The organism is Glycomyces tritici (assembly GCF_030403505.1).
Genome location: NZ_JAUEMJ010000007.1, coordinates 57,672 through 173,014, shown reverse-complemented (window position 1 = coordinate 173,014; position 115,343 = coordinate 57,672). Strand labels below are relative to the sequence as shown.

The window sequence follows — 115,343 nt, the reverse complement described above, 5'->3', positions numbered from 1 at the left end:
ACCGAGTCGGTGTCGAGTCCCTGGGGCCCTGACCGGAGCGCGGTGCGGACGATCGGATCGCGGCGCATCAAGGCGAACAGCGCCAGGGCTTGGGCGAGGTGCACGGCGGAGGTGGCGGCGCCGATGCCCGCGAGGCCGAGCGCGGGGAGCGGGCCGATCCCGTTGAGCAGTGCGAAGTTCAGAGCGATGTTGAGCGCGACCGAGCCGAGGGTGACCCACAGCAGTCGCAGGGGGCGCTGCAGTCCCACCGTGGTCTGGCGCAGCACCTGGAACCACAGGCACGGGATCAGCCCGGGGGCCAGGGCGAACAGCATGTGCCGGGCGGCGTGGGCGACTTCATGGCTCTGGCCCAGGGGCTCGAGCAGGAACCCGATGCCGACCAGCACCGCGGCTCCGACCGCGCCGGTGAGGGTGGCGATGACCATGGCGCTCAAGACGATCCGCCGGATCGTTCCGTCCGCGCGGCGGGCGGTGGAGGCCGCGATGAGGTTCGCGGTGCCGGTGAGCAGCCCGACGCCCATGGTACGGACCTGGTTGAACAGCACGATCGCCAGGCCCCCGCCCGCGAGGGCGGTGGTCCCCAGGAAGCCCATCATCACCACATCGGTGGTGGACAGCGCGACCTGCGCCAGCTGCGTCGCCGCCAAGGGCGCGGCGAGCGCGGCGAGCGCGCGGTGGTCTCCTCGGGTGGGTCGTGGCACGCTCGAAGGTTACGAGTCGCAGGTCTGTCACACCTCCCGACCCCCGTGCGGGTGTGCGACGCAAGTGGCGCAAGATATGACCGAAGGTGAGCCTTACCTAAGGAGTCTTGGATGGTTGCTGCGTCGCGACGCGCGTTGCTCGGTTCTTCGCTGGCCGCCGCCACGGTCACGGCGGTCGCCGCTTGCGGCGGCACCGACGAGGGCGGCGCGGGCGGCGCCCCGCGCGAGGGCGGAACGCTCCGCGTCGGCGCGCTCGGCAGTGTCGAAGCACTGACCAAGGACCCGCACGGACTCCTGTCGAACAACTCGGACTTCCTCATCATGTCCCTGGTCTACGACGCGCTCACCGTCCCCGGCGGCGGGACCGGCGTGGCCCCGCGCCTGGCCGCCTCGTGGGCCGTCGCCGACGACGCCAAGACCTGGACGTTCACCATCGCCGAAGGCGCGGCCTTCCACGACGGCACCCCGGTGATCGCCGCGGACGTGGTCGCCTCGATGAAGCGGATCATCGTCGACATGGACGCGGCCTTCAAGGTCCCCGTACCGCCCGAGCAGATCACCGCGCTCGACGACCGCACCGTCCAGATGGTCACCGAGGACCCCAACTCCCAGCTGCCGCTGCTGCTGCGGCTGGTCACCTTCACCACCCGGGAGGGCGCGGACGCGACCGCGTTCAACGGGACCGGCCCGTTCAAGCTCGAGGCCTACGCGGACGGCAACGCCCGCCTGGTCCGGTTCGACGGCTGGCACGGCCCCCGCCCGCTCCTCGACGCGATCGAGGTGACCCGCTTCGAATCGACCGACGCGATGATGAACGCGTTGCAGGGCGGGCAGATCGACCTCGCCACGACCGCCGGCGCGGTCTCGGCGCGCCTCGCCGAGGAGTCCGGAGCGTTCACCGTCCACCGCCGCCCCGACGACGCGGCCCTGCCGATCGTCATGCGCGTGGCCGACGGCCCCTTCGCCGACGTCAGGGTGCGCACCGCGATGCGGCTCGCCGCCGACCGCGACGCCCTCGTCCAGCAGGCGCTGTCGGGCTACGGGAAGGTCGCGAACGACGTGCTCGGCACCGGCGACGCCCTCTACGACACGTCCCTCCCCCAACGCGCCCAAGACCTCGACACCGCCCGGGACCTGCTCGCCGAGGCGGGGTTCGACCTCGACGCGACCTACACGCTGTACACGATCGACGAGGCCTTCGGCGAGGTCGCCGCCGCGAAGCTGTTCGCCGAGCAGGCCGCGAAGGCCGGCGTCCGGATCGAGGTCGTCGAGCAGGACGCGGGCACCTTCTACGACCAGACCTGGTGCAAGGCCGACCTGTACACGATGTTCTGGGGCACCAACGACTCCGTGGCGTTCTACGCCCAGAAGGTCCTCCAGTCCTCTTCGGAGACCAACGAGACCGGCTGGGCCAGCGAGGACTTCGACCGCGCCTACGGCGACCTGCTGGCCGCGACCGACCCGGCCGCGCAGGAGGACGCCTCCCACCGCATGCAGCGCCTCGAATACGACGAATCCGGATACCTGCTGTGGGGCATGGCCGACGGCATCGACATCCACACCCCCGCCGTGAACGGGCTCTCCACCGCGCCCGGGTTCGGGTGGGTCCTCCTCGAAGGCGCCTGGCTGGCCTCTTGACCCGGTTCCTGGCGGCCCTGGCGGTCAGGGCCGGACTCCTCCTCGCCGTGCTGGCCGCGGTGTACGCCGCGGCCGACGCGCTCCCCGGCGACCCGGTGCGACTCGCCATGGGCCCCACCGCCGCTCCCGCCGACGTCGACGCACGGCGGGAGAGCCTCGGCCTGGACCGGCCGCTGCCGGCCCGCTTCGCCGACTGGCTCTCAGGGCTCGTCCAAGGCGACCTGGGGACCACCGTGCGCGGCCAGCCGATCAACGACCTCCTCGGCGACCGCCTGGCCTCGACCGCCCTGCTGACCGGCCTGACGTTCGCGTTCGTGCTCGCCATCGCCCTGGCATGGGCCGCACTGTGGTCGGCGCGCCCCAAGAGCCGCTTCGCCCGCGGCTCGGCCGTGGGCACCTCGATCCTGGTCGCCACGCCCGAATTCGTGCTCGGCACACTCCTGGTCCTCGTGTTCGCCCTGGTCCTCAATCTGCTCCCGGCGACGACCGTGGTCGGCGCGGACGGGCGCCTCGACAACCCGGCGATGCTGGTGCTCCCGGTCCTGGCCCTCGGCCTCCCGCACGCCGCCTGGCAGACCCGCGTCAACCGGGCGGCCATCGCAGAGGCCGCGGCCATGCCCCATGTCGAGCAGGCCCGCCTCGACGGCCTGCCCGAACGCCACGTCGTCACCCGCCACATCCTGCCTTTGGCCGCACCGACGATCGCCGCCTCGCTGGCGACCATGGTCGGCACCCTCCTGGCCGGCGCGGTCGTGGTCGAGACCCTCTTCAACTACCCCGGCGCGGGCCAGCTCGTCGCCGGATCGCTCGAGTCCCGCGACACGACGCTCCTGGTCTCGCTCACCGCGCTCTGCGGCGTCGTCGTCGTGGCCGCACTGATCACCGCCGACGCGATCCGCCTGTGGGCCCTGCGAGGCCGCCGATGACCCGCCGCCTCATCCCCCTCGCCGCCTGGGTCGCGCTGGTCGCCGTCGCACCGCTGCTCCCCGTCACCGCCGGGGAAGGCGCCGTACCGTTCACCGACCCCGGTGCCGGGCACCTGCTCGGCACCGACGCCCTCGGGCGCGACGTGCTCGCCGGCGCGCTCGAAGGCGGACTCCTCCTGCTGGCCGTGGCCGCCGCGATCGCCCTCATCGTCACGACCCTCTCCGCGCTGGCCGGCGCACTCGCGGCGCTGCACCGGCGGGCCGGACGCGCCATCGACGCCGCCGCCGACGCCTTCATCCTCGTGCCGCCGGTGATCGGCGTGCTCCTGGTCGTCCTCGCCTGGCCCGGCGGCGGCCTGCCCGCGCTCCTAGCCGCGACCGTGCTCTTCGGCGTCCCTTACTGCGCCAAGGTGATGCGCTCGGCGGCCTCCGCGGTCGCCGCGACCGGCTATGTCGAGGCCGCGCGCGCCTCCGGCGAAACCACTGCCCGCGTCATCGCCGTCGAGATGCTCCCGAACCTCGCCCCCACCCTCGTCACCCAGCTCGGCCTGCGGTTCACCGAAGGGCTGTACGTCGTCAGCGCCGTCGCGTTCCTGAGGCTCCCGGGCGTCCTCGACGAGGGCAACTGGGCGGTCATGGTCCGCGACAACGCCCCCGGCATGCTCCTCAACCCCTGGGCCGTCGCCGCCCCCGCCGCCTGCCTGCTGATCACCGTGGTCCTGGTCCACACCAGCCTCGGCGCCCGGAGGGAAGCGCCGTGACCGTCACCGCCGAAGCGTTCAGCGTCCGACTCGGCACCCGCACGCTGCTCCCCGCCGTCGACTTCACCGCGGAGGCCGGGCGGCTCACCGTCGTCGCCGCGGCCTCGGGCGGCGGCAAGACCACGCTCCTCCGCGCGCTCTTGGGCGCAGTTCCCCAGGGCGCCAACGTCTCCGGCAAGATCAACGTCGCCGGAGCCGACCCGCTGCACCTGGGCGGAGGGCTGCGCGCATGGCGGCGCGAGTCCATCGCCTACGCCAGCCAGGACCCCGGGGCCTCCTTGTCGCCGATCATGAGCGTGCGCCGCCTGATCGGCGAGGCCGACCCCGCCGCCGACGCGGCCGCGCTCCTCGACCGGCTCGGCCTCGACGCGCGTCTCCTGAACCGGCGCATCGGCGAACTCTCCGGCGGGCAAGCCCGCCGCGTCGCACTCGCCTGCGCCGCAGCCAGAGCGACACCAGTGCTCCTCCTGGACGAACCGACCGCCGGCCTCGATGCCGACGCCCGCGCCCGCGTCACCGACCTGCTCGCCGAACTGCGCGACGCCGGACGCACCCTCCTGGTCGCCACCCACGACCCCGCCACCGCCGAGACCGCCGACCAGACCGTCCGACTCGGCACCCCGCCGAGGACCCGCCCGCAGCGCACCGCCGGCGAGCACACCGGCAGACCGGTCCTGGCCCTGCGGAACCTGAGCGCCGCCCACCGAACCCGAAGTGCGACACCGGTCGTCACCGGATTCGACCTCGACCTCTACCGCGGCGAGATCACCGCCCTCATCGGCGAATCCGGCAGCGGCAAGACCACCATCGCCCGCACCCTCGCAGGCGTCCACCCCCACGCCACCGGCCGCCTGCATCTCGACGGCGCACCGGTCCCCCTGACCGGCAAGCGCCGCCGCGAACACTGCACGCAGATCCAGTACGTCGCCCAGGACCCGCGCTCGGCGCTCAACCCCGCCCGCACCGTCGAGCAGACCCTCACCCGCGCCGTCCGCCTCCACCGAGGCACCGACCGCGCCGGGGCCCGAGAACTCGCCGTCGCGCTCCTGGCCGACGTCGACCTCCCCGCAACAGTCCTCACCGCCCGGCCCGCCACCCTCTCAGGGGGTCAACGCCAACGGGTCGCCATCGCCCGCGCCCTCGCCGCCGAACCGGACGTCCTCGTCGCCGACGAGATCACCTCCGCCCTCGACCACGCCAGCGCCGACCGGGTCCTCGACACCCTCACCGCCCTCGCCGCGAACCGCGGCCTCTCCATCCTCCTGATCAGCCACGACCTGGCCCTGGTCGCCCAATCCGCCAACCGCGTCGTCGACCTGGGAACGCTGCGCTGAGGTCCGGCAATCATGCTCGCCTTTTGGGCTCTGTTCCGTCGTGCTCTGACGGCGGCGAATCGGCCTGGCGAGGGAGCTCAGTGTCCACTGTCCGCCGTTCGCCGGGTCAGCTGCCCGCGGCCTCCTCGACGCGGTCGAGCCATTCGTCCAGGAAGGCGTCGAGCAGCGCGGGCTGCTCGAGTTGGAGGTTGTGCCCGGCCCGGTCGAGGACGGCGAAGGTCGCGCGGGGGTAGTGCTCGAGCAGCGCATAGACATCGGCGTAACCGGTGTTGTCATCCTGCCGACCGGTGACGATCAGCGCGGGCCGCTCGAACGGCGCGCCGGACTCGGGGGCGGTGCTCAGTTCGTACCGCCGCGCCACTCGCACCAGTCCTTCGTCGTCGGCCAGCGCCAGCCCTGGTGCGATCTCTTCACGGAAGCGGCGGAACGTCTCCGGGGACTGCACGACCGCGAGCTCGCCGTAGGAGGCCGCGTCCGCCGGAGGGAGCCCCGCCATGAACGCGGGGTCGGCGGCGATCACGGTGTGAGGTGGGAGGGTCCGTCTGGAATGGCGGGCCTCCTTCCCGATGGGGCACACCAGGGCGAGGCCGATCGCCTGCTCCGGGCGGGAGTTGGCGAGGGCCCGGGCGAGGTAGCCGCCGTAGGATTCGCCGACGACGATGAAGGGCGCGCCGCCGATCATGTGGTCCACGAAGCCCTGGACGGCATCGAGCATGTCGTCCGAGCCCTGGTACTTCTCGGTGATCTCGGTCTGCCCCATGCCGGGAAGGTCGGGGTACAAGCGCCGGTAGGAGCGCCCGCCGGGGCGTGCGGCGGCGCGGCGGGCGAAGAACGGCTCCAGGAAACCGGTCATGAGGCGGTGGTCGGGGGTCCAGCCGTGGAGGGCGAGGACGGGGATGCCGTTTCCGCGCTCGACGAAGTGCATCGGCATGGTCTCAGTCCTTCGCGGTGATTCGGGTGAGGGCGGCCAGGACCTCGGAGGCGGTGACCGGGTCGATGTCCCGCGGGTGGTTCCCGTCCGCGGCGCGGCCGAAGCGACTCCACCAGTAGTCCTCGGTGGCCGAGATGCGGACGCCGTCGAGGGTCTGGATCGGGTTCTCGGCGATCATGCCGACCCAGATGCCCGGATCGAGGGACACGGTGACGTACCCGCCGCCGGGCAGCGGGAAGTAGATCCCGGGCTCGACGCCGCCGTCCTCCGGAGCGGAGCGGTGCCAGCCGCGCGCGGTGAGCCCGAGGAGCTTGCCGACCTCGACCTTCGCGCCCTGGAAGCGTTCGAGCAGGCCGGTCTCCAACTCTTCGGGGGTGAAGGCGAGCACGGGGCGCGAGAGCTGGTCGAACGGCTGGAGGATCTCGTAGTCGGCGAACAGCTCGGCCCAGTCGGCGGCCTTGTCCCCCAGGCGGACCGGGTGGTCGAGGCGGATCACGGCGTCGTCGGGGAGGTCGAACGCGTCGTCGTCCGCGTCGGTGTAGGTGCGGTCCTCGGCGACGCGGAAGCCCGTCACCGCTCCCCCGGCCTCGGCGGACCACACGAGTCGCCGCGCGAGGTGCCAGGTGAGCGGATGGCGCACGTAGTACCGCTCGAACTCGTCCTTGGTCCAGGTGCGGCCGTTGACCATCGCCGCCTCCAGGCGCTGGACCTGGTCGGCGGCCACGGTGCGCAGCTCCTTCTTGAGCGCGGCGAACCGCTTGTAGGCGGCGTCGGCGATCTCGGCGTCGTCCTTCGCCCCGGGCTTGGGGAGGCTCTTGCGGGGCTTCCCCGTCTCGTCCTTGACGAACGGTTTGAGCTGCTCGTCGAAGACCACGGTGAACCGCCGCGGCCCGTAGTCGAGGACGAGGGCGCCCTCCTCGCCGAGGCCGAAGTCCGGCAGGAGCCGGTCGGCGAGCTGGTCGCGGGTGAGCCCGAGGCCTTCGGCGATCGCCGCGATCTGGACGCGCGCTTCTTCCTTGAGCGCCTTGAACTTCACCTTCTCGGCGATGCCCTGGATGGCGCGCAGCGCCGCCTCGGAGCCGATCGCGCCGAGCACGCCCAGGCCGTTGACGGCCCGCTTGTGCTGGGACTGGCCGGGCCATTCGCGGATCAGCGGGGCCAGGAGGCGGACCGTGTCGTCGTCGGCGAAATGCGAGAGCTGGGTGAGCGCCCAGCCGTCCTTCGAGGGCGAGCCCATCGAGAGCCACAGCTGGAACAGGCCCCGGCTGAACCGGGTGAGCGAGTCCCGGTCGAGCGCCTCGGCAACCACGTCGAGACCGGCGTACGGGTACTCCGGTGAGGACAGTGCCAGGACGGTGATGAGGTGGCGCACCGAGTCGGCGGGGATCGCGTGGGTCTTCGCGGCGGTGAGGACCTCGGGGAGCATCGCCGGCGAGGCCCACGCGTCGGGCTTGGGAACCTTGACGCCGCGCGGTTCGAGCGGATCGCCCGCGAGGAGTTCGGCGATCGCCTCGGCCGCTTCGGGACCGTAGGGTTCGGCGGCGCGGGCGACGGCGTCGGTGCCGTGGCGGAGCGCGATGTTCCACAGGGCGCCTTCGGCGTTGCTGCGGAGCTTCTTGTCGGCGCCGAGAGCGTCGGGGACGAGCAGGGCCGCCCCTTCGCCGCCGTGGCGCTCGAACCAGGCGCTGGCGCCGGCGCGGGCGCCCTTGAGGCGGGCGTACCAGTCGGCGGCGAGGCGGGCGGCCTCGACGCTGCGGATCGGGACGAGGGCCTCGTGGTAGTTCGGGTTGGCGCGCAGGGCGGTCACGATCTTGGCGGCGGCCACGGGCCCGAAGCGGGCGGCGATGACCTTGAGGTCCCCGTGCGAGTAGGGGTTGAACCTGCCGTCCCACCGCTCCAGGGCGCGCAAGGCGAACGAGGTGGGCGCGTAGGTGACCATGAGGGAGTAGTTGTGGCGCACGGCGCCGCGGCCCACCCCTCCCCGGTCGAGCATCTGCTCCCAGTCGGCGTCGGTGTAGTTCCGGAAGTAGTTGTATTCCGGCTTGATCCACTGGTCGAGTTCGCCTTCGGCCCAGGCCATGGTCGGGACCGCGGCGGCGCTCAGCTCGATGGCCTTCGCTTTCCGCTTGGGGCCCTTGACGGCCCAGGGCGGGGCGGTGAGGATCTGCGGCAGCTGCGCAGGGTCGGCGACCGGGGTCGGCGAGGGCGCGAGGAGCTCCTCGACTGCGGCTCGGCCCGCGTCGGTGAGGACCGCGCGGTGCTCGGCGGGGATGTCGGCGGCGAGGGCGGCGAGGCGGGGCCGCAGTTCGGTGGCGGTGCGGTCGGTCGCGGCGGCGACCGCTTGGAGGACGCGGCGCGGGAAGCGCTTCGCGGCCTCGGCGGCGGCCTGGTACATGTGCTCCTCGCCCAGGCGTCCCACGAGGTACGACACGGCCTCGTCGCCGGGCAGGAGGGCGATCGCGTCGATGAGGAGGTGCCGCTCGCTGCTCGCGATCTGCTGGTGCAGCGACGCGGTCAGGAACGGGAGGGCGTCGGTGCCGAGGTTGCGCAGGATCGGGCCCACCGTCTCGCGGTTGATGAGCCAGGGCTCGAGGCGCGACAGTCCCGCGGTGGCGAGGAGGTCGGCGCGGTCGATCGTGAGCCACAGCAGCCCGTCGGTGTTGTAGGTCCCGTGGCCCTTGTACTCGCCGCAGACCTCCTCGGTCCAGGCGGTCTCGTCGGGGAAGAGGATGGTGGTGAGGAACCGCTCGCCCGGGTCGCCGCGGAGGGCGGCGGCCGCGGCGGCCGCGTAGTCCGCTTCGGACGCGTGCGCGAGCAGGCCGCGCAGGTCGCGGATGCCGCGATCGACCTCCCAGCGGATCGAGCCGAGCTCGCGGAGGACGAGCGGCCGCAGGGTGGCGTCGCGCATCGTCGCCTTGTAGCCCCGCCAGGCGCGCAGCCCGAGCCGCGTGATCGTCGCGGTGACGGCGAACGGGAGGCCGTGCTCGGTCACCCAGGCGTCGAGTTCGGGGCGCAGCATCGACTGCTGCCCGTTGCCTTCGCGCGCGGACACGATCGCCGTGACCACGCCGGCGCCGACGGGGTCGGGCTCGCCGTCGAGATGCCGCAGCGCCTCCGCGGCCGGGATGCCGGACTGCGAGAGGACGTGGCGGATGTCGGCCTCATTCTCGCGGATGAACCGCTCGATGTCCTTGGCGCCCTCGGGGTCGAGGACGGGCGGTTCGCCGGGGTCGGAGCGGCGCGGGAGGGGCTTCACCGCCCAGGCCGCCGGGAGTTCGATCTGGTCTTCTTGCAGCGCAACGTGTTCAGTCATCAAGGTCTTCCGAGCGTCCGGGGAGGGGTGACGCCCCGAGGATACGGGCCCGGGGCGACACTCCCCCGCGATGCGTGGCCTCACGACGATCCGGGGACGACCGGACGCCTCGGAGCAGCTCCACAGGAGCCGGTTCCAACGCGGCAGGCCCGCCGCCGATCCGTCGCGTCGTCGAGGCTCTCGCCGGCAGCGCTATGCCTTGTTCTCGATATAACTCTGTTGGGTTGCACGGATCGGAGGGCGGGCCAGGACCGCGCAGCCGCTACAGGGCGGTGGGGGCCAGCACCAATCCGTACTGCGGCCACTCGGTCAGGCCGGTGGGGCGGACGGTCCCGACCGGCGACCACGATCCGTCCGCACTGCGGATGGCGTGTTTGATGCTCCTGTCGCCCAGGTGCACACCGGCGAACTGCACGACGCCGCCGACATTGGCGGCGGTGAGGTTGAACAGGGTCCCGTTGGCCTCGGTGAAGACGGCCACCCGCTTGAACGGCCGCCAGGATCCGTCCTCTCTGCGGACGGCGTGCTGCAGCAGGCCGGAGCCGTCCACCGCGAAGAGGTGGAGCGCAGCTCCGACCCCCGCCAAGGCCACCGCGCCGATGTCGCCGATGTCTCCGGCCGCGCGCTTGACGGCGCCCCAGCTGCTCCAGGTGCCGTCCGCAGCCCGAATGGAGTGGAAGAGCTTGCCTTCCGAGAGGACGGCGACATGCAGCGTCGTGCCGACTCTGGTGATGGCGAAATCACTGACGCTTTCGAAGACCCGGATGGGGGTCCAACTGCTCTGCCAGCTGCCGTCCCCGTTGCGGACGGCGTGGTGCACGGTGCCGTTGTTCGTGGCGATGAGGTGCAACTGGCGGTTGAGGGCGGTCATCGCGAGGGAGGTGGTGCCCATGGGGCCCCCTTCCATCGGAATCTCGCTGAACGCCGTCCAGGAGCCGTCGGCGCCGTTGCGGAAGCAGTGCCTCGGATTCCTGCCGGCGTCGCGATCCATCGAAACGACCACGTGGAGGTCCTTGCCGATGCCGGCGGCGGCGACGAACGCGATCGTGCCGGTGCCGTCGGCGACCTCGGTCCAGCGCGGCTGCCAGGAACCGTCTCCGGCCCGCGTCTGGTGCATCAGCTCGCCGTTCAACTGGAGCGCCAGGAACTGCGCGTTCCAGTCGGCGGGAGCGGCCGAGGCCGCTGCGGGGCTGAGCGCGCCGAGGCCGGTGCCGACGAGGGCGGCGGCCGGGACGGCGAGGAGCGAACGGGTGAACTGTCGGCGGTTCAGTGAGGTCATGCCTGCAGTTTGCTGGCAGGAGGGGGTGCCTGCAAGGCGGTACACCGGCGGGAAGGCGGCAGGAGTTCCCCTCTCGGTCAGAGCGGCCGGGTGGCGCGGACGACGGCGTCGCGCAGGACATGGCCGCGGCCGCCGGGGCCGTTGACCGTGCGGGTGTGCTCCTCGGCGGTCTCGATGCGCAAGGGCGCGACGCTCGCGGTGATGTCGGCGAGGGTGACTGCGGCTTCCGTGGGGGGATGGTCGCCGTGCGCGTGAGCGGTGTGGAGGTGGGCGACGATGAGCAGCGTGCCGCCGGGGGCGACCCAGGTCGCGAGGCGCCGGTAGAAGTCGGGGTGCGGCATCGCGGAGTGCGCGTAGGCGGTGGTGACGAGGTCGAAGCCGCGCCCCGGCTCCCAGGTCGTCAGGTCCGCTTCGACCCACCGCACGCCGCCGGGGTTCGGCAGGGTCGCCGCGCGCTCGGCGGCCAGGCGCAGTGCGTGGGCGGCGATGTCGGCGCCGGTCACCTGCCAGCCGTGTGCGGCAAGCCAGAGCGCTTCGGTTCCCGTCCCGCATCCGGCGTCGAGGGCCGTGCCCGGTTCGAGGCCGGCGGTCTCGCGGGCGAGATGGGGATGCGGTGCGCTCTCCCCCGCGCCGTGGCGCTGCGCCCAGTGCCGCTCCCAGTAGTCCTTGTCGAAGTCATGTGTCGGTGCGACCGCCATGTCGGTTCCCTTCCGCTCGCTCGTGCCGGTCGATCCTGACGGATCGGCGCGCAATAGTGCAAGCTGCGTTGCCGAATGGCAAAATCGGAGGATGGAACCAGATCTCGACAGGACGCTCGACGCCGTCGGACCCCGCCTCAAGCGGCTGCGGCTCCGCCGGGAGGTCACCCTCGCCGACCTCGCCGCGCAGACGGGGATCTCCGCGAGCACGCTCTCCCGGCTCGAATCGGGGCTGCGCAGGCCGACGCTGGAGCAGCTGCTGCCGCTCGCACGGGTCCACGGGGTGACGCTCGACGAGCTCGTGGACGCCCCGCCGACGGGCGACCCGCGCGTGAACCTGCGGCCCGTCGCGGGCGCGAACGGTGCGGTGGTCCTGCCGCTCACCCGCAGGCCAGGGGGCATCCAGGCGTACAAGTTCATCCTGCCGACCGGGGACGACGCGGCGGTGCCGCAGCTGCGGACCCACGAGGGTTTCGATTGGGCGTACGTCCTCAACGGCACGCTGCGCCTCGTGCTCGGCGAGCACGACCTCAGGCTGAAGCCCGGCGAGGCCGCGGAGTTCGACACCCGCACCCCGCACTGGTTCGGTGCGACCGGCGCCGGGCCGGTCGAATTCCTGAGCCTCATCGGCAGGCAGGGCGAACGCGCCCACCTCCGCGCCAAGCCCGGACCGCGCGACCGGGACGAGCCGCCCGCGGCCGGGTAGACCGCCTCCCGTTCCCGTCCGCAAGGCGGCCACCGCACATGCCGACGCCTGCTGTGGCATCGGCGTGTTTCGTCCAGGTGGACGGCCGAGCGGTTCGATCGCGACACCCGCCGCACGTTGACTTGCGGCGACTTCCATCGATAGACTTCGATGTAACGTTACATTGCGCTTGTGATGTAAACGTTTCAACTCCCAAGGAGGAACCGTGCCCCTCGAGCAGACCCCTCGTGTCCGAAGAAGATCACTGCTCTGGGGCGCCGCCGCCGGCGCGGGCGCGCTCGCCGCCGGCACCGCGCCCCTCCTGGAGGCGTCGCCCGCGCACGCGGCGACTCCCAGCGGCCGCACGGTCTACAGCCTCAACCCCGACTGGAGGTTCATCAAGGACGACGTCTCCGGCGCGCAGTCGTTCGGATTCGACGACTCCGGCTGGGACGACGTCAGCGTGCCGCACACCTACAACGACGTCGACTCCTTCGACGACTACATCACCTCGTCCGGCGAGTCGGCGGTGGCGATGCAGGTGACCTGGTACCGCAAGCACTTCACCATGCCCGAGGCGCACCGGGGCCGGAAGGTGCTCCTCGAGTTCGAGGGCGTGCGCCAGGCCGCCACGGTCTACGTCAACGGCACCGACGTCGGCCTGTACGAGAACGGCGTCGCGCCGTTCGGCTTCGACGTCACCGACCAGATCCGGTTCGGCGCCGAGAACGTGATCGCGGTCAAGGCCGACAACACCAAGTGGCGGCCCGAAGAGGCCACGAACTTGCCGTTCCAGTGGGACAGCCGCGACTTCAACCCCGAGTACGGCGGTCTCACCCGCAACGTGCGCATGTACGTCGTGCCCGCCACCCACTTCACGCTGCCGCTCTACCACGGCCTGCGGACGGTGGGCACCTACGTCTACGCGAACGCGTTCGACATCGGCGCCCGAACGGCGACCGTCAACGTCGAGCCGCAGATCCGCAACGCCCTCGGCACGGCCCGCACACTCGCGCTGTCGGCCAAGGTGACCGAACTCGACGGCACCGTCCGCGCCGCCATCGCCGGTCCGACGGTGACGCTCGCCGCCGGCGAGACCCGCGTCCTCTCCTTCTCGAAGACCGTCGGCGACCTGCGGTTCTGGTCCCCCGGCGACCCGCACCTGTACACCGTGGAAGTGCTCATCAGCGAAGGCGACACCGTGGTGGACGCCTATGCGGTCACCACCGGCTTCCGCAAGACCGCCTACCGGGGCGGCACCGCCAACGGCGGCGTGTACATCAACGACGAGTACGTCTTCCTCACCGGCTACGCGATCCGCTCGACCAACGAGTGGGCCGCCATCGGCGGCGCGGTGCCCGAGTGGATGACCGAGATCGACGGGAAGATGATCCGCGACTCCAAGGCCAACCTGATCCGCTGGATGCACGTGGCCGCGAACCCCGCCAACATCCGCGCGACCGACAAGTACGGCATCGTCAGCATCCAACCCGCCGGCGACAAGGAGAAGGACGTCACCGGCCGCCAGTGGGACCAGCGGGTCGAGCTCATGCGCGACGTGCTCGTCTACTTCCGCAACAACCCGAGCATCCTGTTCTGGGAGGCCGGGAACAACGCCATCACCGCCGCCCACATGCGGCAGATGGTCGACCTCCGCAAGACCTGGGACCCGAACGGCGGGCGCGGCATGGGGTGCCGGGCGATCTCCGACGACCCGTACTGGGGCGGCAGGGAGTGCGTCGACGCCGCCGAATGGGTCGGCACCATGCTCAACCGCCACTACTCGGTCTACGCCCGCGACCGCAAGGTCATCATCGAGAGCGAGTACACGCGCGACGAGGCGCCGCGGCGCGTCTGGGACAACGCCTCCCCGCCCGACTTCGGCTACCAGACCGGCCCGGACGTGACCTACCGCCTGACCTCCGAGCAGTTCGCCGGCACGCACGCCGCCGCCACCCGCTGGGAGTTCTGGGGGCAGCGGATCCAGGGCCCGGGCGACCGCCGCTACTCCGGGGCCGCCGCGCTGATCTGGGCGGACTCGAACCAGCACGGCCGCCAGTACGGCTGGGAGTGCTGCCGCCTGTCGGGCCGGGTCGACGCCGTCCGCATCCCCAAGGAGTCCATGTTCACCTTCCGGGTCATGCAGAACCCGGCCCCCGACCTCCACATCATCGGCCACTGGACCTACCCCGCGGGCACCCGCAAGACCGTGTACGTCATGGCCTCCGCCCCGGTGCGCCGGGTCCGCCTGCTGGTCAACGGCACCCAGGTGGGCGACAGCAGCACCCGCCAGCAGGACTTCCTGTACACCTTCGCCGGCATCGCCTGGCAGTCCGGCACCATCACCGCGATCGGCTACGACGCGAACGGCGCCGAGATCGTCACCGCCGCCAAGACCACGAGCGGTCCGGCCACCGCACTGCGCCTGACCCCCTACACCGCGCCGGGCGGACTCGCCGCCGACGGGAGCGACATCGCCTTCTTCGACGTGGAGGCCGTCGACGCGCAGGGCAGGCGCATGCCGACGCACCAGGCGCGCGTGGACTTCCAGCTGACCGGGCCCGGCGCCTTCCTCGGCGGGTTCAACCCGCGCATCCGAGGGAGCGTCCACAAGTCCCACGTCCAGACCGAGGCGGGCGTCAACCGCGTGTTCGTCCGCGTCGGCCGCGCCCCCGGCACCATCACCTTGCGCGCCAGCGCGACCGGCTTGACCACGGCCACCGCCGCGGTCGAGTCGTCGGAGTTCGACACCACCGGCGGGCTGGTCACCCTGATCGCCGGCGAGGGCGGCGGCCCGAGTGTTCCCCCGCCGACGACGTACTACCGCCTGGTGGCCCAGCACAGCGGGAAGTACGCCGACATCGACGGCGTCTCCGCCACCGCCGGAGCCCGGCTCCTCCAGTGGACGTCAAGCAGCCGGTCCAACCAGCAGTTCGAATTCATCGACGTCGGCGAGGGCCACTTCACGATCAAGGCACGCCACTCCGGGCTCGTCCTCCAGGTCGCGAGCAACTCGAACGGCGCCGACATCACCCAGCAAGCCGACACCGGCGCCGCAAGCCAGCAATGGCGCCTGACCGACCACGGCAACAACGTCGTCAGCATCATCAACCGCCAATCAGGCCTCGCCATGGACGTCTACGAACGCTCCACCGCCGACGGCGCCCGCATCTCCCAGTACACCCCCAACGGCGCCGCCAACCAGCGCTTCACCCGCCAGCGCGTCTAGAACCGGGACGCTGGCGCGAAGGCGGGGCGGGTCCGATTCCGGGCCCGCCCCGCGTTCGTGCGCGTCGAGTGTCCTAATAGGCGTCCTGCAGGGCCGCGTACTGCGCGGCGGTCAGGGGCAGGACCATGCCGTGGCGCGGTCGCCCCGGCAGGCTGTAGTTCGAGGAGGGCGTCCACTGGCCCCCGGCGAGGTTGGTGGTCTCGAAGGGGAGGTAGCCGCGTCCGCCGTACTCGTCGATGAACATGTACCACTTGTTCTCGGTGTTCGACTTGAACACGAGCGGGCCCTCGCCCTGGTTGACGGTGCCCCTGCCGATGCAGTCGCGCTGGAAGGCCCAGTTGGTGCTCGTGAGGGTGGCCGAGGTCTCGGAGAGGATGAACTTGCCGCAGGTGGTGCCGCTGCGCTCGTCCTTGGTGTAGCGGTAGTAGGTGCCGTTGTACTGGGTCACCGTGGAGTCGATGGTGGAGTAGCCCTTGTCGACCCAGACCTGCGGAGTGCTGAAGGTGCGGAAGTCGGTGGTGGTCGCGTACATCATCCGGTGGTAGGAGCTGCCGGAGTGGTCGGCGTTGGTGTACAGCTTCGAGGCCCAGTAGACGACGAAGGCGTTGCGGGCCGGGTCCCAGTACGCCTCGGGGGCCCAGGTGTTGCCGGCCGAGGGCGGTGAGACCTGCGCCAGGCGGGAGGCGGTCCAGGTGACCAGGTCGCTCGACTCCCATACGACGAGGGAGCGGCTGCCGTGGCGCTGCGCGCGGTCCCAGTCGCCGTTGCCGTAGATCTTCAGGTCGGTGGCGATCATGTAGTACCGGCCGGTGCCCGGGTGCTGGACGATGAACGGGTCGCGGGCGCCCCGTTCGCCCACTGTGGTGGTCGCGACGGGCCGGCCGCCGTTGAGCGCGTCGTAGGCGAGCGGGTTGTCGCCCCGGCTGAGGGCGAAGTAGACCTGCTCGCCGTTGGCGCTGCCTTCGCCGAGCATGTAGGCGAAGAGGTAGCCGTACGGTTCGTCGCCGCCGGGGGTGTCGGCGGGCGTCAGGCGCCACTGCTGGTTGGTCCCGCCGTTCGCGGTGTACTGGGAGATCCGCGATCCCGGGGCGGTCGAGCGTTCCCATACGTCGAGTGCCTTGCCCGAGAAGCGGTTGACGATGGAGTGGTAGCCCTCGGCGTTCTCGGTGAGCCGCCATTGCTGGTTCGTGCCGTTGAGGTCGTTCCACTGCACGATGTCGGCGCCGTTGGCGGCGTTCCGTCCGGAGACGTCGAGGACGTGGCCGGAGTGGCGGACCTGGATGCGGTAGTAACCGCCGCCTGCGTCGACGAAGCGGAACTGCTGGCTGTCGCCGCCGCTGACGGTGTTCTGGATCAACGCCGCGCCGGGCTGCGTCGAGGCGTCGGCGATGTCGAGGGCGAGCCCGGAGTGGCGGGACGCGATGGTGTACCAGGTGTTCGTGTCGATGGCGGCCTGTGCGGGCGGTGCGGCGAAGAAGACGGCGGTCAGGGCGAGCGCCGCGGCTACGGCCAGGCCCGAGAGGCGCCGGCGGAGACGGGTTGGCATGGGTGACTCCCGGTCGTGCGGTGAGGGACGCGCGAGGGCGGGCGGTGCCCGCCGCAGAAGCGTTCATAAATCTACATATATAAAAATATGAGCACCCACAGTGTAAACGTTTCCGCCCGGTCTGAACAGAGCGACGCGAAGTCAGCGGCGGGAGCGGACTAGGCCTGGGCCCCGGAGGAGCGAATCCGGTACGCCGACGGGGCCATGCCGTGGATGCGGGCGAACTGGCGGGAGAAGTACATCGGATCGCCGTAGCCGGTCTCCCGCGCGACGGCGGCGACCGCCAGGTCGGTGCCGTCGAGCAGCTCGCGGGCGCGCTTCATCCGCAGCTCCACCTGGAACTGGAGCGGCGTCACGCCCAGGCGCTCACGGAAGATCGCATTGAGCTGCGAGGGGCTCAGTCCGACCATGGAGGCCAGCGCGGCGACCGAGGTGCGGTGCGGCGAGGTGGCCCGCAGGTGTTCGGCGGCCCGCTCGAGCGGGCTCATGCCGGCGCCGGGGGCGCGGCGGCCGGTGGCGATCACCTGTGCGAGGGCGTGCCAGGCGGCGCCCGCGGCCGTGACCAGGGACGAGGTGGTGAGTCCGGAGTCGAGCGCGTCGATGGCCTGCGAGACCAGGCTCGCCACCGGTGCCGGGTCCCTGAGGTGCGTCACCGGGCCACCGGTCGCCGCGTGCGCAGCGCGGACCAGGTCGGCGGCGTCGGCGCCCGTGAAATGGAACCACCACAGTGTCCACGGGGCGTTCTCGGAGGCGCCGTAGGCGTGCGGCCGGTCCGCCGGGAGCACCATGGCGCCGCCCCGGGAGACGGTGAAGCGGGCGTCGCCGGTCCGGCACCATCCCACGCCGTCGGTGCAGACCAGCAGGAGGTGCTCGCGCGCGCCGCGGGGGCGCTCGCGACCGTGGCGGACCGCGTGGGGGAAGTAGCCGGCGTCGGTGACCGTCAGCTTCGCGGTCACCGGGTGGCGCAGTGCCTTCGCCACCGCCGCGCGCGGGACCGCGAGCATCCGCTGCCCGGTGAACCCGTCCTGGATCATGCCGAGCCCGTCCGCGACCGTGGTTTCGTCCATGCCCACAAGTGAAATGACCATCGACAGGCATGTCAAGCGCTCGTAGGGTCGAGTGCAGGTCATCCGCGCCGTTCGGATACCCGGCCGAACGCTCGGCCCCCCGATCGGCGACGCGACCGCTCACGATTGCACCCGGCACTGCGATCGTGCACGACCGGCGCGTCCCCGGCCTCCGGTACTCCCGCAAGGACTCCGGAGCCGAGCGGACGCCCCTGTTCATGCACCGGCGGCGGCGACAGCGCTGTCTCCGCCTGTCCTGCTGCCGGGCGACACCGAGTGAGAGGCACGACCATGACGCTCATTGCCCGCAGCGCACCGCGACGATGGGGCCCCCTCGTCGCCGCGGCGCTCTTCGCACTGGCCTTGGCGGGACCCGCGTCCCCCGGGTCCGCCGCCGTCGACGAAGGCGCTGACGCAGGCCAGGCGCAGCCGGAACTCCAGACCGCCGCCGCCGACGCGACCAATGCCGACGGCCTGGAGACGCTGGTCTCCGACTACCGGACGCGCGTCCCCACCGAGTACACCACCGCGTCCTGGGCGCCCTTCGCCGAAGCCCTGACCACCGCGACCGAGGTCGTCGAGGACGGTTCGGCGAGCGAGTCCGAGGTCGCGGACGCCAAGACCGACCTGCAGACCGCCGCCGCCGACCTGGAAGTCCTCCAGTCGACGTTCGCGACGATCACCAACAACACGTTCTGGAGGGACACCGCCGGCAACCCGATCTACTCGCAGGGCGGCGGCGTCTTCAAGTTCGGCGACACCTACTACTGGTACGGCGTGCACTACCGGGGCGCCGAGTCCTATCTGGCCAACCCGACGCAGAAGTACGACAACCAGGTCAGCTTCGTGTCGATCCCGGTGTACTCCTCGCAGGACCTCGTGAACTGGAAGTTCGAGAACCGGGTCGCCACGTCCTCGACGAGCCTCGGCAGCCTGGGCGGCACCATGGGCAACGCGGGCTGGATCGGGCGCCTCGGGGTCGCGTACAACGAGAACACCGGCAAGTACGTGCTGCCCGTGCAGATGTGGCACCCCACGCAGGACCACGGCGTCCTGTTCCTCCAGGGCAACTCCCCCACCGGAGCCTTCACGTTCGGCGCCTTCCAGAAGCAGGTCGTGAACTCGCCGACGACCGGCACCGGCGACCAGACCGTCTTCACCGACGAGGACGGGCAGGACTACCTGATCTTCTCCAACCGCGAGGGCCGCTCCCGCGCGTTCGTCTCCAAGCTCCGCTCGTCCGACTCGCTCTATGCGGAGCCGGCGGTCGAGATCGGCCGCAACTCCAGCGGCCGCGAGGGCAACGCGATGTTCAAGCTCGACGGCAAGTACCACATGTGCGCCTCGGACCTGCACGGCTGGAACACCTCGGTCAACTACTGCCTCGACTCCACCCAGGGCAGGGTCCAGGGCGACTACACCGACTACTACACGATGCCCGGCACCCAGATGGACTACAGCCACGTGACCCAGACCGGGTTCTTCATCACCGTGGAGGGGACCGTGCAGGACACGGTGATCTACGCGGGCGACCGCTGGGCCGACTTCGCGTGGAACGGGATCGGCTACAACCAGTGGGTCCCGATCACCAAGGAGGGCACCGGGATCCGCTTCCACTCGATGAGCCAGTGGCAGTTCAACGCGACCACCGGCGAGTTCCGCGTCGCGCCCGGCAACAACTACGTCCTGAACCCCGACATCCAGGCCGACCGGATCATCGTCTCGAACGTGGTCGGGTGGACCAGGACCGGTTCCGGCGGCGTGACCAACGTCAACGGCGGGGTGAACGGCAGCCGGTTCGCACTGCAGGTGAGCAACGGGTCCGGTGTCCGGCAGCAGATGCAGGTGCCCGCGGGCACCTACACGCTCGGCCTGCACACCAAGGGCTCCGGCCGGGTGACCGTCACCGGCGCCGACGGCACCGTGCACACCCTCAACGTCCCGTCCTCGAGCGGCTGGACCAAGCGCGAGCTCACCGGCATCGCACTGCCGGCCGGCACCGCCACGGTGACCGTCACCGGCGGCAGCGGCAACCTCATCGCCGACCAGTTCTCCCTGGTGAGACAAGGCGGCGGCACCGATCCGGGCCAGGCAACGCGCTACGAGGCCGAAGGCTCCGGGGCGACCTGCACCGGCACCGTCGACACCAACCACTCGGGCTACTCCGGGACCGGGTTCTGCAACGGCGGCAACACCGACAGCGCCTTCGCCGAGTTCACCGTGAACGCCTCGGCCGCCGGGACCGCGACCCTGAGCCTCCGGTACGCCAACGGCGGCACCACCGACCGGCCGGGCGACCTCATCGTGAACGGCACCCGCGTGGAGACGACCGCGTTCGCTCCCACCGGCGCGTGGAACACCTGGACCGACCGGACCGTCACCGTCCAGCTGCGCGCGGGCGCCAACACCGTCAGATGGGACCCGACCACCGCGGGCGGCCTGCCCAACCTCGACTACCTCGACGTCACACCGGCGGACTAGCACTCCGGCGGCGGGGGCGGCGCGGAGGCGGAAGCCCTGCGCCGCCCCCGCCGCCGAATCCGGTCCCGTGAAGTCCTGACCGCGGAGCCGAGACATGACGGAGCGCCGGGCGGAGGTCCGCCCGGCGCTCCGTTTCGCGACGCGGTCTAGAAGTCGAAGTCGTCGATGTTCTCCGCGTTGAACCGGAAGGGCTCGCCCAGCAGCACGACCCCGTCGGCGCCGACGGTGTACTCCCCCAGTCGCTCCGTGGTGAACGTGTCGCCCTCCTTGCCTTCGATGTCGCCGTTGACCAGGGCCGCCGCCGCTTGCACGGCGAGATAGCCCAGGTCGTCCGGGTTCCAGAGCGCGAACTCGGCCACCGTGCCGTCGGCGACGTACTCGCGCATCTGGTTCGGGGTGCCGAGGCCCGTGAGCGCCACCTGGCCCTTGAACTCGGAGGTCGACAGGTACCGGGCCGCAGCCGCGATGCCCACAGTGGTCGGTGAGACGATGCCCTTGAGCTCCGGGTACGACTGCAGCAGCGCCGCGGTCTGGTCGAAGGACTTCTGGTCGTCGTCGTCGCCGTACACCGTGTCGACCAGCTCGATGTCCGGGTAGTTCGCCTCGAGCTCGGCCTGCATCAGCTCGATCCAGGCGTTCTGGTTGGTGGCGTTGGCAGAAGCGGAGAGGATCGCGATCTGGCCCGCGCCGCCGATCTGCTCGGCGATCATCTCGATCTGCACCTTGGCGATGCCCGCGGCGTCGGCCTGGCTCACGTACAGGTCGCGGCATTCCGGGTCGGTGTCGGAATCGAAGGTCACGATCTTCGTGCCGGCACCCGACGCCTCCTCCAGCGCACCGCAGATCGCCGTCGGGTCGTTGGCCGAGACGATCAGCGCGTCCACTCCCTGCTGCGCCGCAGTGTTGATGAACGGCACCTGCGCCTCCGGAGAGGCCGCGTCGGGCCCGACCTGCGTCACCGTGACACCGAGTTCATCGGCCGCGCTCTGCGCGCCCACCTCGCTGGTGTCGAAGTACGGGTTGCCGAGGTTCTTGGGCAGGAATGTGAAAGCGGTGCCGTCGTCACCTCCGTCGCCGCCACCGCCGCACGCGGACAGCCCCAGGCTGACCACGAGGGTCGCCGCCACGGCGATCGACTTCTTGTCAAACCTCATTGTTCGTTCCCTTCACTTCTGTTTGCGGGCAGCCCGTTCGGCGGCGACCCGGTTCAAGGCGGGCGTCGCGACGACGGACGCCACCAGCAGCACGCCGATGACGATGTTGATGGCGTTCACGGTCTGCCCTTCGAGCCGCATCGCACTGGCGACGGCCCCGATCAGCAGCACCCCGGCGATCGGGCCGTGCAGCGCGCCGCGCCCGCCGAAGATGGACACCCCGCCCAGCAGGACCGCGGCGATGACCTGGAGTTCCAGGCCGTACGCGTTGTCGCCGCGCGCGCTGCCGTAGCGCAGGGTGAAGTAGACGCCGGCGAGCGCGGAGACCGCTCCGGTGAGGACGAAGAGCAGGAGCTTGGTCCGCTCGACATTGACGCCGGAGAAGTGCGCGGCCTCGCGGTTGAGCCCGATGTCGTAGACGCCGCGCCCGAACGGCGACCAGTGCAGCAGCCACCCCGCCGCCGCCGCGAGCACCGCGAACGGGATGAGCACCATCGGCAGGCTGCCGCCTTCGACGATCCGCATCTTCGCGAAGTCGGTCCAGGAGTCGGGGAAGTCGGTCACGGCCTCGGTGCCGAGGAGGCCGATGGCGATGCCGCGGTACAGCGCGAGGGTGCCGATGGTGACCGCCAGCGACGGCAGCCCCACGTAGGCGACGAGGTAGCCGTTCAGCGAACCGCAGACCGCGCCGACGGCCACGGCCGTGAGCGCCGCGGCCCACATCGGCATGCCGGCGTGGGCGTACAACACTCCGACCAGGACGCTGGAGAGCCCGACGACGCTCGCGACCGAGAGGTCGATCTCGCCGGTGACGATCACCATCGTCAGCGGCAGGGCGATCAAGAGCAGCGGGGTGACGTCGAGGAAGAGGTAGTACAGGGTCAGCGGGCTGTCGAAGTTGCTCACCGCGGCGTTCGCGTACAGCAGGACGACCGCGAGGGCCGCGATGACCGCCGTCTCCCGGGTGAGGAGCCAACGGCGCCAGGCGGGTCGGGCGTGGGCGCGGAAGTGCAGAGTGGTCATGCCAGGCTCCGGGTGTCACGTTCGATGCCCAGCCGTCGTTCCCGGCGCAGGGCCAGGACGCGGTCGAGCACGATGGCGGCGAGGATCAGTCCGCCGACGACGGCGCGCTGCCAGAAGTCGGAGATGCCCACGACGGGCAGGGCGCGGTTGATCGTGACCAGCAGCGCCGCCCCGATCGCGGCGCCCCACACGGTCCCGCTGCCGCCGAAGATCGCGACGCCGCCGATGACCGCGGCGCCGACCGCTTCCAGCTCGATGCCCAGGCCCGCGCCGCTGGAGACCGTGCCGTAGCGGACGGCGTAGACGACCCCGGCGAGGCCCGCCAGCGCTCCGGAGAGGACGAACGCGCCGATCACGCGGCGGGTCACCGGGAGTCCGTAGAGTCGGGCCGCGTCCGGGTCGGAGCCAATCGCGTACATCTCGCGGCCGCCCCTGGAGTAGTAGAGGTGGTACCCGACCGCGATGAGGACGGCGAGGGCCGCGATCGACAGGACCGGGACGGAGGCGATCTGCGCGCTGCCCAAGGCGAGGAAGTCGTCCGGCAGGTCCGAGGCGTTGATCCGGTCGGAGCCCGCCCAGGTCAGGAAGACCCCTCGGTAGATGTAGAGCGTGCCGAGGGTGATCACGAGGGCGGGGACCTTGGCGACGGCCACGATCACGCCGTTGACCAGCCCGAGCACCGCGCCGAGTCCGATCGCGGCGGCCACGACGGCGATGATCGGGATCCCGGGGGCCTCGATGAAGATCCGGCCGGTCATGTACGCGGTGAGTCCGAGGACCGACCCGACGGAGAGGTCGACGTTCCTGGTGATGATGACGGCGGTCTGGCCGACCGCGAGGATCACCAGCATCGACGGGGTCACGAGCAGGTTGCGCCATCCGTCGGCGCTGAACACGAAGCTCTCGGACTTCAAGGCGGTCAGGACCACTGCCGCGAGGAGCACCAGGGCGACGGCGGCCTCGCGGGAGCGGAGCAGGGTGGCTGCTGCGTGCTTCATGCGCCGGCCTCCGAGTGGTGGGTCTGCGTGGCCGCTCGCATCACGGTTTCGGGGGTGGCCCGGTCGCGGTCGAGGTCGGCGGTGATGCGCCCTTCGCAGACCACGAGGACGCGGTCGGCCATGCCGAGGACCTCGGCGAGTTCGGACGAGATCATGACGACGGCCATGCCCTGGCCGGCGAGGTCGGAGAGCAGCCGGTGGACTTCGGCTTTGGTGCCGACGTCGATGCCGCGGGTGGGCTCGTCGACGATCAGGAGGGACGGTTCGGTCGCGAGCCATTTGGCGAGCACGACCTTCTGCTGGTTGCCGCCGCTCATGGTGGTGGCGGGCATGTCGAGGGCGTGCGTCTTCACCTGCAGGCGTTGGGCCCAGGCGTCCGCCGCCCGCAGTTCGGAGCGCGGGGACAGGAAGCCGGCCCGGGCCAGGCCCCGGCGCAGGACCGAGGCGATGTTGCGCGCGATCGAGCCGTCGGTGACCAGGCCTTGCTGGCGGCGGTCTTCGGGGACGAAGGCCATGCCCGCCTTGATGGAGGCCTGCGGGTCGCGCATCGGGACGGCTTCGCCGTGCAGGTGGACGCTGCCGGAGTCGTACCCGTCCACGCCGAAGACCGCGCGGGCGATCTCGCTGCGGCCCGCGCCCACGAGCCCCGCGATGCCGACGATCTCGCCGGCGCGGACCTCGAAGCTCACGTCGTGGAACTTCCCGGTCGAGTGCAGGCCTTCGACGCGGAGCACGGTGTCGCCGATGGAGACGGGGGTCTTCGGGAACAGCTCGCCGACCTCGCGCCCGACCATCTGGGCGACGATGTCGTCGCGGTTCGTCTCGGCGATGGCCTGGGTGGCGACGTAGGCGCCGTCGCGCAGGACGGTGACGGTGTCGCACAAGGCGAAGATCTCTTCGAAGCGGTGCGAGATGAACACCAGGGCGCGGCCTTCGTCGCGCAGGGCGCGGGCGACGGCGAACAGGCGGTCGACCTCGACGCCGGAGAGCGCGGCGGTCGGCTCGTCCATGACGAGCAGGGCCGCGTCCAGGGAGACCGCTTTGGCGATCTCGATGATCTGCTGGTCGGCGATCGACAGGCCGCGGGCGATGCGGCGCGGGTCCAGGTGCACGCCGAGCCGCTGGAACAGCAGTTCCGAGTGCTCGTACATGGCGGCGCGGTCGATGCGGTGGGCGGATTTGCGGGGCTGGCGTCCCATGAAGAGGTTCTCGGCGACGGAGAGGTCCGGGAACAGGGTCGGCTCCTGGTAGATCACGGCGATGCCCGCCGCCTTCGCGTCGGCGGTCGAGGTGAAGTCGACGTCGCGGCCCTGGAAGCGGAAGGTGCCGCCGTCGCGGCGGTGCACCCCCGCGACGATCTTGACCAGGGTGGACTTGCCGGCCCCGTTCTCGCCGACCAGTGCGTGGATCGACCCGGCCTCCACGGTGATCCCGCCGGAGGTGAGCGCCGCCGTCGCGCCGAACGACTTGCGCACCTCGTCCAGGACGAGCACGGCTTCGGGGGCGGGCTCACTCATGCGTCGGCTCCGAGGTCGTCGGGCGGGGGCGGCGGTTCATCGTCGGAGGGCTCCTAGGAACGGGACGTGGGGCGGGGTGCACAAGGGACTGATCGTGTCGGCGCTTCGCCGTGGAGAAACGGACGTTTGTCACCACGAGGCACACTGGAAGCACACCGAATTGAATCGTTTCACTGTGACTCCGACAACATAGATCGCCATCACTGCGCCTGTCAAGCACTCGGTTCGAAATTTTATCGACACAATTTCGCATCGACGACCCCACGGATCGCCTACGGCCACTCGGGCATCGCGAGCGCGCCGCCCGCCGCGCCGAGCCTTGCAAACCAGGGGCGTTTCTGCGACACTCGCATTGAGTATTGAATTATATCGATACATCGAAGTGAACTGTCCCTTGGCGGCGGTACGCGGACACACCTTGAGGAGCGCCCATGAGTCGGTTGGCGAGGTTCACAGCCGTACCCCTGCTCGCACTGGTCGCCACGTTGGCGCTGATCGCGCCGAGCGCCAGCGCGCAGGCGTCGCGGTACGAAGCGGAGGACGCGGCCTGCGAGGGCACGGTCGACTCGAACTACGCCGGGTTCTCCGGGAGAGGGTTCTGCAACACCCCCAACCGCGTCGGGGCGCGGATCGAGTTCACCGTGCACGCCGAAACGGCCGGCACCTTGACGCTGGGCGTCAAGTACGCGAACGGGTCCACCGCCGCACGGCCGGCGGACCTGAGCGTCAACGGCACCCTGGCCCGGTCCGCAGTGGCCTTCGCACCCGTCGGCGCCTGGAGCAGCTGGGCGGTCGAGAACCTCACGGTGCCCGTGCGGGCGGGCGCCAACACGGTCCGGCTCGCGGCCACCAGCGCCGGCGGCCTGGCGAACCTCGACTACCTCGACACGGTGCGGGCCGGCGGCAGCGCCCTGCCGGCGAGTCTCCAGTGGAGCTCCACCGGCCCGCTGGTCTTCCCGAAGTCCGATGCGGCACACAACATCGTCTCGGTGAAGGACCCTTCAGTCGTCTACCACAACGGCCGCTACCACGTCTTCGTCAGCGTCGTGAGCGCCAACCAGGGCTACAGCCTGGCCTACCTCAGTTTCACCGACTGGTCCCAGGCCGGCGCCGCGCCGCTGCGCTTCCTCGACACCACGGCCGTCGGCGCCGGGTACAAGGCCGCGCCGCAGGTGTTCTACTTCGCGCCCCAGCAGCAGTGGTACCTCACCTACCAGATCGGCGACAACGTCGCCTACTCGACGACCGCGAACATCGCCGACCCGGCGTCGTGGAGCGCGCCGAAGCCGTTCTACGCCCGGACGCCGCAGACCGTGCTCGACAACATGGGCGACGGGCAGTGGCTGGACTTCTGGACCATCTGCGACAGCGCCGCCTGCCACATGTACTCCTCTGACGACAACGGCAACCTGTACCGGGCCCAGACCTCGCTGGCGCGCTTCCCCAACGGGTTCTCCGAACCGGTCATCGCCATGCACGACCCCAACCACCACTGGCTCTTCGAAGGCGCCAACGTCTACCGGCTCGCGGGCGAGAACGAGTACCTCCTCATGGTCGAGGCCATCACCGCGGGCGGCCGGATCTTCCGGTCCTGGACCTCGTCGAGCGTCTCCGGGCCCTGGACCCCGCTGGCCGACACCAAGGAGAACCCGTTCGCGGCCTGGAACAACACCGCCTTCAACGGCACCGCCTGGACGAAGGACATCAGCCACGGGGAGCTGATCCGCAGCGGCTTCGACCAGACCCTGACGGTCGGCCCCTGCGACCTGCGCTTCCTCTACCAGGGCAAGGACCCCGACGTGAGCGCGCCGTACAACCTGCTGCCCTGGAGGCTCGGCCTGCTGACGCAGACGAACTCCCCGTGCTGAGGAGACGGCTCGACGCCGGCGGCCGCGACGACCGCGGCCGCCGTCGCAGTGCCACCGCAACGCCGACAACTAGGAGAAACCCGCATGAGACCCCAAGCCGCCGAACGCAAGGCGACCGGCAGGCCGCGCCGCCCACTCGGATTCGCCGTGACGGCGATCGCGATGCTGGCCGCCCTGCTCGCCCTCGCCGCAGTCCCGGCATCCGCGGCCGCGCCCTCCCTCGGATCGCCGAACGTCACCACGCTCACCACCGACGGCCGCACGGCCCTGACGTACACGGGCTACATGAACGGTGAATCGTTCCAGCAGGACGGCATCACCACGTTCAACGGCTATCAGTACACGGCCTGGTGGGACCAGTCCGGCTACGTCAACCTGGCCCGCCGGGCGGTCGCCTCGGGCTCGTGGCAGACCGTCCGCCTCACCGACTACCGGACCACCTCGACCGATTCGCACAACACGATCTCCATCGGCATCTCCGGCCAGGACGGCTCGATCCACCTCTCCTTCGACATGCACAGCTCGCTCCTGAAGTACCGCAAGTCGGTCGCCGGGCTCGCGACCTCGCCGTCGACCGCGAACTGGTCCGCGTCAAGCTTCGGGGCCGTGACCAACACCATCGGCGGCCAGCGCCTGTCGCAGGCGACCTACCCGCAGTTCTTCCGCGCCCCGGACGGGGTGCTGCAGATGAGCATCCGCACGGGCGCCAGCGGCGCGGGCGACGTGGTGCTCTTCGAGTACCGGAACGGGACCTGGAGCCACCTGGGCCAGTTCCTCAACGGCACGCGCGCCGACAACAACGCGTACCTCTTCGGCATCGAGTACGACGACACGGGACTCGACACCAGCGACCTGCTGCACGTCACCTGGACCGTGCGCGAGACGCCGAACGCTAGCACCAACCACGACATCTACTACGCCTACAGCAAGGACCAGGGCCGCACCTGGCGCAACAACAACGGCGACGTCGTGGCGACCACCGGCTCGAACCCGCTCGTGGCCGACTCGGCTTCGCTGCGGGTCGTGGGCATCGGGCAGAACCGCGGGCTCATGAACCAGGAGTCCCAGGTGGTCGACAGCGCCGGCAACGTCCACGTGCTCGCCTCGCACATGGCGCCCTCGGCGGCCAACGACGGCAACTTCGACAGCGCGCGCGGCAAGTCCGTGCTCGTGCACTACTGGCGCGACAAGACCAGCAAGGCCTGGAACCGGCAGGTGCTCTCCTACACGGGCGTGATGACCCGCGCCGACATCGGCGTCGACGGCGACGACAACCTGTACATCGCGAGCGGGAACTCCTCGACCAGGCGGCTGAGCGTCCACACCGCGTCGAAGGCGTCGGGCTGGACCGACTGGGCCACGCGCTACACCTCGACCGTGCAGTACTACTCCGACCCGCTGCTCGACCACGCCCGGCTTCTCGACGGGGTCGTCTCGGTCTTCGCACCCCGCTACGGCGGCAGCCAGATCGACGTCCTGAACTGGACGGTGGGAGGGAGCGGCACGCAGACCACCGACATCGCGAACCGCAACTCCGGCAAGTGCGTCGACATCGTCTCCGGTTCGACCGCCGACGGCGCGGAGGCGATCCAGTGGACCTGCCACGGCGGCGCGAACCAGCTCTGGGAGCTGCAGGACGCGGGCGGCGGCTACTACCGGATCGTCTCCGTGGCCTCGGGCAAATGCCTCGACGTCAACGGCGCCTCGACGGCCGACAACGCCGCGATCATCCAGTGGACGTGCGGCGACCGCGCCAACCAGCAGTGGCAGCTCCGCGCCGGCGGCGACCACTTCCAGATCGCCGCCCGCCACTCCGGCAAGTGCATCGACGTGGCGGGCGCATCGACCGCCAACAGTGCCCGACTCCACCAGGCCGCCTGCTCGAGCAGCACCACGCAGCAATGGTCCCTGTGAGCCCGCGGAACGCGAGCCGTATTCAGCGGCATTGAAGCTCGCGCCGGTGCCAACCGCACCTTGGCGGAGCACACGCCTGTGCGGCCGGACCGGGTCCGGCCGCACAGGGGTCGACCGCCTGGCCGTCGTCAGACGGGTTGGCGGGTGAAGCGCTGGTTGGCGGCGCCGTTGGGGGTGTACTGGGAGATGCGGGCGCCGTCCGCACTGGAGTGGCCCCACACGTCCATCGCCAGGCCGGACTGGCGGTTGATGATGCTGACGACGTTGTTGCCGTGGTCGGTCAGGCGCCACTGCTGGCTGTGCGCTCCCGAGTCCGCCTGCTGCGTGATGTCGGCGCCGGTGCTGTTGCTCGCGACCTGGAGGACGAGGCCGGAGTGGCGGGCCTTGATCTTGAAGTGGCCCTCGCCGGTGTCGATGAATTCGAACTGCTGGTTGGTGCGGCCGGTGCCCGACCACTGGTGCAGCAGTGCGCCGGCGCTGGTGGAGACGCCGTTGATGTCGGCGCACTTCCCGCTGTGCTGCGCGACGAGCCGGTAGGCGCCCGAGCCGCCGGGGGTGCCGCCTCCCAGCGCGGCCTCCCACTTGGTGTTGGAACCGGCCGCGTCGGCGGGCAGTCGGTCGCGGGCGGCGGTGTCGCCGTACATCGTCCATTGCGCCCAGTTGCGGACGGTGTTCCTGAAGCGCTGGTCGTCCCAGAAGCTCGTGTGGCTGCCGCCGACGAAGGTGAGGAACGCTTTCGGCCAGGTGATCTCGTTGTAGGCCTGCCGGCCCGAGGAGTACGCGGTCGTCCCGTCCTGGTCGCCGTGGACGAACAGGACCTTGGCGTTGACCGAGCCGGACGGGGTGCCCATGTCGAGGCACGACTGCGGGTTGGCGGAGATGATGCGGCTGTCGGGCCAGGAGGTGAGCAGGCCGTGGGTGGTCATGCCGCCCATCGAGTGCCCGCAGGCGCCCACGCCGATGTCGGTGCGGACGTGCCCGGCGAGCGGCCCGCTGGTGTTGAGCGCGAGGGTGTTCGTGAGCGCCTGGGAGACGTCGCGGGAGGTGTTGCCGCTGTTGACGTCGTTCAGGGTGTGCTGGAAGTGCGGGGACGGGACGATGAAGCCCGCCGCGGCGAGTCCCGGGGCGAACGTGGAGTTCGCCGGGTTGCCGCCCAGGCCGTGGGTGTAGGCGTAGACGGGGAAGACGCCGTTCGCGACCGGGGCGTTCGCGACCGGGGTGCCGCCGGCGGTGCCGGTGGCCGGGTAGTAGACGTAGGTGGTGACCGGGCGGGTGCCGCGGTACCAGTCGTACCGGCGCACGCCCACGGCGAACGGATCGGCGGGGGCGGGTTCGGCGTTCGCCTGCGCGGTGCCGAGCAGGGACACGCCCGCGCCGAGGACGCCGGCCGCGCCCAGGTTCAGGAACGTGCGTCGTTGCATTGCCATGAGGACTCCTTCTCGGAGGAACAGGGGTAGAGGGAGCGGCCTCGTCCGATCGACGGCGCGCGCCGCTCCCCCGCCTTCGCCTTACTCGCCGTTGACGATCTTGTAAGCGTCGGTGAACGGCGCTCGCGCGGCTTCGCCGCCGTTGGTCAGGAAGGTGTCGACCATGGCAGGGATGTCCGCGATCTCGGAGCGCCCGTAGACCACGTCGGCCTCCTGGTCCTTCAGGGTCTGCAGCGCCGAGACGAAGGCCGCGGGGGCTTCGACGCGGATGCCTTCGAAGATGTCCTTCTCGATGTAGTCCAGCACCGAGGCGTCGTAGTCGAACCGCTGCTGGACGAGCACCGGGTCGCCGGTGTGGAACATCTGGACCTTGCCGGAGAGGCCGTAGTAGCCGCCGATGGTCGCACTGCCGTGGTCGGTCGTGCGCGGGACGCCCTCGGCGTCGAACTCGAAGTGCTCGCCCTCGATGCCGTAGTCGAGCAGCTGGTTCTCGACCGTGCCGAACGGAGCGGCGCAGAAGTTGGCGACGTCCAGGATCTCCTCGACCTGCTCCGCGGAGAGGCTCTTGCTGAGGAACAGCCAGCCCTCGACGTCGGCCGCGCCGAACACCACCGGGGTCCTCCCGCCCGCCGCCACGGGGCCGAGCGGGACGACGGCGCCTTCGATCTCGCCTCTGGTGACGCTGCCGCTGAAGTCGCCCCAGTAGGACATGCCGTCCTGGTGGAACAGGGTCGTTCCGGACTTGTGCAGCTCCTTGGGGTCCAGCGAGGCCGCGGGGGCGTCGGGGTGGATGAGCTTCTCATCCCAGACCGTGCGCCGGAACTCGAGCCACTCGGTGTACTCCGGTCGCTCGCAGTTGTGGACCAGCTTCCCGTCGATCCAGGCCCAGCCGTTGCCGGAGGCCAGACCGAACCACTGGGGGGTGAGGTAGTCGAGCCCGTAGAACGCCCATCTGCCGGCCGCGTCGTCGGACCAGGTGCGGGCGACCTCCAGCACTTCATCCACTGTGGTGGGAACGGCCAGGTCCGCCGCCTCGAGCAGGTCGGTGCGGACGTACATGCCGTTCTGCGGACCGCCGGCCAGACTGCCCGGGATGCCGTAGAGGCGGGCGCTCTCGGGGTCCTCGGGGTCGCTCGACCAGACGGACTTGCCCCAGGCCTCGGTGGCCCGGCCCGCGAGCAGGGGCCAGCGCTCGGAGATGTCGCCGGTGAGGATGTCGGTCAGGTCGTAGAACCGGTTGACGACGGTCTCGCGGAAGTCGGGGTGGGCGCCGAGCATCCAGCTGAACATGTGGATGCCGTCGCCGAACTCGCCGGCCTGGATCCACTGGTTCGAGGTCTCGGCGTAGGTGTTGCCGTCCGCGTGCGCCAGCTCGACGACCGTGCCGCCCCACGCTTCCTGGACCGCCGCGAAGTAGGAGTCGTCGCTGGGAGGCGGGGTGCCCCAGGTCGGGACGGTGATCCGGTAGGTGCCGGTGTTCGCGGGGGGCTCGGGGACGGCCTGCGCCGGCTCGGGGTAGGAGGTGAATCCGGACCGGTGGTGCGGCGGTTCGCCCACCAGGTCGGGTTCGACCGGGAGCGGCCATTCCTTGTACTGCGGCAGGAAGTCGAACCCTTCGGTGATCTGGGAGCTGCCTTCGCTGCTCTGGATGTCGCTGCACGCGGCGACGAGGGGGAGGCCCGCGGCGCCGGCCGCGCCGAGGCCGGCGGCCTTGAGCAGTGATCGGCGTCGGAAGATCGACCCGTTTGAGGGAGTGGCCACGTCGCTGTCCTTTCGGTGGAACTGCGGTTGAGGGATTGCTTGAGATTGCGGGGGTTCGCGGTGGGGGGGGGGGGGCCCCCGGGGGGGGCGCGCCCCCCCCCCCACCGCACGGGTGCCTCGGACCGGCGCGCTGCGCGCTTGCGGCCCCAGGCGGCCGGTGCTATCGCACGTCGACCCAGTAGCTGTTGGTGTCCAGCTGGCCCTTGCCGGTGAAGACCTCGGTGCCGGCTTGGACGCTGGTGAGGTACTTGCTGCTGCTGAGCCATCCGCGGTTCACCAGGTTGCTCGTGAAGTCGCGCAGGTCGAAGTTCACGGCGTTGGTGTTCGTGGTACGGACGAAGGAGAACACGTTCCAGCCGACTCCGTTCCCCGCGTCGATCCAGCCGCGGTACAGGTCCCAGGTGCCGCCGGCGAGGGTGACGGTGGCCTGCCTGGTGCCGGCCGGACCGGCCCCGCCGATCTTGTAGGGCCAGATCATGATCTCGTCGGTCGGGTTGTTCGACCAGTCGGGATTCGACTGGGTGTGCAGCCACAGGTCGTAGGCGACGTTCATCGTTCCGGACGCGTTCACGCTGTAGTTCCAGCTCGTCGCGACGCTGCGGTTGTCGCTGAGCCGCACCGGCAGTTCAGTGCCGGGGCGCTGCCACCCCCAGTGCCAGCCGAGGACCGAGCTGGAGTAGCTCTTGACCGAGTAGGACGATCCGCTCCACTCCCAGGAAGTGCCCCATCCGATGGTGTCGCCGGACTGCCAGTTGTTCCATGTGCACTGCCAGCCGGTGCCGGAGTTGTTGCCCCACAGGTTGTTGGTGACGTAGTACTTGCCCATGGCGATGGTCTCGCCCTTGTTGCAGGTGCTGGCGGCCTGGGCGGGCGTGGCCGTGACGAGCGTCGACGCCAGGGCGATGCAGAACGCGGCGACGATACCGAGCAGCAGGCGTTTGACAGGCGCCCTTCGGGTCTCGGGAGGCATCTCGTTTTCCTTCCGGTGGTGCGGTGCCGTCGGACCGGGGGCGGTCTCTGGCGAGCAGTTTGTTTGGTCATCTTTCAAAACTACGTTATATCGTCACACTGAAGCCTGTCAATGTCGGGAATTGAGGAGTTTTACGAGTTCAAAGGGCAAATAGGGCAGGCCGGAGCGCGCAACCCCCTATGGCGTTGCGCGAACTCCGGCGGCCTTAAATGGACACGAAATCTGAGCCCGAATACCTCCATGGCGCCGACCCGACGCATTCGATGACCGCTACCACCTGCTATTTGATTCGAATCACGGCATGCATCCGGGCAGCCGCCGCATCTGCACATCAGGAGAGTTCTGCGAACTCGCCTCTTTATCGATACAGACTTGCGCTTCGTCGCCTCAAAGCGACTTGCGCACTGCCACCGCCAATTCCTGAGCCGCCTCCGCATCCGCATCGGCGATGCCCACGCCGTAGCGGAACCGCACTGCCTCCCCATTCGGAATGGTCAGCTCCTCGCTGAAGAACGGGGCGGGGTTGAGGCAGGCGAACTCCTCACTGCGGGCGAACCACTGCGGCGGATGGTGCGGGTTCGACGAGTCGTCGACCATGAGCACCAGCGAGGCGGCGTCGATGTCGTCGTGGCGTCCGGCGAAGCCCATCCACTCGTGGCGCTGGCCGCGCATGTCGTTGCCGGAACCGGAGCCCTCGGCGGTGACGAGGCTGCCGCCGGTGAAAGCCCTTGGCCCGCGCCAGAACAGGCCGCCGTAGCCGGCGTTCTCACGCCCCTTCGTGGTCGGGGAGCCGATCGCGATGTCCGCGCCCGAGACGTTGCGGAGCTCGGTGTCGAAGGTCAGCATCCAGGCCTCGTCCGAGAGCAGCCGCGCGCTCAACGCGCGGCGCTCGGTGATCCACGGGGCTCCGCCCTGGGTGCTCCAGTCCAGTTCGTGGACCAGTTCGGCGGCCCCGTCGACCCGCTCGATGCGGGTGAACCGCCGGTGCGACTGGGTGCCGTTGTTCTCCAGCTGCACGTAGAACTGCCCGTGGACGTAGGTCGGCCCGCCCCAGAAGTTCTCCTCCCCCACATGGGGCAGGGACAGCGCGATGCCCTTGTGCCACACGTGGTCCCAGGGCCGGTACAGGCTCACGAGGTGCCCGGCGCGGGTGCGGATCGGGTGCAGGTACGGCTTGGGCGACTCCAGTTGCGGGGAGTCGGGCCGGTAGACGTACCGGAACAGCTCGGTCCCGCCGTCGCTGACGGTCACCGCGCTGTCGATGTCGTGGCGGATGTCGAGGTGGCTCATGCGAAGGTCTCCTTGATCGGCATCCATGGAACGACGCCGCCGTCCATGCTGCGGTTGAACGGGTCGGCGCCGTCGATCTCACCGGCCGAGACGGGGCGGCCCTGGAACGCCGACGCGTAGGTGGCGGCGGCGAACTCCAGCGTCCGGCGCGCCTCGGCGAGCGAGACGCCCGGCTCGGTCCCGGCCGCGATCGCGTCGAGGACCGCCGCGATCTGCAGGCGGTGGCCGCTCTCGGCATCGGGCTCGTCGCCGGCGGTCCAGACCCCCGCCAGGTGCTCGTGCCCGGGCGCGGCGGTGAAGCGCCAGTCGGCCTCCCGGTAGCCGTAGAGGTGCTCCAGTTCCACAGTGGCGTACTCGAAGTCGAACCGGAGCCGGGAGGTCTCCCGCGGCGACACGACCGAGTTGACCACCGTGGCCATGGCGCCGTTCGCGAAGCGCGCCAGCGCCATCGAGACGTCCTCGGTGTTCGTGGGGCGGGACAGGCGTGCGGCCATCGCCGTGACCTCGGTCCACGGGCCGAGGATCGACAGGAGCAGGTCGAACTGGTGGATGCCGTGACCCATCGTCGGTCCCCCGCCTTCGACCTCCCATCGCCCCCGCCAGGGGACGTCGAAGTAGGCGTCGTCGCGGTACCAGAGCGTCTCGCAGGTCGCCACGAGCGGCCGCCCGAGCTCCCCCGAGGCGACCAGTCGCCGCAGCCGGATCGCGGCCGGACCGTACCGGTGCTGGAACACCGTCAGCACCGGCGTGCCGGTCTCGGCCTCGACCTCGGCGAGCGCGTCCATCTCGGCCAGACTCAGCGCGGTCGGCTTCTCGACCAGCGCCGGGACCCCGGCACGCATGGCCGCGATCGCCAGCGGCACATGGGTTCCCGGCGGCGTGCAGATGTGCACCAGGTCGAGCCGCTCCTCCTTCAGCATGGTCTCGGCGTCGCCGTACACGCCGGGAGCCGGAAAGCGGCCGGTGAACGCCGCGGCGCTGACCGGGTCGATCTCGGCCACGGCCGCCAGTTCGGCGCCCAGTTCGGTCAGGGCGTGGGCATGCGCGTGGGCGATGCCGCCGGTGCCGATGATGCCGCAGCGGAGCGGGGGTCTGGGGACAGGCATGGTGCTCTTCTCTACTCGGATCGCCGGCTACGCGGCGGCGTCGATTTCGGTCTTGAGTTCGTCGATGAAGGCGTCGGCCGCTTCCTGCGGCGTGCGCTCGCCGAACATGACCTCCTGCGTGTAGCGCTGGATCATCGGGTCGAAGCCGCTGCCTCCGGCCGGGGTGACCGCGACCGCGGGGCCGGCGGTGGCCGACTCGATGTAGTCCACGGCCAGCTGCCCGCCCTCGTCGAGGTCGGCCGCGACGTGCTCGCGCATGGCCGGGTTGGCCGGGATGCCGCGCTCGGTGCCGAGGATGTCGGCGGCGGCCTCGTGGTTGACGAGGAAGTCGACCAGGGTCGCGGCCTCGGCGGGGTGCTCGCTCTGGGAGGAGACCGCCCAGTACATCGACGGCTTGATGAAGTTCGCGTCGGCTTCGGCGCTGCCGGGCAGCTGGAGCAGTCTGAGGTCGGCGCCGCTGGCGGCGAGCAGCGGCGTGATCTGCGTGTTGTAGCCGAAGCCCATGGCGATCTTGCCGGTGGCGAGGCTGCCGCCTTCGATGCCGGCGCTCTGGCTCTCGACGGATTGTGCGGCGCTCTCGATCCCGCCGCTCTCGGCCAGGCCCAGGTTGTACTCCCACAGCGAGGCCAGCACCGCCGGGTCGAGGGTGACGTCGCCGTTCTCGCCGTAGAGCTCGTTGCCGTGCAGGCGCGCCCAGTAGCGGATGCTGCCCGCGTCGGTGCCGCCGGTGAGGCCGGAGCCGTTGATGGCCCCGCCGCTCTTCTCGGTGAGTTCGTTGGCGATCGCGGCGTAGTCGTCCCAGGTCCAGGTGGTGTCGTCGGGCAGTTCGACGCCGTACTGGGCGAAGAGGTCGGCGTTGACGATGCTCGCGAGCATGCCCGCGCCGATCGGGATCGCGTACTGCGTGCCGTCGATCTGCCCGGTCGCGAGGGTCGCCGCATCGAACCCCGAGGTGTCGAGGAAGTCGCTCGTGTCGGCCAGGTCGAGGAGGGTGCCCCGGTCGCCGTACGAGGCGAGGTAGAGCTCGTCCATCTGGATCACGTCGGGCGAGTCGTTCGCGGCGGTGGTGGTCGCGAGGGCGTCCCAGTACCCGGCCCAGTCCTTGAACTCGCCCTTGACGGTGATGTTCGGGTGCTCCTTCTGGAACGCGGCGATGGCCTGGTCGGTCAGTTCGGCACGGGTGTCCGCGCCCCACCAGGTCATGCGGATGGTGACCGGCTCGTCGCTCAGTTCCACGTCGCCGCCGCCGCCGGTGCCGCAGGCGGCCAGGCCGGGCAGGGCGACGGCGGAGGCGCCGAGTCCTTTGATGATGAGTCTGCGTTGCATGGGATTGCTCCTTTGTGAAGGGTTGCGGTGAAGGGTTGCGGCGGTTCACTTGCCGCCGGTGGTGGCGATGCCCCTGAGCAGGAATCGCTGCCCGAACAGGAACACCAGGAAGATCGGGACGAGCGAGACCACGCTCATGGCGAGCGCGGCGCCCCAGTTCGTGCCGGACTGGGCGTCGACGAAGGCGCGCAGCGCCAGCGGGACGGTGTAGAGGTCCGGGTCGGTCAGGTAGATCAGCTGGGAGAAGAAGTCGTTCCAGGTCCAGATGAAGGTGAAGATCGCGGTGGTGGCGAGCGCGGGCACCATGAGCGGCAGGATGATCTGGGCGAAGATCCGCGGATGCCCGGCGCCGTCGATGCGGGCGGCCTCGTCGAGTTCGATGGGGACGCCGCGGATGAACTGGACCATGAGGAACACGAAGAACGCGTCGGTGGCCAGCAGCTTCGGCACGATGAGCGGCAGGAAGGTGTTGACCCAGCCGAGCTGGGCGAACAGCACGTACTGCGGGACGATGATGACGTGGATCGGCAGCATGATCGTCAGGAGCATGATCGCGAACCACCACCGCTTGGCGGTGAACTCCAGGCGGGCGAAGGCGTAGGCGGCCATCGAGCACGAGACGAGGTTGCCCAGGATCGCGCCGAGGACCACGATGGAGGAGTTGACCAGGTAGACGCTGAACGGGTCGGCGAAGGCGTTCCAGCCTTCCGCGTAGTTCCCGGTCTCGAGGTCGTTCAGCAGCAGGCTGGGGTCCCGGAAGATGACGTCGTTGGGCCGCAGCGAGCTGACGACCATCCACAGCACCGGGTAGAGCATCACCAGCACGCACAGGATGAGCAAGGCGTGCTTGACGATCGAGCGGACCGGCCGGAAGCCGCTCCGGGACCGCCGCTTCGGGGCCGGGTCCGGTGCGAGCGGCGCGGCGGCCGGGGTGGTCGTTGCGAAGGTGTCAGTCATTGTAGAAGACCCAATACTTCGAAGCCCAGAAGTTGATCGCGGTGAACGCGCCGACGATGAGCAGCAGCAGCCAGGCCAGGGCCGAGGCGTAGCCCATGTCGAAGTTCCCGAACCCGCGCTGGTACAGGTACAGCGTGTAGAAGAGGGTCGAGTCGGCCGGACCGCCGGTGCCCCCGGAGACGATGAACGCCTGGGTGAACGACTGGAACGCGTGGATGATCTGCAGGACCAGGTTGAAGAAGATGATCGGCGTCAGGAGCGGCAGGGTCACCGACGCGAACTGGCGCCAGCGGCTCGCGCCGTCGACCGAGGCGGCCTCGTAGTACATGCGCGGGATCTGGCGCAGCCCGGCCAGGAAGATCACCATCGGCGAGCCGAACGTCCACACGTTCAGCGTGATCAGCGTGCCGAGGGCGGTCTCGGGTTCGGAGATCCAGCCGCGCCCTTCGATCCCGAACAGGGCGAGGCCGTCGTTGAAGAGGCCGTCGGCGCCGAACACCATCCGCCACAGGACCGCGATGGCGACGCTGGCCCCCAGCAGCGAGGGCAGGTAGAACATCGAGCGGTAGAACGCCAGGCCCCGCACGCCGCGGTCCAGCATGATGGCCAGGCCGAGGGCGAGTCCCAGCTGGACCGGGACGGACACGAGGACGTAGGTGAACGTGACGCCGAGGGACCGGTGCAGGCGCTCGTCCCCGAGCATCCGGCTGAAGTTCTCCAGCCCATTGAACTCCGCCGGCTGCAGCAGGTTGTAGTCGGTGAAACTCAGGACCAGTGAGGCGAGCATCGGCCCGATCGTGATGACGAACAGGCCCAGGAACCACGGCAGCAGGAACAGGAAGGCGGTCTTGTTCTGCCGCTTGGCCCTCGCCCCGCCTTGGCCGAGACGGTGCAGCTCCGAGGTCGCGCTCATGGGCCGGTCACCAGCGGGCGCGCGGCGCCCGGGCTGCAGGGGGGATCGGAAACCGGCATCGGCGCTCCTTTGCGTCAAGAAATAGTGATCGTTCACTATTTGAAGTACCACCTAAGATAGTGAACGTTCACTCGTATGTCAAGATGATCACTGGGATCTGCGAGAGGAGACCGTGGGCATGACCGAGCGCTCCACCGAATCGAGGCGGCCGACGATCAAGCAGGTCGCGAGCCTGGCCGGCGTATCGCACCAGACCGTCTCCCGCTACCTGCGGTCCAGGAACGGGTTGAAGCCGGCGACCCTCGCGCGCATCGACGCCGCCGTCAGCGAGTTGAACTACCGCCCGAACCTGGTCGCGAGGTCGATGCGGACCCGCCGGACCGGCCGGCTGGCGATCCTCCTGCCGACCATGGTCTTCAACCCCTCGCGGATGCTGCACGGCGCGACCGAGGCCGCCCACGAGGCCGGCTTCACCGTCGAGGCGATCAGCGTCATCGGCGACACCGAGACCAGGACCGAGCGGATGCTCGAGATCGCCGGCACCGGCCAGGTCGAGGGCATCCTGGCCCTGGCCCCGGTCTCCCCCGGGATCGAAGACCATCTGCCGCAAGGGGAGACGATCGTGGTCGCGGCCGACTTCGACGACCAGATGCGCGGCATCGGCGAACTGGCCGACGCCGCACCCCTGGTCGAGATCATGGAGGGCCTGGTCGCCTTCGGGCACCGCCGGTTCTTCCACGTGGCCGGAAACCTGCAGTTCGCCTCGGCACGGGCGAGGAAGGCCGCGTACCTCGAGACGGTCGAACGGCTCGGACTGGAATCCGCCGGCGTCGTGGACGGCGACTGGTCGGGCAGGTCCGGCTACGACGCGGTGCACTCGCTCGCGGACGAGGCGATGCCCACCGCCGTCATCGCCGCCAACGACGTCGTGGCCGCCGGGGCGATCCGCGCCCTCATCGAGCGGGGCCTGGACATCCCCGGCGACGCCAGCGTCACCGGCTGGGACAGCAACGAGGTGTGCGAGTACCTGCCGCCGAGTCTGACCAGCGTGGAGGTCAACCTGGAAGGCCTGGGCCGCAACGCCATGCTGAGCCTGGTCAAAGCGATCTCCGGACGCGAACTCGAACCCGCACCGCGCCCGCTGCAGCGCGTGGCCTGGCGCGAGTCGACCGGCCCGACGACGCCCCGCTGACCGCCCGGCGCGCTCAGACCCCCCAGACCCGTCCCGTCCCGACCTCGGCGAGACCGGCCAGTCGGGCAGTGAGCACCGGGACGTAGAACTCGGTCATGCCGGCGATGTTCGGATGCGTGCCCGTGCCGCCGGTGCCCGGGAAGCCGCCGACCAGACCGTCGAACGTGTAGGCGACACGATGGCTCGCGATGCGGGTGTCGAGCGTCGCGTCGGCGAAGACGTCGGCGACGGCCACGCCCCACTTCTCGGCGGCAGCCAGGGTCACCGCCCGCAGGGCGATCTGCGTGTTCCAGTCGCGCGAACCCAACTTGTGGACGGGGACGTAGACCAGCGTGGCGGTCGGCCACTTCTGCTTCATGGCGTGGACGGTCGCCTCGAACGACCCGGCGAAGGTGCCGGTGTCGAAACTGCCGGGCTCGTACGAGTCGCCGACGGCGCCGATCTCGTACCCGTCCAGTTCATGAAGGGTGAGCGCGTCGTTCGTGCCGCCGTCGAAGACGACGAAGTCGGGCGCCTGCGCACTCGCCGACCGGACCTGGGTGAGGATCTTCCCGGAGGACGGACCCGACACCGGCCCCACGGTCGCACCGTTCACCGCGTACTTGGTCAGCACCATGCCCTCGCGTTCGGCCACCAGGTTCATGAAGCCGCGTGCATAGCTGTGGCCGTAGACGATGCTGTCGCCGAAGGCGTATACCGACGACCCGGCCAGGGACCCTTCGGCGGCCTGGTCCGGACGGGAGAGCCGGAAGTTGTCGATCGACTGCACGCCGGTGCCGTAGTAGTTGCAGGCCACGAACTTCGCGAGGCGCCGGCCCGTGATCGCCCCGGTCCCGGAGGCCATGACCCGCGGCGACGACTCCTTGGTGGCGATCGTGTACTGGACCCGGCCGAGCGTGAAGTCCATGTGCAGGTCCACCGTGTACCACTTGGAGCGGTCGAACCCGGTTCTGCTCCAGGCCGGATTGAGGGAGTCGGGCGCCGAGGCCGACGACGAGTCGGGTCCGGTGACGGCGTAGCGGAGTTGCGAACCGGTCGCCGCGATCGCGAAGACGAGGCGTCCCGCGTCGTCGCGGAACTCCACACCCGTCTTCATCCCGTCGGAGGCGATCGAGGTCTTCCAGTCGAATCGCAGATCGAGCGTCTTCTCGCTCATGATCGACGAGCCGAACCGGCTGACCGACGCCGTGTAGTCGCGCATGTGCTCCGTGACCCTCAAGACGCCACCGCCGACACTGGCCCCGGTCGGAAAGCCGAAGTTCGCCGGCGCGGTCTGGGCGCCGAAGCGCTCGTCGATCAGCACCGTGCTCGAGGTGGCGGCGGCCGCCGGATGCGGAGCGAGCAGGAGCGAGAGGAGCAGGACGCCGGCGGCGAACAGGCTGACCCGTTTCCGCTGCCGAGAGGCGGTTCTGCGCTTGGCGATGGGCACGGCGTTCTCCCTTGGCGAGGTGTCGTCGTCGGCCGCGGGCGCGCAGCGGGCTTCATTCCCGCCACGGTCCGGCCGGACCTCGAATCATGATGACAACGGTTCCAGACCCTGTCAAGACGCGGCGCTTCGCAACCCGAATCGTCGTTCCACACGCGAAACAGGGCCTCGCTCCGGCCATCGCGCCGCACGTCCCGGTCGGATGCTCCTGCGGCTCAGCGGGTCTCGGTCGTCGCCGCGGTCGTGCTGGCCCGGACGACGAGTCGCCCGGGCAGCACCACGTCCTGCGGGGCATCGGTCGCGAGGGACATCTCCAGAGCCGCCCTCCCGGCCTCCTCGAAGGGAAGCGCCACAGTGGTCAGCGCTGGAGTGACGTCGCGCGCGAGCGGGATGTCGTCGACCCCCGAGAGGGCGATGTCGGTCGGCACGTCGATGCCCAGGCGCCTGAACTCGTTCAATGCGCCGATCGCGAGGACGTCGTTGCCCGCGAGCACGAGATCCGGATGCGGGCGCAGCTGCGACAGGCGGCGGGCCGCCGCCCGACCGCCGTCCCGGCTGAGTTCGCACTGCTCGACGACCAAGGACTCCGGGTCGAAGCCCCGCTCGGACAAGCCCTCCGCGAAACCTGCGGCGCGGGTGTCGAGCGCCGGCTGCCCCGGAGTGGTCAGCACGGCGGCGCGGCGGCGGCCCAGCCCGCCCATATGGCGGCCGACGACCCTCCCGGACTCGAAGTCGTCGAAGCGGACCGCCGGAAACGGCGTGTCGTGCTCGCCGATGAAGACGACACCGCAGCCGTCGTCCCGGAATCGCTCGAGCTGAGGGAGGACCTGCTCCTTCGGCACATCGGCGAAGCTCGCGCTCGTCACGACCAGCGCACGGGGGCGCAATGCGCGCAGCACCTCCAGCGCCGTCCGGTGCGCGGCGGCGCCGCTTCCGACCCCGGTGATGCTCACCAGCGCGCCGCGCTCCCGGCCCGCCGCCTCCATTCCGGCCGCGATCGCGGCGACCGACGCGGTCCTCGGATCGCTCGCGAGCAGCACGACCGCCGTCCGCCGCCCACGCAGCGCCCGAGCCGCCTGGTTCGAGACGTAGCCGAGGGATTCCGCCACCGCGAGGACGCGCGCCGAGAGCCGCTCGCTCACGCGGAGGTCGCCGCCGTTGAGCACTCGGGACGCGGTCGAGGGCGATACGCCGGCCGCCTGGGCGACGTCGCGCAGTGTCGCCCGCTGATACGAACGCCGCATGCATCCTCCAATGTCGAACGCGCACCCGCATGCTCCCGCCGGAACCGGCAAGCGCTCGGGAACGGGGCGGCGCACCCTGGGATGCGCCCAGTGCCAGGATGTCATTGTGACCACCGACCCTGCCACCGACGACCGGTCCCCCGGCGCACCGGACCGACCGTCAGCGGCCACCCTCCGCGATGTCGCCGAGGCCGCCGGGGTCTCCAAGGCCTCGGCCTCCCGCGCGCTCGACCCGGCCTCCCAGTACGTGTCGTCGAGCATGCGCGCGCGCGTCCTGGACGCCGCCGAGCGCCTGGGCTACCGGCCGAACGCGTCGGCTCGGGCCACGACCACGGGTGCGACCGCGATGGTGGCCGTGCTGGTCTCCGACATCCGCGACCCCTACAACGCCGAGATCGTGCACGGCGTGATCGAGCAGGCGGGGGCCTCCGGGCTCGTGGCCACCTTCGCCGGAACCGATCACGGCATCGACGACGAGATCCGGGTCGTGCGCATGATGCGCGGCCTCAGGCCGCACGCCATGATCCTGACCGGCACCCGCAGCGGCTCGACCGTCTCGCGGGCGTCCCTTGAGGAGGAGCTCGCCCGCTACACGCAGGAGGGTGGCCGGGTGGCGATCGCGGGAGACGACGAACTGCCGTTCGACACCGCCGTCGTCCCCCGCCGGCGCGGCGCCTCGGCGCTGGTTGCCGAACTGTTCCGCCTGGGCTACCGCACTCCCGCCCTGATCCGGCCCGACCACGATGCGGAGGCCGCGCGCCAGTGGGAGGACGGCGTCGTCGAAGCCGCCGCCAGGCTGGGGATGCGGATCGGGCGAGGCGCCGTCGTGCGCGCGCCGATGACCCGGGACGGCGGGTACGACGCGGCCGCGGGCCTCGTGGCGGAGCGGCCCGGTCGCTTCGACGTGGTCCTGGCCGCCACTGACGCGATGGCCATCGGCGCGATGACCGCGATGCGCGACGCGGGCCTGACCCCGGGCGCCGAGATCGGCGTCGCCGGGTTCGACGATGCCGTGGGCACCGAGGACGTCACCCCGGGTCTGACCAGTGTGGACCTCGCTCTGGCGCGGGTGGGCGCCGCCGCGGTGGAGCTCGCGCTGACCGGGCCGGGCGACCTCCGAAGGATCGAGTTCGAGCCCCGGGTCGTCGTTCGGGGCACCACCCCCGCCCGCTCCAGCTGACGCCGCACCGGCGGCATGTGCGTTATGAAACCGTTACTTGAATATCGACACATGTAAATTGACAGATTCTGGAACCGTTGTCATTCTGATTTTGCAGTGCCGCGGCGATCGCTGCGCCTCATACAGCGGCACTGCCCGGCGTCCACGGCAAGGGCGCTCCGCTTACTGCCGGCACGTTCCTTGTGCAGGACATCCTCCGAAGGAGACCCTCATGGCTTTCGATCCCAAACGCGTGAAACTCGCCCGCCGCGGCCTGCTCGCAGGCGGTGGCGCCCTCGCCTTGTCGGCGTTGCTGGACGCGCCCGCGTCCGCGGCGGAGATGCCGCCGAACCCGCTCGAGAAGCCGGGGTGGATCCTCGACCGGCACGACGAGTTCAACACCGGCAGCCTGGACACGGACCTGTGGATTCCCAGGTACCTGGAGTCCCGGACCACCGTCGCGCGGTCCACGGCCCGGTACGGGTTCCGGGACGACGCCCTCGTGCTCCGCATCGACGACGACCAGCCCACCTACTACAGCGGCAACCCCATGAAGGTGTCGAGCGTCCAGACCGGACAGCGGACGAACCTGCACAAGGACAACGAGTTCGACCACTCGATCCCCACCGACATGAAGTACACGCCCCAGTACGGCTACTTCGAGGTCCGCGCGAAGAGCTCCGCCAGGAGCGGCATCCACACCGCGTTCTGGCTGACCGGCAGGCAGGACACATGGGAGCAGCGCGGGGAGGTCGACGTCCTGGAGCACGCGGGCATCCACGGGAAGAGCAAGTTCAACTGGAACCTCTTCAGCTGGTCGGACCCGAACCTCTCGACGCACCGGGAACAGGTCGGCGTCGGGTTCGACATGACCGCGGAGATGCACATCTACGCCCTCGAGTGGACGCCCACCCAGTTCAAGCTCTACATCGACAACGTCCTGACCAGGACCATCAACCAGTCCTTCACCTACCCGGCCGTGTTCTACCTCGGCATCTACGAGCACGCCGACTGGACCGGCACGGTCGACCCGAGCGACCCCCGGCCGAAGGAACTGGTCGTCGACTACTTCCGCGCGTACAAGCGCGCCGCCGACGCCGCCGACCCCCGCAGCGGCCAGACCTACCGGGTCCGCAACGTCTCCACCGGGCAGTACCTCGACTCGGGGGCCGCCGGCGCGATCGCGCTGGAGGCGGGAAGCACCTATGACGACCAGCTGTGGACGCTCACCGAGCAGCAGCCCGGCTACTGGACGATCGACAACGTGCGCGAAGGCCGCGGGTACCTCGACACGGATCCCAACGGCAAGGTCATCTGGGGCGAAGCGCGGGTCGGCGACGACACGCTCTGGGCGATCACGCCCGTCTCCGGCGGATTCCGGATCGACAACAAGCAGAGCGGTCGCGGCTACCTCTACGGGACGGGCGCCTCGGTCGCGTGGAACACCGGGGCGGCGGACGCGAACACCGTCTGGGCACTCGAACGGCGGTAGCCCGCTCCGAAAGCGGTCAGCGCCAACGGCACCCGCTCCTCCGCTGGACCTGCAGCAACTGCAGCGACCAGCGCTGGACCCTCCGCTCGACCCGCTACGGGCCCGGCCACGGGGGCCTGGGACGAGGGCGGCACCGCGATGCGGTGCCGCCCTCGAGGACCCAAGTCTGCGGGCACGATTTCTCAACTTTTTATCGTAACAATCATAATGCAAATGCCACATAAGGAATATCTCTCGCTTGCGCCCAGTGATACATGTCGCTACGTTGCTGTAAACGTTCACAGTCGCCGCGGACCGGCGGCGGCATCCCTCACTGAGACAAGGACATGCACATGCGACGCAGAGGAGCTATCGCGCTCGCCGCGGCGGCGGCGCTCGGACTGACCGCCTGCGGCGGCCCCACCGAAGAGGAGCAATCCTCCGAACTGGAGTGGGACGCCGAGACTCGGCAGTACGTCATCGAAGAGGACATCGCCTCGGGCAAGGTGCCGCTGAAGGTCTGGTTCGAGGAGGAGTACCTCGCCGAGGCCGTCATCGCCGCCTTCAAGGAGGAGTTCAAAGACGAGTACCCGGACATGAAGGTCGAGTACGAGCTCGTCGGCAAGCACGACGCGGTCGACAAGATGGCCCTGGCCGGCGAGGCCGGGACCGGCGCCGACGTCTTCATGACCTTCTACAACGAGATCCCCAACGCGATCGACGACGGGACCGCCGCCCCGCTGGGCGAGTACACCGGCGTCCTGAACGAGCGCATCAGCGAGGCCTTCACCAGCGTCGTCACCGCCGAAGACCAGATGCACGCGGTCCCGGTGACCACCGAGTCGCTCGCGCTCATGTACAACACCACCCTCCTCGAAGAGCTGACCGGCTCCCCCGAGCCCGCCGCCACCTGGGAGGAGATCCAGGCGCTCGCCGCCGAGTACAACGACCCGGGCGCCAACCGCTGGACGATCCGCATGTCCACCATGGAGATCTACCGCGCCTACCCGATCCTCTCCGCCATGGGCTGGCAGGTCTACCCCGACAGCAATGTGGACGCACCCGGGTTCGACGACCCGGCGTTGACCGCCGCGCTCGACTACTACGCCGGCCTGCGCGACATCTACAACGTTCCCAGCGCCGACAGCACCTGGGAGGTCATCGAGGAGGGCTTCGCCAAGGGCGAGACCCCCTACGTCATCACCGGCCCCTGGAGCTTCTCGCTCTTCGACACCGGCGCCGCCGAGAACGGCTTCGAGTACGGCGTGACCACCCTCCCCGGCGTCGCGGGCGGCGAGACCCCCGGCGCGTTCGCGGGCATGCACGTCGCCGCCGTCTCCGGATACTCCGAGTACCCGGCCGCGGCCCGCGTCTTCGCCAACTTCATGGCCTCCGACGCCGGCGCCGCCGCCGTCTACGCCTCGAGCGGCCAGATCCCCGCGCTCAACCAGGACCTGCTCTCGGGCATCGAAGGCATCGCGGACGACCCCCACGTGGCGGGCATCGTCGCGCAGTCGGCCAACGCCGAGCTCATCCCGCAGGTGCCGGAGTACTTCTGGGAGGTCGGCGACGCGATGGTCGTCGACGTGTGGGACGACCTGTCCGACTCCGCCGCCGCCCAGGAGAAGGCCGTGACGACCTACGACGAACTGCACGGGCTCTAGGGACCGACCGCTGTGACCACCACTGAGACACCCGCATCCCCGGCCCGGGCCCGCGCACCGCGCGGCCCGGGCCGGGCGGGAGCCGGACTCCCCTCCGCGGTACCGGGCGCCGCCTCGGCACTGGTGTGGGGGGCGGGCCAGCTCCTCAACCGCCAGGCGGGCAAGGCCGCGTTCTTCTTCACGTTCTTCGCCGGCGCGGTCACCTGGGAGATCGCCACCGGCAACTACTACGCGGGCATGGAGTTCACCCCGCGCTCGAACGGCGGATTCTTCATCCGCGGCCTGTGGGGGCTGTTCACGCTCGGGACGCAGCCCCGCGAGATGACGATGACCGGCCTCACCGAGGGCGACAACTCGATCGTCCTCATGGCCAACGGGCTCATCGCCCTCCTGACGCTGGGCCTGCTGGCGATCATCTGGATCTGGAGCATTCGCGACGCGGCCCGCTACCGGGCCGCGCTGAACGCCGGAGACCGGGCCGAGACCTCAGGCGCCTACTTCAAGCGCCTGTGGGAGGGCGCCTTCGCCTTCATCGCGCTCTCGCCCGGCCTGGTCCTCCTGGTCTTCATGTCGGTGCTGCCGGTGCTGTTCGGCATCCTCGTGGCGTTCACCGACTACAGCCGCGACAACCTGCCGCCGAAGAACCTCGTCAGCTGGGTGGGGTTCGACAACTTCGCGACGATCTTCGCCGTCCCCTCGTGGGCCTCGACGTTCGCGGGCATCCTCGGCTGGACCATCGTGTGGGCGGTGATCGCCACGGTCACGACGTACGCGGCGGGGCTGCTCATCGCGGTGATGCTGGCGAGCAAGCGGGTCAAGGTCCCACGCGTGTGGCGCTCGGTGTTCCTCCTGCCGTGGGCCGTGCCCGCGATCGTCTCCGCCCTGGTGTTCCGCTCGATGTTCAACGGCCAGTTCGGACCCATCAGCCAATGGCTGGTCGACGTCGGCCTCACCGACGAGCGCGTCTACTGGTTCACCGACCCGACCAGCCCGAACCTCGCTCGGGCGGTCGCGCTCCTGGTCAACCTGTGGCTCGGGTTCCCGTTCTTCATGGCCCTCGTCGGCGGGGTCCTCGCGAACATCCCCGAGAGCTACTACGACGCCGCCCGCATCGACGGGGCCGGGGCGCTGCAGCAGTTCCGCTACATCACGCTGCCGATCGTCCAGCGGACGGTCACGCCGCTCATCATCCTGTCGTTCGTGCACAACTTCAACAACTTCGGGGTGATCTACTTCCTCACCGAAGGCGGTCCAGACAATGTGGACTACCGCTTCGCGGGAAGCACCGATCTGCTCGTCACCTGGCTGTTCAAGCTCACGCTCGACAACCGCCTCTACAACATCGGCGCCGTGATGAGCCTGGTCATCTTCGTCATCGTCGGCGCCATCTCCGTGGTGAACCTCAACCGCACCAAAGCGATCCGGGAGCTCTGAGCCATGGCCGCCATTCCAAGGAGCACCCGGACCCGCCGCGAGGCGAGCGCCGGAAGCCGCCAGCGCGTGCGCGACGGCGCCACCAGCGCGATCATGCACCTCATCCTCGCCGTCGTCGCGGTCATCGTGATCTACCCGCTCATCTGGGTCGTCGGATCCTCCTTCGGCCCCGGCGGCGGGCTGGCCAACGCCACCCCGATCCCCGAGAACGCGACGTTCGACAACTACGTGCACCTGTTCACGCGGACCGACTACGGGCGCTGGTACCTCAACTCGCTCTACGTCGCCACGATCAACATGATCGGCTCCGTCGCCCTCTCCGCGCTGTGCGGGTGGGTGTTCTCCCGCATCAGGTTCCGGGGCCGCAAGGCCAGCATGCTCGGCATCCTCATCCTCCAGATGTTCCCGAGCTTCCTGACCGCGATCGCCGTCTACATGCTGTTCCTCAACTTCGGCCTGCTCGACTCCCTCACCGGCCTCGCGCTGGTGAGCATCGCCGCGGCCCTGCCGTACAACACGTGGCTTATGAAGGGCTTCACCGACAACCTGCCCGCGAGCCTCGACGAGGCCGCCGCGCTCGACGGGGCCGGGAGGCTCACGATCTTCCGGAAGATCGTGCTGCCGCTCATGCGCCCCATGCTCACCTTCGTGGCGATCACCTCGTTCACGGCGCCGTGGATGGACTTCATCCTCCCCCGGCTCCTGCTGCAGAGCGGCGACAAGCAGACCGTCGCCCTGGGCCTGTTCCAGATGATCACCGACCAGTACAGCAACGACTTCACCACCTTCGCCGCCGGCGCTGTGGCCCTCGCCCTGCCCATCACGATCCTCTACATCGTCCTCCAGCGCCACCTGGTCACCGGGGCCATGGCGGGCGCGGAGAAGGGATGAGCACGCCGAGGCCGCCAGCGGCCACCTCGATGTCGGCGGCCCCGCGCCGCCGCAGCGGGCGCCCCGGCGCCCGACCCACGATCGCAAAGGAGCGACACATGAGACGGATGATCGCGGTGGCCCTCACGGCCGCCATGGGCTTCGTCGCGTTCGCCACGGCCTCCTCCCCGGCCCAGGCCGTGAGGGACGACTTCTACATGGGCGTCGACGTCGGCACCCTCGCCGAGGTCGAGGCCAGCGGCGAACGCTTCTACGACGGCGGCGTCCAAGGCGACGCGCTCGAGATCATGGCCGACAGCGGCGCCAACCTGGTGCGGCTGCGGCTGTGGAACAACCCGTACAGCACCTCGGGCCAGCCGTACGGCGGCGGCACCAACGACCTGGCGAAGACCATCGCGCTCGCGCAGCGCGCCAAGGCCCTCGGCATGGACGTGCTCCTCGACCTCCACTACTCCGACTTCTGGGCCGACCCGGGCAAGCAGATCAAGCCCAAGGCCTGGCAGAACCTGTCCTACAGCCAGCTGACCTCCGCGGTGCGCACCTACTCCCGCGACGTCGTCGCGCAGATGACCGCCGCGGGCGCCAAGCCCGACATCGTCCAGGTGGGCAACGAGATCACCAACGGGATGCTGCAGCCCACCGGCAGCACCTCGAACTGGTCGCAGCTCGGCGGCCTGCTCAAGGCCGGCATCGCGGGCGTCCACGAGGGCGGCACCGGCATCGAGATCGCGCTGCACCTCGACCGCGGCGGGAACAACGCCGCCTACCGCACCTGGTTCGACAACGCCCGCAACCAGGGCGTCCCGTACGACATCATCGCGATGTCGTACTACCCGTACTGGCACGGCACCATGAACCAGCTGCGCACCAACATGAACGACGTCGCCGCGCGCTACGGCAAGGACGTCATGGTCGTCGAGACCGCCTACGCCTGGACCCTCGCGGACGGGGACGGCCGGGGCAACATCTTCACCAGCAGCCATGCCGGCGAATCGGGTTACCCGGCGACCGTGGCGGGCCAGACGCAGTTCCTGCGGGACCTCCAGGACGCCATCGCGGACGTCCCGAACGACCGCGGCCGCGGCCTGGTCTGGTGGGAGGCGGCCTGGACCGGCGACACCACCTGGGCCAAGCCCGCGGGCATGTCGTACATCAACGACCAGGCCGGCGAGAGCAACTCCTGGGACAACCAGACCCTGTTCGACCACAACGGGAACAAGCTGTCGACACTCGACTTCTTCGGCGAGGTCACCGGCGGGGGCGGCAATCCCGGAACCGGCGAGAACGTGCTGACCAACCCGGGCTTCGAGTCCGGCAGCGGCCGGACCGCGACCGGGTGGAGCGTGTGGTCGTCGAGCAGCACGAACCTCGACGCGGCCTTCCGCGAGACGCGCGGCGGCTTCCACCAGGGCAGTGCCAAGGGCACGCACTGGAAGAACAGCGCGTACACCGTCTCGACCTATCAGTCGCGCAGTGTGCCCAACGGGACCTACACGCTCACCGCCTGGGTCATGAACGGCGGCGGTCAGAACGCCGCGCGCATGTACGCGAAGAACCACGGCGGGACCGAGCGGCAGGCCAACCTGCCGGTGACCTCGACATGGACGCAGGTGTCGATCACCGGCGTCCAGGTCACCAGCGGGCAGATCGAGATCGGGTTCTATTCGAACGCGAACGCCGGCAACTGGATCAACTTCGATTCAGTGAGCCTCACTCGCACCGCGTGAGGCGGGAGGGAGGCCGCCCTGCACGGGCGGCCTCCCTCGACATCGTCGGCTCGCCAATGGAACTCACGCAGGGGCTAAAGAACTTGGCACGGAAACGACCCACGATCAACGACGTCGCAGCGGCATCAGGCGTCTCACGCGGCACGGTCTCGCGCGTCCTCAACGGCAGGACCAACGTCTCGCTGGCCGCCGAACTGGCAGTGCGGCGGGCGGTCGCCGAGACCGGATTCGTCGTCAACCGGGCCGCCCGGAGCCTGAAGACCAGCCGGACCGGATCGGTCGTCATGGTGCTCTCGGAGCCGCAGGAGCGCTTGTTCGAGGACCCGAACTTCTCGGTGCTCATGCGGGTGGCGACCAATCAGCTCGCCGAGCACGACATGTCCCTGGTGCTCATGATCGCCGGCGACGACGGGGGCCGCGACCGGGTCGCGCGCTACCTGCGCGGCGGCCACGCCGACGGGGCGCTGCTGATCTCGACCCATGCCGACGATCCGCTCCTGGAGGCCATCGAGCGCTCGCACGTCCCCTCGGTGGCGTGCGGGGCGGTGCTCGGGCAGGAGCGCGTCGTCCCCTACGCCGCGGCCGACGACCGGGGCGGGGCCAGGCAGGCCACGACGTACCTGGTCGAGCAGGGCCGCAAGAAGATCGGCATGATCACCGGCCCCGTCGACACCCCGGGCGGATCGCTGCGGATGGAGGGCTTCACGAGCGTGCTGGGCCGCAGGGTCCACAAGCGCATGGTGGTCCACGGCGATTACACCCAGGCCGGCGGGGAGAAGGCGATGCGCGAGCTCCTGCAGCAGTTCCCGGCCCTCGACGCGGTCTTCGTCGCCTCCGACCTCATGGCCGCCGGCGCACTCCAGGCGCTCCATGCGGCCGGGCGCAGCGTGCCCGGGGACGTGGCCGTCGCAGGGTTCGACGACTCGGCGATCGCCACCGCGACCAACCCGAGGCTCACCACGATCCGCCAGCCGCTGGCCGAGGTCGCCGGAGAGGCCGTGCGCCTGCTGCTCGCCCTGCTCGACGAGCAGGCGGTCGAGTCGGTCGTCCTGCCGACCGAGCTGATCGTCCGCGACAGCGCCTGAACGACACGGCTCGCCGAGCCGGTCATGCTCGGCTGCTCGCAATGCGCAGACGCGGACCAGAAGTACATATCGAAGTTCTTGACTATCTCAAATTGTGACGATATATTAATCCTCGCTGTGCACGTTCACAGTTATCTGCTCAGTGCCGGCGACCCTCACGACTCTCCTTGGAGGAGCACTCATGACAATGCAACGACGGACCTTCCTCGGCCTGGGCATGGCCGGGGCCGTGGGAGTGGGCGCGTCCCTCTTCGGCGCGGGCTCCGCGCTCGCCGATCCGGCGCCGGCCAACCCCTTCCCCGTGGGCGTGCGCCGCTACAACTGGACCCGCGGCAGCCGCGCGGTCACCACCTACGTCTACTACCCGGCGGCCAGCGGCACCGTCGGCGCCAACCCGGTGACGGACGCCCCGGTCGCGAACGGCGTCTTCCCCGTCTACAACTTCACGCACGGCTTCCAGAGCAGCCCGCAGAACTCCCTGTTCATCATCCGGCGCCTGGCCGAGGCGGGCTTCATCGTCCCCGCCCCGCACTTCAACCACAACCCGAGCGACGTGGGCAACGGCGAGACCCCGAAGGACGTCTCGCAGGCCATCACCAACACCCTCGCGCTCAACAACAGCGGTCCGCTGGCCGGGCACATCCGCACCGACATCGGCGTCGGCGTCTCGGGCCACTCCCTGGGCGGCATGACGACTCACGGCCTGCTGACCCGCTGGGCCGACAGCCGCATCATCTCGGCCAACCCGCAGTCCTGCACCGACCAGGGCACGCCGTCCAGTTCGGTCAACGCCAAGGTCCTGTTCGTCCACGGCGACCGCGACGACCTCACCGGGTACAACTCGGCGCGGCAGGCCTACACCGAGATGACCTGGCCCAAGGCGTTCCTCACCTTCGTCGGCGGCAGCCACACGAGCTTCTGGAGCGACCAGCGCTTCCCGCGCACGGTGGTCGACTGGGCCCGCTGGACCATGTACGGCGACACCGCCGCCCGCGACCGCCTGCCCGCCGACGCCTCCGGCTCCGGCACCCGCTGGGAGGCCGCGCTCGGCGACACCACACCCACCGAACCCGGCACCTACCGGCTCGTCGCGCAGCACAGCGGGAAGTACGCCGACATCAACGGCGTCTCCACCAGCGCCGGAGCGCTGCTCCACCAGTGGTCGGGCACCGGCCGCACCAACCAGCAGTTCCAGTTCATCGACGTCGGCGAAGGCCACTTCAAGATCAAGGCCGGCCACTCCGGGCTCGTCCTGCAGGTCGCGAGCAACTCGAACGGCGCCGACATCACCCAGCAGGCCGACACCGGCGCCGCCAGCCAGCAATGGCGCCTGACCGACCACGGCAACAACGTCGTCAGCATCATCAACCGCCAATCAGGCCTCGCCATGGACGTCTACGAACGCTCCACCGCCGACGGCGCCCGCATCTCCCAGTACACCCCCAACGGCGGCACCAACCAGCGCTTCACCCGCCAAGCGGTCTGAACCGCGACGAAGCGATTAGAACGATTCAGCGCCACCCGCCGTGACGGCGTCGGCGGCCTGTCCGGCATGAAACGCCGGCGCCGTCCCGGTCGGGTGCTCCCCCAACGACTTCGGAGTGAACATGCACATGTCAACCTCTCGACGGGCGAGACGCCTGCGAGCACCCGTGGCGGCGGTCACGGGCCTGGTGGCCGCCGTCGCGGCCACGATGATGGCGGTGAACGCCGCCGACGCGGCGACCACCCGCTACGAGGCCGAGACCGCCCCGGCCGTCTGCGACGGCACGATCGACACGAACCACACCGGGTACTCCGGCTCAGGGTTCTGCAACGCCAACAACGCGGTCGGGGCCTCCTCCCGGTTCACGATCAACGCCGCGACCGCCGGGAACGCCACCCTGGCCATCCGGTACGCCCACGGCGGCACCGACACCCGCTCGGCGAACATCCTCGTCAACGGCGCCACCGTGCAGTCGGCGAGCACGTTCACGGCGACCGGCGCCTGGACCACCTGGTCCACCAAGACCGTGACCGTACCGGTGAACGCCGGGAGCAATACCGTCCAGCTGTCCGCCTCCACGGCCGCCGGACTGCCGAACATCGACTACGTCGAGGTCACCGACAGCGGTGAGCCGACCGGCGAACCCACCACGGGCGGCCCGGGGCCGGGCGGGGACGGCCGGTACGAGGTCGAGGCGCTGACGCGCGGCGTCACCGTGGTGCCCTCGGGCAGCGGGCGCCTCGTGTCCTGGCGGCTCCTGGGCACGGACGCCGAGAACGTGGCGTTCAACGTCTACCGCGACGGCACCAAGGTGAACGGCTCGCCGCTGACGGGCGCGACGAACTACCTGGACAACGGCGGCTCGTCGTCCTCGCAGTACACGGTCAGGGCCGTCACGAACGGCACGGAAGGCGCCGCCTCCGGCACCGAGGTGACCTTCAACTCCAGCGGCTACTTCGACGTCCCGATCCAGAAGCCCGCCGGCGGCTCGACGCCCTCCGGCTCGTTCACTTACGAGGCCAACGACCTCAGCACCGCCGACCTCGACGGGGACGGCAAGTACGAGCTGATCGTGAAGTGGTACCCGACGAACGCCAAGGACAACGCGCAGGAGGGCTACACCGGCAACACCATCGTCGACGCGTACAAGCTCGACGGCACCCGCCTCTGGCGCATCGACCTGGGCCGCAACATCCGCTCCGGCGCGCACTACACCCAGTTCCAGGCCTTCGACTACGACGGCGACGGCAAGGCCGAAGTCGCGATGAAGACCGCCGACGGCACCCGCGACGGCGCCGGCACCGTCATCGGCTCCTCGAGCGCCGACCACCGCAACGGCGAGGGCTACATCCTGACCGGTCCCGAGTTCCTGACGGTCTTCAACGGTCAGACCGGCGCCGCGATGGACACCGTCAACTACAACCCGCCGCGCGGCAACGTCTCCTCCTGGGGCGACAACTACGGCAACCGGGTCGACCGGTTCCTCGCCGGCACCGCCTACCTGGACGGTGAGACCCCGTCGATGATCTTCGCCCGCGGCTACTACACGCGCAGCGTGATCTGGGCGGTCGACTGGAACGGCACCGACCTGACCACCCGCTGGACCTTCGACTCCAACACCGCCGGCTCCCAGTACGCGGGCCAGGGCGCGCACAGCCTCTCCGTCGCCGACATGAACGGCGACGGCAACCAGGACGTCGTCTACGGCGCCATGGCCGTCGGCTCGAACGGGCAGCCGCTGTGGAACACCCGGTTCGGCCACGGCGACGCCCAGCACGTGACCGACCACATCCCCAGCCGCGCCGGCCAGGAGGTGTTCATGGTCCACGAGTCCGGGAACCAGCCGTCCTCGCACCTGAACGCCTCCAACGGGCAGGTCCTGTTCCAGACCGGCGCGAGCGGCGACAACGGTCGCGGCGTCGGCGCGAACGTCCTCGCCTCCAACCCGGGCTCGGAGTACTGGTCGGCGAACGTCGGCGGCCTGCTCAACGCCTCGGGCCAGAACATCGGGTCGAAGCCCGGCTCGATGAACTTCCTGTCCTGGTGGGACGGTGACGGCGAGCGCGAGCTGCTCGACGGCACCCAGATCACCAACTACCCCTCCGGGACGCTCCTGAGCGGATCGGGCGTCACCTCGAACAACGGCACCAAGTCCACTCCGGGCCTGTCCGCCGACCTGTTCGGCGACTGGCGCGAGGAAGTCGTCTGGAAGACCAGCGACAGCACCCGCCTGCGGATCTACGCGACCCCGCACCAGACGAACCTGCGCATCGCCACCCTGATGCACGACGTCCAGTACCGGGTCGCCATCGCCTGGCAGAACACCGCGTACAACCAGCCGCCGCACCCGAGCTTCTACATCGGCAGCGACAAGACCGCCTATCCCTGGCCTGACATCCACACCCCGTAAAAAGCCCCGCGGGGTCCGGACGCCGTGCCGGAACGCCCGGGCCCCGCGGTCCATGCACGATCTCCTTCCTTCCCAACGGCCCCGGCGGCGACGCCGGGGCCGACGCGCACCGGCTCGGCGCTCCTCCTGAAGGGCGCCGCGAGCACCCATTCGACCTACAAGAGATTGGAGCGCGCCATGCGCTTCTCCCCCGCCCGATGGCTGCGGCGGTCGGCGACCTTCCTGGCCGCCGCCGCAGTGGTCCTCACCTTCCTCGTCATCTCCCCCGCAGGTGTCTCCGCCGCGCCGGACACCTCGGCCTGGTACGTCATCCAGTCGCGATCCTCCGGCCTGGTCTTCGAGATCCAGGGCGCCTCCACCGCGACCGGCGCCGGTCTGGTGCAGGCGAACCGGACCGACGCGCAGCACCAGCAGTTCCGCTTCATCGACGCCGGCAGCGGCTACTACCGGATCCAGGCCCGCCACTCGGGCCAGGTCCTCGACGTCTGGGAGCAGAACGCCGCCAACGGCGCGACGATCGCCCAGTACACCGACCAGAACTCCACGAACCAGCAGTGGCAGGTCCAGGAGAGCGGCGGCTACGCCACGTTCGTCAACCGCTTCTCCGGCAAGGCCCTGGACGTCTGGGAGCGCTCGACGACCCCGGGCACCCGCATCAGCCAGTACACCGCCAACGGCGGCACCAACCAGCAGTTCCAGCTCATCCCGGTCGATGAGGGCGGCGGCCCCGGCGGCGGCGGCCTCGAAGGCTGCACCGGCACCTCGTCCATCACCTGCCGCTACAACGTCGCACCCGGAACGTACGACGTCACCGTGGTCCTCGGCGGCGCCCAGGCCGGCTCCACCGTGGTGACGGCCGAAGCGCGCCGCACCATGCTCGGCACCACGACCACCGCCGCCGGACAGCAGGTCACGAAGGCCTTCACCGTCAATGTGCGCAGCCCCGAGGGCCAGCCCACCGGCACCACCGGCAGCCCCGGCCTCGACCTGTACTTCGGCGGATCGGCACCGCGCCTGGCGAGCGTCACCGTCACGCCTGCGCGGCAGCCGCAGGTGTTCCTCGCCGGCGACTCCACCGTCTGCGACCAGCACACGCGCCCGTACGCCGGCTGGGGCCAGGCGCTCCCGCAGTACTTCAACCAGGGCCTGTCGGTCGCGAACTACGCCGACTCCGGCGAGAGCTCGGGCTCGTTCCTCTCCAACTCGCGCCTCTTCCCGACCATGCGCCCGCTCATCCGGCCCGGGGACGTGGTGCTGATCCAGTTCGGGCACAACGACAAGCAGACGAACGCCTCGACCTTCCGCAGCAACCTCACCCGGCTGATCGACGGTGTGGAGGCCCAGGGCGGCGTGCCGGTCCTCGTCACGCCGATCGTCCGCCGCTCGTTCAACAGCGACGGCACCCTCAACAACGGCACGGCCCTGCACGTCAACGGCGTCGGCGTCGACCTCCCCCGCGAGATGCGGACCCTCGCGCAGCAGCAGGGCGTGGACCTCATCGACCTGACCGCCCTCACCAAGCGGATGGTCGAGCAGCTCGGCACCGAGGGCTCCAAGGCCCTGTTCCTCACCAACGAGGCGGGCGACAACACCCACACCTCGGACTACGGCGCCGACCAGTTCGCGCAGCTCGTCCGCAACGAGATGCGCACCCAGGGGATCGTCCCCGCCGGCCTGTTCCGCTGACCCCGAAAGGAACCCTTCATGAGACCTCCGCAACGCAGTGCCGCCGGTGCCTCGGCGGCGCTGATCCTCGCCGGGGCGCTGGTGGGCGCCCTCGGTCCGGCCTCGCCGGCCGCGGCCCTCTACGGAGAGGCGGGAATCCAGCCGATCGAGAGCAACCTCGCCGCGAAGCCGTGGGTGGAGGCGACCGCCGCCAGCGGCGCCGACACCGCCGGCCTGGCGGTGGACCAGGACCCTGCGACCGCTTGGGTGGCAAGCGAATCCGGCCCGGGGCAGTGGCTGCAGCTCGACCTGGGCGGCGCCTACGACAACCTCCGCAAGGTGCACGTGGTCTTTCCCGATCCCGGCGCCGTCTACCAGTACACGGTCGAGGCCTCCCCGGACGGCGAGTCCTGGGATCGCATTGCGGACCGGTCGGCCAGTGCCGCACCGGGTTCGGGCGGCGTGGACCTGTTCACGCAGCCCGGCACCCGGTTCGTGCGCGTCGCCTTCACGGCGGCCTCCCCGGGGGCGACGATCGGCATCAGCGAGCTGGAGGTCTTCAACTACCTGCGGGACGACGTCGTCCTGGGCGCGGACCTGTCCTGGATGGACGATCCCAGCGGCCGCCAGTACTGGGTGCACCCGCAGGCCGAGGACCGCGGCGCGGGCCCGCACCTGCTGGACGTCATGAAGGACAGGGGCATGGAGTACACGCGGCTGCGCGTGTTCAACGAGCCCCGGAACGAGTCCACCGGCAACCTCAACGCGGTGCCCTACCAAGGGCCCGAACGGACCCTGACCTCGGCGCAGTGGGTCGAGGAGCGCGGTCTCGGCCTCGGGATCGACTTCCACTACGCGGACTCGTGGGCCGACCCGGGCAAGCAGCCCAAGCCGCGGGCCTGGGCCGAACTCGAGTTCCCCGAGCTCACCCAGGCGGTCTACGACTACACCCACGACTACGTCTCGCAGCTGGTCGAGCAGGGGACCGTGCCGGACAAGGTGGCGGTCGGCAACGAGATCGCCAACGGGTTCATGTGGGGCAGCGAAGCCGTCGGTGCGCCTTCGACCGAAGCGGTGCACGCGGGCGCGAACCCGGCGTACTTCCGCAACCAGGCGTCGGTCTACCAGTCGCAGCCCGGCGGCGGCATCCTGTGGCAGTACCGGTACTCCGAGGACCCGGCCGAGCGCCAGCGGTACCTGGACTCCTGGGACCGGTTCACGACGCTCCTGGCGGCCGGCATCGCGGCGGTCCGCGACGCCTCCCCGGAGTCCGAAGTGGAGCTGCACTCGGTGGTCGGCCGGATCAGCGGGATGGGCAAGGCGGGCGAGTACTGGGAGCAGCTGACGACCCGGCTCAACGCCAAGGGCCAGGACTTCGACGTGCTCGGGCTCTCCTACTACCCCGAGCACCACGGCAGCCTCGCGCAGATGGAGGCGAACCTCCACACCCTCGCGACCACGTATCCGCAGTACAAGCTGGAGATCGCCGAGACCTCGTACCCGGCGACCGGCGGCGGCACCCAGCCCAACTCGACCTTCCCCCGCACGGTGCAGGGCCAGGCCGACGCGATCCAGCACGTGTTCCAGATGGTCAACGACGTCGTGGGCAACCAGGGCGCCGGCGCGCTCCTGTGGGAGCCGGCGAGCTGGCAGTCGATGTTCCGGTCGGTGCCGGGCATGGCGAACACCTCCGAGCCCAACGCCTCGATCGACGTCTACAACCGCAGCCGCGCCACGCATGTCGTCGAGGACACGGTCTACACGGCGGTCGAGACCGGCGGCGCTCCAGCGCTGCCGGAGACGGTGCAGGTGCTGACCACCGCGGACGGCACCGAGAAGGCGGTCCCGGTGGCATGGGACGACCTGCCCGCAGACGCGACCGGCACCGCCGGCCGCGTCCAGGTCGCCGGGACGACCGAGTACGGCGAAGTGACGGCGGTGGTCGACGTCGTGGACGAGTTCGCCGCCGTCGCATGCGACAAGGTCGTGAGCGGCACGCACTACGGGCCGCTCGCGGTCGCCTCGGGCACCACCTGCCTGGGCGAGGGTTCGCGCGTGTTCGGGCCGGTGAACGTCGCCGAAGGGGCCGCGCTGGTCGCGGAGGGCGCCCGGATCACCGGCCCGCTCTCCGCGAACGGCGCGGCGCTGGTCATGGTGTGCGGCACGCAGGTCAGCGGACCGGTGAGCCTCACCGGAAGCGCCTCGGTGACCTTGGGCGATCCCGTCCTGGGCTGCGACCCGAACCGGGTCTCCGGTCCGGTGACCGTGGTCGGCACGAACGGGTGGAACGTGATCGCGGGCAACGAGATCAGCGGTCCGCTGTCATGCTCTGGCAGTGCACCGGCCCCCGTGAACAACGGCGCGGCCAACGAAGTGAAGGGACCCAGGACCGGGCAGTGCGCCGGCCTCTGAGGTGACGAGCGCTGCGGCCGCCTTGCCGGGCGGCCGCAGCGTCTTGTGCGCGCTCAGGCAGTGGATTCCCGCCGGATGATGGTGAACGGGGCGGTGAACTCGCGAGGAGGCAGATCGGGGTCGGCGATCCGCGCGACGACGAGCTCGACGGCCTTGGCGGCCTTCCACCGGTGATCGGGGCAGACCGTGGACAGCGAGGGGATGTAGCCCGCGGATTCGGGGACGTCGTCGAACCCGATGACGCGCATGTCGTCGGGCACGCTGACACCCCGGTCCCGCAGACCCCGCATGACCCCCATCGCGACGACGTCGCTGAAGACCACCACGCCGTCGATGCCCAGATCCGCATCGGCGATCCGGCGTCCGGTGGCCCGGGCGCCCTCCCGCGAGAGCGCGTCGACCATGAACCGCAGTCGCGGATCGGGCTTGATCCCGCGGTCCTCCAGCGCCGAGCGATAGCCGTTGTAGCGACGCGTGAACATGGTGAGGCGGTTCAGATCGCCCCCGGTGACGACCGCGATGCGCTCGCACCCCTGCTCGATCAGATGCTCGGTGGCCGCGGCGGTACCGCCTTCGTTCGGCACCGTGACACGGTCGAAGCGGCCCGCCAGGTCCTGCTCGCCGAGCAGCACGATCGGATTGCCGTGATCGGGCGCCAGCGACTCGATCTCCACCGCTGAGAGGATCAGGCCGTCGAACTGGAGCCTGCGGGACTGGGCGATCGCCGCGGCCTCGCCGGTGGCGAGGGCGCCGGTCTGCTCGATCGCGACGTGGTAGCCGTGCCGCTGGGCCTCCTCGATGACCATCTCGGCGAACATCCCGAAGTAGGGGTTGCCGATCTGGGGGACGGCGAGCCCGATGACCCCGCTGCGTCCCGACCTGAGGTGCCGCGCCGCGGCGTTGACCTGGTAGCCGGATTCGCGGATCGCCGCGAGGACGCGCTCGCGCGCGCCGTCGCTGACGGGGACGCGATCGTTGATGACGTTGGAGACGGTCATCGGCGACACGCCCGCGAGCCGTGCGACGTCGCTCATGGTGACCTTGCCGCGATTCACCGCACCTCCACCGCCCGTTTCCTGCCCGAATGCCATGGTGTGCGCCACCGCGGCGCACGTGAGGACTCGTGCCGCGGCGGAGGCCACCGCGTCGAATCCTATCGAACACCGCCGAGCGCATCGGAGTCCATCGATTGCCAGTGGCGCGACGGCGGATTCGGGGAGGAAAGACCAGCGCCCGGCCGGTGTCTCCGGCCGGGCGCTCGTCATCTGCTGCAGGCGGTCACTCCCCTGAGGGTGCGGGGAACTGGACGCCGCTGGCGACCGGGGTGCCGAAGTTCGGCGTGCCGTCCGCGTTCCAGGTGATCTTCTGGACGCGGGTCTGCCGCGTGTCGCCGCAGCCTTGGCTCGTCGAGGTGTTGCCGTGGTAGACCAGCCATTGCTCGGTGCCGTCCGGCGAGGTGAAGAACCCGTTGTGGCCCGGCCCGTAGACGCCGTTGCCGCGCTGGAGCACCGGCGTCGGCTTCTTGGTCCACGACGAGGCCGAGAGCGGGTTCGAGCCGGTGAGCTCGAGCAGCCCCAGCTTGTAGTCCGGCGTGTTGCACGAGGAGGCCGAGAAGGTCACGAACGTCCTCCCGCCGTGCTGGAGCACGGCCGGCGCCTCGTTGACGCGCGAGCCCACGGTCTCCCAGCTGTAGCTGGGCCGCGAGATCGTGGCGTGCGCGCCGGTGACGGTCCACGGGTTCGACATGGCCGCGATGCGGATCGACTGGTCCGCGCCGACCCATTCGCTCCACATCAGGTAGAGGCTGCCGTTCAACTCCAGGTAGGAGCCGTCGATGTTCCACTGGTTCGGCAGCGGCGTGCCCATGAACTCGTACGGCCCCATGGGGGTCGAGCTCGTCGAGCGCAGCACGTGGAGCTTCTGGCCGTCGAGGTTCGTCTGCGAGTTCCCCGAGGTGTACATCAGGTACCAGACGCCGTTGATGCGGTGGAACTCCGGCGCCCAGTGCGAGCAGCAGCGGTTCGGGGTGTTCGCGTCGTTCCAGACCACGGTGTCGCTCGCGGTCTTCAGACCGGCCAGGGTGGTGGCGCGGCGCATGATGACCGTGGAGCTCCAGGTGGTGGTGGACATGTAGTAGTAGCCGTCCCAGTATTCGATCCAGGGGTCGGCGCCGTTGCTGCGGATCGGGTTGGCGAGGGTGGTCTGGTTGCCGCCGCCGACCTGGTTCAGCCGCCACTTCTGGGCGTTCGAGCCCTCGTACGTGTACTGCGAGATGCGGCTGCCCGGCGTGGTCGACCATTCCCACAGGTCGAGGGCCTTGCCCGAGAGCCGGTTGATGAAGCTGTACGAGCCGTCCGAGTGCTCGCGGACGGACCACTGCTGGTTGGTGCCGCCGAGGTCGTTCCACTGCGCGATGGTCGCGCCGTCCGCGGTGTTCTTCTGGTAGAGGTCGAGCACCATGTTCGTGTGCCTGACCTGGATCTTGTAGTAGCCGCCGCCGGCGTCCACGAACCGGAACTGCTGGTTCGTGCCGTCGGTGCGGTTCCACTGGGTGAGTTCGGCCCCGGCCGTGGTCGACGCGTTCTTGACGTCGAGGGCGAGGCCGGAGTGGGCGCTGGTGATGACGTACCAGGTGCCGGGTGTGACGGCGGCCTGGGCCGGGGCCTGGGAGGCCGCGACGAGGCCGAGGGCCGTGAGTGCGGTGGTGAGGGCGAGCGCGAGGAAGGTGCGCCAGCGCCGGCGAGTGTACTGAGGCATGGTCAGCTCCCGTTCAGGACGGGCCAGCCCGCCGAGTTCCATTCGATCTTCTCGATGTCGAGCGCGAAGCCGCCGCCCGAGCCGTACGCGTGGTACGCCATGAATCCCCTGTGGATCGACTGGCCGCCCGCGGCGACGTTGCCGCCGTAGGCCCCGAGGACGACGGTGCCGCCTCCGTTGCGCATGTCGACGCCCGCGGCGTCGACGAACGGTCCTGTCGGCGAGGTGGAGCGGCCGACGTTGATCTTGTAGGTGGAGCTCGCCCCGGCGCAGCAGGTGCCGATCGAGGTGAACAGGTAGTAGTACCCGTTGTGGTAGGTCATGGACGGGCCTTCGATGCCGCCGCTCTTGGTGGCGAGGCGGATCGGGGTCGCGCCGGCCTTGGGTTTGCCGGAGGGCCAGTCGAGTTCGATGGTGTGGATGCCCTGCTGCCAGGAGCCGAAGACCATCCAGTGCCTGCCCGTGGCGTCGACGACGATGTTCGCGTCGATCGCGTTGTAGGCGTTGCCGTTGTAGGACTGGAAGACCACGCCCTTGTCGGTCCAGCCGAAGTTGGGTGCGGACGGGTCGAGGCTGGGGCTGGTGGCGAGGCCGATGGCCGAGCGCTGGGAGCCGAAGGTCGAGACCGAGTAGTACAGGTAGTAGAGGCCCTGGGCGGCGTCGTAGTGGATCTCGGGCGCCCAGATGTTCTCGGAGCCGGGGATCTGCTGCGAGGTCCATGCGGGCTTGGTGCTCCACATGTAGCCGGCGTGCTGCCAGGTCTGGCCGCCGTTGGTGGAGCGGAGGATCGGGATGTTGCCGTTGCTGAAGCGGATGTCGCCGGTGGCGTAGACGAACCACGGCTGGCCGGCGCATCCGGCCCACAGCGCGGGGTCGTGGGCGCCGAGGCTGCCGCCGAGGTTCGGCGGCTGAGCGGGGCCGCTGGCGCAGTCGTTCGGCTGCGGCTGCTGGGTCCCGCCGATCGGGGTGAGGGACCACTGCTGGTTCGTGCCCCCGGTGGCGGTGTACTGGGAGATGCGCCCGCCGGTGGCGGTCGACCACTCCCAGACGTCGAGCGCCTTGCCCGACAACCGGTTCACGAAGGTCGCGTAACCGCCGGACTCGGTGACCGTCCACTGCTGGTCGGTGGCGTTGGTGCTGGTCTCCTGGACCACGTTCGCGCCGTCGGCGGTGGACTGGTTCTGCAGGCCCAGGACTTTGCCGCTGTGCCGGGATTGAATGCGGTAGTAGCCCCCTCCGGCGTCGACGAACTGGAACTGCTGGTTGGTCGCGTCGGTGCGGGTCCATTGGATGAGCCCGGCGCCGTCGGCGGTGGAGCGGCCATCGATGTCGAAGACCAGGCCGGAGTGGCGGCTGGTGAGGACGTAGTTCGCGTTGGTGTCGATCGCGGCGTTCGCGGTCGTGGGTGCGAGGAAGGCGAGGCCCGTCGCGGCGATGACGGCGGCGGCGAGCCCTGCGAACCAGGACCTGCGCCGTTGCCGCAGTTGTGGATTGCCCATGTGGGTACCAATCTCTAGGAGGTGAGGGATAGAGATCAATCGATGTTACCGGACACATGGATCGTTACACAATAGGCCTGGCCGCGTCAATCGAACCGGTTGCCATATGCAGACTCTGCGTGCAGCCGAAGTGGCCGGGCGCCGTCGCGCGCCGACGGTGACGCCGTACCGGTCGGGTCGCGGCGATGATTTTCGGGCGGCCGCCGCGTCCTAGTTCGTGGCGGGTGCGTTCGCGCCCGCCCGGAAGACGAAGGCGCCGAGTTCGAGTCAGGCCAATAGAGGAGGGTTCCATGCTGAGATCGGTTGCTGAGGGCGTGCTGACGCATCAGAGCGCGCTGCTCGAGAACAACGCGGTCGTGGTGCAGGGCGAGTCGGGCGTGCTGGTCGTCGATCCCGGGCTGACGGAATCGGAGATGGCCTGCCTCGCCGGTGATCTTCGCGGGCGGGGCCGAGAGGTGGTGGCGGGTTTCGCGACGCATCCCGATTGGGACCACGTGCTCTGGCATCCGGAGCTCGGGGAGGCGCCGCGCTACGGGACGGCCCGCTGCGCGGCGGTCATGGAAGCGTTCCGGTCGGATCCGAATTGGAAGGACCACGCCGCTGCAGAGCTGCCTCCCGAGATCGCGGAGGAGGTGCCGCTGGACCTGTTCGGTCTCATCACCGCGCTACCGGCCGGGGCGGTGCAGATCCCTTGGGAGGGACCGCGGGTCCAGGTCATCGAGCTTCCGGCGCATGCGCCGGGCCACGCGGCGCTGTTCATCGAGGAGCGCGGGGTGCTCATCGCAGGCGACATGCTCTCCGATGTCCTGGTACCGAATCTCGACGTCTTGAACGACACCAACGATCCGATCGCGGAGTACCTCGTCGGGCTGCAGCTGCTCGAGGACGTGGCGGCGAAGGCCGATGTCGTCGTTCCCGGCCACGGGTCGGCCTGCGGTGCAGCGGCGGTCCGCGCCCGGATCGAGCTGGACCGGGGGTACGTGCTGGCGCTGGGCGAGGGCCGTGTGCCCGGTGACCCGCGAGTCGGCGCAACGGCCAAGCCCGGGTGGGAGTGGACCACGGATATCGCTGCCGAGCAGGTCCGGTGCCTCGCCGAGCGGCACGGGCGCGGCGGCACTCCCGGCTAGTGGTCACCCCTCGGCATTGCCGAGCACGAAGCGGGGTTGCAGCCTTCCACAACCTGCACGTCCGCCTCAGAGCGCCGTCACGAGGTGCAGCAGGGCGTTCCTCAGCGGCGCCGGTGGATGACGAGCGACCAGGCCAGGCTGCCGAAGGCCGTCAACGTCGCCAAGGCCCGCACGGTGTTCCACGTGGTCCATCGCGCCTCGTCCAGCAGCGCTCGTGCCGCCGTGAAGTCCGCGTCGCCGGAGGCGTCGGCGACCGACCGCAGCTGCTGGTTGAGCGGTTCGTTGACGCCCATGGTGATCGCGACGGACACGAGGTAGGCCGCCAGCGCCACGGACAGCCAGACCAGGGTGGCGCGGCGGCCGGAGCGCACGTGGAGGACCAGGGCCAGCGCAATGAGCAGAAGCGATCCGGTGAACTCGACGCCGAGGAACAGCGGGTTCATGATGGCCGCATCGAGCGCTTGGAAGGCCGTCACGAACGTGCGATCGTCGACGCCGCCGAGGCCGGGCATGATCGTGTTCGACCAGTCCGTGTAGACGCCGGCCGTGAGACCGGTCGTCATGGTGGCGAGGAGAAGGGTCCCGGTGCGGATCGGGTGCCGGGTCGGAAGGTCGAGGGCGTTCGGTGCAGTCGTCATGCTCTTATCGAAGCCTGTTGCGGTGCGATCATCCATAGCCTGTAGGCGCCATTGCATTCGAATTCGTCTACGATCGCCGAATGGATCCGGTCACCGCTCTGCTCGACGCCCCCCGCGCGCAGGGCGCGTTCCTGCTGCGGGTGGCGATGACGCCGCCATGGTCGGTGCGGATCAAGGACGAGGCGCCGCTCACGGTCGTCGCCGTGACCTCGGGTTCGGCCTGCTACGTGCCCGAGGAGGGCGATCCGGTCCGGTTGCTCCCGGGCGACCTGCTGCTGATCGCCAGGCCGGACCCGTACCTGTTCGCCGACACCGCCGACCGGCCGCCGCAGGCGGTCATCCACCCCGGCGGCCGGTGCGAGACGCCGGTCGGCGCGAGCCTGGAGCTCCCGATGCGGCAAGGGGTCCGCACCTGGGGCAACGCCGCGCAGGGCCGCGACACCATGCTGGTGGGCACCTATCCGAGCGTCGGGGAGGCCGGGTCGCGGCTCCTGAGCGTGCTGCCTCCCACCGTCCATGTGCGAGCGTCCGACCACCGCACCGGGCTCATCGCGGTGCTCGCGGAGGAGATCCACGTCGACGGCGTCGGCCAGGCCAGCCTGCTGGACCGGCTCTTGGACGGCCTCACGGTCACCGCGATCCGCCAGTGGGTCGAGTCCCCGGCCCAGCGCCCACCGGGATGGCTCAGGGCGGGTGCGGATCCGGTCGTGGGGGCGGCGCTGGACCTCATGCACGACGAGACCGCGCAGCCTTGGACCGTCGCGTCCCTGGCCCGGCGGGTCGGCCTGTCGCGGGCCGGATTCGCGCGGCGGTTCACCGCCGTGGTCGGCGAACCCCCGATGTCCTATCTGACCTCGTGGCGCCTGGCGCTCGCCGCCGACAGGCTGCGCCACAGCGACGCGCCGGTCTTCCGCGTGGCCGCCGATGTCGGCTACCGCAGTCAGTTCACCTTCAGCACCGCCTTCAAACGCCATTACGGCGACGGCCCGCTCGCCTACCGCCGGCAGGCCGGCTCCTGAACGCGCATCGGGGACTTCAGGTCCCGCGGCCGCCCTTCAGGACGTGGACCCGGCGGCCTTGCGCCATGGGATAACGCGAAGAGGCGGCCGAGGCGGTCGGTCACCGTTCGCCGCGCCGCCTCCGGCGTGTGGGCGCCGACGACGACCATCCATCCGAGGCCGCTGGCGAGGGCGATGAGCGCTCTGGCGGTGTCCTCGGTGTCACCGGCGGGGAGCAGGCTCGCGACGAAGGAGGTGAGGTCGCCGTAGCCGTCCGCGAGCCGCTCGGCGAGTTCGGGGCGGTTGAGCGCGTAGACCTCGAAGGCGTTCGCAATGCGCATGCGCCGTCGGCCGGCGTCGTCGGCGGGCACGAGCTCGGTCAGCACGGCGGCGAGGACCGCCTCGGGCCCGGCTTCGGCGTCGGCGGCGAGGCGTCGCTGGACGTTCTCGGTGCCCAGCTCGTTGATCGCGGTGAACGCCGCCGAGAGCAGTGCGTCCTTCGTCGGGAAGTAGTACTGGACCCGGCCGGGCGAGATGCCGGCGGCCTTGGCGACGTTGCGGATGGTGACCTGCTCGGTCCCCTGGCCGTCGACGATGGCGAAGACCGCCTCGATGATGTCGCGCTGGCGCTGGTCGTGTGCGGCGCCGGGCCCGCGGGTGGCGATCGGTCGGTCGGTCATCGCGCTCCGCTCGTCAATACGGTCGTACCGAGTTGATCCTAGCGCGCCCGTGGAGCTATGCTCGGATCCTCAGATCAATACGAATGTATTGAAAAAAGAAGGAGCATGTCATGCCGACGATCATCATTGGCCTGGGTCTCGCACTGGGAATCCAAGGTGCGGGCGGACTGCTGAACAACCTGTTCAGCGATTCGCGGAGCTGGTTCCTGCTCAACTACATCGGCATGCCCGACTGGCTGCGGATCACCGCCCACGCGCTCATGCTCGCCATCGGACTCGCCCTCATCGTCCGCGCCAAGGGCTGGCGCTGGCTCGTCGAGGACTGAGCCCCTGCCGCAGCGAACGGCCGCCCATTGGCGCAAGGACCTGACAGCCCCCTCACCTCTCACCGGCGAGGAGGCCCCTGGCTCACCGCTGCACCGTGAAGATCCTGGCGGCGGGACCGGACGGCACCTCGACGACCGGCGTCTCGCCGTCAGCGCGGATCGTCCACTCCGGCAAGGCGACCGGGTAGGCCTGCTTCAGGTCCCGCCCGCGCAGTCCCGGCAGCGCGACCTCCGCGGCTTCACCGCGCGACCACAGCGCCAGCAGCGACTCGGATCCGGTGTCGAGCTCCAGGGCGATCACCTCGTCCCCCCAGCCCGGGAGACCCAGCGGCCACACCGGATGCGACCCGGCGATACGGTGCCGCCAGTCCTTGTGCAGCGCAACGGCTTCGCGCACCAGCGCGGACTGCTCCGCGCTCAGCTCATGGAGGAACCCGGAGAGGTACAACCGGCCCATGACGCCCGCCGTCATCGCGAACGCCGTCTCCTCCAAGGTCATTGACGCGGCCGGATACGCCCAGTTCCCCGCCTGCTCGGGCAGCACGCTCGCAGGCGCTGCCGCCGCGATCGGCGCGTACTTCCGGAAGTCCTCCTGGTCCGAGGTGGACTGCAGATGCGCCACCGAAAGCATGTGGTAGTCCATGCGCAGCGCACCCGAACCGCAGTTCTCGAACAGCACTCCCGGATGCCGGGCCTGCACACCGAGCAGCCAGTCGCGGTAGGCCCGGGTGTGACCGAGCAGCCCGGCCCCCGGCGCGTCGGCGTCCACTTCGGTCCCGGCGCCGATGTTCCGGTTGTAGTCGAGCTTGAAGAACTCGAGCCCGAACTCCTCCACCAGCCGGTCCACCGTCTCGTCCAGGTGCGCGCGCGCCGCCGGATGCCGCAGATCGAGCTGGAGGTTCCCCGCCACGGTCACCCGCTCGCCGAGCCGCCGGAAGAACGCCTCCTCCGGCAGCCGCTTCGCGATCGGCGACTCGGTCCCGACCGCCTCCGGCTCCAGCCACAACCCGGGCCGCATGCCGCCGGCGCGGATGGCGTCGATGGCCGACGACAAGCCGCCGGTGAACCGGTCGGGAGCCTCGAGCCACTCTCCCGTGCTGACCCACCAGGCGCTGCCGGGCACGGCGTACCACCCGGCGTCGATGCAGAAGTACTCCGCGCCCGCCTCGGCCGCCGACTCGATGAGCGGCAGCAGCTTCTCCGTCGACGGTTCGCCCATGAGGGTGTTCATGTAGTCGTTGTAGACCAGTGGAAGCCGGGCGTCGACCGGGCGCACTTCACGGATCGCACGCCGATAGCCGGTGAGCGCCGCGAACGCCGCGTCACGGCCGCCGTCGGCGACGCAGAGGCCTGCCGGCACCGAGGTGAACGCCTCGCCCGGCGCCAGCCGCGCGGCGAACTGGTGGTGCCTGTCGGTCGCGCCGTACACGCCCACAGATGCGGTGCTCCCGGTCTGCGCCACCTCCCAGTGCCAGCCCGCGCTGGTCTCGACCTGCCACGCGAGCGAGGGGACGGTCTCGGCCGCGAGGACCCCGGTCGGCAGGAACGAACCGGTCGACCAGCTCCCATGGCTCGTCAGCGAGAAGCGCCCGCGCGGGTGCTGGCCGCCGTGCATCGCGGGATCGGTGTCGGGCAGCAGCTCGCTCAACGGGCGCTGCCGCCAGCGCCCCTCGGCCCGCCATTCACTCTCGGCCCAGAGGAGGTCGTGCGCGCCGTCAGCCGGCACGGCCACGAGCGCCGAGCTCACCGAGAGCAGCACGACGCTCCGGTCGGCCGCATTGCGCACGGTGTGACGGATCTGGAGGCCCGGACCCGCGACGCGGAAGACGCTGAGCACCTCGATGCCGAACTCCGGTGTCCGCTGGCGGATCCGCAGTTCGGTCTCGTCCGATTCGTGGCCCTCGTAGCGGAGCCGCTGCCCGGCGCTCGAGTAGAGGAGGCCCTGGTCGTTGTCGGCGTAGTGCGCGCCGCCTGCGGTGACGACGTCGACGATCGCCGAGGGCGCGGTCGCTGACGGCGCCTCGGGTGCGGTCGCGAGGCGCACGAGCCGCACGGGCCGGTCGTCGCGGTGGTCGAACTTCAGGTGGAGCCCAGCGGGGGCCCACTCGAAGGCCGGATCCTCGTCAGGATGCAACGGGGCTTGCGATGTCATTTGCTACTCCGCTTTCGATTGAGATACGTCTCTGCATCAACGGTGCCGGTCCTGGCGAACGCTTTGCGGCCGTTGGCGGGTGAGGAGTGCGTTGCCGTGGGGCTATGTCTCGGCGATGATGCGGATGGCCATGTATTCGCGGCCGGGAAGGGAGACGCGGAGGGTGCCCTCGGCGTGGTCGGCGACGCGTTCGACGGTCATGTTCCAGGTGTCGATCACGTCGACCGCCCAGCGCCTGCCTTCGGGGAGCGGGTGGTGGCGGAAGCGGGGGCGACTGAACCCGAGGTAGGTGACCTCGTATTCGCCGGCGACCCCGCCGGTTCGCGCGTCCCAGTGGGAGGGGAGCGGGTCGAGGACTCCGGCCGGGGATGCGGCGATGACCTCGCGCAGGAAGCCCATGCGGGCCGGGCTGGTGCCGACGAGTTCGCCGCCTTTGGACCACCAGAGTTCCTCGGCGTCGTTGAGGTAGGTCTCGCCGTGCGCGACATACCCGCCCCGCACCGCGCCCTCCCAGCAGCGCCGGGTCAGCTCCTCACCGGAGATGTTCCCCCAGCCCTGGTCGATGTCGCCTTCGTAGGCGCACTCGTCGATCACGACCGGCTTGCCCCAGCGCTCGCGCCACTCGTCGGTGAACTCGGCGGTCCGGTAGGCGTCCTGGCGCTGGATGCTGGCGTGGGTGATCCACGGTTCGGCGTAGTCGTAGAACGGGCCGCAGTTGTGGATCGAGTTGAGGTGCCCGTGCGGGTCCTCTTCGGACACGACGGCGGCCAGGCGCTCCCAGTCGTCCTCGGTCTTGGCGCCCATCATGTCGTACTCGTTGGCCATGGACCACCACACGTTCGCGTAGGCCGCGAGGCGCCGGACGGTGTAGCGGATCAGCCGGTCGTCGGCTTCGGCGCCGAGGTCGGCGAATCCCCACCGGTCGTAGGGGTGGAGGAGGATGACGTCCGCTTCGATCCCCAAGTCCTGCAAAGCGGCCACCTCATCCTCGAAGCGGCGGAAGAACGCCGGGTCGAACCGGGTCGTGTCCCAGCCTTCCTCGACGGAGCCGGGGAAGGGGTAAAGCTCGGGCTCCTCGTGGTTGTACTGGTACCACTTGGGCAGCAGGCACATCCGCACCTTGTTGAACGGCCCCGCGGCCAGGGTCCGGCGGGTCTGGTCCCGCAGTCGCTGGACCTGGTGGGTCCACGCGTAGGCGGTGGTGCCGACCGGGAGGTAGCGGGTGCCGTCGCCGTGCGCGAAGTGGAAGCCGTCTGCCCGGACCGGACCATGAGCGCCCGGTGCCGGTGGGGTGCAGGTGAACTCGCCGGTCACGCCGTCGAGTGCGGGGGCGTTCGAGGCCGTCGTGAAGGTCCAATGCCCCTCGGCGTCGGGCATGAAGCGGACCCGGTAGATCCCATCGCCGTCGTAGAACCCCCCGACGCGCATCTCCCGCTCACCATCGTCGAAGACCGCGGCCAGGTCGACCTCGGTGAACGGGTTGCCTTCGGCGGGGCCGCGGAGTTCGACTTCGTACACGCCCCAGCGGGCGCAGTTGTCAGATGCAGCCGGCGGGTTCATCGTGTCCTCGCACGCTGCAGAGCTGCAGCGAGAGTGCGGCGATCATGTCGGTCTCCTTCTGGTCGGCCGGATCTGTCATGGGTCGGACCGGCGTGGTCGGTACGGCGGCCGTCGCTCGAGTGCCGCGTCTCGGGGCGCTGCAGCGGGGGGGGGGGGGCCCGGGGGGCCCCCCGCCGCCGGGTAGGTCGCTGATCAAGCGTTGGTGCCGGTCACGGTCGTGCCGGTCTTGGTGACGATGTACTCGATCGTCCCCCCGCCCCAGAAGTGGAACGTGAGGGTGACGGGCTCGTCGTCCCTGACCTCGTTGAAGAAGTCAGGGGTGAGGCTGATCGTGCCGGCGTCGTAGTCGGGCCGGTAGGTCGCCCAGAGCTCCTTGAAGGCGGTCCACGTGTGGGGTCCGGCGTTGGTGCCGTCGGCGTACTTGGCCTCCATCGTGGCGATCTGGTCGCCGTTGAACTCGGTCGGAATCGCGAAGCACGAGGAGTTGCAAGCCCACCACTGGGACCAAGGTGCGCCGTCCAGGGTCCCGGTGAGGTCGGAGATCTGCGCCGTGTCGTAGCTGATGATGTGGATCTGCCACGGCAGGCCGTCCGAGAAGCGGGCTTCGATGGTCGCGTTGGTGCCGTAGGCGCGGTCGCCCGCGAGACGGGTGAGCGCGGCGGCGGTCAGGGTGACCGTGTCACCGGAGACGGTGTAGTCAGTGCCCTCGGTAAGTGCGGTGTCCCCCTGCCACAGGCCTTCGAAGTCAAGGCCGTTGCGGTTGAGGGTGAGCGACTCGTCCGCGATGGTCCCGGCCTTCTCGAGGTAGATCGAGTCGAACGAGGCGGTGCCCGAAAGCGTCGTAAAACCTGAGTCCATGTACGCCTTCAGGAGCGGGTCGCGCCATTCCAGGGTGTGGCGGTTGAGGTACGAGCCGGCGTCCCACAGCATCAAGGTCAGCTGCTCTTCGACGGCCTGGTGCGTGGTGGCCTGGAAGAACTTCAGCAACTCGCCGTACTGCGGCGAGTTGGGCACGGCGCCGCGGGTGTAGTCGTAGCCGAGGACACCCCACTCGCCGACGATGACCGGCACGCCGTTGTCGACGAAGGTGTCATTGGTGCGCTGGAAGGTGTTCTCGAGGTCCTGCCGGGTCTCCTCGTCGTAGGTGGTGACCCCGGCGACGTTGACGCCGAAGGGATAGAACCCGTAGAAGTGGACGGTCGCTGCGATCATGTCGTCGTCGAGCTCGTCGATGGTGGCCTTGAGCGCGTCCAGGTGCGGCTGCTCGGAGTTGGTGACCCACGTCGGCAGCACCAGGAGCCGGTCGGCGTTCTTCCCGCCGGTGGCGCGGACGGTCTCGTAGAAGTTGACGTTGAGCGTGGCGGTGTGGGCGTCCTGGTTGGCCGTGTCAGTGGGGAACTGCGGTTCGTTGATGCTCTCGAAGGACAGCTCGGACGGGTAGTCCTTGAACCGCTCGGCGATCTGGGTCCACATCGAGTTGAACTTCGCCAGCACGTTCTCGCGGTCGTCCGGCAGCTCCTTGGTGAACATCTGGTCGTGGATGTTGACCAGCACCTGGAGGTCGTTCGCGATCGCCCAGTCGACGACCTGCGCGACACGCTCCATGCGCTCGGAGGAGATCGTGTAGTCCGGTCCCGGGCCGGTGTGCTCGTAATCCCAGGCCACCGGGAGGCGGATCGAGTTGTAGCCCTCCGCCTTGATGGTCTGGAGGAGCTCCTCGGTGATCGGCGGGTTGCCCCAGGCGGTCTCACCGCCGGTGTCGCCGCCGAAGGCGTCGAGGGAGTTGCCGACGTTCCAGCCCGGCTGCATGGCCGCGACCTGCTCGATGGCGGTCATCGGCTGCTGCGGTTCGCTCACCGTGCCGTCGCAGAGGCGGCCGTTGAGGCGGAAGTCGGTGGGGTCGGTGTTCGCATCCGACCACGAACCGGAGAACCCGAACGAGGTGGTTCCGCCGGTCGCGAGCGCGCCGTTGTGTCCCTGGCCGGAGGCCTTGGCCGTGGCGGCCTTGCTCTTGTCCTTGGCGTTCCACATGTGGGTGACGGCCTGATCGTCGGCCCAGGTCCACTCCAGGTCCCAGTGGTTGACCGGGTCGCCGAGGTTGGTGACCTGGACGTTGGCGTTGAAGCCCCCCGACCATTGGCCGGTGACCTGGTATTCGACCTCGCAGCCTTCCGAGGCTGCGTTGGCGCTGACAGCGCCGATCAGCCCCGCGGTCAGGGCGGTGATTGCGGCGGCGGCGGTCACGCCGAGGCGCATTCGTCTTCTATGGACGGTGTCTGAACTCTTCACGGATCTCCTTGTGGGACGGTGGATTCCGTGAGGGCGCGGCGGCGGCCGCAGGAGGGGGGTCGATCTCCTTGTGCGGCTCCACACTAAGTTGGACGACCAAACTTTGTCAAGGGAAGATTCTCGGCCCCTCCCTTGCCGGAATCCTGTCATGACATGAATGTCGTTGGGGGCCTTGGCGAAACGAAGTCGAGCCCGAGACTCGATGCGGCAGGTTGACGCTAGGCGCGCCGACAAACTTTCCTCCGACCCGTTGACTGCATATCGAGCGCTCTCTATAGTTCGAGTCGCCGCAAAAATCATCAGATGTTTCGGCGCCGAGCTGCGGCATGTGAACGATAACAGACACGTTCACGTGCTCGCCGAAGGGATATTCATGCAACGAAAACTGCGAAATCGCGTGCTGGGAGCGGCGACCGCGCTCGCCGTGGCCACCACCCTGGCCTCGAGCGCGCTCATCGCCAACGCCCAGACCACTGACGGTGCCGGCGGCGGCGAGGAGGTCGGGGCGCAGGGCCTCCCGAGCTCCTACCAGTGGGAGTCCAGCGGGCCGCTGATCGGCCCGAAGCCGGACGCGACGCACAACGTCGTCTCGGCCAAGGACCCGACGATCGTGCGCCACAACGACGAGTGGCTCGCCTACTACACCGTGGCGAACACGCCCGAGGGGCACTGGAGCCTGGCCTTCTCCAAGTTCTCCGACTGGGACCAGGCCGCGGCCGCCCCCGTGAGCTACCTGGACACCAACCCGAACATCGGGGACAGGTATGCGGCGGCGCCGCAGCTGTTCCACTTCGCGCCGGACGACTTGTGGTACCTGGTGTACCAGACCGGCCCGCCCACGTACTCCACCAGCGAGAACCCCGCCGACCCGCAGAGCTGGTCGGCGCCGAAGAACTTCATCGACGAGACGCCTCCCATCGTCGAGGAGAACAGCGGCGGCTGGCTGGACTTCTGGAACATCTGCGACGACAGCATGTGCTACCTGTTCGCCGCCGACGACGACGGGCGCGTGTACCGCTCGGAGACCACGATCGGCGAGTTCCCGAACAACTTCCGCAACACCCAGATCGTCCTGCAGGACACCCGCGACCTCCTCTTCGAGGGCGGCGCGGTCTACCAGGTCGACGACTCCGACCAGTACCTGCTGATCTGGGAGGCGATGGGCTCGAACGGCCGCTACTACCGCTCGTACCTGGCCGACGGCATCACCGGGCAGTGGCGGCTGCAGGCCGGCGACCAGAGCGCCCCGTTCGCCGGGATCGCGAACGTGACGTTCCCCGATGGCCAGTGGACGGCCGACATCAGCCACGGCGAACTCATCCGGTCCGGCAACGACCAGAAGATGAACATCGACACCGGCAACCTCCAGATGCTCTACCAGGGCCGCGACCCGAGCACCGACGGCATGGAGTACTCCCAGCTGCCGTACCGCCTCGCGCTGCTGACCCTCAAGGGAGGCGCCTCGTGCTGACCCCCCGGAACCCCTCGTCCCCGGCCACTGAATCCACTAGGGAGTCAATGATGCAAGCGGCACCCGACCTCGCACTCCTCCACCGCTGGTCCCGCATCGCCACCGCCTTGGCGGTCGCGGCCGTGTTCGCCACGGCGGGCCTGCTCGGCTTCGGCGCGCAACGCGCCGAAGCCCAGCCGACCGCCAGCGACTGGTACACCGTCCAGTCGCGCCACTCGGGCCTCGCCCTCGACATCCAGGGCGTCTCGACCGAGCCGGGGGCGATCCTCACCCAGTACACCAACTGGGCGAACACGAACCAGCAGTTCCGGTTCATCGACGTCGGCAACGGCTACCACAAGATCCAGGTCCGCCACTCCGGACTCTTCCTCGACGTGTGGAACCACAGCACCGCCGACGGCGGCACCGTCGCCCAGTACCACGACACCGGCGACACCAACCAGCAGTGGAAGGTCACCGCGAACGGCGAGGGCTACTACTCGATCGTCAGCCGCTTCTCCGGCAAGGCACTCGACGTCCGGGACTGGTCGACCACCGCGGGCTCGCCGATCGTGCAGCACAGTGTGAGCGGTTACGCGAACCAGCAGTGGCAGCTCACCCCGGTCGGCTCCACCTGCGGCGCCGACACCGTCCTCGCCGACATCCGCCAGGATTCCAACGCCTGATTCCCCAAGGGGCGGCCGGTGCTTCCCAGGGATACCGAAACCGGCCGCCCCGCCCCGATCCGGCGACCGAACGCGACCGGGCCCTCCCCGGCGGCATGACCGCCCTCGGCATGCCCACCGCCCGGCTCGGCAGTTGCATCACCGCCCAGATCCATTCGCCTGCAACGACATAGGCACTCCGGCCGTCGGCCCGAGGCCCTGTCGCGCACGGCGCCGACCTCGATTGAGGAGCACACCGTGGAACGCATGCACCACGCCCTTGACCTCACCACCAGCCGCCGCGGACTGTTCATCGCCGGCGCGGGACTGGCCGCCGGAGCGACGGCGGCCGTCCACGCCCCCTACGCCCTCGGCCAGGCCGAGGCCCAGCAGACCGGCTACACCAACCCCGTCGTCTGGCAGGACTTCGCCGACATCGAGATCATCCGCGTCGGCTCGGACTTCTACATGACCGCGTCCACGATGCACTACTCGCCGGGCGCGCCCGTCCTGCATTCCCGGGACCTCGTCAACTGGGAGTTCATCGGCCACTCCGTGCCGCGGCTCGACTTCAGCGACTGGTACGACCTGAACGGCGGCCACCGCTACATCGTCGGCATCTGGGCCTCCTCGCTCACCCACCGCGCCAGCGAGAACCGCTTCTACTGGCTCGGCCAGATCGACTTCCACCGCTCGTTCATGTACACCGCCGCCGATCCGGCCGGGCCCTGGACCCGCCACGCGGAGTTCCCCCGCTCCTACTACGACGCGGGGATGCTCGTCGACACCGACGACACGATGTACGTCGCCTACGGCAACACCGAGCTCTACGTCGCGCAGCTCTCGGCCGACGGCAAGACCGAGGTCCGCAACGAGCACGTCTTCTCCAGCCCGCCGGAGATCGGCGGCATGGAGGGCGCCCGGTTCTACAAGATCAACGGCAGCTACTACATGTTCCTCACCAAGCCCCCGAACGGCCAGTACATTCTCAAATCCTCATCGCCCTGGGGCCCTTACGAAGTCAGGGAGGTCCTGCTCGACATGCCCGGACCGATCCCCGGCGGCGGCATCCCCCACCAGGGCGGCCTCGTCTCGACGCCGAACGGCGCCTGGTACTACATGGGCTTCGTGGACGCCCCCCGGCGGCCGCGTGCCGGCCCTCGCGCCGATCACCTGGACCGCGGACGGCTGGCCGCAGGTGCAGACGGTGAACGGCGCCTGGGGGCAGACGTACCCGTTCCCGGACCTCCCCCCGCACCCCGTGCCGTCCATGATCGGCACTGACGAGTTCACCGCCGCGACCTTGGCCGCGAAGTGGGAGTGGAACCACAACCCGGACGACTCGAAGTGGAGCACCGGCAACGGGCTCCGGCTCCAGACCGCCACGGTCACCAACGACCTCTACCGCGCCCGCAACACGCTCACCCACCGCATCCAGGGCCCTTCCTCCACGGCCACCATCGAGCTCGATCCGGCCCAGATGGCCGACGGCGACCGCGCCGGCCTGGCGGTGCTCCGCAACAATTCGGCCTGGATCGGCGTGCGCCGCGAGAACGGCGTCACCCGCATCTCCATGACCGACGGCCACACCATGGACTCGGGCTTCAACACCGTCGGCACCGGCACCGAACGCGCGAGCGCCGAACTGTGCGGGTCCACCGTCTGGCTGCGGGTCACCGCCGACATCAGGCCCGGCGCCGAACGCCTGGCGCACTTCTCCTACAGCGAGGACGGATCGGACTTCATCCCGCTCGGGACCGCGCTCACCCTCGGCACCAGCCCAGCGTTCTTCATGGGCCCCCGATTCGCGGTCTTCAACCACGCCACGCAAGCCCTCGGCGGCGCCGTCACCGTCAAGCGATTCTCGGTCGCCGTCTAAGAAGTGTCCTGCAAGGAAGGGACCTTCACCATGAAGGTCCCTCATAGATCAGTCGCGCGCCGCGCGACCAGAGAGGTTCCCCATGAAAACGTCGAATCCACACCGGAAGCGAACGGCGGCGCTCGTGCTGGCATTCGCCTTCGCGGCAGCCGCGCTGAGCCCGGTCGCCGAGCCGTCGCCCGCCCCGGCGCAGGCCGACAACCCGATCATCCAGACCATGTACACCGCGGACCCCGCGCCGCTGGTCCACAATGACCGCGTCTACCTCTACACCGGACACGACGAGGACGGCTCCACCGGTTTCGACATGAGGGACTGGCGGGTCTGGTCCTCCGACGACATGGTCAACTGGACCGACCACGGCTCCCCGCTGAGCCTCGAGACGTTCAGCTGGGCGGGCGCGAACGCCTGGGCGGGCCAGGCCATCGAGCGCGACGGCAAGTTCTACTGGTACGTGCCCGTGAGCGAGCGGGCCACCGGTCAGTTCGCGATCGGCGTGGCCGTCGCCGACAGCCCCACCGGGCCGTTCCGGGACGCCCTCGGGCACCCGCTCGTCGTCAACGGCGAGATCGACCCCACGGTCTTCATCGACGACGACGGGCAGGCCTACCTCTACTGGGGCAACCCGAACCTCTCGTACGTGAAGCTCAACGCCGACATGGTCTCCTACTCGGGCGCCGTGACCAGGGTCCCCCTCACCGCGGAGGGCTTCGGCGCCCGCCCCGGCAGCACGGAACGGCCGACCCTCTACGAGGAGGGGCCGTGGGTCTACAAGCGTGGATCGCTGTACTACAACGTCTTCGCGGCGCAGTGCTGCCAGGAGTTCATCGCCTACTCGACGGCCCCGACCGCGACCGGGCCGTGGACCTACCGGGGGACGGTCATGCCCGCGCAGGGCGGCAGCTTCACCAACCACGCCGGGGTGATCGACTTCAAGGGGAACTCGTACTTCTTCTACCACAATGGAGCGCTTCCGGGCGGCAGCGGTTTCACCAGGTCCGTGGCGGTCGAGCAGTTCACCTACAACGCCGACGGCACGATCCCCCAGATGAACATGACCACGGCCGGGGCGCCGCAAGTGGGCACCCTCAACCCCTATGTGCGCCAGGAGGCCGAGACGATCGCCTGGGCGAACGGCGTTGAGACCGAGTGGACCGCCGCCGGCGGGATGAACGTGAGCTGGATCGAGAACGGGGACTCGATCAAGGTCAAGGGCGCGGCTTTCGGCACCGGAGCCCGCCAGTTCACCGCGCGGGTGGCCTCGGCGACGAGCGGCGGGAACATCGAGCTGCGGCTCGACGGACCGAACGGCCAGGTGGTCGGCACCTGCACGGTCTCGGGCACCGGCGGCTGGCAGACCTGGACGGACGTCTCCTGCCCGGTCAGCGGCGCGACCGGCACCCGCGACCTGTACCTGACGTTCACCGGCGGCAGCGGCTTCCTCTTCAACGTGGACTGGTGGCGGTTCGACGCCACGGACGGGAGCGGCGGCGACCTGCGGGCGGTGGGGGCCGGCAAGTGCCTCGACGTGCCGAACGCCTCGACCCAGCCCGGCGTCCAGGTGCAGATCCTGGACTGCTCGGGCGGCCCCGGGCAGCAGTGGACCCGCTCGGACACCGGCGAACTCTCCGTCTACTCCGGCGGCTCCCGGCTCTGCCTGGACGCTTGGGACAACGGCACGGCCAACGGCACGCAGGTGGTCACCTGGAGCTGCAACGGCGGGACCAACCAGCAATGGAACGTGAACGCCGACGGCACCATCACCGGAGTGCAATCGGGACTGTGCCTGGACGTGTCCAGCGCTTCGACCGCCAACGGCGCCCTGGTCCACCTGTGGACCTGCCATGGCGGGACCAACCAGCGATGGGCCCACTAAAGGATCACGCCGCTTCCCCATCGGCATAGGAACCTATGAGCGGGTGGCCCGGAGGGGCCACCCGCTCATACGTTCCTCATGAAGTCACCGGTTCAGCCAGACCTCGCCCACGAGCAAGCATCCGCAGCGTCAAAGCCTCGTCCACCAGGCCCGTCACACTTGCCGCGGGTGTACGCGGGAGTTGATGTGCAGGTATCTGGCGGGGCCGTCGGTGAAGTCGTAGATCGCGACCGTCTGGGTGTCTTCCAGCGGACCCGCCGGCGGCATGAGGAAATGCGTCTCGTCGATGGGGAGCAGTCGGTATCTGATGCGGTCCGGCCGCTGCAGGAACGCCGCCTCCATCGGGTCCAGGGCGAGGGTCAGGAAGAGGTCGCCGTCCTCGGCGGCGACCTCGAAGCGTGCGCCGGGGCGTTCGTAGACGCCTTCGTACCTGGAGGGGTCGAGGTGCAGTGTGGGATGGGGCGCAGGCGGTTCCGGGATCGTCGCCGTGCCCAGGTCGGTCAGGATCTCATTGAAGACCTTGCGGTAGAAGCTTTCCCGTGGTCCGCCGTTGGTCAGCATGACGATGGCGGTGTTCGAGTCCGGCAGGATTCTGAGTCGGGCGTTCTGGCCGATCGTGCTGCCGTCGGAGGCGTAGACGGTCCGGCCGTGCCAGTCGCAGACGATGAGCCCGAGTGCCCATTCGGGCCCGAACATGTACGGATCCGGTACGGGCACTCGCGATCGCATCATCTCCCGGACGCTCTCGGCCGAGACGATGCGGGTGCCGTCCGGCCCCGAGCCCTCGGTCAGGAGGACGTGCGCCATGGCGAGGACTTCCAGGACCGTCGAGGTGATGTTGCCGCTGGGACCGTAGGCCCGTGGCAGGTGATCGATCGGCGTGAGGATGGGGCCCTCCTCAAGGGAACGGATCAGGTGTCCGGCCGCGGCCCTGGTGGGATCGACGTCCTCGTGCCGACTGTTCGTCCCGGTCAGCCTGAGCGGATCGAAGAGGCGGTCCCGCATGAGGTCGTCCCACCGCTTGCCGTCGTGCACCTCGAGGATTCGTCCGAGAATCCCGTACCCCAGCGCCGCGCTGTAGCCGTGGGTGCGGCCCAGGGGAAACACCTGGGGGGCGTCGGCGATGTTGGCGACCATGCGCTCGTAGACGTCGTCGCCTTCGCCGGGATCGCCGAAGTCCTCCTCGATTCCGTTGGTGTGGAAGAGCAGATGGCGCGGGGTGACCTTGGCGGTCGTTTCCGGGTCGGCCACGGAGAAGTCCGGCAGGTAGGCCCGTACCGGCGCGTCCAGGTCGACCTTGCCCTCGTCGACCAGCTGCATGAGCGCCAGCGCGGTCCAGGTCTTGGTCATGGAGCCGCACTGGTAGACGGTCTCCGGCGTCGCGGGTGCGCGTGTCTCGATGTTCGTGACGCCGACGGCGAGTTCGGTGAGATCCCCGTCGTGGAGTACGCCGATCGCGGCGCTGGGAATGCCGTATTCGGCGAGGAGTTCGGTCGTCCTGGCCCGAATCCGCGGTACGTCGATGCTCATCGCGGCAGACCGATCGCGTTGGCGGCGTCGGCTTCGAAGTACTCGGTCGTGGCGAAGGCTCCGGCGTGAGACTCGAAGAAGTCCCGCACGGTCTCGACCGAGTCGCCGACGATGATGTTCACCACTGTGGTCCCGTCTTTGGCGGCGACCGCGAGTTTCCATTGGGCGCCTTCGGGAAGTTTGGTGTACGCCTGCTTCAGGCGGCTCCAGAACTCGCCTTCATCGATGATGGTCGACACTGCCATTACGTGCTTCATGGTGTTCTCCTCTGGTTTCCGAATGAGGAAAAGCTACGTTGCGTTTCAAGAAGTGTCAACATAATCGGAACAATATTGCTGGTTGAATGCCAATCATTGCAACAGATATGCCGGTGAATGCAATAGCATCCACCAGCTCGTTGCAATGTACTGTTGGCGAACGCAACAGAGGAGGTATGCCGGTGCCCGGAGGCAGGCTGACCGATGAGGATCGCCGACGGATCGAGGCATGGCTGGCCGAGGGACTCGGGTACGCCGAGATCGCCCGACGCCTCGGCCGCCCGACGTCCACCGTCAGCCGCGAGGTCGTCCGCAACGGCGTCCCCGGTGCCTACCGGGCCGATCGCGCACAGCGGGCCGCCGATGACCGCGCACGCCGCCGCCGGCCGTCCCGGCCCACCGACCCGGCGGCCGACGAGCGGCCGGCTGCGGCAGGGAGCGAATTCGTGGACGACTTCGCGACCTTGCTGGCCGCGACCGGTATGCCCCGCATGACCTCCCGTGTCTTCGTCTGTCTGCTCACCGCCGACTCCGGCGGCCTGCACGCCGCCGACCTGGTGCGGCGGTTGCGGGTCAGTCCGGCGTCGGTGTCCAAGTCCATCGCCTTCCTCGAAGACATGGAGCTGGTGGCCCGCCGACCGGATCCCGGCAGCCGACGCGAGCGATACGTCATCGACGACGAGGTCTGGCTCCGCGCTTGGCAGGCCGACACCGGTGCCCACGGCCGGGTCGCGACCGCCGCCGAGCGAGGCGTCGCGATCTTCGGCGCCGACTCGGTCGCCGGTGTCCGACTGGCCACGATGGGCCGGTTCTTCTCTCGGCTTAGCGAACAGATGAGCGGCAGCACCCTTGCCGATTCGGTCGTTGACGACGCGCTGACCGTGGTCGCCGCCCTCGCTCACGTAGGACGACCGATCACGCTCGGCGCACTGACCACCGCCCTCGAATGGCCCCCGGACCGCACCACCGCCGCACTTGAGGCGATCCGGCACCACCCGGAGATCGCCGATCCCCTAAACCTGCAACCCGTCGACCCAGACAGCTACACCATCACCACCAGAGAAGATCGCCTGAGCCAAGCCCAACGCGAGAACCTCCAGGAGTGAGGCCTCTTTGAAGCGGAAATCGACGGCACCGGCGACCGTCGATATTCGACCGACCGCCCGGGCCTGGTCATTCGAGAGACGCGCCCCTAGGAGCCACCGTCGCAAAGGAATGGGCCGGAGTGGCAGCTCCGGCCCGCGATCCCCCGCACCTTCCGGGTGTGCTCTAGGCCTTGGCTACCGGGTCCCGTCGAGCGTTCCCGCGGTTTCCAGGCCTCCGTTGTACAGCGTCTCCACCGACGAGATGTCGACGCGCTTGCCCCTGGGGCAGTAACCGCGAATGGTCCGGCCGTCGGCCCTGTACCAGTAGCTGTAGCGGTAGCCCGCCTCGCTGGTGCAGCTGAACTTGACTCTGAACGCCCACAGGTTGATGTCGTCGGAGCCGGGCTCGTCGCAGCTCGCCCAGGCGTACATCTGCGAGGTGGGGTTGTCCCCGTTCCAGCCGGTGCCGGTCTCGCAGGGGATGCCCAGGATCCCAGCGTCCTCAGCGGGGGTGACCGCGCTGTCGTCGACGGCCTGGGACGATGCCGCCGTGGCGGTGCCGAAGACGGCGAATCCCGTGAGCGCGAGTGTGAGCGCGGCGATGGTCGCCGAGGCGATCCGCATGCGGCCCTTCAGGGTTTGGAACATCGGGGTATCACTCCTTATGCCGCGATCCGCCGTGAGCTGCACCGCCGGATTCGCGCTGGGGTCGTGGATGCCGTCGCGCATCCCATCCAGGACAGTCTTCTCGCGGGCGGCCCGTGCCACCAGGCGGAATCCCGGCGGGAGACCGGCGGGAATCCGGCGCGACCCGCTGCGAAGGCGACGAGCAAGGCGATGCGAGGTGCCCCGAAATCCCTCCAGCTCCGTCGGAGCCTGCGGGCCAGGCGATCAGGAAGTTCGTCAGCAAACGATCGAATCGGCATCGCCAGGGTTCTGATCTTCTAGAGCGGCGGCGCACCCACGGAGCCGCCGTGGACATCAATAGCGCCGACCTAGTCTCGGTGATACGGGAGCCCATGGCGGCGGGCGAACGCCTCTCCGACGTCGCCGATCAAGTCCTTGACGACGGTGGCCACCAAGATCACTGCGGGCGTGAGCAGTGCTATGCCCGGCCCAGAGCCGTATGCGCCGATGTCGAGTCCGCGCACCAACGCGGCGAGTGCGGCACCGGTCAGGATCAGCATCCAGGTCCCCAGACGGGCCATCACGCGAGAACGGTCGGTCCCATCAGCAGCGGTGGCTACTGGCGGCACGAAACCCATCTCCGCGTAACAGCCCCACACTGCACGGTTCGCCGTCCAAGCCAGCGCGAGCGACATTGCCGCCAGGGCCAGCGCGGCGGTGAGCGCGTCGGCGCCGGTGATCGACCGCCACGCCCAGGAGAAGAGCGCGAGCCCGGGAAGCGCCCCGGCCCACCAAAGGCACCCCGTGTTCCGCACCAAACCCCAACCGCGCAGGTGCATGTCCAAGGCAATGTGGGCGGCAGCGTGTGCGGCGACGACCGCGAACAGCGCGGCGCCGACGAGCCATCGGCCAGGCTCGGGGTAGAGCTCAGCCCATGTCGCCGTGTACCCCGTCCCGTGCTTGAGCACCAGCGCCGTGGTGTTGCCGACCACCGGTGCGGCCGCGAGCGACAGGAAGCACCCCAGGCTCACCGGTATTGCGAGTTGACCGACGAGTCCGCGTGCCAGCTGCGGCCGGTCCACGATCGGCCCGAACACGGCGTCGAGACCAGTCCCGGTGGGTGCCAGAACGATAGCGGTCCGCACAAGCGTCACGGCGCCCAATTGTGCCGCGGCGAGCGACTGCACAAAAGCGATCCCCGCCGCAACGAGGCCAGAACCCGCCAGCCACCACCACATCCGTCAAGGATACGGATATGCACCCCACAGCGAGGATCCCACTCGATGGCAGGGGCCCGCCCGACAGCCCTTGGTGGACATGACCGGTGGTAGATCTGGTGGTAGGTCGTCAAGGGTCACTGACCCTGACATCACCTCTGCAACGACGCCGTCCAGGCGCTCACGGGCTTCACCTGGTGTCGACCCTCGGTGCCCTGTGTTTCGAGAAGGCCTTTCTCGCCGTGGACGGGGCCAAGAGCCCCCACATCGAGCAAGACGAGCCCGCCAGTCACTTCCGGCCTCTGCGACCACCTGCAAGAATCCAGGACCTGCGGCTACCAGTCGGGTAAAACGTCAGAACCCCGGGCCCCTAAAAAGGTGCCCAGGGTTCGAACGATTATTCTCTTGTCGGGCTGACAGGACTTGAACCTGCGACCCCTTGACCCCCAGTCAAGTGCGCTACCAAGCTGCGCCACAGCCCGTTTTCCGCCGCGTTGTCCGCGGCGGACACAACTTTAGCCTATGGTCCCGGGGGCCTCTGAGGCGAGGTCCCCGGTGTGAGAATGGCTATTTCCGCTTGTCCTTCTTGCGGGATTCGCGGGGTTTGACCACCAGGTCGATGGGCGTCCCGACGAAGCCGAAGTCCTCGCGAAGCTTGCGCGTGATGAACTTCAGGTACTGCTTGTCGAACGGCGCGTTCGTGAAGAGCAGGAAGCGCGGCGGCTCGGCGGCGGCCTGGGTCGCGTAAATGACCTTCGGGGCCTTGTTGGCCCGCACCGGGTGCGGCGTGGCGGCCTGGAGGTCGCTGATCCACTTGTTCAGCTCGCCGGTGCTGACGCGCTGACCCCACCCTTCGAGCGCTTCGCGCAGGGCGCGGGCGATCTTCTCGACGGCCCGGCCGGTCGTGGCCGAGACGTTGACCCGCGGGGCCCAGGAGACCTGGCCGAGTTCGCGGTCGATCTCCTTCTCGAGGTAGTACCGCCGGTCCTCGTCCACGAGGTCCCACTTGTTGAACGCCAGGACCATCGCGCGCCCGGACTCGGTGACCTGGGTCAGGACCCGCTGGTCCTGCTCGCTGATGGGCTCCGAGGCGTCCAGGAGGACCAGGGCGACCTCGGCGGCCTCGACGGCGGCCTCAGTGCGCAGCGAGGCGTAGTACTCGGTGCCCGAGGCGAACTTGACGCGCTTGCGCAGGCCCGCCGTGTCGACCAGGACCCAGTCCTCGCCGTCGATCTCCACGAGGGAGTCGACCGGGTCGACCGTGGTGCCCGCGACGTTGTCGACGACCGCGCGCTCCTCGCCCGCGATGCGGTTGAGCAGGCTCGACTTGCCGACGTTCGGACGGCCCACGAGCGCCACCTTGCGGGGGCCGCGCTCCTTGAGCTGGCCCGTGGGCTCCTCGGGGAACGCCCAGACGATCTTGTCAAGCAGGTCGCCCGAGTTGCGGCCGTGGAGGGCCGAGATCGGGAACGGCTCGCCCAGGCCCAGGCTCCACAGCTCGTGGACCTCGGCCTCCTGGCGCTCCGAGTCGGCCTTGTTGGCCACGAGGATCACGGGCTTGCGGGTCGAGCGCAGAATGCGCACGGCCGCCTCATCGGCGTCCGTGGGGCCCACGCGGGAGTCGACCACGAACACGATCACGTCGGCGGTGCGCATCGCCAGCTCGGCCTGCAGGGCGATGGACTTCGCCATGCCCTCGGCGTCCGGGTCCCAGCCGCCGGTGTCGACCAGGCTGAACTCCCGCCCGGCCCATTCGGCGTCGTACGCCACGCGGTCGCGGGTCACGCCCGGTTCGTCCTGCACCACCGCGGCGCGGCGGCCCAGAATACGGTTCACCAGCGTCGACTTGCCCACGTTGGGGCGGCCGACGACGGCCACCGTCGGGACCGGACCGCGTTCGTCGACGTCGTCGCTCTCGCTCCAACCGTCGTCGCCGGTCCAGGTCACTTCGTCAGTCATCAATTTCCCTGTTGCTCAGCAAGGCCAGAATCTTGGCCACTACCTCCACGATCGGCAGCGTCGTGGAGTCGATCACCACGGCCCCTTCCGGAGCCTCCAGGGGTCTGGTGGTCTTCGAGTCGGCGGTGTCCCGCCGTTCGATGTCCTTCGCGGTGGTGTTCGCGTCGGCGCCGTTCTCGGCGGCGCGCCGCTTGGCGCGCTCCACCGGGTCGGCGGTCAGGTAGACCTTCACGTCGGCGTCGGGAGCGACCACCGAGACGATGTCGCGGCCTTCGACCACGATGCCCGCCTTGGCGTCGGCGATGATCCGCCGCTGCTCGTCGATGAGGTGCTTCCGCACCGACTTGTTCCCGGCCACCGCCGAGACCGCCTTCGTCACCTCGTCGCCGCGGATCGCCAGGTCGGCGTCCTCGCCGTCGACGCGGGTGAACGGGTCTTCGGGGGTGGTCCCGAACTCGAGCTTCGCGTTCTTCACGGTCTTGGTGACCAGTGCGGTCTGCGAGGGGTCGACGCCGGCGTTGAGGACCGCCAGCGTCGCGGCGCGGTACATGGCGCCGGTGTCGAGGTACGCGGCGTCGATCGCGGTCGCCAAAGTCTTGGCCACGGTCGACTTCCCGGCCCCGGACGGGCCGTCGATCGCGACGACCGGTCCGCTCTTCTGCTCAGGCACTGTCGCGCTCCGTTCTTCAACTGCAAACCAAGCAAACCTACATCATGCCCGGTTATACCTGGTGAGGTGTGGAATGACCTCACTATTGGGGACTCGCCGGATCAGCGCTTCTCGATGACTCGCGCGCCCATCGGCCACAGCGCCATCGGGATCATCTTCCAGTTCGCCACCGCGAGCGGGATGCCGATGATCGTGATCGCCTGGAGGAACCCGGTGACGAGGTGCGCCAGCGCGAGCTCCCAGCCGAACAGGATCAGCCACAGGACGTTGCCCAGGAGCGAGAAGCAGCCGGCGTCCCGGTCGTAGACGACGGTCCGCCCGAACGGCCACAGCACGTACCCGGCCAGGCGCATGTTCGCGATGCCGAACGGGATGGTCACGATGAAGATGCAGAAGAGCAGACCCGTGAAGAAGTAGCCGATCGCGAGCCAGAGCCCGGCCAGCACGAACCAGATCACGTTCAGAATCGTTGACATGCCCGAACCCTAACCGGGCCATGTGCTTCCGTCAGTACAGCCAGCTAGAGTCCGACCTCGCGGTACAGCTCCCCCACCTCGTTCGGGGTGAGCCTGCGGAGCGTCCCCGGCTTGAGGTTGCGCAGCTTGACCGGGCCCATCTCGGTGCGCACGAGGCGCGAGACGTGGTGGCCGGCCTCGTCCATGAGCCGCCTCACAATGTGCTTGCGGCCCTCGTGGATGGTGATCTCGATCAACGACTGGCCGGCGTGCTCGTCGATGATCTTGAGCTTGTCGGCCTTCGCGATGCCGTCGTCGAGCTCGATGCCCTTGAGCAGCTTGTTCCAGGTGGCGCGGTCCATGATCCCGGCGACCTGGGCCCGGTAGACCTTCGGCAGGCCGTGCGAGGGGTGCATGATGCGGTTGGCGAGTTCCCCGTCGTTGGTGAGCAGCAGGAGGCCCTCGGAGTCGGTGTCGAGCCGGCCCACGTGGAAGACGCGCTGGTCGATGCCTTTGGCAAACTCGGCGAGGCAGCGGCGGCCCTCCTCGTCCTCCATGGTCGAGACGATGCCGCGCGGCTTGTTGATCGCGAAGTACACCTTGTCGACGTCGGTCATGACCCGCTTGCCGGAGACGTGGATGACGTCCTTGGACGTGTCCACGCGCTGGCCCAGGTGGGCGCGCTCGCCGTTGACCTTCACCTTGCCGCGGGTGATCAGGTCCTCTGCGGCACGGCGGGAGGCGATCCCGGCCTGCGACAGGACTTTCTGCAGGCGGATGCCCTCTTCGTCAGCGTTGTTCATCTTCCTCGATATCCGTCACGTCGTCCGGTAGGAACGGGGCCAGCTCGGGGAGCTGTGCGACCGTGTCCAGTCCGATCTTCTCCAAGAACAGGGTGGTGGTGCGGTAGAGCGTCGCCGTCGAGTCCGGGTCGGTCCCGCACTCCTCGACCAGGCCGCGCGCGACGAGCGTGCGCATGACGCCGTCGCAGTTCACGCCCCGGATGGCCGAGATGCGGCCGCGGGTGACCGGCTGCCTGTAGGCCACCACGGCGAGCGTCTCCAGTGCCGCCTTGGTGAGGCGGGCGGAGGCGCCGTCGGTGACGAAACGCTCCACGTACTGGGCGTAGTCCGCCCGGGTGTAGAAGCGCCAGCCGCCGGCTTGGCGACGCAGATCGAATCCGCGTCCGTCACCAGTGTATTCGGCGCTGAGTCGACCCAGTTGCTCGCGCACCTGTGAACGTGGCCGCTCCAATACCGAGGAGAGGAACTCCTCGCTCAGCGGTTCTTCGGCGATCATGAGGATCGCCTCCAGGACGGCGCCGAGGTCGACGTCGTCGGGGACGGGGCTGACGGCCGTGACCTCGGGTTCTTCGTCCGATGCCGCGGGGGCGGGGGCGGCGGCCAGCGCGGCGGCGTACTCGTCGCCTTCGGCGACCGGTTCGTCGGCGGGCGTGTCGGGCCGCAGCGGCGCGGCCTCTTGGCGCGCGCCGGGCATCTTCCAGGTCGCCAGGTCGTGTTCGAGGGACTCTCCCAGGTGCTCGGTCATGTGCTCGGTTCCTCCCCCGGTGGTGCTTGCGGTTCTGCGGGTGCTCCCGCGTACTCGTCGACGTCGATCTCGGTGACGTTCCCGCCGAGCCAGCGGACGGTGAGTTCGCCGAGGGCCTGCATCTGCTCGAAGCCGACGAGGGCTTCGCGGTAGAGCTCGAGGAGGGCGAGGAACCGGGCGACGACTTCGAGGTGGGATTCGCAGTCGGAGGTGAGGGCCCGGAAGGTCGCGGTCTGGACGCGCTGGAGGCGGCGGGAGATGATGACGGCGTGCTCGCGCACGGAGACGCGCTGCATGTGGATGTGGCCGGTGCCGACGGTGGGGGGCGGTTTGGGTTGCATCGCCTTGCCCGCCAGGGCGGCGAACTCCTCGGGGGTGAGGTCGAGGACGAGTTCGGGGAGCAGGCCTTTGTAGCGCTCTTCGAGGCCGACGTTGCGGGGGATGCGGGTCGCGGCGGACTCGACGAACATCGCGATGGCGCCGGCGGCTTCCTTGTAGGCCTTGTACTGCAGGAGGCGGGCGAAGAGGAGGTCGCGGGCCTCGAGGAGGGCGAGGTCCTCTTCGTCGTCGACGACGGTGCCGGGCAGGAGCCGGGCGGTCTTGAGGTCGAGGAGGGTGGCGGCGATGAGGAGGAACTCGGAGGTCTCCTCGAGGTTCCAGGCGTCGTCGAGGCCGGTGACGTAGGTGATGAACTCGGAGGCGACCTGGTGGAGGGCGAGTTCGGTGACGTCGAGCTTGTGCTTGCCGATGAGCTGGAGCAGCAGGTCGAACGGGCCCTCGAAATTGGCGAGCCGGACGTGGAAGCCGGTCTCGGCCTCCTCCGGTTCGCCCTCCCGCTGGGTCGGGAGCTGGGGCGGCTGCTGGTCGGTCACGCACGCCAGCTTAGACGGGCGCCAGGGCCACTACGGGGTGAACTCCGGGTTTCATGGGGCGTAAGGACTTCGGCACCCTATTTATCCGTTGCGGCGATCAGCTCTCGGGCGAGTTGGCGGTAGGCGCGGGCGCCGGAGGAGGCGGGGGCCCAGGTGGTGATGGGCTCGCCGGCGACGGTGGTCTCGGGGAAGCGGACCGTGCGGGTGATGACGGTGGAGAACACCTTGTCGCCGAAGGCTTCCACGACGCGCTGGAGCACCTGGCGCGAGTGCGTGGTGCGCGAGTCGTACATGGTCGCGAGGATGCCGTCGAGTTCGAGGTCGTAGTTGAGGCGCTCGCGGACCTTGTCGACGGTGTCGAGGAGGAGGGCGACGCCGCGCAGCGAGAAGAACTCGCACTCGAGCGGGACGAGCACGGAGTGCGCGGCGGTGAGCGCGTTGATCGTCAAGAGCCCCAGGGAGGGCTGGCAGTCGATGAGGATGTAGTCGAAGTCGGGGATGACCGGCCGCAGGACGCGGGCGAGGGTCTGCTCGCGGGCGACTTCGTTGACGAGCTGGATCTCGGCGGCCGAGAGGTCGATGTTGGCCGGGAGGAGGCGCAGGCCCGCGACGTTCGTCTTGACCATGACGTCGTCGATGTCGACGTCGTCCTGCATGAGGAGGTTGTAGACCGTCAGGTCGAGGGTGTGGGGGTTGGTGCCGAAGCCGACCGAGAGCGCGCCCTGCGGGTCGAAGTCGACCATGAGGACCTTGCGGCCGTACTCGGCAAGGGCCGCACCGAGGTTGATGGTCGTGGTGGTCTTGCCGACCCCGCCCTTCTGGTTGGCCATGGCGATGACGCGGGCCGGGCCGTGGCGCTCCAGGGGTTGGGGCTGGGGGATCTCGCGCTTGTTGGTGTACGACTCCGGGTCGGGCGAGGTCAGGTCCTCCGTGCCGTCAGCGGGAGGCATCTGCGCGGCGCCTCGCAGGGCCGCCCATTTGTCGTTGCTGTCCACACTGCTCATTTCTTCGCGCCTCCGGGTGCGAGGTCGACACCGGGTGCCGGGCGTCTCACCATTGCCTGTCTTAGCGACTGTACGTCAGTGTATCGAGGCTGTCGACGGCTTGGGAGACTCCGAGGCACCCGGCGTGAGATCGCCCGCTGTGCAGAGTGGGGCCCGAGTCCTGTTGGGACGTCAGTTCTCCGCGAGCACCTGCGCGATCGGCATGAGCGGCAGGTGATGCGTGATCGCGACGGGTTCGTTGACGACCTGCCCGGCGTAGGTGTTGAGACCGCGCGCGAGGGCCGGGTCGGCTTTGAGGGCCGCGGCCCAGCCGAGGTTGGCGAGCTTCATGACGTACGGGAGCGTGGCGTTCGTCAGCGCGTACGTCGAGGTGTTCGGCACGGCCCCGGGCATGTTCGCGACGCAGTAGAAGAGTTTGCCCGCGTGGGTGAACGTGGGGTCGTCGTGGGTGGTGGCTTTGGAGTGCGCGAAGCAGCCGCCCTGGTCGATGGCGATGTCGACGAGGACCGCGCCGTCCTTCATCTCGGCGAGCACGTCGTCGTCGACCACGGTGGGGGCCTTGGCGCCCGGGACGAGGACTGCGCCGATGACGAGGTCGGCCTCGCTGCAGGCGCGCTTGACCTCGAAGCGGTTGGAGACGATGGTGCGCAGACGGCCCTGGTAGAGGTCGTCGGCGACGTGGAGCCGGTCGACGTTGAGGTCGAGGAGCTCGACGTCGGCGCGCATCCCGACGGCGATGGCGGCGGCGTTCATCCCCGAGACGCCCGCGCCGATGATGACCACGCGCGCGGGCGCGGTCCCGGGGACGCCGCCCATGAGGGTGCCGCGGCCGCCTTCGGGGCGTTGCAAGTGGTAGGCGCCGGCCTGGACGGCGAGGCGCCCGGCCACTTCGCTCATGGGCGCCAGGAGCGGCAGGCGGCCGTCGGCGGTCTGCACGGTCTCGTAGGCGATGCCGGTGACGTGGTGCTCCAGCAGCGCGTCGGTGCACTCGGGGCCCGCGGCGAGGTGGAGGTAGGTGAAGAGGGTCTGGCCGGGCCGCATCCGGTGGAACTCCGCCTGGATCGGCTCCTTGACCTTGAGGACGAGATCGCCTGCGTCCCAGGTCGATTCGGCGTCGGGGTAGATGAGGGCCCCGGCGGTGCGGTAGTCGGCGTCGGTGATCGCCGAGCCGAGGCCGGCGCCGGTCTCGATGAAGACGTCGTGGCCGGCGGCGACCAGTTCGTGGACCCCGGCGGGGGTGAGGGCGACGCGGTACTCGTTGTTCTTGATCTCGCGGGGGACGGCGACTTTCACGTGCGGGTTCCTTCCGAAGCGTTGTGCCAGTTCGGGGCCGGTCGGCATCCCGCACGGGCAGTCTAGGACGCCGGGTGTCCTGGAGCCCGCATTCCTTGTGGGTTCAGCGGTTCGGACGGCGTCGTCGCCGTGATCGTAAGGCGGCCCGTCGCACCATGATGCGACGGGCCATGTGAGCGTGCGCCTTGGATGTTGCGGGTCAGTTTCGGTCGAGGTGGAGTTTCGTAAGGGTAAGCGCCAGCGCGCAGACGCCGTTGCGGATCTCCCCGTCCGCGACGGCGGCGATGGCCTTGTCGAGGTCCCACCACACCAGCTCGATGTGGGTCTCCTCGTCGGTGCGCTCGTGCAGGTCGGCCTCGGGGACGGGGCTCAGGCCGGTGGCGAGGTAGTAGTGGATCATCTCGCTCGAGATGCCCGGGGTGGAGTAGAACTCGCCGAGCTTCACGAGGTCGGCGGCGAGGAGGTCGGCCTCCTCGGCGAGCTCGCGGCGGGCGGCCACGGCCGGGTCCTCCCCTTCGACGTCGCGCAGGCCCGCCGGGAGCTCCCACAGGAGCTCCTTCGCCGGGACCCGGAACTGGCGGATCAGGCCGACCCGCCCCTGCTCGTCGAGCGGGACGGTGACGACCGCGCCGACGTGCTGGAGGTATTCGCGCTTGGCGGTGCCGCCTCCGGGCATCGCGATGGTCTCGGCGGTCAGGTCGTAGGCCCAGCCGCGGTGGATGATTTCGCTGTCGAGGACTCGGTACTCATGCACGAGGGCCACACTAGTCGGCTCAGGTTTCGGGATCGGGCTCCGCGGCCTCGCCGCTGAGGCGCCGAAGGATCTGCTCGACGACCGCGCGATCCGGCAGCGGGGCGCCGGCGAGCGCCGAGAGGAACAGGCCGTCGCCGACCAGGCGCACGATCTCGGCGGTCACCGGGTCGGGGACCTGCTCGTGGATGAGGTCGCGCCAGCCGTTGAAGATGAACAGCACGTCGGCCCGGGCCTGCTCGGAGAGCTCGCCGGTGCCGCGCAATGCGGTGAGCAGCGCCCAGAGCCCGGCCGCCGACTCCTCGGACTCGACCCAGGAGACCTCCAGGAACATCTCGACGACGCCGCGTTCGCGGGCCTGGGCGATGTTGGCCTCCTCCACAGCGCGGTGGCGGCGGGCCAGGCCGTCGTACAGCTCGGACTTGGACTTGAAGTGGTACAGCAGCCCGCCCTTGGAGACGCCGGCCTCGGCGGCGACCTTCTCCAAGGTCACGCCCGAGGAGCCCTGGTCCACGAGGATGCGCTGGAGCGCGTTGAGAATGCGGTCCCGGGTGGTGATCTCCGGCTCTTTCATGTTTCCTCCAGATGCCAACTGTACCGTCCGGACGGTACAGTCGAAGGGCGTGTCGGCCTCCGGCACGCCCGGTGTCCGGGGATGCCGCCTCGCGAGCCGCGCCGCGGCTCACGTCAAGAAAGAGTGAAACCCATGGCCGCTACGCTTCGAGCACCGCAGGAGCCCCGCGCCCGCATCACCCCCAAACAGGGCTGGGCGCTGGCCGTGCTGGTGCTCCCCGTCCTGCTCATCTCGATCGACATGACCGTGCTCGGCTTCGCCGTGCCGTTCCTGTCCGAAGACCTCGCGCCCACCAGCTCCCAGCTCCTGTGGATCGTCGACGTCTACGGGTTCATGCTCGCCGGACTCCTGGTCACCATGGGCACCCTCGGCGACCGCGTGGGCCGCCGCAGGCTCCTCGTCATCGGCTCGGCCGCGTTCGCCGCCGCGAGCGTCCTCGCCGCCTACGCGCCGACCGCCGAAGCGCTCATCGCCGCCCGGGCGCTGCTCGGCCTCGCCGGAGCGACCCTCATGCCGACCACCCTGGCGCTCATGCGGAACCTGTTCCACGACGACCGCCAGCGCAAGTTCGCCATCGCGATCTGGGCCTCAGGCTTCTCCGCGGGCGCGGCCGCCGGGCCGATCATCGGCGGCTGGCTCCTGGAGCACTTCTGGTGGGGCTCGGTGTTCCTCATGGCCGCACCGGTCTCGCTCGCGGTCGTGGTCGTCGCGCCGCTGCTCGTGCCGGAGTCGAAGGACCCGAACCCGGGCCGGATCGACCTGCCGAGCGTGGCCCTGTCGTTCCTGGCGATGTTCCCGTTCGTCTACGGCGTCAAGACGATCGCCGAGCACGGCCTGACGTGGACGGCCGTCGTGTCGCTCATCGCGGGCCTCGCGTTCGGCGCGGCGTTCATCGCACGGCAGCTGCGCTTGGAGCACCCGCTCATCGACGTGGGGCTGTTCCGGCTGCGCCGCTTCAGCGCCTCGCTGGCCACGAACTTCACGATCGTGTTCGCGATGATCTCGTCGCTGTTCCTGCTCACCCAGTACCTGCAGCTCGTGCTCGGCTTCTCCCCCATGGAGGCGGGGCTGCTGCTCCTGCCCGAGATGGCGGTCTCCGTGGTCGCGGGCCTGTTCGCCGTGCGGCTCTCGGAGCGGGTCGGCATGGTGCGCACCATCATCGGCGGCCTGGTGTTCGTGATGGCCGGCTTCGCGGGCATGTCGCTGGTCGGCGTCGAGCAGGGCGCGCTGGTGGTCGTGGTCGCCTCCATCTTGATCGGCATCGGGGCCGGCCTCGCGCAGACCGTGACCAACGACGCGATCCTCGCCGCGGCCCCGGCCGACCGGGCGGGCGCGGCGTCGGCGATCTCCGAGACCGCGTACGAGCTCGGCGGCGCGATGGGCGTCGCGCTCCTGGGTTCGCTCGCGACCGGGATCTACCGCAGCGAGATGGCGGACGCCCCGGTCCAGGCCGAGACGCTCGGCGAGGCCGCGCACATCGCCGCGAAGCTGCCCGCCGCCACGGGCGACGCCCTCATGGAGGCCGCCAGGACCGCGTTCACCGACGGGCTGCGGACCGTGGCGCTCATCGCCGCGGTGCTGGTGCTCCTCGCGACCGTGGCGGTCGGCCGGGCGCTGCGGGAGCAGCCCGCGCAACAGTAGTGCCGAAAGGCGGGCCGCTCCCCGAGGGGAGCGGCCCGCCTTTTACGTGTTCGCTTACGCCGCTTCGAGATCCAGGCGCTCGGCGGCCTGGCGCTTCAGCGCCGCCTCGACCAGTCCCGCGAAGAGCGGGTGCGGGCGGGTCGGGCGCGACTTCAGCTCCGGGTGGGCCTGGGTCGCGATGTAGTACGGGTGCACCTCGCGGTCGAGCTCGATGAACTCGACCAGGCGCCCGTCGGGCGAGAGGCCCGAGATCACGAAGCCGGACTTCAGCAGCTGGTCGCGGTAGGCGTTGTTGACCTCGTAGCGGTGGCGGTGGCGCTCGTTGACCTCCGTCGCGCCGTAGACCTCGGCGGCGATGGAGCCCTCGGCGAGCTGTGCCGGGTAGGTGCCCAGGCGCATCGTGCCGCCCATGTCGCCGCGGCCGGCGACGATGTCGGTCTGGTCGGCCATCGTGGAGATGACCAGGTGCTCGGCCTCGCGGTCAAACTCCTCGGAGTTCGCGCCCACGAGCCCGGCGACCTCGCGCAGGCCCTCGATCGCCATGCACTGCATGCCCAGGCACAGGCCCAGAGTCGGCACGAGCCGCGTGCGCGACCACGTGAGGGCGTGCAGCTTCCCGGGGACCCCCCGGTCGCCGAAGCCGCCCGGGACCACCACGGCGTCGACCCCGGCGAGGGCCTTCGCGGTCCCCTCGGCGGTGTCGCAGTCGTCCGAGACGACCCAGCGGACCTTGACCTTCGCGCGGTTGGCGAAGCCGGCCGCGCTCAGCGCCTCGACCACGGACTTGTACGCGTCAGGCAGCTCGACGTACTTGCCGACGATCGCGACCTCGACGGTGGCGACCGGGTTGTGGACGCGGTCGAGCAGGTCGTCCCAGGCGGTCCAGTCGACGTCGCGGAACGGCAGGTCGAGCTTGCGGACCACGTAGGCGTCCAGGCCCTCCGAGTGGAGGGTCTTCGGGATCTCGTAGATCGACTTCGAGTCGGGCGCGGAGACGACCGCCGCGTCGTCCACGTCGCAGAACCCGGCGATCTTGCCCTTCAGCCCGTCCGGCAGCGGCCGGTCCGAGCGGCACACGATCGCGTCGGGCTGGATGCCGATGCTGCGCAGCTGCGCCACCGAGTGCTGCGTGGGCTTGGTCTTCATCTCCGAGGACGCGGCCAGGTACGGCACGAGCGAGACGTGGAGGAAGAAGCAGTTGTCGCGGCCGATGTCGTGCCGGTACTGGCGGATCGCCTCGAGGAACGGCAGCGACTCGATGTCGCCGACGGTGCCGCCGACCTCCGTGATCACCACGTCCGGGACGCGGCCGGTCTCGGGGTCCGGATCGGCCATCGCGGCCAGGCGGGACTTGATCTCGTTGGTGATGTGCGGGATGACCTGCACGGTCGCGCCGAGGTAGTCGCCGCGGCGCTCCTTGGCGATGACGTCGGAGTACACCTGGCCGGTGGTCACGTTGGCCTGCTTCGACAGGTTCCGGTCGAGGAACCGCTCGTAGTTGCCGATGTCGAGGTCGGTCTCACCGCCGTCATCGGTGACGAAGACCTCGCCGTGCTCGAACGGGTTCATCGTGCCGGGATCGACGTTGAGGTACGGGTCGATCTTCTGCATCACGACGTAGAGGCCGCGCGCGGTCAGCAGGTTGCCGAGACTGGCGGCGGTCATGCCCTTGCCGAGTGCGGAGGTGACCCCACCGGTGACGAAGAGGTGCTTCGTGGAACGGATCTGACCATTAGCGGCGCTGGCCAAGGCGGACTCCCGTGATGTTCGTGGCGAACGAGCTGCTGGGGCTAAGCCCATTGTTCGACTTGCAAGCTTCGTCGAACGCAACCGGTGGATCGCATCATCCACGGGATTCCACACTAACACTTTCACCGTCGTTTTCCTCATCGACCCACGACGGTGCGTCGACGATCATGTCCGAGTACTGGCCGTCCTTGACGTGCGCGCGGGCCAGCACGCGGTGACTCATGATGACCGCCAAGGGAACCATCACGGCCAGGGCCGCGCCGAGGCTCATGAGGCCTTTGCCGAGGAGGAGGCCCGCGACGGCCGATCCCGCCACGGCGGCGGAGAACGCGGCGCGCAGCGGCGGGTACAGGCCGAAGGCGCGGCGCAGGCCGCCGCCCGGGCGCAGGAGGATCAGCCAGCAGTAGGCGCCGGCCATGACGGTGAGCACGCTCAGCGGCGAGGTGAAGACCGCCACGATGTTCGAGCCGATGCCGGAGGCGATGACCCCGTTCGTGTCCCCCAGCATGTCGCCCAGGAACGAGCCGAGTTCGCCGCGCTCGGCCTCAGGACGCTGGTAGTCGATCCAGGAGAGGCCGAAGAGCACCGCGACGCCCGCGAGGCCCGACCACACGAAGCGCGGGAACGTGACCCAGCCGCCGGTGGCCAGCGCCGCCGCGAGGCAGGTGCCGACGATGATGGCGACGGCCGCCGGGACGGAGTCGCCGAGGACCCCGGCCGAGGCGATGAGCACGCCGACGCAGCCGATCCCGGCCATCGCCGGGGATTGGAAGCGGCGCGGGAGCCGCCAGGACACGGTGGCGGCGAGCAGCCACAGCGAGGCGATGAACATGCCGGTGGCGACCGGCCCGAGCTCGTTCGAGGCGGAGTCGGCGACCGTGTAGTCGCCGAGGAGGGTCCCGAGCGGGTCCTCGGTGTGCAGGAGCATCGCCAGGACCGTGACGATGATCCCGAAGGCCGACACGGAGACCATGAGGCCGGCGGGCCCGTGGCGGCCGGGCAGGACGATCGCGAGGAACGCGCACACGACGGCGATGCCGAGCGCGGTGAGCGGCCCGACGATGCCCGGGTGCGCGGCCGACCACCAGCCGAAGAAGTCCGCGAGGATCGCGGCGGCCACGAAGAGGGCGCACACGAGCGCCGAGACGATGTTGAGCCGCATGAGCCACAGCGGCGGCGGCTTGACGCCGGGCTGCCCGGCGCGGCGCAGCAGCTGCAGCAGCGGCCAGGCCACGAAGGTCAGGGCGAGGAACAGGAGCACTTGGAGCCACTGGGTGGCCGGGGCCGCGACGGCGGCGGCCATGAGCCGCGAGTCGGTGTCGTCGAACACCGCCTGCCGGTCCTCATAGGTCTTCGAGTCGGCGGCGGCGCCGGCGGCCGTGCCGGTCACCGTGTCCGGCGGCGGCGAGTCCAGGAGCGTCAGGACGGTCGCGGTCAGGTCGGTGAGCCGGAGGTAGCCGGGCCGCTCGGCGGGCAGGTCGAGGAGGTTGTGGCCCTCCTCGGTCGCGAAGTTCGCGATGGTGGCGAGCAGTCGGTTCGGCTCGGCCACTTGGCCTATGCCGGTGATGATGAGCGCCGAGTCCTCGCCGCGGGCGGCCCGCAGCTCGCCGACGGTCTCGTCGAGGTTCGCGAGCGCCGCGGTCCGGGAGGCGGTCTCGACCGGCAGGATGCCGCCGTCCACGACGGTGAGCGGGCATTCGGTCAGGGCGTCCGCCAGGTCGTCGCCGCTGGGGACGCCCGGCCAGTACTCGCCGACGCGCCCGACCGAGTTCGCCGTGGCGTACGCCGCGCCGGGTCCGATCGCGGTCGCGCAGGTGGTGCCGGCGGCGAGCGTGCCGAGCTGGGTGCCCTGCTCGAGGTCGCGGTTGAGGGTCACGAGGTCGGTCATGTCCCCCACGGTCGCCGTGCCGTCCTCGACGCTGATCTGGTCGGACGAGACCGGGTCGCACTGCGCGCCCTGCCCGTACGGGTCGCTCACGGCGGGAGCGCCGGCCGAGAGGGTGAGCCAGCCGTCGAGGGCGCACGTGAAGCCGCGGCCCGAGTTCGTGTTCAGTTCGGCGAGCGAGCCGTCCTTCGCCAGTTCGGCGAGGTTCGGGGTCGTCTCGGAGTCGATGTCGGTCCAGGTGAGTCCGCTGACGCCCAGGAGCACGACCGAGTCGACGGTGGTGGGCAGCGCCTCCTCGCCGTCCTCCGGGAGCAGTTGGAAGATCGCCACGAAGGCGAGGACCGCGACGGCGAACCAGGCCCCGATCGGGCCCAGGTTCTCGGTGATGCCGCGGGCGACCGCCTTGCGGGCTTTGCGGGTCAAGCGCCCGGCATCGAGTTTTCGCGACACGGCGGCGCTATCTTCCCGTCAGTTCCAGGTACAGCGCGTCGAGCGAGTCGAGCATCTGGGCCTCGTCGGGCCAGGTGGCCGCCCGGGCGAGGCTCTTCTCCCCGTAGGCGGCGAGGCGGGCGGGGTCGTCGAGGAGGTCGCTCACGGCCCGGTCGAGGCCGTCCACGTCGCCGACCTCGAAGTAGAGGGCGGCGTCGCCCACGAGTTCGGGGATGCCGCCGGTGCGGGTGGTCACCAGCGGCACGCCGGCCTGCATGACCTCCTGCGCGAAGAGCTGGCGGGCCTCCCACTGGCTGGAGATGACGGCCAGGTCGGCGTCGGCGAGGAGTTCGGCGACGTCGGTGCGGTGGCCGAGCAGGCGCACGTCGGCCCCGGAGGCGTCGATGAGGCCTTGCAGGCGCGGCCGCTCGGGGCCGTCTCCGGCGATCACGACGACCGGCTGCCGGTCGAGCGCGGTCCAGCGCTGCGCGGCGCTGATGAGCGTGTCGTAGTCCTTCTGCGGGTGCAGGCGGCCGACGGAGAGCAGCAGCGGGCGGTCGCCGATGCCGAGTTCGGCGCGGACTGCGCCGGCGCCGCTCACGGCGACCCGCGGCGGGGCGGCCACGGGCGCGAGACGGGCGTCGCGGGCGCCGAGGTCGACCAGGTGCTCGTGGAGGTCCGAGGAGGCCGCGAGGGCCACGTCGACGCCGCGGGCGAGGCGCTTCTCGATCTGGTCGGAGACGCGGCGCTTGATCCCGGTGGTGATGAGCTGGTTGTGCCAGGTGGTGACGAGGGCGGCGCCGTTGGGGCGGGCCGCGAGCGCGGTGAGCCCGGCGGTGAGGCCGTGGGCGTGCACGAGGTCGACGCCGCGGCCGGTGATGCCGCGCAGGGCGTTCCGGGCCGACCACCAGGCGAGCGGGAGTTCGGGCGAGGGCTTGGCCGTGATCGGCGCGGACGCGAAGCGGGCGCCCTTGGCGCGGAAGCCGAAGCGCTCCTCGGTCTCGGGCGGGCCGACGACCAGGACGGCGTCGCCGCGTTCGACCAGGCCCGCCGCGAGCGACGCGACGTGCGTCCCGATGCCGCCTGTCGAGGGGCCGAGCACCAAGGCGATTCGGCGATGGCTCACTTGTCTGCTCCACTGGTCTCGTCGTGCACTGGGTCGTCAGGTGCGCTGTCGTCGAGTGCGCTGTCGTCGGGTTCTTCAGACGCTCGGATTATGCCAGCGCGTCGCAAGACGGGGCGCACCACACCGGATCCGCCGATGAGCGCGGCGACCCCGAGGTAGACGACGGCGACGGCGCCGCCGACGACGACGCCTTGCCAGAGGGCCGAGTAGAAGTTGCCGGCATGGCCCGACAGCGCGATGATCTCGCGGGAGGCCAGGACGGCCGCGACTGCGGCCACGACAGTGGCCAGCGCGGCCCTGGGAATGCCTCTCAGGCTCGCGGCGCCGGTGTGGCGGGCGATGGCGGCGGTGAGCGCCAAGCCGATGACGGTCATGCCGATCGACCAGGCGATCGCGAGGGCGAGGGTGCGGTCGGCGAGGGGCATGTTCTCGGAGAGGACGACGGCGGCCACGGCGGCGGCGGCCCAGCCGATCGAGGTAGCTCCGGCGGCGTACTTGTTGCGGCCGATGGCGTACAGGCCGCGGGAGTAGATCGCGAAGACCGAGTAGCCGAAGAGGCCGAATGCCAGGCCGGTGAGGGTGCCCTGGATCTGCATCTGGGTGTTGTCGCTCTTGTCGGCCGACACCGAGGAGAGGACGGTCGCGATGGGCTCGGCGAGTCCGGCGAGCGCGGCGACGCCGAGGCCGGAGAGCAGGAGGATCGCGCGGCCGGTCTGGGAGAGGCGGCGCTGATACCGGTCATGCTCGCCGAGTGAGAACGCTTCTGCCAGTACGGGGTACGCGGCGGTGGCGAGCGGGACCGCGAGGATGGCCCAGGGCAGGAGGAAGAAAGTCTGCGAGACGGTGAAGACCGCTACGGCGCCCGGGTCGGAGCTGCCGTTGGCGAGGCGGATGAGCAGGGCCTGGCACAGCTGCTGGGCGCCGACGGTAATGGCCCCGGCGATGGCGAGGGATTTCAGGCCGGAAGCGACGTGGGTGTCGAGCCGCCAGGCGGGCCGCAGATGGAGGCCGAGGCCGCGCAGCGGGAAGATGAGGCAGCCGGCGAGGACGGCGACGCCGCAGGTGGTGCCGAGGGCGAGGAACACGATGCCGTTCTGGCCCAGGTTCTCGACCTCGAACTCGCGTCCGGAGATCCCGCCGTAGATCACGTAGACCAGGGCCATCACGACGCTGGAGAGGAGCGGTGCGAGGGCGGGCCAGGCGAAGCGGCGGTGCGACTGGAGGATGCCGGTGAGGACGACCGCGACCCCGTAGAGCGGGATCTGGGGGGCGAAGAGGACGAGCATCTCGGTGGCGGCGTCGATCGTCGCTTCTCTGGCGATCGGGTCGGCGACCGCGTTGTTGTCCGGCATCAGCAGGACGATGATCGGGCGCGCGAAGGCCGCCACGAGCAGACCGGCGGGGATGAGGATGGTCAGCGCCCAGGTCATCAGCGCCGAGGCGATATGGCTGACCTGTTTGGGGTCGTTCCGGGCGAGCGGGGCGGCGAGGAGCGGGATCACCAGGGCGGCGAGGGCGCCGCCGGCGACGAGCTCGAAGATGATGTTCGGGATGGAGTTGGCGGTCTGGTAGGCGGTGCCGAGCGTTCCGAGGCCGATGGCCCACGTGAACACCATCGTCCGGCCGAATCCGGCCAGGCGGGAGGCGACGGTGATCGCACCGATGACCGAGGCGGCACGACCGACTTCGCGTCGGGTCTCGGTCAAGACTTCGTCCGACCCAGCTCGTCCAACTCCCGCAGCACGGGCGTCTCGGCTATCACTTTCGTGAAGCTCACTTTTTCGGAGGCGGCGATGAGGGCGGCGACGCCCGCGAGGGCGACGTGGCGGCCGATCATGCCGGTGCGGGCGATGTAGGCGAGGCCGAGGAGCGCGCCGAGGGCGTTCGCGCCGCCGTCGCCGAGCATGGTCTTGCCGTCGAGGTCGTCGGCCATCGCGGCGCCCGCGGCCGCGGAGACCGCGAGCGCGGTGTTGGCGCCGCCCGCGGCGGTGCGGCGGCGGGAGTTCTCGCCGACCGAGCGCGACAGGGGCGCGGAGGCGAGGGTGACGACCTTGAGGGCGCGGCCGGGCCGCAGGTCGAAGAGGTTGATCACATTGGCGGCGCCTGCGATGACGCCGCCGCCCACGCCGACGTTCCAGAGGCGGCGCACCAGCGGGCGGCGCTCGTCGGTGAGTTCGCCGTTCTGCAGGTCGATGAGGGCGGCCGAGGCGATGCCGGCGGTGGAGATGCCGAGGATCTTGATGAAGCCGGCGCTCAAGCGGCCCTTGAGGAGCGCGCCGACGTGGCCTTTGAAGCCCTTGGCCTTCTCGCCTTTGGCGTCGGCGATGTCGTCGTAAAGGCCGACCGCTCCGGCGGTGAGCCCTGCGGCGGCCGCGGCAGCGGCGTACGCCGGGGAGTTCGCCCCCAGCACCGCGCCTGCGGTGGCGCCCACGGTGATCCCCGGGCCTTCGGCCAGGGACACGGTGTCGCCCTTGTGGTTGACGCGTTCCAGTTCGGCCGCCCACTTGGAGCGGCGTACGGCGCTGATCGCGGCGATCGTGCCGCCCGCGGCGAGGCCTCCGATGAACGCCCGCCCTACCGTGCGCGTTAGCTGGCTCATGGGCGCGATACTAGGCCGCGCCGGGAAGCAGGTCTGAAGCGCCCTCCCCGGTGCCGAGGTGGTTGACCGTGCCGGTATTGATGAAATCGGCGAGCGCGGCGACCGCGGCGATCTGACCCTGGGTGATGGCGACGTTGTCGACGGTGGCGACGGTGTCGGCGTTCTCGGCCAGGAGCGTCTTGATCGGGTTGCCGTCGCCGGTGTCGGTCGTGGCCGCGTAGACCGTGGGGTCGTCGGCGGCGAACTCGTTGGTGAGGGCGACCATGCCGGCGTTGCGCTCGACGGCGTCGGAGTCGGTGGACCCGGGTCCGGCGAGGATGATGACGCCGTCGGCGACGCCCGTGGGCGCGGTCTCGACGGTGAGCATCTCCAGCTCGTTGAGGCCGGTGATGACCGTGGTGATGTCGGCGGGGGCGACCGTCACGGTCGTCCCGGCGGCTTCGCCGGTGGTGACGGCGGCGAGCACGTAGCTCATCGCGGTCACGCCGTCGTAGGTGACGGGCGTGGTCATGGTGTCGGGGGTGGTGCGCTCGGCGAGGTCGCCGAGGGTGCCGGTGTTGGCCGGGTCGAAGAAGTCGTCGAGGATCGAGATCCGGCCGGAGACGGTGGCCCCGGCGTAGCCGAGCATCTCGACGGTGCCGTCGACCTGGGCGGTGTCGGCGCCGGGGAGGGCGACGACGAGGACGTTCTTCGCGGTGAGCTGCCCGGCGAGGTAGGACGGGGCGACGGCGTTCGCGAACGCCTGGTCGTCCTCGAGGTCCTTCTCCATCTGCTCGGCCTGGTCCCGCAGCTGCTCGTTGCTGTCGCGCAGGCTCTGGATGTTGCTCTCGAAGGCCTCGATGGCGGGGCCGTTGAGGGCGGCCGTGCCGAGGATCAGGCCCACGGTGAGGGCGAGGAAGACCGCGGTGAGGCTCACCAGGTGGTAGCGGAAGTTGATCACGAGAACAGCCTTTGGATTTGGAAGAGCAGTCCGTCCCACCAGTCGGCGATGACGTCGACGAAGGAGCGGCCGACCGTGGAGATGGCCACGGCGGTGGCCATCGCGGCGAGCCCGGAGACGATGAGCAGGAGCAGGGCGGAGATCGACATGTCCTGGCGGTAGAGGCGCGAGACGCCCTTGGCGTCGACGAGCTTGCCGCCCACGCGCAGGCGCGTGAGGAACGTGGAGGCCATGCCGCCGCGTCCCTTGTCGAGGAACTCGACCATGGTGACGTGGGTGCCGACGGCGCAGATGAGCTCGGCGCCCTTCTCGTCGGCCATGAGCATCGCGATGTCCTCGGAGGTGGCCGCGGCCGGGAACGGGATCGCGGGGACCCCGAGCTTGTCCATCCGCTCCATGCCGGGGGCGCGCCCGTCGGCGTAGGCGTGGACGACGATCTCGGCGCCGCAGCGCAGGGCGTCGTCGGAGACCGAGTCCATGTCGCCGACGATCATGTCGGGCGTGTAGCCGGCTTCCAGGAGCGCGTCCGCGCCGCCGTCGACGCCCACGAGCACGGGCTTGAACTCGCGGATGTAGGGGCGGAGGACGTCGATGTCCTCTTTGTAGTTGTAGCCGCGGATGACGATGAGCGCGTGGCGGCCGTTGAAGGAGGTCTTCACATCGGGCACGCCCACGCCGTCGAGCAGGAGGTCCCGCTCGCGCTTGAGGTACTCCATGGTGTTGGCCGCGAAGGCCTCGAGCTGGATCGAGAGCCCTTCCTTGGCGGCCTCCATGTCGGCGCCGACCGTGGCCTCGGTCTGGACCGCGCCTTCGGCGATGAGGTCGCCGCCGGAGAAGATCTCCCCGGTCTCGATGTCCACCGAGACGGACCGGCCCTCGCGGACGCGGTCGAAGATCTCGTCGCCGACGCCGTCGATGAGGACGATCCCGGCCTTGACGAGCACTTCGGGGCCGAGGTTCGGGTAGCGGCCCGAGATCGACTTCGAGGCGTTGACGACCACCGGGACGCCGGTGCCGACCAGAGTGTCGGCGGCGACCCGGTCGAGGTCGACGTGGTCGATGATGGCGATGTCGCCGGGTTCGAGCCGGCCGCACAGCCGCTTCGTACGGCGGTCGAGGCGGGCGGTGCCGACCAGCCGATCATCGGAGGGGTCGCCCTCCGGGCTCCGCCCGGGCAAACGCAAGCTAGGTACACGCATCGTGCATCATCATGCCATCCGATCGCACGCGCCGCGGCGACGGCTCGCCGGGGCGGGCACCGCGAGCGACGCTTTGCTAGGACTTCATCTTCGCCGCTTCTGCCAGCAGTTCCTCGGCGTGGGCCACGCCCAGGTGCGAATCGGGCATGCCGGCGAGCATGCGAGCAAGCTCACGTGCGCGCGCCGCGTCGTCGACCACGCGCACGCCCGAGACCGTGACGGCCCCTGACGTGTCCTTCGAGACCACCAGGTGGCGGTCGGCGAAGGCCGCGACCTGCGGCAGGTGGGTGACGACGAGCACCTGGTGGCGGCGGGCGAGCTTGGCGAGGCAGCGGCCGATCTCGATCGCCGCGCCGCCGCCGACCCCGGCGTCGACCTCGTCGAACACGAGGACGGGCGGGCCGCCGATCTCGGCGAAGACCACTTCGATCGCGAGCATGACGCGGGAGAGCTCGCCGCCTGACGCGCCCTTGTGGAGGGCGGCGGGGAGGGAGCCCGGGTGCGGGCGCAGCAGAAGTTCGACCTCGTCGGCGCCGTCCTCAGTGGCGCCGGAGACGGTCATCTCGTCGCCGCCGGTCACCGTGAGGTCGATGCCGCCGCGGCCGGCCGGACGCGGCTCGACCGCGGCCGTGACCTCGGCGTGCGGCATCGCGAGGCCTTTGAGCTCGGCCGAGACCGAGGCGGAGAAGCGCTCGGCCGCGGCGCGGCGGGAGGCGCGCAGCTGCCCGGCGAGCTCGGCGGCCCGCGCGGTGAGCTCCGCGTGCTGCGATTCGAGTTCGGCGACGCGCTCGTCGGAGACGTCGAGCTCCCCGAGCCGTTTGGTGGCGTTCTCGGCCCAGGCCAGCACGCCGGGGAGGTCCTCGGCGTACTTGCGGAACAGGGTCTTCATGGCGGCCTGGCGCTGGTAGATCTCCTCCAGGCGCTGCGGGTCGGCCGAGAGGTCGTCGAGGTACGCGGAGAGGTCGACGGCGGCTTCGGCGAGGAGTGCGCCGGCCTCGGCGAGGCGCTCGGCGAACTCGGCGAGCTTGGGGTCGGCGTGGGCGTCGTGCTCCAGAGCGCGCGCAGCGGCGCCGACGGTGTCGGTCGCGCCGCCTTCGCCGGTGGCCGGGTCGCCGCTGATCGCGCCGTGCGCGGTGGCGGCGGCGAGGCGCAGGGCCTCGGCGTTCTCGAGGCGGCGGGCCTCTTCGGCGAGTTCGGCGTCCTCGCCTTCCTGCGGGTCGACGGCGGTGATCTCGTCGAGGCCCAGGCGCAGCATGTCGGCCTCGCGGGCCATCTCGCGGGCGCTGGTGCGCAGGCGGGAGAGCTCGGCGGCGCAGGCGCCGAGTTCATGGAAGACGGCGCGGTAGGCCTCGAGGACCTTGCCGTGGTCGGCCCCGGCGAAGCGGTCGAGCGCGGCCCGCTGCTCGGCGGGCTGCAGCAGCCGCATCTGGTCCGACTGGCCGTGCACCGAGATCGCCAGCTCGCCGAGTTCGGCCAGTACGCCGACGGGCGCGGAGCGGCCGCCGACCCAGGCCTTCGAACGGCCTTCAGAGGACACTGAGCGGGCTAGCAGCAGCTCGCCGTCCTCGAGGTCGGCCCCGGCCTCGATGGCGCGCTCCCGCAGTTCGAGGGCGTGCTCGCCCACGGCGAAGCGACCCTCCACAAGGGCTCGGTCAGCACCGAGGGGAGCACGGGAGGCACGACCGCCGAACAGCAGACCAAGACCGGCCACGACCATGGTCTTACCGGCGCCGGTTTCACCGGTGATGCAGGTCAGGCCGGAATCGAGCGGCAAGGTGGCGTCAGCGATCACGCCCAGATTCTGGATGCGAAGCTCCTCCAACACGCTTCGAAGCCTAGCCGGTCCGTCTGACAATCGGCGGCCGAGCGGCGGCGGATGCGTCTCAGATGCGGCCGTGACGCCAACCGTCAACGGGCAGAGAGAGTTTCGACACCAGGCGGGAGGCGAAGGGCTGGCCGGACATGCGCACCAGGCGCACCGGTCGGTCCGAGCGGCGGATCGTGACGGTGGAGCCGCTCGTGAGGCGGGTGAGCTCCTTGCCGTCCGCGATGAGCGCGCCCTCGGTGCCGACCGACTCCACGCCGATGCGGATCACCGAGGAGGAGTGCACCACCATCGGCTTGGCGAACAGGGCGTGCGCGTTCATGGGGACCACCACGAGGGCGTCCACATCGGGCCAGACCACCGGGCCGCCGGCCGACATCGCGTGCGCGGTCGAGCCGGTCGGCGAGGCGACCACGACGCCGTCGGAGCCGTAGCGGGAGATGCGGGTGCCGTCGATCTCGATGTACAGCTCGAGCATCCGCGCGGGCTCGGCCTTCTCCACCGCGATGTCGTTGAACGCCCAGGAGCGGTGCTGCTCGCCGTCGGTGCCCATGGCCTCGACGCCCAGCGCGGTCCGCTCCTCGACGGTGTACTCGCCGGCGAGGAGGCGCGAGACGACGGTCTCGAGTTCGCCGGTCTCGGCCTCGGCGAGGAAGCCGACCTTGCCGAAGTTGACGCCGAGCAGGGGCACGTCGGCCTCCGCGGCGACCTTCGCGGCGCGCAGCACGGTGCCGTCGCCGCCGAGGGCGAGCACGAGGTCCGCGTTCTCGCCGGTGACGTCGTCGCCGACCACGAGCGCGTCGGGGCGCAGGAGCGAGCGGGTCGCGCCGGAGCAGATCTTCACGGCGACGCCTTCCGCCTGCAGGGCGGCCGCGAGCTTGCCCGCGAGCTCGGCCACGTCCTGGCGGAGCGGGTGCGTCACCACGAGGACTCGGCTCGGCTTCTGCTGCGGCTCCACTCGCGCTCCTACTCAGACGGTTACAGGGCCTCGAACTGTACTCCAGGCGCCTTCACCGGGAGTATCGGAGAGCATACCCAGGATAACGCTTGCACCGAGCGGTTCGGCATGAAAGACCTGCCCCCGGCTTCCCTTGGGCGGCAAGCCGCTCAGCGATCTGGCCAGGTGTGATCCATTGCGGCACAATGTGTCCCCAACACCACCGGAACCAAGGGAGCCATTATGGCGACACGCAGACAACTCCTCGGCTACTCGGCGCTCACCGCCGCAGCGGCGGCCGGGCTCGCCACCGTCGGCCCCCGGGCGGCCGCCGCGAACGGCGCCCACGTCCCCGCCATCGTCATCGGGTCCGGCTACGGCGCGGCCGTCTCGGCCCTGCGCCTGGGCGAAACCGGCGTCCAGACCCTCGTCCTCGAAATGGGCCGCCTCTGGAACGAGCCGGGCGGGGACGGCAAGGTCTTCTGCAACATGACCAGCCCCGACGAGCGCAGCATGTGGTTCAAGCGCCGCACCGAAGCGCCCCTCTCCACCTTGCTCTGGCTCGACGTCGTCAACCGCGACATCGACCCCTACCCGGGCGTGCTCGACCGCATCAACTACGCGGACATGTCCGTCTACGTCGGACGCGGCGTCGGCGGCGGCTCGCTCGTCAACGGCGGCATGGCCGTCGTCCCCCGCCGCGACTACCTCGCCGAAGTCCTCCCCGGCCTCGACGCGGACCTGATGTACGACCGCTACTTCCCGCTCGCGCAAGCCGAACTCCAGGTCAACACCATCGACCCCGAGTTCTACCGGACCACCCCCTATTACCGGTTCAGCCGCGTGGCCGCCGCCCAGGCCGAGGCCGCAGGCCTGAAGACCGTGTTCGTGCCGGACGTGTACGACTTCGACTACATGGAGCGCGAGGCCGCCGGCACCGCCGAGAAGTCCGCCCTCGACGTCGAGGTCATGTACGGCAACAACCACGGCAAGATGAGCCTCGACAAGACCTACCTGGCCTCCGCGCTGGCGACGGGGAACGTCACCATCGCCGCCCGCCACCAGGTCACCGCCATCGAACTCGACGCCGACGGCAACTACGTGCTCACCGTCGAGCACCGCGGCGACGCGAACGAGCTCATCGAGTCCAAGCGGCTCACCTGCCGTCACCTGTTCCTCGGCGCGGGCAGCCTCGGCACCACCGAACTGCTCCTGCGCGCCCGCGAGACCGGCGCGCTCCCCGACCTGGACGAGTCCGTCGGCGCCGGCTGGGGCCCCAACGGGAACGTCATGACCGCCCGCGCCAACCACGCGTGGAACCCCACGGGTCTCAAGCAGTCCACGATCCCCGTCATGGGCATCGACGACTGGGACAACCCCGCGGCGCGGGTCTTCGCCGAGCTCGCGCCGCTCCCGGCCGGGATCGAGACCTGGATCAGCCTCTATCTGGCGATCACCGACAACCCCGAGCGCGGCCACTTCACGTACGACGCCGACGCCGACAGGGCCGTGCTCAACTGGAGCGGCGAGCAGTCCGAGCCGGGCGTGGCCGCCGCGAAGTCCCTGTTCGACCGCATCAACAGGAAGCACGGCACGTCGTACCGGTACGACCTGTTCGGCGACCATCGGGCCTTCGCCGCCGACTTCTGCTACCACCCGCTCGGCGGCTGCGTCCTCGGCGAGGCCACGGACGCGTACGGGCGCCTGAACGGCTACGAGCGGCTGTACGCCACCGACTCCTCGCTCATCCCCGGCTCGCTCGGCGTGAACCCGCTGGTGACGATCACGGCGCTGGCGGAGCGGAACCTGGAGGCGATCCTCGCCGCCGACTTCGCTTAGGGGCCTTCGCTAGGCGGGCACGCCGCAGGCCGCGTCGACGCCGGCGCGGTCGATCGGCTCGCCGCCGACGACCATGCGGCAGAAGAACTCTACGTTCCCCTTCGGGCCGGGCAGCGGGCTCGCGGCCACCGCGGTGGTGGTCCAGCCGAGCTGTCCGGCCTTCTCGACGACGTTCCAGACGGCGGCGGCGCGCTGCGCGGGGTCGGCCACGACCCCGCCCGCGCCGACCTGGCCCTTGCCGACCTCGAACTGCGGCTTGACCATCGGCAGCATCATGCCGCCGGGCTTCGTGCACGCGGCGAGCGCGGGCAGGACGAGTTCGAGTGAGATGAACGACAGGTCCCCCACCGTCAGGTCCACCTGCCCGCCGAGCAGTTCGGGGGTGAGGTGGCGGACGTTGGTGCGGTCGTGGACGACCACGCGCTCGTCGGTCTGGAGCTTCCAGGCGAGCTGGCCGTAGCCGACGTCGACGGCGAGCACCTCGGCCGCGCCGCGGCGCAGCAGGACGTCGGTGAAGCCGCCGGTGGAGGCCCCGGCGTCGAGCACGCGCAGGCCCTTCGGGTCCGCACCGAACGCGTCGAGGGCGCCGATGAGCTTGTGGGCGCCGCGGGAGACGTAGTCGTCCACGTCGCCGACGAGGCGGATGGAGTCGTCGCCGGTGACGCTCGTGGCGGGTTTCGTGGCGGGGATGCCGCGCAGGTGGATGCGGCCGGCCGCGATGAGTTCGCGGGCGTGCTCGCGGGAGCGGGCGATCTTGCGGCGCACGAGTTCGGCGTCGAGTCGGTAGCGCGTCGGCATGGCGCGGGATCGGTGCTTTCTAGTGGGTCTGGAGGCTAGGCGTCGTCGACGTTGCTGAGGATCTCGGAGAGGCGCTGCTGGACGCCTTCGAAGACCTGGACGTGCTCGGTGACGGGCAGGTCCGGCAGGGCTTCGAGGCGGCCCAGGGCCTCCTCGACCTCCATCTCGACATCGTCGGTGTCGGCGGAGGGCTGCAGGCGGTCGGCCAGGGCCCCCGGGCTCGGCGTATCGGTCATGCGTCCTCTTCCTCGTCGTCGATCGGCTCCATGGTGGCGGCGGAGGCGGACGAGGGGGTCTCGGCGGGGGCCGGGCGGCCGGGGCTCTTCTCGGCGGCGTTCGCGCGGGCCTCGGCTTCGGCGAGGCGGATCCGGAGGTCGCGGATCTGCTCTTCGGAGTGCTCGAGGCGCAGGTTGAGGTCGTCGAGGTCGGCATGGGTGGCGACGCCGAGGCGGGTGAGGCCCGCGTCGACCTCGGAGCGGATGAGGCGGCCGAGGTCGGAGGCGGTGCGCGTGCCGTGCTCGCGCATCTGCTCGGAGCCCGAGCGCAGGTCCTCGCGGACTTTGCCCGCGAATTCGCGGGCGCGGCGGCCGGGTTCGCCGGCCATGCCTAGAAATGAGTCGAAGTACGCGCGGGCGGAGTCCGTCATGGCGGTCCCACTCCCTTCAGGGTCTGCCGAGTCCGCGGGTTGGCGTCCCCGCCTCGGTGAGGCTCGCGAGCCGTAGTCTGGCTCTGGCGTCAACGGTACTGCCAAGCTACCGGTCCCCGGCCGTGCCCGCACGGCCGTACTGGCCGGTAACATTCTGACGGGGCGCACCGCCGCGCCCGCGCCGATCGAAACAGGAGGGCCCATGGCCACCATCGACGAATGCCGGACCGCACTCGAGCAGTTCGCGGAGAACCTCTCCTCGAACCCGAAGTCGGTGCGCAAGCTCCAGGGCTTCCAGCGGTCGCTCGCCGCCGACATCACCGACCTCTCGGTGTCCTTCAACGGCAAGTTCGACCAGGGCAAGCTGACCGGCATCACCGACGGCGACAACCCCGACGCGGAGATCCGCATGATCACCTCCTCGGACAACCTGCTCAAGCTCGTCGCCGGCGAGCTCGACTTCATGAAGGCCTTCACCGGGGGCCAGGTCAAGATCAAGGCGAACATGATGGACCTCATGAAGCTCCGCGGCGTGCTGTAGCCACTCGGCTCCGGTTCGCTTTGGGCCGCTTGCACGTGAGGTGCGCGGGCACGGGCCGTGAGGCCCGTCCCGCGCGGTCATGCCCAGAGCTGCGAGCCGTAAGGCCCCACGGCAGAGTCCGGATGGTCCAATGCGTCCCGGTCGGACGCAACGGCATTCGAGCCACGTTGTAATCTCTCGGCAGTCGAGCGCTTCGAGCTCAAGAACTATTCCGGGAGGACCGTATGGCCACTGTTGACGAATGCCGCAATGTGCTGGAGAAGATGGCGGGCAAGGTCGCCAGGAAGTCCGACGAGCTCGAGCTCGAAGAGGGCTTCGAGCGCACGCTGGCCGTTGAGATCACCGACCTGAAGCAGGCCTTCAGCGCCAAGCTCTCCGGCAACAAGCTCACCGACCTGCTCGACGGCGACGCCCCCGACGCTGAGGTGCGCATCCTGATCGCCTCTGACGACCTGATCGCCCTGTCGAAGAAGGAACTCAAGCCCGCCAAGGCGATCCTGACCGGCAAGATCAAGATCAAGGCCTCCGTCAAGGACCTCGCCAAGCTGCGCAAGGCCCTCAAGGTCGACTAAGCACCCGCCATCGACGTAAGGCGCTGCGCCCCACCGGCACAGCGCCGCCGAAGAAAACGAAGCCCGGACTGCGGCAGTCCGGGCTTCATGCTTGTCCCCTGCTAGATCGACAGGAGCTTCTCCGCGGCCGCGCCCACCGGGACCGGCGCCGAGGTCGGGTCGTAGCCCGCCATATCGGCTGCGGCCCAGCTCAACTCGCAGAGCGCCCGCCACGCGTCCAGGTCGGCGCCCTCGCCGCTGAGGCTGATCTTCTTGCCCTCCAAGGTCGCCGTCCAGCCGCCGCACTCGATGCGGTCGACCGCGTCGTTCCAGTCGGGCTCGGGGTGCGGCTCGGTCAGCGCCGCAAGGCTCCAGCCGAGGTAGGTCGGCCGCTGCTCGGGCGGCAGCGCCAGCGCCGAACGCGGCGAGGCGACACCGGTGAACACCAGCAGGGAGTCGATGCCCGCCCGGTTGGCGCCCTCGATGTCCGAGTCCGGCCGGTCGCCGACCATGACCGCGCGGGCACCGGGCTTGCGCGCCAGCGCGGACCGGTAGATCCCCGGCTCGGGCTTCCCTGCCACGACATCGGGCCCGCGGCCCAGCGCCGTGGCGATCGCGCCCGCCAGAGCGCCCGTACCGGGCAGCGGACCGTCCGGTGTGGGCAGGGTGGCGTCGAGGTTCGTGGCGACCCAGAGCGCGCCGTTGCGGGCGGCGATGGTCAGGTCCGCGAGGTCCCGCCACGTCAGCGACGGGATCATGCCGTAGCCGATGCCTTGGGCCGCTTTGGGGTCCGTCGTCGCGACCAGGCCCTGGGACTCTACTGCGTTGCGCAGCGCCTCAGAGCCGGTCACGAGGATCAGGGCGCCTTCGCCGAGGCGCTCGCGCAGGATCTCGGCCACGACCTGCGCCGAGGTGAGCACCTGGGACTCCTCGGCTGGGATGTCCATGCCGCGCAAGGCCTCGGCGACCACCTGCGGGCTCCGGGAGGCGTTGTTGGTGACGAACACCGGGTCGCAGTCGAGCCCCGGAAGGGCCGCGAGGGTCGCGGCCGCTTCCGGGATCGGCTGACTGAGCAGGTAGACGACACCGTCGAGGTCGAGCAGCGCTTGGTCGTAAGCGCCGGCGAGTGCCTCAGGCGCGCCTTTCAGTCGGGTCATCAGATTCCTCAGCGTCAGGGGTCGACCCGGCGCTGGAGGACGCCGGCGTCGCGAACGGAGTGGTCGAAGGCGGCGCGGGCGTCGTCTCGGTCCTCACGTCGTCCTTGACGTCGGCCTCGGACTCCTCGTCGTCTTCGAAGTCTTCTTCGTCGTCGTCGAAGTCGTCGCCATCGTCGTCGTCGTAGTCGTCTTCGTCCTCGAGGTCGTCGTCCTCGTCGTCCTCGTCGTCGTCGTCATCGAGGTCGTCGTCGTCCTCGTCGTCGAATTCCTCGTCGTCCTCGTCGTACTCTTCGACGACGATGCCTTCGAGCTCGAGCAGGCGCTCGGCGGCGCCGGTGTCGCCGGTCTCGTCGGCGGCGACCGCCTTCGAGAGCCATTCGCGGGCTTCGTCTTCACGGCCGTCGGCCAGCAGGCCCTCGGCGTAGGCGTAGCGGAGGCGGGCGACCCACGGCTCGGTCTTCGGCGAGTTGAGCCCGCCGACCTTCAGCATCGCGGTCGCGGCCTCGCCCATGCCCATGTCGCGGCGGGCGCCGGAGGCGACGATGAGCAGTTCGACCCGCACTTCGGGGTCGACGCTCTCGTCGCTGCCGAACTCGCGGTAGAGGTCGATCGCGCGCTCGGGGTGCCCAAGGGCGCGTTCGCAGTCGGCGATGAGCGCCACGTGGTCGTGCGTGCCGCCCAGGCGCTGCGCGGCGCGCAGCTCGTTGACGGCCAGCTGCCACTCCTCGGCGCCGTACGCGGCCACACCGGTGACCTCGCGGACCACGGCCACGCGGGACGCCTTGCGGCGGGCGTAGCGGGCCTGCTCGAGCGCGCCTTCGATGTCGTCCTCGGCGAGGAGCGCGGCAGCGGCGAGGAGCCGGTTGCCGACGGCCTCGGCGAGCTGCTTGTTCAAGCTGCGCAGCCCGGCCTTGGTCTCCTTGTCGAGCTGGTCGAAGCCGTACTCGACGCCTTCGGGGAGGTCGGGCGCCTCGTCGGACTCGCCCATGCGGATCGGGCCCTCGTGCCCGGCCTCGCGCTCCTCGAGCGGACGCAGGTTGTCCTTGCCGCGGCGCTCCTTGCCGTCGCGGCCGAAGCGGTCGTCGCCCCGGTCGTCACGGCGCGGACGGTCGTCGCGGTCGAACCGGCGCTGGCCTTGGCCCTCGCGGTTCTCGAACTTGCGCGGCCGGTCGTCGTCGCGGCGGGGGCGGTCGTCCCGGTCGAAGCGGCGGGGACGGTCGTCCCGGTCGAAGCGGCGGGGACGGTCGTCGCCGTCGCGGCGCGGGCGGTCCTCACTGCCTTCGAACCGGCGCGGGCCCTGGCCCTCGCGGTTCTCGAACTTGCGCGGGCGGTCGTCATCGCGGGCCGGTCGGTCGGAACGGTCCTCGAACCGGCGCGGACGGTCGTCCTCGCGGCGGGGACGGTCGTCCCGGTTGCCCTCGAAGCGGCGCGGTCCGCGGTCGTCGCGGTTGAAGCCGCCACTGCGGTTGTCACCGTCGCGGCGGGGACGGTCGTCACGGTTGCCTTCGAAGCGGCGCGGTCCGCGGTCGTCGCGGTTGTAGCCACCGCGGCTGTCGCCGTCACGGCGGGGGCGGTCATCGCGGTTGCCTTCGAAACGACGCGGACGGTCGTCGCGGTTAAAACCACCACCGCGGTTGTCGCGGTTGTAACCACCGCTGCGGCCG

General features: G+C 69.9%; 88 protein-coding genes, 1 tRNA gene and 3 pseudogenes (2 of these 92 cut by a window edge). 33 read left to right on the top strand and 59 right to left on the bottom strand.

Features of this window, described 5'->3' with window-relative positions:
- Positions 1-701, bottom strand: partial view of an MATE family efflux transporter gene (locus QWI33_RS21165; protein WP_289958365.1) — the 5' portion only. 673 nt of this gene lie to the left of the window's left edge; 701 of the gene's 1,374 nt are visible here — the first part of the coding sequence; its start codon is at positions 699-701; the stop codon falls past the left edge of the window.
- A 111-nt stretch (positions 702-812) separates the two neighbouring features.
- On the opposite strand from QWI33_RS21165, the gene QWI33_RS21160 reads away from it, so the two are divergent.
- From QWI33_RS21160 to QWI33_RS21145, 4 genes are read left to right on the top strand one after another with little or no spacing between them, the layout of a single operon-like run.
- Positions 813-2,339, top strand: a complete 1,527-nt coding sequence (locus QWI33_RS21160; RefSeq protein WP_289958364.1) for an ABC transporter substrate-binding protein — start codon at positions 813-815, stop codon at positions 2,337-2,339.
- Positions 2,336-3,265: an ABC transporter permease gene (locus tag QWI33_RS21155; protein WP_289958363.1), complete on the top strand. Its 930-nt coding sequence runs from the start codon at positions 2,336-2,338 to the stop codon at positions 3,263-3,265. Before QWI33_RS21160 ends, QWI33_RS21155 begins: the two co-directional genes overlap by 4 nt.
- Positions 3,262-4,026, top strand: coding sequence for an ABC transporter permease subunit (locus QWI33_RS21150; RefSeq protein WP_289958362.1), 765 nt, complete (start codon positions 3,262-3,264; stop codon positions 4,024-4,026). The genes QWI33_RS21155 and QWI33_RS21150 overlap by 4 nt, the downstream gene beginning before the upstream one ends.
- Positions 4,023-5,360 carry an ABC transporter ATP-binding protein gene (locus QWI33_RS21145; RefSeq protein ID WP_289958361.1) on the top strand — a complete coding sequence of 446 codons (1,338 nt, stop codon included), beginning with the start codon at positions 4,023-4,025 and terminating at the stop codon, positions 5,358-5,360. The genes QWI33_RS21150 and QWI33_RS21145 overlap by 4 nt, the downstream gene beginning before the upstream one ends.
- Positions 5,361-5,466: 106 nt before the next feature.
- On the opposite strand, the gene QWI33_RS21140 is transcribed toward QWI33_RS21145, so the two are convergent.
- The 4 genes from QWI33_RS21140 to QWI33_RS21125 all read right to left on the bottom strand — a co-directional run bounded on the left by QWI33_RS21140 (position 5,467) and on the right by QWI33_RS21125 (position 11,581).
- Complete coding sequence (locus QWI33_RS21140) at positions 5,467-6,291, bottom strand: alpha/beta fold hydrolase (protein WP_289958360.1); 825 nt, start codon at positions 6,289-6,291, stop codon at positions 5,467-5,469.
- A 4-nt stretch (positions 6,292-6,295) separates the two neighbouring features.
- Entirely contained in the window at positions 6,296-9,604 is a 3,309-nt protein-coding gene (locus QWI33_RS21135; protein ID WP_289958359.1) for a DUF4132 domain-containing protein, read from the bottom strand.
- 262 nt (positions 9,605-9,866) lie between these two features.
- Positions 9,867-10,883, bottom strand: coding sequence for a hypothetical protein (locus tag QWI33_RS21130; RefSeq protein WP_289958358.1), 1,017 nt, complete (start codon positions 10,881-10,883; stop codon positions 9,867-9,869).
- A 77-nt stretch (positions 10,884-10,960) separates the two neighbouring features.
- Positions 10,961-11,581 carry a class I SAM-dependent methyltransferase gene (locus tag QWI33_RS21125; RefSeq protein ID WP_289958357.1) on the bottom strand — a complete coding sequence of 207 codons (621 nt, stop codon included), beginning with the start codon at positions 11,579-11,581 and terminating at the stop codon, positions 10,961-10,963.
- A 91-nt stretch (positions 11,582-11,672) separates the two neighbouring features.
- On the opposite strand from QWI33_RS21125, the gene QWI33_RS21120 reads away from it, so the two are divergent.
- Positions 11,673-12,287 carry a helix-turn-helix domain-containing protein gene (locus QWI33_RS21120; RefSeq protein ID WP_289958356.1) on the top strand — a complete coding sequence of 205 codons (615 nt, stop codon included), beginning with the start codon at positions 11,673-11,675 and terminating at the stop codon, positions 12,285-12,287.
- A 205-nt stretch (positions 12,288-12,492) separates the two neighbouring features.
- The gene (locus QWI33_RS21115; protein WP_289958355.1) at positions 12,493-15,495 is read left to right on the top strand and encodes an RICIN domain-containing protein; all 3,003 of its coding nucleotides are present in this window, start codon (positions 12,493-12,495) and stop codon (positions 15,493-15,495) included.
- Between the two features lie 73 nt (positions 15,496-15,568).
- Here the strand turns inward: QWI33_RS21115 and QWI33_RS29630 are convergent.
- The 3 genes and pseudogenes from QWI33_RS29630 to QWI33_RS21105 all read right to left on the bottom strand — a co-directional run.
- A pseudogene (locus QWI33_RS29630) lies at positions 15,569-16,486 on the bottom strand (glycoside hydrolase family 43 protein); the annotation flags it as partial.
- 84 nt (positions 16,487-16,570) lie between these two features.
- Positions 16,571-17,041, bottom strand: a pseudogene (locus QWI33_RS29625) (RICIN domain-containing protein); the annotation flags it as partial.
- Positions 17,042-17,199: 158 nt separating this feature from the next.
- Complete coding sequence (locus QWI33_RS21105; RefSeq protein ID WP_289958353.1) at positions 17,200-18,108, bottom strand: AraC family transcriptional regulator; 909 nt, start codon at positions 18,106-18,108, stop codon at positions 17,200-17,202.
- Positions 18,109-18,399: 291 nt separating this feature from the next.
- Between QWI33_RS21105 and QWI33_RS21100 the strand changes: the two genes are divergently transcribed.
- Positions 18,400-20,589 carry a family 43 glycosylhydrolase gene (locus QWI33_RS21100; RefSeq protein ID WP_289958352.1) on the top strand — a complete coding sequence of 730 codons (2,190 nt, stop codon included), beginning with the start codon at positions 18,400-18,402 and terminating at the stop codon, positions 20,587-20,589.
- A 146-nt stretch (positions 20,590-20,735) separates the two neighbouring features.
- On the opposite strand, the gene rhaS is transcribed toward QWI33_RS21100, so the two are convergent.
- Genes rhaS through QWI33_RS21080 form a run of 4 tightly spaced genes read right to left on the bottom strand, consistent with a single transcriptional unit; the run spans position 20,736 to position 25,281 of the window.
- A complete protein-coding gene (rhaS, locus tag QWI33_RS21095; protein ID WP_289958351.1) occupies positions 20,736-21,743 on the bottom strand; it encodes a rhamnose ABC transporter substrate-binding protein in 1,008 nt (335 codons plus the stop codon).
- Between the two features lie 12 nt (positions 21,744-21,755).
- Positions 21,756-22,766: an ABC transporter permease gene (locus tag QWI33_RS21090; RefSeq protein WP_289958350.1), complete on the bottom strand. Its 1,011-nt coding sequence runs from the start codon at positions 22,764-22,766 to the stop codon at positions 21,756-21,758.
- Positions 22,763-23,764 (bottom strand): ABC transporter permease, encoded by a 1,002-nt coding sequence (locus QWI33_RS21085; RefSeq protein ID WP_289958349.1) that lies wholly within the window; start codon positions 23,762-23,764, stop codon positions 22,763-22,765. Before QWI33_RS21085 ends, QWI33_RS21090 begins: the two co-directional genes overlap by 4 nt.
- Positions 23,761-25,281 (bottom strand): sugar ABC transporter ATP-binding protein, encoded by a 1,521-nt coding sequence (locus QWI33_RS21080; RefSeq protein WP_289958348.1) that lies wholly within the window; start codon positions 25,279-25,281, stop codon positions 23,761-23,763. The genes QWI33_RS21085 and QWI33_RS21080 overlap by 4 nt, the downstream gene beginning before the upstream one ends.
- 431 nt (positions 25,282-25,712) lie before the next feature.
- Here QWI33_RS21080 and QWI33_RS21075 point away from each other — a divergent pair, with 431 nt between their 5' ends.
- On the top strand, positions 25,713-27,149 hold the full coding sequence (locus QWI33_RS21075) for a non-reducing end alpha-L-arabinofuranosidase family hydrolase (RefSeq protein ID WP_289958347.1): 1,437 nt from the start codon (positions 25,713-25,715) through the stop codon (positions 27,147-27,149).
- Positions 27,150-27,233: 84 nt separating this feature from the next.
- The gene (locus QWI33_RS21070) at positions 27,234-29,063 is read left to right on the top strand and encodes a BNR-4 repeat-containing protein (protein WP_289958346.1); all 1,830 of its coding nucleotides are present in this window, start codon (positions 27,234-27,236) and stop codon (positions 29,061-29,063) included.
- A 128-nt stretch (positions 29,064-29,191) separates the two neighbouring features.
- On the opposite strand, the gene QWI33_RS21065 is transcribed toward QWI33_RS21070, so the two are convergent.
- From QWI33_RS21065 to QWI33_RS21030, 8 genes are all read right to left on the bottom strand, one after another.
- Complete coding sequence (locus QWI33_RS21065; RefSeq protein ID WP_289958345.1) at positions 29,192-30,490, bottom strand: RICIN domain-containing protein; 1,299 nt, start codon at positions 30,488-30,490, stop codon at positions 29,192-29,194.
- 81 nt (positions 30,491-30,571) lie between these two features.
- Positions 30,572-32,251, bottom strand: a complete 1,680-nt coding sequence (locus QWI33_RS21060) for a type 2 periplasmic-binding domain-containing protein (protein WP_289958344.1) — start codon at positions 32,249-32,251, stop codon at positions 30,572-30,574.
- Between the two features lie 160 nt (positions 32,252-32,411).
- Positions 32,412-33,221: a GH12 family glycosyl hydrolase domain-containing protein gene (locus tag QWI33_RS21055; RefSeq protein WP_289958343.1), complete on the bottom strand. Its 810-nt coding sequence runs from the start codon at positions 33,219-33,221 to the stop codon at positions 32,412-32,414.
- Between the two features lie 387 nt (positions 33,222-33,608).
- Entirely contained in the window at positions 33,609-34,511 is a 903-nt protein-coding gene (locus tag QWI33_RS21050) for a DUF6807 domain-containing protein (protein WP_289958342.1), read from the bottom strand.
- Positions 34,508-35,617 carry a Gfo/Idh/MocA family protein gene (locus QWI33_RS21045; RefSeq protein WP_289958341.1) on the bottom strand — a complete coding sequence of 370 codons (1,110 nt, stop codon included), beginning with the start codon at positions 35,615-35,617 and terminating at the stop codon, positions 34,508-34,510. The genes QWI33_RS21050 and QWI33_RS21045 overlap by 4 nt, the downstream gene beginning before the upstream one ends.
- Before the next feature lie 27 nt (positions 35,618-35,644).
- Positions 35,645-36,943, bottom strand: a complete 1,299-nt coding sequence (locus QWI33_RS21040) for an ABC transporter substrate-binding protein (RefSeq protein WP_289958340.1) — start codon at positions 36,941-36,943, stop codon at positions 35,645-35,647.
- 45 nt (positions 36,944-36,988) lie between these two features.
- Positions 36,989-37,900, bottom strand: coding sequence for a carbohydrate ABC transporter permease (locus QWI33_RS21035; RefSeq protein ID WP_289958339.1), 912 nt, complete (start codon positions 37,898-37,900; stop codon positions 36,989-36,991).
- Positions 37,893-38,813 carry a carbohydrate ABC transporter permease gene (locus tag QWI33_RS21030; RefSeq protein ID WP_289958338.1) on the bottom strand — a complete coding sequence of 307 codons (921 nt, stop codon included), beginning with the start codon at positions 38,811-38,813 and terminating at the stop codon, positions 37,893-37,895. The genes QWI33_RS21035 and QWI33_RS21030 overlap by 8 nt, the downstream gene beginning before the upstream one ends.
- A gap of 178 nt (positions 38,814-38,991) precedes the next feature.
- Here QWI33_RS21030 and QWI33_RS21025 point away from each other — a divergent pair, with 178 nt between their 5' ends.
- Complete coding sequence (locus QWI33_RS21025) at positions 38,992-40,005, top strand: LacI family DNA-binding transcriptional regulator (RefSeq protein WP_289958337.1); 1,014 nt, start codon at positions 38,992-38,994, stop codon at positions 40,003-40,005.
- A 13-nt stretch (positions 40,006-40,018) separates the two neighbouring features.
- On the opposite strand, the gene QWI33_RS21020 is transcribed toward QWI33_RS21025, so the two are convergent.
- Both QWI33_RS21020 and QWI33_RS21015 read right to left on the bottom strand, forming a co-directional pair.
- Positions 40,019-41,434 (bottom strand): SGNH/GDSL hydrolase family protein, encoded by a 1,416-nt coding sequence (locus tag QWI33_RS21020; RefSeq protein WP_289958336.1) that lies wholly within the window; start codon positions 41,432-41,434, stop codon positions 40,019-40,021.
- A gap of 212 nt (positions 41,435-41,646) precedes the next feature.
- The gene (locus QWI33_RS21015) at positions 41,647-42,675 is read right to left on the bottom strand and encodes a LacI family DNA-binding transcriptional regulator (RefSeq protein ID WP_289958335.1); all 1,029 of its coding nucleotides are present in this window, start codon (positions 42,673-42,675) and stop codon (positions 41,647-41,649) included.
- 106 nt (positions 42,676-42,781) lie between these two features.
- On the opposite strand from QWI33_RS21015, the gene QWI33_RS21010 reads away from it, so the two are divergent.
- The 11 genes from QWI33_RS21010 to QWI33_RS20960 all read left to right on the top strand — a co-directional run bounded on the left by QWI33_RS21010 (position 42,782) and on the right by QWI33_RS20960 (position 60,079).
- Positions 42,782-43,855 (top strand): LacI family DNA-binding transcriptional regulator, encoded by a 1,074-nt coding sequence (locus QWI33_RS21010; RefSeq protein ID WP_289958334.1) that lies wholly within the window; start codon positions 42,782-42,784, stop codon positions 43,853-43,855.
- Between the two features lie 211 nt (positions 43,856-44,066).
- On the top strand, positions 44,067-45,326 hold the full coding sequence (locus QWI33_RS21005; RefSeq protein WP_289958333.1) for a family 16 glycosylhydrolase: 1,260 nt from the start codon (positions 44,067-44,069) through the stop codon (positions 45,324-45,326).
- A gap of 332 nt (positions 45,327-45,658) precedes the next feature.
- Positions 45,659-46,969 carry an extracellular solute-binding protein gene (locus QWI33_RS21000; RefSeq protein ID WP_289958332.1) on the top strand — a complete coding sequence of 437 codons (1,311 nt, stop codon included), beginning with the start codon at positions 45,659-45,661 and terminating at the stop codon, positions 46,967-46,969.
- A 12-nt stretch (positions 46,970-46,981) separates the two neighbouring features.
- Complete coding sequence (locus QWI33_RS20995) at positions 46,982-48,403, top strand: carbohydrate ABC transporter permease (protein ID WP_289958331.1); 1,422 nt, start codon at positions 46,982-46,984, stop codon at positions 48,401-48,403.
- A 3-nt stretch (positions 48,404-48,406) separates the two neighbouring features.
- Complete coding sequence (locus QWI33_RS20990) at positions 48,407-49,294, top strand: sugar ABC transporter permease (RefSeq protein ID WP_289958330.1); 888 nt, start codon at positions 48,407-48,409, stop codon at positions 49,292-49,294.
- A 98-nt stretch (positions 49,295-49,392) separates the two neighbouring features.
- Entirely contained in the window at positions 49,393-51,021 is a 1,629-nt protein-coding gene (locus QWI33_RS20985) for a glycoside hydrolase family 53 protein (RefSeq protein WP_289958329.1), read from the top strand.
- 56 nt (positions 51,022-51,077) lie between these two features.
- Entirely contained in the window at positions 51,078-52,106 is a 1,029-nt protein-coding gene (locus tag QWI33_RS20980; RefSeq protein ID WP_353895500.1) for a LacI family DNA-binding transcriptional regulator, read from the top strand.
- 181 nt (positions 52,107-52,287) lie between these two features.
- On the top strand, positions 52,288-53,592 hold the full coding sequence (locus tag QWI33_RS20975) for an RICIN domain-containing protein (RefSeq protein ID WP_289959022.1): 1,305 nt from the start codon (positions 52,288-52,290) through the stop codon (positions 53,590-53,592).
- Between the two features lie 127 nt (positions 53,593-53,719).
- A complete protein-coding gene (locus QWI33_RS20970; RefSeq protein WP_289959021.1) occupies positions 53,720-56,002 on the top strand; it encodes a rhamnogalacturonan lyase family protein in 2,283 nt (760 codons plus the stop codon).
- 177 nt (positions 56,003-56,179) lie between these two features.
- Positions 56,180-57,688 (top strand): RICIN domain-containing protein, encoded by a 1,509-nt coding sequence (locus QWI33_RS20965; protein WP_289959020.1) that lies wholly within the window; start codon positions 56,180-56,182, stop codon positions 57,686-57,688.
- A gap of 18 nt (positions 57,689-57,706) precedes the next feature.
- Positions 57,707-60,079 carry a glycosyl hydrolase 53 family protein gene (locus QWI33_RS20960; RefSeq protein WP_289959019.1) on the top strand — a complete coding sequence of 791 codons (2,373 nt, stop codon included), beginning with the start codon at positions 57,707-57,709 and terminating at the stop codon, positions 60,077-60,079.
- A 53-nt stretch (positions 60,080-60,132) separates the two neighbouring features.
- Here the strand turns inward: QWI33_RS20960 and QWI33_RS20955 are convergent, their stop codons facing one another.
- The 3 genes from QWI33_RS20955 to QWI33_RS20945 form a co-directional block, all read right to left on the bottom strand.
- Positions 60,133-61,113 carry a LacI family DNA-binding transcriptional regulator gene (locus QWI33_RS20955; protein ID WP_289959018.1) on the bottom strand — a complete coding sequence of 327 codons (981 nt, stop codon included), beginning with the start codon at positions 61,111-61,113 and terminating at the stop codon, positions 60,133-60,135.
- A 244-nt stretch (positions 61,114-61,357) separates the two neighbouring features.
- Positions 61,358-62,836 (bottom strand): family 43 glycosylhydrolase, encoded by a 1,479-nt coding sequence (locus tag QWI33_RS20950; protein WP_289959017.1) that lies wholly within the window; start codon positions 62,834-62,836, stop codon positions 61,358-61,360.
- 2 nt (positions 62,837-62,838) lie between these two features.
- A complete protein-coding gene (locus tag QWI33_RS20945) occupies positions 62,839-64,335 on the bottom strand; it encodes a family 43 glycosylhydrolase (protein WP_289959016.1) in 1,497 nt (498 codons plus the stop codon).
- A gap of 290 nt (positions 64,336-64,625) precedes the next feature.
- Between QWI33_RS20945 and QWI33_RS20940 the strand changes: the two genes are divergently transcribed.
- Complete coding sequence (locus QWI33_RS20940) at positions 64,626-65,462, top strand: MBL fold metallo-hydrolase (protein ID WP_353895536.1); 837 nt, start codon at positions 64,626-64,628, stop codon at positions 65,460-65,462.
- Between the two features lie 101 nt (positions 65,463-65,563).
- Here the strand turns inward: QWI33_RS20940 and QWI33_RS20935 are convergent, their stop codons facing one another.
- Positions 65,564-66,100, bottom strand: coding sequence for an anthrone oxygenase family protein (locus QWI33_RS20935; protein WP_289959014.1), 537 nt, complete (start codon positions 66,098-66,100; stop codon positions 65,564-65,566).
- Positions 66,101-66,180: 80 nt separating this feature from the next.
- Here QWI33_RS20935 and QWI33_RS20930 point away from each other — a divergent pair, with 80 nt between their 5' ends.
- Positions 66,181-67,119, top strand: a complete 939-nt coding sequence (locus QWI33_RS20930; RefSeq protein WP_289959013.1) for an AraC family transcriptional regulator — start codon at positions 66,181-66,183, stop codon at positions 67,117-67,119.
- On the opposite strand, the gene QWI33_RS20925 is transcribed toward QWI33_RS20930, so the two are convergent.
- A complete protein-coding gene (locus QWI33_RS20925) occupies positions 67,095-67,778 on the bottom strand; it encodes a TetR/AcrR family transcriptional regulator (RefSeq protein ID WP_289959012.1) in 684 nt (227 codons plus the stop codon). The genes QWI33_RS20930 and QWI33_RS20925 overlap by 25 nt on opposite strands.
- Before the next feature lie 110 nt (positions 67,779-67,888).
- On the opposite strand from QWI33_RS20925, the gene QWI33_RS20920 reads away from it, so the two are divergent.
- On the top strand, positions 67,889-68,104 hold the full coding sequence (locus tag QWI33_RS20920) for a hypothetical protein (protein WP_289959011.1): 216 nt from the start codon (positions 67,889-67,891) through the stop codon (positions 68,102-68,104).
- 82 nt (positions 68,105-68,186) lie between these two features.
- Here the strand turns inward: QWI33_RS20920 and QWI33_RS20915 are convergent, their stop codons facing one another.
- The 3 genes from QWI33_RS20915 to QWI33_RS20905 form a co-directional block, all read right to left on the bottom strand.
- Entirely contained in the window at positions 68,187-70,256 is a 2,070-nt protein-coding gene (locus QWI33_RS20915) for a glycoside hydrolase family 36 protein (protein ID WP_289959010.1), read from the bottom strand.
- Positions 70,257-70,358: 102 nt separating this feature from the next.
- Positions 70,359-71,816, bottom strand: coding sequence for a DUF5605 domain-containing protein (locus QWI33_RS20910; RefSeq protein WP_289959009.1), 1,458 nt, complete (start codon positions 71,814-71,816; stop codon positions 70,359-70,361).
- A 192-nt stretch (positions 71,817-72,008) separates the two neighbouring features.
- Entirely contained in the window at positions 72,009-74,105 is a 2,097-nt protein-coding gene (locus QWI33_RS20905) for a cellulase family glycosylhydrolase (protein WP_289958234.1), read from the bottom strand.
- Positions 74,106-74,478: 373 nt separating this feature from the next.
- On the opposite strand from QWI33_RS20905, the gene QWI33_RS20900 reads away from it, so the two are divergent.
- The 4 genes and pseudogenes from QWI33_RS20900 to QWI33_RS20880 all read left to right on the top strand — a co-directional run bounded on the left by QWI33_RS20900 (position 74,479) and on the right by QWI33_RS20880 (position 79,975).
- The gene (locus tag QWI33_RS20900; RefSeq protein ID WP_289958235.1) at positions 74,479-75,576 is read left to right on the top strand and encodes a glycoside hydrolase family 62 protein; all 1,098 of its coding nucleotides are present in this window, start codon (positions 74,479-74,481) and stop codon (positions 75,574-75,576) included.
- 50 nt (positions 75,577-75,626) lie between these two features.
- A complete protein-coding gene (locus QWI33_RS20895; protein ID WP_289958236.1) occupies positions 75,627-76,241 on the top strand; it encodes an RICIN domain-containing protein in 615 nt (204 codons plus the stop codon).
- 246 nt (positions 76,242-76,487) lie between these two features.
- Positions 76,488-78,099, top strand: a pseudogene (locus QWI33_RS29455) (glycoside hydrolase family 43 protein).
- Positions 78,100-78,181: 82 nt separating this feature from the next.
- On the top strand, positions 78,182-79,975 hold the full coding sequence (locus QWI33_RS20880) for a family 43 glycosylhydrolase (RefSeq protein ID WP_353895478.1): 1,794 nt from the start codon (positions 78,182-78,184) through the stop codon (positions 79,973-79,975).
- A 153-nt stretch (positions 79,976-80,128) separates the two neighbouring features.
- Here QWI33_RS20880 and QWI33_RS20875 read toward each other — a convergent pair whose 3' ends face one another.
- Positions 80,129-81,505: a serine hydrolase domain-containing protein gene (locus tag QWI33_RS20875; RefSeq protein ID WP_289958239.1), complete on the bottom strand. Its 1,377-nt coding sequence runs from the start codon at positions 81,503-81,505 to the stop codon at positions 80,129-80,131.
- Positions 81,502-81,762: a hypothetical protein gene (locus QWI33_RS20870; RefSeq protein WP_289958240.1), complete on the bottom strand. Its 261-nt coding sequence runs from the start codon at positions 81,760-81,762 to the stop codon at positions 81,502-81,504. The genes QWI33_RS20875 and QWI33_RS20870 overlap by 4 nt, the downstream gene beginning before the upstream one ends.
- 182 nt (positions 81,763-81,944) lie before the next feature.
- Here QWI33_RS20870 and QWI33_RS20865 point away from each other — a divergent pair, with 182 nt between their 5' ends.
- Complete coding sequence (locus QWI33_RS20865; protein ID WP_435367591.1) at positions 81,945-82,868, top strand: GbsR/MarR family transcriptional regulator; 924 nt, start codon at positions 81,945-81,947, stop codon at positions 82,866-82,868.
- Positions 82,869-83,042: 174 nt separating this feature from the next.
- On the opposite strand, the gene QWI33_RS20860 is transcribed toward QWI33_RS20865, so the two are convergent.
- The 13 genes from QWI33_RS20860 to QWI33_RS20800 form a co-directional block, all read right to left on the bottom strand.
- A complete protein-coding gene (locus QWI33_RS20860) occupies positions 83,043-83,495 on the bottom strand; it encodes a hypothetical protein (RefSeq protein WP_289958242.1) in 453 nt (150 codons plus the stop codon).
- A gap of 347 nt (positions 83,496-83,842) precedes the next feature.
- Positions 83,843-84,712, bottom strand: coding sequence for a hypothetical protein (locus tag QWI33_RS20855; protein WP_289958243.1), 870 nt, complete (start codon positions 84,710-84,712; stop codon positions 83,843-83,845).
- Between the two features lie 387 nt (positions 84,713-85,099).
- Positions 85,100-85,173: transfer RNA gene (locus QWI33_RS20850), tRNA-Pro, on the bottom strand.
- A gap of 85 nt (positions 85,174-85,258) precedes the next feature.
- Complete coding sequence (gene der, locus QWI33_RS20845; RefSeq protein WP_289958244.1) at positions 85,259-86,650, bottom strand: ribosome biogenesis GTPase Der; 1,392 nt, start codon at positions 86,648-86,650, stop codon at positions 85,259-85,261.
- Entirely contained in the window at positions 86,643-87,320 is a 678-nt protein-coding gene (gene cmk / locus QWI33_RS20840; protein ID WP_289958245.1) for a (d)CMP kinase, read from the bottom strand. Before cmk ends, der begins: the two co-directional genes overlap by 8 nt.
- A gap of 101 nt (positions 87,321-87,421) precedes the next feature.
- A complete protein-coding gene (locus tag QWI33_RS20835) occupies positions 87,422-87,796 on the bottom strand; it encodes a YccF domain-containing protein (RefSeq protein WP_289958246.1) in 375 nt (124 codons plus the stop codon).
- Between the two features lie 44 nt (positions 87,797-87,840).
- Positions 87,841-88,578 (bottom strand): pseudouridine synthase, encoded by a 738-nt coding sequence (locus tag QWI33_RS20830; RefSeq protein ID WP_289958247.1) that lies wholly within the window; start codon positions 88,576-88,578, stop codon positions 87,841-87,843.
- Entirely contained in the window at positions 88,565-89,323 is a 759-nt protein-coding gene (scpB, locus tag QWI33_RS20825; RefSeq protein WP_289958248.1) for an SMC-Scp complex subunit ScpB, read from the bottom strand. Before scpB ends, QWI33_RS20830 begins: the two co-directional genes overlap by 14 nt.
- Complete coding sequence (locus tag QWI33_RS20820; protein ID WP_289958249.1) at positions 89,320-90,195, bottom strand: segregation and condensation protein A; 876 nt, start codon at positions 90,193-90,195, stop codon at positions 89,320-89,322. The genes scpB and QWI33_RS20820 overlap by 4 nt, the downstream gene beginning before the upstream one ends.
- Before the next feature lie 77 nt (positions 90,196-90,272).
- Positions 90,273-91,145: a ParA family protein gene (locus tag QWI33_RS20815; RefSeq protein WP_353895498.1), complete on the bottom strand. Its 873-nt coding sequence runs from the start codon at positions 91,143-91,145 to the stop codon at positions 90,273-90,275.
- Positions 91,146-91,370: 225 nt separating this feature from the next.
- Positions 91,371-92,492 (bottom strand): alanine dehydrogenase, encoded by a 1,122-nt coding sequence (ald, locus tag QWI33_RS20810; protein WP_289958250.1) that lies wholly within the window; start codon positions 92,490-92,492, stop codon positions 91,371-91,373.
- A gap of 199 nt (positions 92,493-92,691) precedes the next feature.
- On the bottom strand, positions 92,692-93,246 hold the full coding sequence (locus QWI33_RS20805) for an NUDIX domain-containing protein (RefSeq protein ID WP_289958251.1): 555 nt from the start codon (positions 93,244-93,246) through the stop codon (positions 92,692-92,694).
- Between the two features lie 19 nt (positions 93,247-93,265).
- Complete coding sequence (locus tag QWI33_RS20800; protein WP_289958252.1) at positions 93,266-93,817, bottom strand: TetR/AcrR family transcriptional regulator; 552 nt, start codon at positions 93,815-93,817, stop codon at positions 93,266-93,268.
- 132 nt (positions 93,818-93,949) lie between these two features.
- Here QWI33_RS20800 and QWI33_RS20795 point away from each other — a divergent pair, with 132 nt between their 5' ends.
- On the top strand, positions 93,950-95,458 hold the full coding sequence (locus QWI33_RS20795) for an MFS transporter (RefSeq protein ID WP_289958253.1): 1,509 nt from the start codon (positions 93,950-93,952) through the stop codon (positions 95,456-95,458).
- 54 nt (positions 95,459-95,512) lie between these two features.
- Here the strand turns inward: QWI33_RS20795 and pyrG are convergent, their stop codons facing one another.
- The 9 genes from pyrG to QWI33_RS20750 all read right to left on the bottom strand — a co-directional run bounded on the left by pyrG (position 95,513) and on the right by QWI33_RS20750 (position 108,168).
- Entirely contained in the window at positions 95,513-97,123 is a 1,611-nt protein-coding gene (gene pyrG, locus QWI33_RS20790) for a CTP synthase (RefSeq protein WP_435367592.1), read from the bottom strand.
- 178 nt (positions 97,124-97,301) lie between these two features.
- Entirely contained in the window at positions 97,302-99,515 is a 2,214-nt protein-coding gene (locus tag QWI33_RS20785) for a hypothetical protein (protein WP_289958255.1), read from the bottom strand.
- Positions 99,516-99,549: 34 nt separating this feature from the next.
- The gene (locus QWI33_RS20780) at positions 99,550-100,647 is read right to left on the bottom strand and encodes a glycosyltransferase family 4 protein (RefSeq protein WP_289958256.1); all 1,098 of its coding nucleotides are present in this window, start codon (positions 100,645-100,647) and stop codon (positions 99,550-99,552) included.
- The gene (murJ, locus tag QWI33_RS20775; protein ID WP_289958257.1) at positions 100,644-102,353 is read right to left on the bottom strand and encodes a murein biosynthesis integral membrane protein MurJ; all 1,710 of its coding nucleotides are present in this window, start codon (positions 102,351-102,353) and stop codon (positions 100,644-100,646) included. Before murJ ends, QWI33_RS20780 begins: the two co-directional genes overlap by 4 nt.
- The gene (locus QWI33_RS20770) at positions 102,350-103,246 is read right to left on the bottom strand and encodes a hypothetical protein (protein WP_289958258.1); all 897 of its coding nucleotides are present in this window, start codon (positions 103,244-103,246) and stop codon (positions 102,350-102,352) included. The genes murJ and QWI33_RS20770 overlap by 4 nt, the downstream gene beginning before the upstream one ends.
- Before the next feature lie 10 nt (positions 103,247-103,256).
- Entirely contained in the window at positions 103,257-104,186 is a 930-nt protein-coding gene (locus tag QWI33_RS20765; protein ID WP_289958259.1) for a copper transporter, read from the bottom strand.
- Positions 104,183-105,385, bottom strand: a complete 1,203-nt coding sequence (steA, locus tag QWI33_RS20760; protein WP_289958260.1) for a putative cytokinetic ring protein SteA — start codon at positions 105,383-105,385, stop codon at positions 104,183-104,185. Before steA ends, QWI33_RS20765 begins: the two co-directional genes overlap by 4 nt.
- A 76-nt stretch (positions 105,386-105,461) precedes the next feature.
- Positions 105,462-107,210: a DNA repair protein RecN gene (gene recN / locus QWI33_RS20755; RefSeq protein ID WP_289958261.1), complete on the bottom strand. Its 1,749-nt coding sequence runs from the start codon at positions 107,208-107,210 to the stop codon at positions 105,462-105,464.
- Between the two features lie 58 nt (positions 107,211-107,268).
- Positions 107,269-108,168, bottom strand: coding sequence for an NAD kinase (locus QWI33_RS20750; RefSeq protein ID WP_289958262.1), 900 nt, complete (start codon positions 108,166-108,168; stop codon positions 107,269-107,271).
- A gap of 222 nt (positions 108,169-108,390) precedes the next feature.
- Here QWI33_RS20750 and QWI33_RS20745 point away from each other — a divergent pair, with 222 nt between their 5' ends.
- Positions 108,391-109,986 (top strand): GMC oxidoreductase, encoded by a 1,596-nt coding sequence (locus tag QWI33_RS20745; RefSeq protein ID WP_289958263.1) that lies wholly within the window; start codon positions 108,391-108,393, stop codon positions 109,984-109,986.
- A 9-nt stretch (positions 109,987-109,995) separates the two neighbouring features.
- On the opposite strand, the gene QWI33_RS20740 is transcribed toward QWI33_RS20745, so the two are convergent.
- From QWI33_RS20740 to QWI33_RS20730, 3 genes are read right to left on the bottom strand one after another with little or no spacing between them, the layout of a single operon-like run.
- A complete protein-coding gene (locus QWI33_RS20740; protein ID WP_289958264.1) occupies positions 109,996-110,784 on the bottom strand; it encodes a TlyA family RNA methyltransferase in 789 nt (262 codons plus the stop codon).
- Positions 110,785-110,819: 35 nt separating this feature from the next.
- A complete protein-coding gene (locus QWI33_RS20735) occupies positions 110,820-111,020 on the bottom strand; it encodes a hypothetical protein (protein WP_289958265.1) in 201 nt (66 codons plus the stop codon).
- On the bottom strand, positions 111,017-111,430 hold the full coding sequence (locus QWI33_RS20730) for a phasin family protein (protein WP_289958266.1): 414 nt from the start codon (positions 111,428-111,430) through the stop codon (positions 111,017-111,019). The genes QWI33_RS20735 and QWI33_RS20730 overlap by 4 nt, the downstream gene beginning before the upstream one ends.
- Before the next feature lie 202 nt (positions 111,431-111,632).
- Between QWI33_RS20730 and QWI33_RS20725 the strand changes: the two genes are divergently transcribed.
- Complete coding sequence (locus tag QWI33_RS20725) at positions 111,633-111,971, top strand: SCP2 sterol-binding domain-containing protein (RefSeq protein ID WP_289958267.1); 339 nt, start codon at positions 111,633-111,635, stop codon at positions 111,969-111,971.
- A 224-nt stretch (positions 111,972-112,195) separates the two neighbouring features.
- On the top strand, positions 112,196-112,543 hold the full coding sequence (locus QWI33_RS20720; RefSeq protein ID WP_289958268.1) for an SCP2 sterol-binding domain-containing protein: 348 nt from the start codon (positions 112,196-112,198) through the stop codon (positions 112,541-112,543).
- 101 nt (positions 112,544-112,644) lie between these two features.
- Here the strand turns inward: QWI33_RS20720 and QWI33_RS20715 are convergent, their stop codons facing one another.
- Both QWI33_RS20715 and QWI33_RS20710 read right to left on the bottom strand, forming a co-directional pair.
- Entirely contained in the window at positions 112,645-113,679 is a 1,035-nt protein-coding gene (locus QWI33_RS20715; protein ID WP_289958269.1) for an HAD-IIA family hydrolase, read from the bottom strand.
- On the bottom strand, positions 113,654-115,343 hold the 3' portion of the coding sequence (locus QWI33_RS20710) for a hypothetical protein (protein ID WP_289958270.1). The gene runs 752 nt beyond the window's last position; only the last 1,690 of its 2,442 coding nucleotides appear in the window; its start codon lies off the right edge, out of view; its stop codon occupies positions 113,654-113,656. The genes QWI33_RS20715 and QWI33_RS20710 overlap by 26 nt, the downstream gene beginning before the upstream one ends.

Bases quoted from the DNA above. Each gene is read 5' to 3' on its own strand.
- QWI33_RS21160 (WP_289958364.1), top strand. From the start codon at position 813: ATGGTTGCTGCGTCGCGACGCGCGTTGCTCGGTTCTTCGCTGGCCGCC.
- QWI33_RS21150 (WP_289958362.1), top strand. From the start codon at position 3,262: ATGACCCGCCGCCTCATCCCCCTCGCCGCCTGGGTCGCGCTGGTCGCC.
- QWI33_RS21140 (WP_289958360.1), bottom strand. From the start codon at position 6,291: ATGCCGATGCACTTCGTCGAGCGCGGAAACGGCATCCCCGTCCTCGCC.
- QWI33_RS21135 (WP_289958359.1), bottom strand. From the start codon at position 9,604: ATGACTGAACACGTTGCGCTGCAAGAAGACCAGATCGAACTCCCGGCG.
- QWI33_RS21130 (WP_289958358.1), bottom strand. From the start codon at position 10,883: ATGACCTCACTGAACCGCCGACAGTTCACCCGTTCGCTCCTCGCCGTC.
- QWI33_RS21125 (WP_289958357.1), bottom strand. From the start codon at position 11,581: ATGGCGGTCGCACCGACACATGACTTCGACAAGGACTACTGGGAGCGG.
- QWI33_RS21120 (WP_289958356.1), top strand. From the start codon at position 11,673: ATGGAACCAGATCTCGACAGGACGCTCGACGCCGTCGGACCCCGCCTC.
- QWI33_RS21105 (WP_289958353.1), bottom strand. From the start codon at position 18,108: ATGGACGAAACCACGGTCGCGGACGGGCTCGGCATGATCCAGGACGGG.
- QWI33_RS21100 (WP_289958352.1), top strand. From the start codon at position 18,400: ATGACGCTCATTGCCCGCAGCGCACCGCGACGATGGGGCCCCCTCGTC.
- rhaS (WP_289958351.1), bottom strand. From the start codon at position 21,743: ATGAGGTTTGACAAGAAGTCGATCGCCGTGGCGGCGACCCTCGTGGTC.
- QWI33_RS21090 (WP_289958350.1), bottom strand. From the start codon at position 22,766: ATGACCACTCTGCACTTCCGCGCCCACGCCCGACCCGCCTGGCGCCGT.
- QWI33_RS21085 (WP_289958349.1), bottom strand. From the start codon at position 23,764: ATGAAGCACGCAGCAGCCACCCTGCTCCGCTCCCGCGAGGCCGCCGTC.
- QWI33_RS21080 (WP_289958348.1), bottom strand. From the start codon at position 25,281: ATGAGTGAGCCCGCCCCCGAAGCCGTGCTCGTCCTGGACGAGGTGCGC.
- QWI33_RS21075 (WP_289958347.1), top strand. From the start codon at position 25,713: ATGAGTCGGTTGGCGAGGTTCACAGCCGTACCCCTGCTCGCACTGGTC.
- QWI33_RS21070 (WP_289958346.1), top strand. From the start codon at position 27,234: ATGAGACCCCAAGCCGCCGAACGCAAGGCGACCGGCAGGCCGCGCCGC.
- QWI33_RS21065 (WP_289958345.1), bottom strand. From the start codon at position 30,490: ATGGCAATGCAACGACGCACGTTCCTGAACCTGGGCGCGGCCGGCGTC.
- QWI33_RS21055 (WP_289958343.1), bottom strand. From the start codon at position 33,221: ATGCCTCCCGAGACCCGAAGGGCGCCTGTCAAACGCCTGCTGCTCGGT.
- QWI33_RS21050 (WP_289958342.1), bottom strand. From the start codon at position 34,511: ATGAGCCACCTCGACATCCGCCACGACATCGACAGCGCGGTGACCGTC.
- QWI33_RS21045 (WP_289958341.1), bottom strand. From the start codon at position 35,617: ATGCCTGTCCCCAGACCCCCGCTCCGCTGCGGCATCATCGGCACCGGC.
- QWI33_RS21040 (WP_289958340.1), bottom strand. From the start codon at position 36,943: ATGCAACGCAGACTCATCATCAAAGGACTCGGCGCCTCCGCCGTCGCC.
- QWI33_RS21035 (WP_289958339.1), bottom strand. From the start codon at position 37,900: ATGACTGACACCTTCGCAACGACCACCCCGGCCGCCGCGCCGCTCGCA.
- QWI33_RS21030 (WP_289958338.1), bottom strand. From the start codon at position 38,813: ATGAGCGCGACCTCGGAGCTGCACCGTCTCGGCCAAGGCGGGGCGAGG.
- QWI33_RS21025 (WP_289958337.1), top strand. From the start codon at position 38,992: ATGACCGAGCGCTCCACCGAATCGAGGCGGCCGACGATCAAGCAGGTC.
- QWI33_RS21015 (WP_289958335.1), bottom strand. From the start codon at position 42,675: ATGCGGCGTTCGTATCAGCGGGCGACACTGCGCGACGTCGCCCAGGCG.
- QWI33_RS21005 (WP_289958333.1), top strand. From the start codon at position 44,067: ATGGCTTTCGATCCCAAACGCGTGAAACTCGCCCGCCGCGGCCTGCTC.
- QWI33_RS21000 (WP_289958332.1), top strand. From the start codon at position 45,659: ATGCGACGCAGAGGAGCTATCGCGCTCGCCGCGGCGGCGGCGCTCGGA.
- QWI33_RS20990 (WP_289958330.1), top strand. From the start codon at position 48,407: ATGGCCGCCATTCCAAGGAGCACCCGGACCCGCCGCGAGGCGAGCGCC.
- QWI33_RS20985 (WP_289958329.1), top strand. From the start codon at position 49,393: ATGAGACGGATGATCGCGGTGGCCCTCACGGCCGCCATGGGCTTCGTC.
- QWI33_RS20980 (WP_353895500.1), top strand. From the start codon at position 51,078: ATGGAACTCACGCAGGGGCTAAAGAACTTGGCACGGAAACGACCCACG.
- QWI33_RS20975 (WP_289959022.1), top strand. From the start codon at position 52,288: ATGACAATGCAACGACGGACCTTCCTCGGCCTGGGCATGGCCGGGGCC.
- QWI33_RS20970 (WP_289959021.1), top strand. From the start codon at position 53,720: ATGTCAACCTCTCGACGGGCGAGACGCCTGCGAGCACCCGTGGCGGCG.
- QWI33_RS20965 (WP_289959020.1), top strand. From the start codon at position 56,180: ATGCGCTTCTCCCCCGCCCGATGGCTGCGGCGGTCGGCGACCTTCCTG.
- QWI33_RS20960 (WP_289959019.1), top strand. From the start codon at position 57,707: ATGAGACCTCCGCAACGCAGTGCCGCCGGTGCCTCGGCGGCGCTGATC.
- QWI33_RS20955 (WP_289959018.1), bottom strand. From the start codon at position 61,113: ATGAGCGACGTCGCACGGCTCGCGGGCGTGTCGCCGATGACCGTCTCC.
- QWI33_RS20950 (WP_289959017.1), bottom strand. From the start codon at position 62,836: ATGCCTCAGTACACTCGCCGGCGCTGGCGCACCTTCCTCGCGCTCGCC.
- QWI33_RS20945 (WP_289959016.1), bottom strand. From the start codon at position 64,335: ATGGGCAATCCACAACTGCGGCAACGGCGCAGGTCCTGGTTCGCAGGG.
- QWI33_RS20940 (WP_353895536.1), top strand. From the start codon at position 64,626: ATGCTGAGATCGGTTGCTGAGGGCGTGCTGACGCATCAGAGCGCGCTG.
- QWI33_RS20935 (WP_289959014.1), bottom strand. From the start codon at position 66,100: ATGACGACTGCACCGAACGCCCTCGACCTTCCGACCCGGCACCCGATC.
- QWI33_RS20930 (WP_289959013.1), top strand. From the start codon at position 66,181: ATGGATCCGGTCACCGCTCTGCTCGACGCCCCCCGCGCGCAGGGCGCG.
- QWI33_RS20925 (WP_289959012.1), bottom strand. From the start codon at position 67,778: ATGACCGACCGACCGATCGCCACCCGCGGGCCCGGCGCCGCACACGAC.
- QWI33_RS20920 (WP_289959011.1), top strand. From the start codon at position 67,889: ATGCCGACGATCATCATTGGCCTGGGTCTCGCACTGGGAATCCAAGGT.
- QWI33_RS20915 (WP_289959010.1), bottom strand. From the start codon at position 70,256: ATGACATCGCAAGCCCCGTTGCATCCTGACGAGGATCCGGCCTTCGAG.
- QWI33_RS20910 (WP_289959009.1), bottom strand. From the start codon at position 71,816: ATGAACCCGCCGGCTGCATCTGACAACTGCGCCCGCTGGGGCGTGTAC.
- QWI33_RS20900 (WP_289958235.1), top strand. From the start codon at position 74,479: ATGCAACGAAAACTGCGAAATCGCGTGCTGGGAGCGGCGACCGCGCTC.
- QWI33_RS20895 (WP_289958236.1), top strand. From the start codon at position 75,627: ATGCAAGCGGCACCCGACCTCGCACTCCTCCACCGCTGGTCCCGCATC.
- QWI33_RS20880 (WP_353895478.1), top strand. From the start codon at position 78,182: ATGAAAACGTCGAATCCACACCGGAAGCGAACGGCGGCGCTCGTGCTG.
- QWI33_RS20875 (WP_289958239.1), bottom strand. From the start codon at position 81,505: ATGAGCATCGACGTACCGCGGATTCGGGCCAGGACGACCGAACTCCTC.
- QWI33_RS20870 (WP_289958240.1), bottom strand. From the start codon at position 81,762: ATGAAGCACGTAATGGCAGTGTCGACCATCATCGATGAAGGCGAGTTC.
- QWI33_RS20860 (WP_289958242.1), bottom strand. From the start codon at position 83,495: ATGTTCCAAACCCTGAAGGGCCGCATGCGGATCGCCTCGGCGACCATC.
- QWI33_RS20855 (WP_289958243.1), bottom strand. From the start codon at position 84,712: ATGTGGTGGTGGCTGGCGGGTTCTGGCCTCGTTGCGGCGGGGATCGCT.
- der (WP_289958244.1), bottom strand. From the start codon at position 86,650: ATGACTGACGAAGTGACCTGGACCGGCGACGACGGTTGGAGCGAGAGC.
- QWI33_RS20835 (WP_289958246.1), bottom strand. From the start codon at position 87,796: ATGTCAACGATTCTGAACGTGATCTGGTTCGTGCTGGCCGGGCTCTGG.
- QWI33_RS20830 (WP_289958247.1), bottom strand. From the start codon at position 88,578: ATGAACAACGCTGACGAAGAGGGCATCCGCCTGCAGAAAGTCCTGTCG.
- scpB (WP_289958248.1), bottom strand. From the start codon at position 89,323: ATGACCGAGCACCTGGGAGAGTCCCTCGAACACGACCTGGCGACCTGG.
- QWI33_RS20815 (WP_353895498.1), bottom strand. From the start codon at position 91,145: ATGCCTCCCGCTGACGGCACGGAGGACCTGACCTCGCCCGACCCGGAG.
- QWI33_RS20800 (WP_289958252.1), bottom strand. From the start codon at position 93,817: ATGAAAGAGCCGGAGATCACCACCCGGGACCGCATTCTCAACGCGCTC.
- QWI33_RS20795 (WP_289958253.1), top strand. From the start codon at position 93,950: ATGGCCGCTACGCTTCGAGCACCGCAGGAGCCCCGCGCCCGCATCACC.
- pyrG (WP_435367592.1), bottom strand. From the start codon at position 97,123: ATGACCGCCGCCAGTCTCGGCAACCTGCTGACCGCGCGCGGCCTCTAC.
- QWI33_RS20770 (WP_289958258.1), bottom strand. From the start codon at position 103,246: ATGAGCCAGCTAACGCGCACGGTAGGGCGGGCGTTCATCGGAGGCCTC.
- steA (WP_289958260.1), bottom strand. From the start codon at position 105,385: ATGCGTGTACCTAGCTTGCGTTTGCCCGGGCGGAGCCCGGAGGGCGAC.
- QWI33_RS20745 (WP_289958263.1), top strand. From the start codon at position 108,391: ATGGCGACACGCAGACAACTCCTCGGCTACTCGGCGCTCACCGCCGCA.
- QWI33_RS20740 (WP_289958264.1), bottom strand. From the start codon at position 110,784: ATGCCGACGCGCTACCGACTCGACGCCGAACTCGTGCGCCGCAAGATC.
- QWI33_RS20735 (WP_289958265.1), bottom strand. From the start codon at position 111,020: ATGACCGATACGCCGAGCCCGGGGGCCCTGGCCGACCGCCTGCAGCCC.
- QWI33_RS20730 (WP_289958266.1), bottom strand. From the start codon at position 111,430: ATGACGGACTCCGCCCGCGCGTACTTCGACTCATTTCTAGGCATGGCC.
- QWI33_RS20725 (WP_289958267.1), top strand. From the start codon at position 111,633: ATGGCCACCATCGACGAATGCCGGACCGCACTCGAGCAGTTCGCGGAG.
- QWI33_RS20720 (WP_289958268.1), top strand. From the start codon at position 112,196: ATGGCCACTGTTGACGAATGCCGCAATGTGCTGGAGAAGATGGCGGGC.
- QWI33_RS20715 (WP_289958269.1), bottom strand. From the start codon at position 113,679: ATGACCCGACTGAAAGGCGCGCCTGAGGCACTCGCCGGCGCTTACGAC.